The sequence below is a fragment of the Enterobacter sp. LM3 genome (assembly GCF_046622475.1).
GTDB lineage: Bacteria > Pseudomonadota > Gammaproteobacteria > Enterobacterales > Enterobacteriaceae > Enterobacter > Enterobacter cloacae_P.
In genome coordinates this window covers 57,672-173,014 of the sequence record NZ_JBJURN010000008.1, presented here as the reverse complement: position 1 = coordinate 173,014, position 115,343 = coordinate 57,672, and the positions used below count along the sequence as shown (strand labels likewise).

97 protein-coding genes and 2 pseudogenes (1 of these 99 only partly in view) are annotated in these 115,343 nt (G+C 53.6%); 54 read left to right on the top strand and 45 right to left on the bottom strand.

Going from position 1 to position 115,343, the window contains the following annotated elements; all coding sequences use genetic code 11:
* On the bottom strand, positions 1–325 hold the 5' end (the start) of the coding sequence (locus ACJ9N4_RS11675; protein ID WP_182919988.1) for a LysR family transcriptional regulator. Its footprint begins 518 nt before the window's first position; the window shows 325 of its 843 coding nt (coding positions 1–325); it begins with the start codon at positions 323–325; its stop codon lies off the left edge, out of view.
* Positions 326–438: 113 nt separating this feature from the next.
* On the opposite strand from ACJ9N4_RS11675, the gene ACJ9N4_RS11670 reads away from it, so the two are divergent.
* The 3 genes from ACJ9N4_RS11670 (at position 439) to ACJ9N4_RS11660 (ending at position 4,302) form a co-directional block, all read left to right on the top strand.
* On the top strand, positions 439–1,608 hold the full coding sequence (locus ACJ9N4_RS11670) for a pyridoxal phosphate-dependent aminotransferase (protein WP_182274510.1): 1,170 nt from the start codon (positions 439–441) through the stop codon (positions 1,606–1,608).
* Between the two features lie 33 nt (positions 1,609–1,641).
* A complete protein-coding gene (locus tag ACJ9N4_RS11665; protein WP_182271372.1) occupies positions 1,642–2,415 on the top strand; it encodes a transporter substrate-binding domain-containing protein in 774 nt (257 codons plus the stop codon).
* Between the two features lie 231 nt (positions 2,416–2,646).
* Positions 2,647–4,302, top strand: a complete 1,656-nt coding sequence (locus ACJ9N4_RS11660) for a glucan biosynthesis protein D (RefSeq protein WP_411500511.1) — start codon at positions 2,647–2,649, stop codon at positions 4,300–4,302.
* 54 nt (positions 4,303–4,356) lie between these two features.
* Here ACJ9N4_RS11660 and ydcK read toward each other — a convergent pair whose 3' ends face one another.
* Positions 4,357–5,337 carry a YdcK family protein gene (ydcK, locus tag ACJ9N4_RS11655; RefSeq protein WP_411500510.1) on the bottom strand — a complete coding sequence of 327 codons (981 nt, stop codon included), beginning with the start codon at positions 5,335–5,337 and terminating at the stop codon, positions 4,357–4,359.
* A 122-nt stretch (positions 5,338–5,459) separates the two neighbouring features.
* Here ydcK and tehA point away from each other — a divergent pair, with 122 nt between their 5' ends.
* From tehA to ACJ9N4_RS11640, 3 genes are all read left to right on the top strand, one after another.
* Positions 5,460–6,461 carry a dicarboxylate transporter/tellurite-resistance protein TehA gene (gene tehA / locus ACJ9N4_RS11650; RefSeq protein ID WP_411500509.1) on the top strand — a complete coding sequence of 334 codons (1,002 nt, stop codon included), beginning with the start codon at positions 5,460–5,462 and terminating at the stop codon, positions 6,459–6,461.
* Positions 6,461–7,054, top strand: coding sequence for a tellurite resistance methyltransferase TehB (gene tehB / locus ACJ9N4_RS11645; RefSeq protein ID WP_182271376.1), 594 nt, complete (start codon positions 6,461–6,463; stop codon positions 7,052–7,054). The genes tehA and tehB overlap by 1 nt, the downstream gene beginning before the upstream one ends.
* A 124-nt stretch (positions 7,055–7,178) precedes the next feature.
* Positions 7,179–7,853, top strand: coding sequence for a DUF3313 domain-containing protein (locus ACJ9N4_RS11640; protein ID WP_182271377.1), 675 nt, complete (start codon positions 7,179–7,181; stop codon positions 7,851–7,853).
* 33 nt (positions 7,854–7,886) lie between these two features.
* Here ACJ9N4_RS11640 and ACJ9N4_RS11635 read toward each other — a convergent pair whose 3' ends face one another.
* The gene (locus tag ACJ9N4_RS11635) at positions 7,887–8,783 is read right to left on the bottom strand and encodes a DMT family transporter (RefSeq protein ID WP_182271378.1); all 897 of its coding nucleotides are present in this window, start codon (positions 8,781–8,783) and stop codon (positions 7,887–7,889) included.
* Between the two features lie 174 nt (positions 8,784–8,957).
* On the opposite strand from ACJ9N4_RS11635, the gene ACJ9N4_RS11630 reads away from it, so the two are divergent.
* Complete coding sequence (locus tag ACJ9N4_RS11630) at positions 8,958–9,830, top strand: AraC family transcriptional regulator (protein ID WP_182271379.1); 873 nt, start codon at positions 8,958–8,960, stop codon at positions 9,828–9,830.
* On the opposite strand, the gene ACJ9N4_RS11625 is transcribed toward ACJ9N4_RS11630, so the two are convergent.
* Positions 9,810–10,976, bottom strand: coding sequence for a benzoate/H(+) symporter BenE family transporter (locus ACJ9N4_RS11625; RefSeq protein WP_196391280.1), 1,167 nt, complete (start codon positions 10,974–10,976; stop codon positions 9,810–9,812). The genes ACJ9N4_RS11630 and ACJ9N4_RS11625 overlap by 21 nt on opposite strands.
* A gap of 93 nt (positions 10,977–11,069) precedes the next feature.
* Here ACJ9N4_RS11625 and ACJ9N4_RS11620 point away from each other — a divergent pair, with 93 nt between their 5' ends.
* Complete coding sequence (locus ACJ9N4_RS11620; protein ID WP_182271381.1) at positions 11,070–11,597, top strand: helix-turn-helix domain-containing protein; 528 nt, start codon at positions 11,070–11,072, stop codon at positions 11,595–11,597.
* An 80-nt stretch (positions 11,598–11,677) separates the two neighbouring features.
* Entirely contained in the window at positions 11,678–13,642 is a 1,965-nt protein-coding gene (locus tag ACJ9N4_RS11615; protein ID WP_182271382.1) for a peptidase U32 family protein, read from the top strand.
* Here ACJ9N4_RS11615 and ACJ9N4_RS11610 read toward each other — a convergent pair whose 3' ends face one another.
* Complete coding sequence (locus ACJ9N4_RS11610; protein ID WP_182271383.1) at positions 13,643–13,873, bottom strand: DUF2554 family protein; 231 nt, start codon at positions 13,871–13,873, stop codon at positions 13,643–13,645. It abuts the gene before it with no gap.
* 345 nt (positions 13,874–14,218) lie between these two features.
* Between ACJ9N4_RS11610 and ACJ9N4_RS11605 the strand changes: the two genes are divergently transcribed.
* The gene (locus tag ACJ9N4_RS11605; RefSeq protein ID WP_182918328.1) at positions 14,219–14,584 is read left to right on the top strand and encodes a hypothetical protein; all 366 of its coding nucleotides are present in this window, start codon (positions 14,219–14,221) and stop codon (positions 14,582–14,584) included.
* A gap of 156 nt (positions 14,585–14,740) precedes the next feature.
* Here the strand turns inward: ACJ9N4_RS11605 and ftrA are convergent, their stop codons facing one another.
* Entirely contained in the window at positions 14,741–15,742 is a 1,002-nt protein-coding gene (ftrA, locus tag ACJ9N4_RS11600) for a transcriptional regulator FtrA (protein WP_182271385.1), read from the bottom strand.
* 73 nt (positions 15,743–15,815) lie between these two features.
* On the opposite strand from ftrA, the gene ACJ9N4_RS11595 reads away from it, so the two are divergent.
* The 7 genes from ACJ9N4_RS11595 (at position 15,816) to zinT (ending at position 22,572) form a co-directional block, all read left to right on the top strand.
* A complete protein-coding gene (locus ACJ9N4_RS11595) occupies positions 15,816–16,229 on the top strand; it encodes a rhodanese-like domain-containing protein (protein ID WP_411500508.1) in 414 nt (137 codons plus the stop codon).
* A gap of 199 nt (positions 16,230–16,428) precedes the next feature.
* Positions 16,429–17,700, top strand: coding sequence for an urea ABC transporter substrate-binding protein (urtA, locus tag ACJ9N4_RS11590; protein ID WP_411500507.1), 1,272 nt, complete (start codon positions 16,429–16,431; stop codon positions 17,698–17,700).
* A gap of 24 nt (positions 17,701–17,724) precedes the next feature.
* Entirely contained in the window at positions 17,725–19,299 is a 1,575-nt protein-coding gene (urtB, locus tag ACJ9N4_RS11585) for an urea ABC transporter permease subunit UrtB (RefSeq protein WP_411500506.1), read from the top strand.
* Complete coding sequence (gene urtC, locus ACJ9N4_RS11580) at positions 19,299–20,372, top strand: urea ABC transporter permease subunit UrtC (RefSeq protein WP_182271389.1); 1,074 nt, start codon at positions 19,299–19,301, stop codon at positions 20,370–20,372. The genes urtB and urtC overlap by 1 nt, the downstream gene beginning before the upstream one ends.
* Entirely contained in the window at positions 20,372–21,169 is a 798-nt protein-coding gene (urtD, locus tag ACJ9N4_RS11575) for an urea ABC transporter ATP-binding protein UrtD (protein ID WP_182274511.1), read from the top strand. The genes urtC and urtD overlap by 1 nt, the downstream gene beginning before the upstream one ends.
* Positions 21,170–21,178: 9 nt before the next feature.
* Positions 21,179–21,877 carry an urea ABC transporter ATP-binding subunit UrtE gene (gene urtE, locus ACJ9N4_RS11570; protein ID WP_182918332.1) on the top strand — a complete coding sequence of 233 codons (699 nt, stop codon included), beginning with the start codon at positions 21,179–21,181 and terminating at the stop codon, positions 21,875–21,877.
* Positions 21,878–21,930: 53 nt separating this feature from the next.
* Positions 21,931–22,572: a metal-binding protein ZinT gene (gene zinT / locus ACJ9N4_RS11565; protein ID WP_411500505.1), complete on the top strand. Its 642-nt coding sequence runs from the start codon at positions 21,931–21,933 to the stop codon at positions 22,570–22,572.
* Between the two features lie 50 nt (positions 22,573–22,622).
* On the opposite strand, the gene ydeE is transcribed toward zinT, so the two are convergent.
* Complete coding sequence (ydeE, locus tag ACJ9N4_RS11560; protein WP_232105414.1) at positions 22,623–23,816, bottom strand: efflux MFS transporter YdeE; 1,194 nt, start codon at positions 23,814–23,816, stop codon at positions 22,623–22,625.
* 193 nt (positions 23,817–24,009) lie between these two features.
* Here ydeE and eamA point away from each other — a divergent pair, with 193 nt between their 5' ends.
* Positions 24,010–24,909 (top strand): O-acetylserine/cysteine exporter, encoded by a 900-nt coding sequence (eamA, locus tag ACJ9N4_RS11555; RefSeq protein WP_182271393.1) that lies wholly within the window; start codon positions 24,010–24,012, stop codon positions 24,907–24,909.
* 39 nt (positions 24,910–24,948) lie between these two features.
* On the opposite strand, the gene marB is transcribed toward eamA, so the two are convergent.
* From marB to marR, 3 genes are read right to left on the bottom strand one after another with little or no spacing between them, the layout of a single operon-like run.
* Positions 24,949–25,167 (bottom strand): multiple antibiotic resistance protein MarB, encoded by a 219-nt coding sequence (marB, locus tag ACJ9N4_RS11550; RefSeq protein WP_182271394.1) that lies wholly within the window; start codon positions 25,165–25,167, stop codon positions 24,949–24,951.
* Positions 25,168–25,198: 31 nt separating this feature from the next.
* Positions 25,199–25,579: an MDR efflux pump AcrAB transcriptional activator MarA gene (marA, locus tag ACJ9N4_RS11545; RefSeq protein ID WP_001303241.1), complete on the bottom strand. Its 381-nt coding sequence runs from the start codon at positions 25,577–25,579 to the stop codon at positions 25,199–25,201.
* Positions 25,580–25,599: 20 nt separating this feature from the next.
* Entirely contained in the window at positions 25,600–26,034 is a 435-nt protein-coding gene (gene marR, locus ACJ9N4_RS11540; RefSeq protein WP_182271395.1) for a multiple antibiotic resistance transcriptional regulator MarR, read from the bottom strand.
* 255 nt (positions 26,035–26,289) lie between these two features.
* On the opposite strand from marR, the gene ACJ9N4_RS11535 reads away from it, so the two are divergent.
* From ACJ9N4_RS11535 to ACJ9N4_RS11525, 3 genes are all read left to right on the top strand, one after another.
* On the top strand, positions 26,290–26,955 hold the full coding sequence (locus tag ACJ9N4_RS11535; RefSeq protein WP_411500504.1) for a MarC family NAAT transporter: 666 nt from the start codon (positions 26,290–26,292) through the stop codon (positions 26,953–26,955).
* A gap of 61 nt (positions 26,956–27,016) precedes the next feature.
* On the top strand, positions 27,017–27,805 hold the full coding sequence (locus ACJ9N4_RS11530; RefSeq protein WP_395122871.1) for a PhzF family phenazine biosynthesis protein: 789 nt from the start codon (positions 27,017–27,019) through the stop codon (positions 27,803–27,805).
* A 27-nt stretch (positions 27,806–27,832) separates the two neighbouring features.
* On the top strand, positions 27,833–28,624 hold the full coding sequence (locus tag ACJ9N4_RS11525) for a PhzF family phenazine biosynthesis protein (RefSeq protein ID WP_411500503.1): 792 nt from the start codon (positions 27,833–27,835) through the stop codon (positions 28,622–28,624).
* A 67-nt stretch (positions 28,625–28,691) separates the two neighbouring features.
* Here the strand turns inward: ACJ9N4_RS11525 and ACJ9N4_RS11520 are convergent, their stop codons facing one another.
* Positions 28,692–29,636: an L-lactate dehydrogenase gene (locus tag ACJ9N4_RS11520; RefSeq protein ID WP_182918337.1), complete on the bottom strand. Its 945-nt coding sequence runs from the start codon at positions 29,634–29,636 to the stop codon at positions 28,692–28,694.
* A gap of 141 nt (positions 29,637–29,777) precedes the next feature.
* The gene (gene ptrR / locus ACJ9N4_RS11515) at positions 29,778–30,656 is read right to left on the bottom strand and encodes a putrescine utilization regulator PtrR (protein ID WP_182271400.1); all 879 of its coding nucleotides are present in this window, start codon (positions 30,654–30,656) and stop codon (positions 29,778–29,780) included.
* A gap of 99 nt (positions 30,657–30,755) precedes the next feature.
* Between ptrR and sad the strand changes: the two genes are divergently transcribed.
* The 10 genes from sad (at position 30,756) to ACJ9N4_RS11465 (ending at position 42,333) form a co-directional block, all read left to right on the top strand.
* Positions 30,756–32,144, top strand: coding sequence for a succinate-semialdehyde dehydrogenase (gene sad / locus ACJ9N4_RS11510; protein ID WP_411500502.1), 1,389 nt, complete (start codon positions 30,756–30,758; stop codon positions 32,142–32,144).
* A 181-nt stretch (positions 32,145–32,325) separates the two neighbouring features.
* Positions 32,326–33,915, top strand: coding sequence for a methyl-accepting chemotaxis protein (locus ACJ9N4_RS11505; protein ID WP_182271402.1), 1,590 nt, complete (start codon positions 32,326–32,328; stop codon positions 33,913–33,915).
* A 62-nt stretch (positions 33,916–33,977) separates the two neighbouring features.
* Positions 33,978–34,904, top strand: coding sequence for a glutaminase B (gene glsB, locus ACJ9N4_RS11500; RefSeq protein ID WP_182271403.1), 927 nt, complete (start codon positions 33,978–33,980; stop codon positions 34,902–34,904).
* A complete protein-coding gene (locus ACJ9N4_RS11495) occupies positions 34,904–35,266 on the top strand; it encodes a DUF4186 domain-containing protein (RefSeq protein WP_182918339.1) in 363 nt (120 codons plus the stop codon). The genes glsB and ACJ9N4_RS11495 overlap by 1 nt, the downstream gene beginning before the upstream one ends.
* Before the next feature lie 108 nt (positions 35,267–35,374).
* A complete protein-coding gene (locus tag ACJ9N4_RS11490) occupies positions 35,375–36,811 on the top strand; it encodes a GGDEF domain-containing protein (RefSeq protein WP_182271405.1) in 1,437 nt (478 codons plus the stop codon).
* A 188-nt stretch (positions 36,812–36,999) separates the two neighbouring features.
* Positions 37,000–37,992, top strand: coding sequence for a sensor domain-containing diguanylate cyclase (locus ACJ9N4_RS11485; RefSeq protein ID WP_182274512.1), 993 nt, complete (start codon positions 37,000–37,002; stop codon positions 37,990–37,992).
* A gap of 53 nt (positions 37,993–38,045) precedes the next feature.
* Positions 38,046–39,011, top strand: a complete 966-nt coding sequence (locus ACJ9N4_RS11480; RefSeq protein WP_196391291.1) for a sensor domain-containing diguanylate cyclase — start codon at positions 38,046–38,048, stop codon at positions 39,009–39,011.
* A gap of 82 nt (positions 39,012–39,093) precedes the next feature.
* Positions 39,094–39,621 carry a GNAT family N-acetyltransferase gene (locus ACJ9N4_RS11475; RefSeq protein WP_182918341.1) on the top strand — a complete coding sequence of 176 codons (528 nt, stop codon included), beginning with the start codon at positions 39,094–39,096 and terminating at the stop codon, positions 39,619–39,621.
* 116 nt (positions 39,622–39,737) lie between these two features.
* Positions 39,738–41,189, top strand: a complete 1,452-nt coding sequence (locus ACJ9N4_RS11470; protein WP_182918342.1) for a tagaturonate reductase — start codon at positions 39,738–39,740, stop codon at positions 41,187–41,189.
* Positions 41,190–41,418: 229 nt separating this feature from the next.
* The gene (locus ACJ9N4_RS11465; RefSeq protein WP_182271409.1) at positions 41,419–42,333 is read left to right on the top strand and encodes a bestrophin family protein; all 915 of its coding nucleotides are present in this window, start codon (positions 41,419–41,421) and stop codon (positions 42,331–42,333) included.
* Here the strand turns inward: ACJ9N4_RS11465 and ACJ9N4_RS11460 are convergent.
* Positions 42,321–42,869, bottom strand: coding sequence for a GNAT family N-acetyltransferase (locus ACJ9N4_RS11460; RefSeq protein WP_411500501.1), 549 nt, complete (start codon positions 42,867–42,869; stop codon positions 42,321–42,323). The genes ACJ9N4_RS11465 and ACJ9N4_RS11460 overlap by 13 nt on opposite strands.
* 118 nt (positions 42,870–42,987) lie before the next feature.
* On the opposite strand from ACJ9N4_RS11460, the gene ACJ9N4_RS11455 reads away from it, so the two are divergent.
* Positions 42,988–43,431, top strand: a complete 444-nt coding sequence (locus tag ACJ9N4_RS11455; protein WP_182918344.1) for a GNAT family N-acetyltransferase — start codon at positions 42,988–42,990, stop codon at positions 43,429–43,431.
* 77 nt (positions 43,432–43,508) lie between these two features.
* On the opposite strand, the gene tam is transcribed toward ACJ9N4_RS11455, so the two are convergent.
* Both tam and ACJ9N4_RS11445 read right to left on the bottom strand, forming a co-directional pair.
* Complete coding sequence (gene tam / locus ACJ9N4_RS11450) at positions 43,509–44,267, bottom strand: trans-aconitate 2-methyltransferase (RefSeq protein ID WP_182918345.1); 759 nt, start codon at positions 44,265–44,267, stop codon at positions 43,509–43,511.
* Between the two features lie 82 nt (positions 44,268–44,349).
* Positions 44,350–44,934: a GDP-mannose pyrophosphatase gene (locus tag ACJ9N4_RS11445; RefSeq protein WP_182271413.1), complete on the bottom strand. Its 585-nt coding sequence runs from the start codon at positions 44,932–44,934 to the stop codon at positions 44,350–44,352.
* A gap of 86 nt (positions 44,935–45,020) precedes the next feature.
* On the opposite strand from ACJ9N4_RS11445, the gene ACJ9N4_RS11440 reads away from it, so the two are divergent.
* Positions 45,021–45,773, top strand: coding sequence for a DeoR/GlpR family DNA-binding transcription regulator (locus ACJ9N4_RS11440; protein WP_182920030.1), 753 nt, complete (start codon positions 45,021–45,023; stop codon positions 45,771–45,773).
* 138 nt (positions 45,774–45,911) lie between these two features.
* Positions 45,912–46,448 (top strand): annotated as a pseudogene (locus ACJ9N4_RS11435) (dihydrofolate reductase family protein).
* 29 nt (positions 46,449–46,477) lie between these two features.
* Here ACJ9N4_RS11435 and ACJ9N4_RS11430 read toward each other — a convergent pair.
* From ACJ9N4_RS11430 to ACJ9N4_RS11405, 6 genes and pseudogenes are all read right to left on the bottom strand, one after another.
* Positions 46,478–46,756 (bottom strand): annotated as a pseudogene (locus ACJ9N4_RS11430) (winged helix-turn-helix transcriptional regulator); the annotation flags it as partial.
* 209 nt (positions 46,757–46,965) lie between these two features.
* On the bottom strand, positions 46,966–47,658 hold the full coding sequence (locus ACJ9N4_RS11425; RefSeq protein WP_196391298.1) for an outer membrane protein: 693 nt from the start codon (positions 47,656–47,658) through the stop codon (positions 46,966–46,968).
* Positions 47,659–47,704: 46 nt separating this feature from the next.
* Positions 47,705–48,178 (bottom strand): GlcG/HbpS family heme-binding protein, encoded by a 474-nt coding sequence (locus tag ACJ9N4_RS11420; RefSeq protein ID WP_196391299.1) that lies wholly within the window; start codon positions 48,176–48,178, stop codon positions 47,705–47,707.
* A 309-nt stretch (positions 48,179–48,487) separates the two neighbouring features.
* Positions 48,488–49,249 carry a response regulator gene (locus ACJ9N4_RS11415; protein ID WP_411500500.1) on the bottom strand — a complete coding sequence of 254 codons (762 nt, stop codon included), beginning with the start codon at positions 49,247–49,249 and terminating at the stop codon, positions 48,488–48,490.
* Between the two features lie 26 nt (positions 49,250–49,275).
* On the bottom strand, positions 49,276–49,902 hold the full coding sequence (locus tag ACJ9N4_RS11410; RefSeq protein ID WP_182918349.1) for a response regulator: 627 nt from the start codon (positions 49,900–49,902) through the stop codon (positions 49,276–49,278).
* Positions 49,903–50,030: 128 nt separating this feature from the next.
* Positions 50,031–50,654: a response regulator transcription factor gene (locus ACJ9N4_RS11405; RefSeq protein ID WP_182918350.1), complete on the bottom strand. Its 624-nt coding sequence runs from the start codon at positions 50,652–50,654 to the stop codon at positions 50,031–50,033.
* 311 nt (positions 50,655–50,965) lie between these two features.
* On the opposite strand from ACJ9N4_RS11405, the gene ACJ9N4_RS11400 reads away from it, so the two are divergent.
* The 3 genes from ACJ9N4_RS11400 (at position 50,966) to ACJ9N4_RS11390 (ending at position 62,322) form a co-directional block, all read left to right on the top strand.
* Positions 50,966–55,888, top strand: coding sequence for an Ig-like domain-containing protein (locus ACJ9N4_RS11400; protein WP_411500499.1), 4,923 nt, complete (start codon positions 50,966–50,968; stop codon positions 55,886–55,888).
* A 118-nt stretch (positions 55,889–56,006) separates the two neighbouring features.
* A complete protein-coding gene (locus tag ACJ9N4_RS11395) occupies positions 56,007–61,367 on the top strand; it encodes an Ig-like domain-containing protein (RefSeq protein WP_411500498.1) in 5,361 nt (1,786 codons plus the stop codon).
* A 46-nt stretch (positions 61,368–61,413) separates the two neighbouring features.
* Entirely contained in the window at positions 61,414–62,322 is a 909-nt protein-coding gene (locus ACJ9N4_RS11390; protein WP_182918353.1) for an OmpA family protein, read from the top strand.
* 164 nt (positions 62,323–62,486) lie between these two features.
* Here ACJ9N4_RS11390 and ACJ9N4_RS11385 read toward each other — a convergent pair whose 3' ends face one another.
* On the bottom strand, positions 62,487–65,348 hold the full coding sequence (locus tag ACJ9N4_RS11385; protein WP_411500497.1) for an Ig-like domain-containing protein: 2,862 nt from the start codon (positions 65,346–65,348) through the stop codon (positions 62,487–62,489).
* Between the two features lie 290 nt (positions 65,349–65,638).
* Between ACJ9N4_RS11385 and ACJ9N4_RS11380 the strand changes: the two genes are divergently transcribed.
* The 4 genes from ACJ9N4_RS11380 to ACJ9N4_RS11365 are packed head-to-tail and all read left to right on the top strand — an operon-like array spanning position 65,639 to position 71,369.
* Positions 65,639–67,921 carry a type I secretion system permease/ATPase gene (locus ACJ9N4_RS11380; protein WP_182918355.1) on the top strand — a complete coding sequence of 761 codons (2,283 nt, stop codon included), beginning with the start codon at positions 65,639–65,641 and terminating at the stop codon, positions 67,919–67,921.
* Positions 67,918–69,153, top strand: coding sequence for an HlyD family type I secretion periplasmic adaptor subunit (locus ACJ9N4_RS11375; RefSeq protein ID WP_182918356.1), 1,236 nt, complete (start codon positions 67,918–67,920; stop codon positions 69,151–69,153). Before ACJ9N4_RS11380 ends, ACJ9N4_RS11375 begins: the two co-directional genes overlap by 4 nt.
* 6 nt (positions 69,154–69,159) lie before the next feature.
* Positions 69,160–70,620 carry a TolC family protein gene (locus tag ACJ9N4_RS11370; RefSeq protein ID WP_182918357.1) on the top strand — a complete coding sequence of 487 codons (1,461 nt, stop codon included), beginning with the start codon at positions 69,160–69,162 and terminating at the stop codon, positions 70,618–70,620.
* A 50-nt stretch (positions 70,621–70,670) separates the two neighbouring features.
* The gene (locus ACJ9N4_RS11365) at positions 70,671–71,369 is read left to right on the top strand and encodes a response regulator transcription factor (RefSeq protein WP_182918358.1); all 699 of its coding nucleotides are present in this window, start codon (positions 70,671–70,673) and stop codon (positions 71,367–71,369) included.
* A gap of 56 nt (positions 71,370–71,425) precedes the next feature.
* Here ACJ9N4_RS11365 and ACJ9N4_RS11360 read toward each other — a convergent pair whose 3' ends face one another.
* Positions 71,426–74,371 (bottom strand): transporter substrate-binding domain-containing protein, encoded by a 2,946-nt coding sequence (locus ACJ9N4_RS11360; RefSeq protein ID WP_182918359.1) that lies wholly within the window; start codon positions 74,369–74,371, stop codon positions 71,426–71,428.
* 468 nt (positions 74,372–74,839) lie between these two features.
* Between ACJ9N4_RS11360 and ACJ9N4_RS11355 the strand changes: the two genes are divergently transcribed.
* The gene (locus tag ACJ9N4_RS11355) at positions 74,840–76,114 is read left to right on the top strand and encodes a tetratricopeptide repeat protein (protein WP_182918360.1); all 1,275 of its coding nucleotides are present in this window, start codon (positions 74,840–74,842) and stop codon (positions 76,112–76,114) included.
* Positions 76,115–76,376: 262 nt separating this feature from the next.
* Positions 76,377–79,874, top strand: a complete 3,498-nt coding sequence (locus ACJ9N4_RS11350) for a response regulator (RefSeq protein ID WP_411500496.1) — start codon at positions 76,377–76,379, stop codon at positions 79,872–79,874.
* A gap of 64 nt (positions 79,875–79,938) precedes the next feature.
* Here the strand turns inward: ACJ9N4_RS11350 and arsC are convergent, their stop codons facing one another.
* The 6 genes from arsC to ACJ9N4_RS11320 form a co-directional block, all read right to left on the bottom strand.
* A complete protein-coding gene (gene arsC, locus ACJ9N4_RS11345; RefSeq protein ID WP_182271420.1) occupies positions 79,939–80,364 on the bottom strand; it encodes a glutaredoxin-dependent arsenate reductase in 426 nt (141 codons plus the stop codon).
* Between the two features lie 12 nt (positions 80,365–80,376).
* The gene (arsB, locus tag ACJ9N4_RS11340) at positions 80,377–81,666 is read right to left on the bottom strand and encodes an arsenite efflux transporter membrane subunit ArsB (RefSeq protein ID WP_182918362.1); all 1,290 of its coding nucleotides are present in this window, start codon (positions 81,664–81,666) and stop codon (positions 80,377–80,379) included.
* Between the two features lie 47 nt (positions 81,667–81,713).
* The gene (arsA, locus tag ACJ9N4_RS11335) at positions 81,714–83,465 is read right to left on the bottom strand and encodes an arsenite efflux transporter ATPase subunit ArsA (RefSeq protein WP_182918363.1); all 1,752 of its coding nucleotides are present in this window, start codon (positions 83,463–83,465) and stop codon (positions 81,714–81,716) included.
* 17 nt (positions 83,466–83,482) lie between these two features.
* The gene (gene arsD, locus ACJ9N4_RS11330; protein WP_182271423.1) at positions 83,483–83,845 is read right to left on the bottom strand and encodes an arsenite efflux transporter metallochaperone ArsD; all 363 of its coding nucleotides are present in this window, start codon (positions 83,843–83,845) and stop codon (positions 83,483–83,485) included.
* A 48-nt stretch (positions 83,846–83,893) separates the two neighbouring features.
* On the bottom strand, positions 83,894–84,244 hold the full coding sequence (gene arsR, locus ACJ9N4_RS11325; protein ID WP_411500495.1) for an As(III)-sensing metalloregulatory transcriptional repressor ArsR: 351 nt from the start codon (positions 84,242–84,244) through the stop codon (positions 83,894–83,896).
* A gap of 149 nt (positions 84,245–84,393) precedes the next feature.
* Positions 84,394–86,691 (bottom strand): heavy metal translocating P-type ATPase, encoded by a 2,298-nt coding sequence (locus ACJ9N4_RS11320; RefSeq protein ID WP_182271425.1) that lies wholly within the window; start codon positions 86,689–86,691, stop codon positions 84,394–84,396.
* A gap of 181 nt (positions 86,692–86,872) precedes the next feature.
* On the opposite strand from ACJ9N4_RS11320, the gene ACJ9N4_RS11315 reads away from it, so the two are divergent.
* Positions 86,873–87,562 carry a VIT1/CCC1 transporter family protein gene (locus tag ACJ9N4_RS11315; RefSeq protein WP_411500494.1) on the top strand — a complete coding sequence of 230 codons (690 nt, stop codon included), beginning with the start codon at positions 86,873–86,875 and terminating at the stop codon, positions 87,560–87,562.
* A gap of 697 nt (positions 87,563–88,259) precedes the next feature.
* On the opposite strand, the gene ACJ9N4_RS11310 is transcribed toward ACJ9N4_RS11315, so the two are convergent.
* A complete protein-coding gene (locus ACJ9N4_RS11310; RefSeq protein WP_411500493.1) occupies positions 88,260–89,870 on the bottom strand; it encodes a mechanosensitive ion channel family protein in 1,611 nt (536 codons plus the stop codon).
* A gap of 234 nt (positions 89,871–90,104) precedes the next feature.
* Between ACJ9N4_RS11310 and ACJ9N4_RS11305 the strand changes: the two genes are divergently transcribed.
* On the top strand, positions 90,105–90,392 hold the full coding sequence (locus tag ACJ9N4_RS11305) for a VF530 family DNA-binding protein (RefSeq protein WP_182271452.1): 288 nt from the start codon (positions 90,105–90,107) through the stop codon (positions 90,390–90,392).
* A 7-nt stretch (positions 90,393–90,399) separates the two neighbouring features.
* The gene (locus ACJ9N4_RS11300) at positions 90,400–91,692 is read left to right on the top strand and encodes a glycoside hydrolase family 10 protein (RefSeq protein ID WP_182271453.1); all 1,293 of its coding nucleotides are present in this window, start codon (positions 90,400–90,402) and stop codon (positions 91,690–91,692) included.
* Positions 91,693–91,736: 44 nt separating this feature from the next.
* Here ACJ9N4_RS11300 and dsbG read toward each other — a convergent pair whose 3' ends face one another.
* The 13 genes from dsbG to ACJ9N4_RS11235 form a co-directional block, all read right to left on the bottom strand.
* A complete protein-coding gene (gene dsbG / locus ACJ9N4_RS11295) occupies positions 91,737–92,495 on the bottom strand; it encodes a thiol:disulfide interchange protein DsbG (protein WP_182918417.1) in 759 nt (252 codons plus the stop codon).
* A gap of 41 nt (positions 92,496–92,536) precedes the next feature.
* Complete coding sequence (locus tag ACJ9N4_RS11290) at positions 92,537–93,148, bottom strand: DsbA family protein (protein WP_182918418.1); 612 nt, start codon at positions 93,146–93,148, stop codon at positions 92,537–92,539.
* Positions 93,149–93,155: 7 nt separating this feature from the next.
* Positions 93,156–95,177, bottom strand: coding sequence for a protein-disulfide reductase DsbD family protein (locus tag ACJ9N4_RS11285; RefSeq protein ID WP_411500492.1), 2,022 nt, complete (start codon positions 95,175–95,177; stop codon positions 93,156–93,158).
* 47 nt (positions 95,178–95,224) lie between these two features.
* Positions 95,225–95,596 carry a hypothetical protein gene (locus ACJ9N4_RS11280; RefSeq protein ID WP_182271457.1) on the bottom strand — a complete coding sequence of 124 codons (372 nt, stop codon included), beginning with the start codon at positions 95,594–95,596 and terminating at the stop codon, positions 95,225–95,227.
* 99 nt (positions 95,597–95,695) lie between these two features.
* A complete protein-coding gene (locus tag ACJ9N4_RS11275) occupies positions 95,696–96,256 on the bottom strand; it encodes an RNA polymerase sigma factor (protein WP_182274514.1) in 561 nt (186 codons plus the stop codon).
* A 5-nt stretch (positions 96,257–96,261) separates the two neighbouring features.
* Positions 96,262–96,675: a hypothetical protein gene (locus ACJ9N4_RS11270; protein WP_182271458.1), complete on the bottom strand. Its 414-nt coding sequence runs from the start codon at positions 96,673–96,675 to the stop codon at positions 96,262–96,264.
* 131 nt (positions 96,676–96,806) lie between these two features.
* Entirely contained in the window at positions 96,807–98,357 is a 1,551-nt protein-coding gene (locus tag ACJ9N4_RS11265) for a methyl-accepting chemotaxis protein (RefSeq protein ID WP_411500491.1), read from the bottom strand.
* A gap of 97 nt (positions 98,358–98,454) precedes the next feature.
* Entirely contained in the window at positions 98,455–99,471 is a 1,017-nt protein-coding gene (locus ACJ9N4_RS11260) for a LacI family DNA-binding transcriptional regulator (RefSeq protein WP_182271460.1), read from the bottom strand.
* Positions 99,472–99,499: 28 nt separating this feature from the next.
* A complete protein-coding gene (locus tag ACJ9N4_RS11255) occupies positions 99,500–100,906 on the bottom strand; it encodes a sucrose-6-phosphate hydrolase (protein WP_411500490.1) in 1,407 nt (468 codons plus the stop codon).
* Positions 100,906–102,276, bottom strand: coding sequence for a sucrose-specific PTS transporter subunit IIBC (locus tag ACJ9N4_RS11250; protein ID WP_182271462.1), 1,371 nt, complete (start codon positions 102,274–102,276; stop codon positions 100,906–100,908). Before ACJ9N4_RS11250 ends, ACJ9N4_RS11255 begins: the two co-directional genes overlap by 1 nt.
* Before the next feature lie 67 nt (positions 102,277–102,343).
* Positions 102,344–103,861: a carbohydrate porin gene (locus ACJ9N4_RS11245; RefSeq protein WP_411500489.1), complete on the bottom strand. Its 1,518-nt coding sequence runs from the start codon at positions 103,859–103,861 to the stop codon at positions 102,344–102,346.
* A 172-nt stretch (positions 103,862–104,033) separates the two neighbouring features.
* Positions 104,034–104,939, bottom strand: coding sequence for an aminoimidazole riboside kinase (locus ACJ9N4_RS11240; RefSeq protein ID WP_395122682.1), 906 nt, complete (start codon positions 104,937–104,939; stop codon positions 104,034–104,036).
* Positions 104,940–105,008: 69 nt separating this feature from the next.
* The gene (locus ACJ9N4_RS11235; protein WP_411500488.1) at positions 105,009–105,758 is read right to left on the bottom strand and encodes an SDR family NAD(P)-dependent oxidoreductase; all 750 of its coding nucleotides are present in this window, start codon (positions 105,756–105,758) and stop codon (positions 105,009–105,011) included.
* A gap of 105 nt (positions 105,759–105,863) precedes the next feature.
* Here ACJ9N4_RS11235 and ACJ9N4_RS11230 point away from each other — a divergent pair, with 105 nt between their 5' ends.
* Positions 105,864–106,502 (top strand): TetR/AcrR family transcriptional regulator, encoded by a 639-nt coding sequence (locus tag ACJ9N4_RS11230; RefSeq protein WP_395122686.1) that lies wholly within the window; start codon positions 105,864–105,866, stop codon positions 106,500–106,502.
* Positions 106,503–106,537: 35 nt separating this feature from the next.
* Here the strand turns inward: ACJ9N4_RS11230 and ACJ9N4_RS11225 are convergent, their stop codons facing one another.
* Positions 106,538–107,401 (bottom strand): DUF2971 domain-containing protein, encoded by an 864-nt coding sequence (locus ACJ9N4_RS11225; RefSeq protein WP_411500487.1) that lies wholly within the window; start codon positions 107,399–107,401, stop codon positions 106,538–106,540.
* Between the two features lie 271 nt (positions 107,402–107,672).
* Between ACJ9N4_RS11225 and ACJ9N4_RS11220 the strand changes: the two genes are divergently transcribed.
* From ACJ9N4_RS11220 to ACJ9N4_RS11190, 7 genes are read left to right on the top strand one after another with little or no spacing between them, the layout of a single operon-like run.
* A complete protein-coding gene (locus ACJ9N4_RS11220; RefSeq protein WP_182271467.1) occupies positions 107,673–108,527 on the top strand; it encodes a MurR/RpiR family transcriptional regulator in 855 nt (284 codons plus the stop codon).
* Positions 108,528–108,539: 12 nt separating this feature from the next.
* Positions 108,540–109,115, top strand: a complete 576-nt coding sequence (gene ddpX / locus ACJ9N4_RS11215) for a D-alanyl-D-alanine dipeptidase (protein ID WP_182271468.1) — start codon at positions 108,540–108,542, stop codon at positions 109,113–109,115.
* Between the two features lie 15 nt (positions 109,116–109,130).
* Entirely contained in the window at positions 109,131–110,663 is a 1,533-nt protein-coding gene (locus tag ACJ9N4_RS11210; protein WP_411500486.1) for an ABC transporter substrate-binding protein, read from the top strand.
* 23 nt (positions 110,664–110,686) lie between these two features.
* Complete coding sequence (locus ACJ9N4_RS11205; RefSeq protein WP_182271470.1) at positions 110,687–111,709, top strand: ABC transporter permease; 1,023 nt, start codon at positions 110,687–110,689, stop codon at positions 111,707–111,709.
* Entirely contained in the window at positions 111,706–112,602 is an 897-nt protein-coding gene (gene ddpC, locus ACJ9N4_RS11200) for a D,D-dipeptide ABC transporter permease (protein WP_182271471.1), read from the top strand. The genes ACJ9N4_RS11205 and ddpC overlap by 4 nt, the downstream gene beginning before the upstream one ends.
* On the top strand, positions 112,599–113,585 hold the full coding sequence (locus ACJ9N4_RS11195) for an ABC transporter ATP-binding protein (RefSeq protein WP_182271472.1): 987 nt from the start codon (positions 112,599–112,601) through the stop codon (positions 113,583–113,585). Before ddpC ends, ACJ9N4_RS11195 begins: the two co-directional genes overlap by 4 nt.
* On the top strand, positions 113,578–114,504 hold the full coding sequence (locus ACJ9N4_RS11190; RefSeq protein ID WP_196391335.1) for an ABC transporter ATP-binding protein: 927 nt from the start codon (positions 113,578–113,580) through the stop codon (positions 114,502–114,504). The genes ACJ9N4_RS11195 and ACJ9N4_RS11190 overlap by 8 nt, the downstream gene beginning before the upstream one ends.
* A 37-nt stretch (positions 114,505–114,541) precedes the next feature.
* Here ACJ9N4_RS11190 and ACJ9N4_RS11185 read toward each other — a convergent pair whose 3' ends face one another.
* Entirely contained in the window at positions 114,542–115,291 is a 750-nt protein-coding gene (locus tag ACJ9N4_RS11185; RefSeq protein ID WP_182271474.1) for an SDR family NAD(P)-dependent oxidoreductase, read from the bottom strand.
* Positions 115,292–115,343: the final 52 nt, after the last annotated feature.

The following is a 115,343-nucleotide window of genomic DNA, read 5'->3' as shown; positions in this document are numbered from 1 at the left end:
GGGGTACCAGCCAACGCATGGCACAGGTAGGCGCTTTCAGACGGATCACGGTTTGCTGGGCACGGGCCTGCTGGGCCACGGTAAGCAGATGCTCAAAAGCGGATTGCAGCTCCGGAAGCAGGGCACTGCCTTGCGGGGAGAGGCGCAGACCGCGTGAATGACGCTCAAATAAGGGAAAACCAAACCACGCTTCAAGGGCGGCAATTTTGCGGCTCACGGCTCCCTGAGTCAGGCAAAGCTCTCTGGCAGCATGGGTGAGATTAAGGTGACGCGCGGTTTTCAAAAACGCGTCAACCGCATTGAGCGGGAATGAACGGCGCGACATAGAACACCTCAGTTATGCATTTTTCTCATGGCTATTATGACAACAATTCGATTGTCCCGACAACGCACTTATTGTTTGAATAGTTATGCAATATCCACGAGAAGGGACAGATGATGACTTTGAAAACCCCGGTGCAAGCCCGTTCCAAACTGCCTGACGTTGGTACCACCATTTTTACCGTTATCGGTCAGCTCTCTGCCCGACATAACGCCATCAACCTTTCTCAGGGTGCGCCGAATTTTTCCTGCGACCCGAAACTGATAGCCGGCGTGACCCGTGCGATGGAAGCCGGGCATAACCAGTACGCGGCGATGACCGGCCTGCAGCCATTGAAGGAGCGTATCGCGGAAAAAATCGCCACCCTTTACGGCACACAGTATGACCCGGGCAGCGAGGTACTGGTCACGGCCAGCGCCAGTGAAGGGCTTTACTCGGCAATCAGCGGACTGGTGCATCCGGGTGATGAGGTGATTTACTTCGAGCCGTCATTTGACAGCTATGCGCCAATTGTACGCCTGCAGGGGGCCACACCGGTTGCCATCAAGCTGACCGTGCCAGACTTTGCCGTTAACTGGGATGAAGTCCGGGCAGCAATCACCCCGCGAACGCGCATGATCATCATCAACACGCCGCATAACCCGAGTGGCCAGGTGTTTTCAGCGCATGACCTGCAACAGCTGGCGGCGGTGACCCGTAATACCGATATCATTATTTTGTCTGACGAAGTGTATGAACATGTGGTGTTTGACGGTGAACCGCACCACGGGATGGCCACGCACCCGCAACTGGCGGAGCGGAGCGTCATTATCTCATCTTTCGGAAAAACCTATCACGTCACTGGCTGGCGCGTAGGGTATTGTGTTGCGCCAGCGGTACTGATGGACGAAATCTGCAAGGTCCATCAATTTCTGATGTTTTCTGCCGATACCCCCATGCAGCACGCGTTTGCCGAACATATGACCGATCCGCAAACCTGGCTGTCGCTGGCGGCGTTTTATCAGCGTAAGCGCGACCTGCTACAAAATTTGTTGAGTGATTCACCGTTCAGACTGCTGCCGAGTGCCGGTTCATTCTTCCTGCTGGCGGATTACAGCCATTTCAGCGAGGAGAGTGACAGCGACATGGTGAAACGGCTGATTACTGAATACGGTGTTGCCACGATCCCGCTGTCGGCGTTTTATGCTGACGGCACAGATAATAAATTGATCCGTCTCTCTTTTGCGAAAGATGAGGCGACGTTACGGGCAGGTGCCCAGGCCCTGTGTCGGGTTAAACCACGCTAAGTGCCTATCCCATTAGGCTCGAAGGAGTTGTTGATGAAATTACGCGCGTTAGTTGTCGGCATGGGATTGCTGTGTACGTTTTCGTCGTTCGCCGCCACTGAGCTGCGTTACGGGCTGGAAGCGGAATATCCACCGTTTGAGAGCCGTAATGCCTCCGGTGAGCTGGAAGGGTTTGATGTTGAGCTGGGCAAGGCGATTTGCAACGCAGCCGCGCTGAAATGTAGCTGGGTTGAAACATCATTTGATGCGTTGATCCCGGGACTGGCGGCGAAGAAATTTGATGCTATTAACTCGGCGATGAACATCACCGAACAGCGGCGCAAGAGCATTGATTTTACCCAGCCTATCTACCGTATCCCTTCCCAGCTCGTCGGCAAGGCCGGCACGGCGGTTGAGGCGACGCCTGAAGGGCTGAAAGGCAAAACCATCGGCGTGCTGCAGGGCTCGATTCAGGAAACCTATGCTAAAGAGCACTGGGAAAAACACGGTGTCACCGTAGTGTCTTACAAAGATCAGAACATGGCGTGGGGAGATTTGCTGAATGGCCGCATTGATGCCTCGCTGGTGATGTCAGCTGCCGGGCAGGCAGGTTTCCTCAGCAAGCCGCAGGGTAAAGGGTTTGGTTTTATCGGCAAACCGGTGTCTGACGACACGATCCTGGGCAGCGGTATCGGCTTTGGGTTGCGTAAGGGGGATGAGGCTACCCAAAAGCAACTTAATGCCGCAATCGATAAAGTGCGTGCCGACGGCACGATCGCCAGACTCGCTGATAAGTACTTCCCGGGTATCGATGTCAGCGTAAAATAAGCGTCTCGTTTGGTCCCGGCTGTTGATGTCCAGCCGGGACTCTTTTATACCGCGCTTTACATCACTTCCGTGCTGTTCCGGTCGACAGAAAATATTTCTCACTTTGTTCATATAATCACCTGGCAACAATTGGATTCTTAACCGTTTTTGTTTAGGCTGTGCGTTCTTTCTTGCCGTCGTTTCGCCACTCGCGAAATACATTCACACGACCATAAGGACGTTTTTCCAGGCATGAATCGCAGACGTTTTTTAAAAGGCTCGCTGGCAATGGCTGCCCTGAGCGGCACATCTGGCCTTGCTTCTCTGTTTTCCCAGGCGGCATACGCTGCTGACTCTGATATTGCTGACGGTCAGAGCCATCGTTTTGATTTCTCCGTACTGCAATCTATGGCGCATGATCTGGCAAAAACCCCGTGGGGGGGGGCACCGCGTCCGCTACCGGAAACGCTGGCAACCATGACGCCGCAGGCGTACAACGCCATTCGATACGATGAAAAGCAGTCACTGTGGAATAATATTGAAGGCCGTCAGCTTGACGTGCAGTTCTTCCATATGGGGATGGGTTTCCGCCGCCGTGTGCGCATGTTCTCACTGGATCAATCCACGTCCCAGGCGCGTGAGATCCACTTCCGGCCGGAGCTGTTCAGTTACGGTGACACCGGTGTGGATACCAAACAGCTGGAAGGGCAACGCGATCTCGGTTTTGCGGGTTTTCGCGCCTTTAAAGCGCCTGAGCTGGCGCGTCGCGATATCGTCTCATTCCTGGGCGCAAGCTATTTCCGCGCGGTTGACGATACCTACCAGTACGGTCTTTCTGCCCGTGGTCTGGCGGTGGATACCTTTACCGATACGCCGGAAGAGTTTCCTGATTTCACCGCGTTCTGGTTTGAAACCGTCAAACCGGGCGACACCACCTTTACCGTCTATACGCTGCTGGATAGCCCAAGCATCACCGGTGCCTATAAGTTCGTGATCCACTGTGAGAAGAGTCAGGTGATCATGGAGGTGGAAAACCATCTCTATGCGCGTAAGAACATCAAACAGCTGGGCATCGCGCCGATGACCAGTATGTTCAGCTGCGGTAATAACGAACGCCGCATGTGCGACACCATTCACCCACAAATTCATGACTCCGACCGTCTGGCGATGTGGCGTGGTAACGGCGAGTGGATCTGCCGCCCGCTGAACAACCCGCAGAAACTGCAGTTCAATGCCTATGTCGACAAAAATCCGAAAGGGTTTGGTTTGCTGCAGCTTGACCGTGATTTCTCCCACTATCAGGACATCATGGGCTGGTATAACAAACGCCCAAGCCTGTGGGTTGAGCCGCGCAACAACTGGGGCAAAGGCGCAGTTGGCCTGATGGAGATCCCGACCACGGGTGAAACGCTGGATAACGTGGTGTGCTTCTGGCAGCCGGAGAAACCAGTGGAAGCAGGCGATGAGCTGGACTTCAAATATCGTCTTTACTGGAGCGCGCAGCCACCTGTGCGTTCCCCGCTGGCGAATGTCTACGCGACCCGTACCGGTATGGGCGGTTTCCCGGAAGGCTGGGCACCTGGTGAAAACTATCCGAAAGTGTGGGCCCGTCGCTTTGCTATCGACTTCGTCGGTGGCGATCTGAAGGCCGCCGCGCCGAAAGGGATTGAACCGGTGATCACGCTTTCCAGTGGTGAAGCGAAGCAGATTGAGATCCTCTACGTCGAGCCGTTTGACGGGTATCGCATTCTGTTTGACTGGTACCCAACGTCTGATTCAACAGATCCGGTGGATATGCGTCTGTTCCTGCGCTGCCAGGGGGAGGCTATCAGCGAAACCTGGTTGTATCAGTACTTCCCGCCTGCGCCGGATAAACGTCACTACGTTGACGACCGGGTTATGCGTTAATCGGGTGGAAATCTGCCGGGTGGCGCTATGCTAACCCGGCATACAACAACTTCGCTATAAAGCCCCCAGTAACGGCGTGCGGGTGATCCGCTGATTGCCGTTAATCACTTTTTCACCGCGCAGGTGAATATTTTCGCCCGCAAAAGCCTCAATGACCACATCGTCGGTAACATCCACCCGGTGCTCAATTAACACATCACCACTGATCCGTGCGCGTCCCTGAATGACAACCCGGTCGTCAAGCATGATTGGCCCGCCGCGTAACCACGCCTGGCCGCCGATCAGCACATGGTGCTTAATGATGCAGTTGCCTTCGACCACCGCATTCTCCGCCACCTGAGAGCTGTAGCGCACGGTAGGAATGGCATCCTCGCCAAAACCGGCAATCAGACGCGCATTGCCATACACTTTCGCACAGTCGCAAACCCAGACGTTATTGAGATCGTTGCCCTCGAGAATGGCATTGTCGAACACTTCGGCGCGGTGCTCAATAAACGCATAATTCACCAGCGCCTCGCCGTAGATTTGCGCCTGATGCACAACGTGCGATCGGCTCACGGTGGCTTTATCGTAGATTTTAAGGATCTGCTCGTGGTCAGGCGTAAGCCCTTTGGCCGCAATAACCATGCTGTTGTGAAGCACGCGGGCATCGCCGTAAATATGGCATTCGCCACGCACGCTGGAATGCTGAATGGTGACGTTGTCACTTATTTGCGCCCCATGACTGACCTGAGCGCCATCCAGCCAGCTGTTACCGCCAATACGGGCGTGATGGCTAACGACGCAAGGCAGGGTAAGACGGGCATTATCAGACACAGTGGCTTCGGCAAACACCACGCTGTTTTCGTCGTAGATCCAGCAGTGCCCCTCTTGTGCGAGGGCGCTCTCATCGTCAATCCAGCCGCCTTTTGTCCCGCTGACAATGTCGTTAAAATCAGCGGTGGCGATAATTTGTCGCAGGGTGGTCGAGCGCTTTGTCTCACCGTTTTGCCATTGCCAGAGTCGGGTTTCGTCGCTAAGCCGGTACTTTTTCATGATGTTATCTCTGATAAGCGTCTTAACTAAACGTAGCAAACTTTCGGCTTTGCGAAGTGCTGGCATCCGCTGCGGAAACCCCTTAAAATGGCATTTAAAATACATTTTAAAATTTAAAATAAATGCATAAAAGTAACAAAGCTCAACAAGTCCTTAACTTACCCGCGGGCTACTTTGGTATGGTGCTGGGAACCATTGGTATGGGCTTCGCCTGGCGTTACGCCAGTACTATCTGGCCGGTGACGTGCTGGCCGGGAGAGTGTCTGGTTGCCCTGGCAGTGGGGATCTGGTTTTTGCTGACAGTGGCATTTATCACCCGCGCGATCCGTTTTCCGCACAGCGTACTGGCGGAAATGCGTCATCCGGTAATGAGCAGTTTTGTCAGCCTTTTTCCCGCCACGACCATGCTGGTGGCTATCGGTTTTGTTCCCTGGTTGCGCCCGGTCTCGCTGGGATTGTTCAGCGTAGGGGTGGTGGTTCAGCTCTCATATTCTGCCTGGCAAAGCGCCGGGTTATGGCGCGGTAAACACCCGGAAGAGGCCACAACGCCCGGGTTATATCTGCCTACGGTCGCGAACAACTTTATTAGCGCGATGGCCTGTGGCGCGCTGGGGTTCAATGATGCGGGATTAGTCTTCCTGGGGGCGGGGATTTTTTCCTGGCTCAGCCTCGAACCAGTGATTTTACAACGCCTGCGCAGCGCCGGGGAGCTACCTTCGGCGCTACGTACCTCATTGGGTATTCAACTGGCTCCCGCGCTGGTGGCCTGTAGTGCCTGGTTTAGCGTCAACGGCGGTGAGGCGGATACCCTGGCCAAAATGCTGTTCGGCTACGGCCTGTTGCAACTGCTGTTTATGCTGCGCCTGATGCCGTGGTATCTGTCCCAGCCCTTTAACGCCTCTTTCTGGAGCTTCTCGTTCGGCGTTTCAGCGCTGGCGACCACCGGGTTACATCTGGGACAGAGCAGCCCGTCGGGTTTCTTCCACGTTATTGCGCTCCCCCTGTTTATTTTCACCAACGTCATCATTGTGATGCTGTTGGTTCGTACATTTATCTTGCTGATGCAGGGCAAACTTCTGGTGCGCACTGATAAGGCTCTGCTTATGCCATCTGAGGAAAAATAATGACTGTTGCTGAGAATATCTTCACCGAAAAATATGGTCTGACCCGTACGCACTCTGAGGTGCTGTACAGCGCGAAAATCGTTAAGCCGGGTAATACGCTCGATCTCGGGTGTGGTAATGGGCGTAACAGTCTCTGGCTTGCCGCCAACGGTTACGATGTGACGGCGTGGGATAAAAACCCAATGAGCATTGATACCATCGAGCGTATTAAAGCGGCGGAAGGGATCGAAAACCTGCAGACGGCGATCAAAGATCTCAACAGCCTGAGCTTTGACGGAGAGTACGATTTTATTCTTTCCACCGTGGTACTGATGTTCCTGGAAGCGAAAACCATTCCTGGCCTCATCACCAATATGCAGCGTTGCACCAGACCGGGCGGTTACAACCTGATTGTGGCTGCAATGGATACGGTGGATTATCCGTGCACCGTCGGTTTTCCGTTTGCTTTTAAAACCGGAGAATTGAGCAATTACTATGCTGGCTGGGAGTTGCTTAAATATAACGAGGAAGTCGGGGAGCTGCACCGCACTGACGCAAACGGAAACCGCATCAAGCTGCGTTTTGCCACCATGCTGGCGCGCAAAAACGCGTAACGGGTTTATGTTCGGGCAGTCTTTTTGCTATTTGTGCTATCAGTATCATTTTTTGCCACAACAAACCCACACATCTTTTGCTATAACTTCAAGTGCATACTTGCAGATAACATGGAATACCATCATGCGTACTCAAACTTTTTATAAAGTTGCAGTGCTTACTGGTCTGTTGGCGTTGGCGGGTTGTTCTTCAAAAGTAGCAGCCCCCGAACAATACTCAGGCTTTTTAAAAGACTATTCTGGCTTGAAGGAAACCACTTCCGCGACGGGTAAACCAACATTGCGTTGGGTTGATCCGTCCTATAAGGAAGCGAATTATGACAGTATTGTCTGGAACCCGATTACCTATTATCCGGTACCAAAACCGACAACACAGATTGGTCAAAAAACGCTGGATGAGCTGCTGACATATACCAATACCAAAATGAAAACGGCGATTGGTCAACGTAAGCCGATTGTGGCAACGCCGGGCAAACATAGCCTGATCTTCCGTGGGGCAATCACCGGGGTGAGTTCACAGAAAGAAGGCCTGCAGTTCTATGAAGTCGTACCTGTTGCGCTGGTTGTTGCGGGTACGCAGATGGCAACCGGCCACCGCACGATGGATACCCACCTCTACTTTGAAGGTGAGTTAATTGATGCAGCGACCAACAAGCCTGTGATGAAGGTCGTTCGTAAAGGTGAGGGTAAAGAACTGGCTAACGAAAATACGCCAATGGGCTTTGCGACGCTGAAACAGGTTGTTGATGACATGGCAACGGATGCGACCATGTTTGATGTGCATAAAACGGCAAAATAATAAAAATGGCCTGCAATGTAGCAGGCCATTTTTTTACGCCGTACGCAGACGGCGGAACCAGGTTTCCGGCTTCGTGAACATCACCATATTCCCGCCAAGAATCAACAGCAGGCCGATAATTCCATTGATGTGCCACTCGTATCCCTCGTAAACCGTTGAGATAGACAGCGCGACCAGCGGGAACAGCAGGGTGCTGTAAGCCGCTTTGCCCGGGCCGATACGCCCCACCAGCGTAAAGTATGCCCCGAACGCAATCACCGAGCCAAAGATCGCCAGATAGAGCAGCGCACCGATGTAACTCACGTTCCACTCAGGCATAAAGTTGTCGCCGCGCAAGAGTGCAATCAGCCCCATCACCAGTGTGCCGTAGAGCATTGCCCAGGCGTTGGTGGTCATGGTTTCAAGCCCGTTTCGCTGGTGGCGAAGGCTTATCATGTTGCCCAGCGAGAACCCATAGGTGCCGAGGGCAGAAAGACCAATACCGGTAAGCAGTGAGGCGCTCCAGCCGCTTGCCAGCAGGTCGTTCCAGAAGAGCGTGATGATCCCCACCAGACCCAGCGTTGCTGCCGTCCAGAAGCGGGCAGGAGGACGTTGTCCAAAGAAGATAAAGCTGTTGATGGCGTTATAGAGTACCGCCATAGAGAAAATCACCGACTCCAGCCCGGTATTGATGTGCGCAGCCGCGGTGTAAAAGCACCAGAAATTGAAGCAGAAAACGCAGCATCCCTGAACAACACAAAAGAGGTGATCCCGCAGTGACAGCTTGCGTAAACGGCGAAGGGCGGTTAATACGATCATCATCGTGGCGCAGGCCACGGCGAAGCGCCAGAATATCGACACAGGAGCAGCAACCGTGCCCTGTTGCAGAAAAATGGCAATCCAGGTTGTTCCCCAGATAACCACCACCAGCCCATACAGTATTGCGTTCATTGTTTCTCTCTTCTCAAACCGCGGAAACCCTCAGTGTGGCGACATTGACTCTGCGTGGCTTTCACCGGCTTGCGGTGGACTTGCAAATTCTTGCGCTTTTTTATCGCGTCAGATCTGGCAACGGGGAGCAACAATTCTTAGACTTGAGTTCTGATTAATGACTTGTTAACGGCTATGTCTCGCGCTTACGACACCTTTGAAACGCTACGCCAACAGAATGCAGTGCTGCGGGAAACCGTTGCGCTTAACTCTGGCATTCAGCTGGCGGCCTGGTACAACAAGCACGATACGATAACGGTCAAAAGCGATCATCACACGCTCAGCCTGTACGTGGCAGACGGCTACGAAAGCTATCAAAAAACGCCGGGTGGCTGGAAGAATGGGGGTGGCCCGGATCGTTTTTGTCTGATGCCGAAAGAAAGCGAATCCACGTGGGATATCCGCGACGATTTGTCGTTCGTCCATCTCTACTGTACTGATGAGCACCTGCGCGATGTCGGCGAGAAAATCTGGGATCGGCGGCCAGTGTCGTTGACGCTGGATGAAAAGATCTTCGGCAGCGACCCGAAAATCACCGCGCTCTACCGCCAGTTTTTGCTTGGCTGTGACTGGCAGCAAAAGGCCAATCAGCTGACGCTGAGCACGGCATCTACGCTGTTACTGACCCACCTGTTGCAGAATTACGCCAGCGTGCAGTGGAAGTTGCCGGTAGTCACCGGCGGGCTGTCGCCGTTTGTGCTGCGAAATGTGCTCGCGTTTATTGAAGAGAACCTTTCTGAGCCGCTGACGCTTGCGGAACTGGCCGATCAGGCTGCGCTGAGCGAATATCACTTCGCCAGAATGTTCCGCCAGTCGATGGGGCAAGCACCGCATCAGTACGTGATGCTGCGGCGAATGGAGAAGGCCAAAGTGCTGGTGCAGCACACGGCGAAGCCACTCACAGAGATTGCGCTGGCCTGCGGATTTAACTCTGCAAGCCACTTCAGTAACCGTTTTCGCAGCGTGATGGGGATGACCCCGTCGCAATTACGCACGGCGAACGTGTGAAAACACGGCATAGCACAACCCACCGAGTACCAGCCCCCAGAATGCCGAGCCAATACCCAGGATAGTCACACCGCTGGCGGTCATCAGAAACGTGACAATCGCCGCGTCACGCTCAGTAACGTTATGCAATGCCTGATATAAGCTCCCGCTGATGGTGCCCAGCAGCGCCAGCCCAGCCAGCGTCTGGATCCAGCTCAGCGGCAGGGCGGCCATCAACCCGGTAATGGACCCCCCGAAAATACCCGCCAGCAGGTAAAAAACGCCCGCCGCAATGGCCGCCAGCCAGCGTTTTCCGGCATCCGGGTGGGCATCCGGACTCTGGCAAATCGCGGCGGTAATGGCCGCAATACAGATGGAATAGACGCCAAAGGGTGACAGCAGCAACGCCAGCCCGCCGGTGAAGATCATCAGCGGTGATACCGCCAGCGGATAGCCAGATGCCTTCATCGTGGCGAATCCGGGGGCATTTTGCGAGGCCATCGTCACCAGAAAGAAGGGTAAGCCAATGCTCACCAGACTGGTGAGGGTAAATGTCGGGGCGATAAACTGCGGCATCACAACAGATAATGTCACATTATTTGTGACAACGTCACCTCCAGACCATGCCACGATCCCGCCTGTCAGCAGAGTCGCAACAATGGCATACCGTGGTGCACGCGCTTTGGCAATTATCCATGCCGCCAGCATGCTGCCGCACAGCAGAAAATGTCCTTCAAGATGGCTAAACGCCTGCAACCCAAAGCGCAACAACACACCTGCCAGCATGGCGGCGGCCAGTGAATGTGGGATGAGTTTCATCAGGCGCGCAAATAATCCGGTGACGCCACACAGCAGAATGAGCGCATTGGCAAAGATAAACACGCCGATGGTTTCGGCAAGCGTTACTCCGTGCAGGCTGGTGGCTAACAGCGCTGCGCCGGGCGTTGACCAGGCGGTGAGGACTGGCGCTTTATACCACCATGACAGTGCCAGCGTACTGACTCCCATACCGATCCCAAGCGCGGTCATCCACCCGGCGACCTGGTGGGCATTTGCCCCAGCCGCGGCGGCGGCTTGCCAGATGATGGCGGCTGAACTGGCATATCCCACCAGAACCGCAACAAAGCCGGCAAGAACGGCCGGAAAGAGAGAAGTCGAACTGCGCATAAAAACTCCGTTGTGCGTTATAACGTCCACCGGAAGATAACACTGTGCGCTATAACGCACAAGTGCTATACTGACCCGCACCGGGAGGGAAATATGGAAATTACACAACATCTTGCTACTACACTGAAAATACAGCGCCAGGCGAGGGGCTGGAGCCTGTCGAAGCTGTCGGAAGAGACGGGCGTTTCAAAAGCGATGCTGGGGCAAATTGAGCGCAATGAATCCAGCCCGACGGTATCCACGCTATGGAAAATTGCCACCGGGTTGAATGTCCCGTTTTCCGCATTTATTACGCCGGAGGCGGACAGGCAGGCCATCTTTGACCCGCAGCAGCAGGCGATGGTGGTGAAACCCTTATTCCCGTGGGATGAAACGCTGAAATTCGATCATTTCTCGATCACACTGGCACCGGGTGCCCTGAGCGAGTCCACGCCGCACGAGGCTGGCGTGATTGAACATGTGGTGGTGATAAGTGGCGAGCTGGAGATGAATATCGAGGGTGTATGGCGCACAATTTATGCCGATTCAGGTGTACGTTTCGCCGGCGATAAACCACATGCGTACCGCAACAGCAGCGCCCGGACGGTGCATTTTCACTCCCTCATTCATTATCCCCGCTGAAGCAACGCAAAACTGTTTCGCTGTTGCATACTTCTGACTACAATAGCCGCCATTTTGACCATAACGGATAACGACGAAGTATGCGCCTGCAATCCCATCATCTTGAACTTTTAAGCCCGGCCCGCGACGCCGCCATTGCCCGTGAAGCGATCCTTCACGGCGCGGATGCGGTCTACATCGGTGGCCCTGGCTTCGGTGCCCGCCATAACGCCAGCAACAGTCTGAGCGACATTGCTGAGCTGGTACCGTTCGCCCATCGCTTTGGGGCGAAGGTGTTCGTGACCCTGAACACCATTCTTCATGATGATGAACTGGAACCTGCACAACGTCTGATAACCGATCTCTATCAGGCCGGGGTCGATGCCCTGATCGTCCAGGACATGGGCGTGCTGGAGCTGGATATCCCGCCGATTGAGCTGCACGCCAGTACCCAGTGTGATATCCGCACGGTAGAGAAGGCGAAGTTTCTCTCCGACGCCGGTTTTTCTCAGATTGTGCTGGCGCGTGAGCTGAACCTGAACCAGATCCGCGACATTCACCAGACGACGGACGCGACCATTGAGTTCTTTATCCACGGTGCGCTCTGCGTGGCCTATTCCGGGCAGTGTAATATTTCCCATGCCCAGACTGGCCGCAGTGCTAACCGGGGCGACTGCTCGCAGGCTTGCCGCCTGCCGTATACCCTGAAAGACGATCAGGGGCGCGTTGTGGCGTTCGAAAAGCACCTGCTTTCCATGAAGGATAACGATCAGACCGCCAACCTGGGCGCGCTGATAGACGCAGGCGTACGCTCCTTCAAGATTGAAGGGCGTTACAAAGACATGAGCTATGTGAAGAACATTACCGCGCATTATCGCCAGATGCTGGATGCCATCATTGACGATCGCGGTGATCTGGCGCGTGCCTCTGCTGGTCGCACCGAGCATTTCTTTATTCCGTCGACGGACAAGACTTTCCATCGCGGCAGCACCGACTACTTTGTGAATGCCCGTAAAGGTGACATCGGTGCATTTGATTCACCGAAGTTTATCGGTTTGCCGGTAGGTGAAGTGCTGAAAGTGGCGAAAGATCACCTGGACGTTGAGGTCACTGAACCCCTGGCGAACGGTGACGGGCTGAACGTGATGATTAAGCGTGAAGTGGTGGGTTTCCGCGCCAATACGGTAGAAAAAACCGGGGAAAATCGCTATCGCGTGTGGCCGAATGAAATGCCGGCCGATCTCTACAAAGCACGTCCGAACGCAGCGCTGAACCGCAACCTTGACCACAACTGGCAGCAGGCGCTGCTGAAAACGTCCAGCGAACGCCGCATTGCGGTGGATATCGAGCTGGGTGGCTGGGAAGAACAGCTGATCCTGACCATGACCTGCGAAGACGGCATCAGCGTGACGCATACCCTCGACGGCATGTTTGAGGTGGCGAACAATGCGGAAAAAGCGCTCAACAGCCTCAGAGACGGCGTGGCAAAACTGGGACAGACGCTCTATTACGCGCGCAATATCGACGTCACTCTGCCGGATGCTCTGTTTGTCCCTAACAGCCTGTTAAACCAGTTCCGCCGTGAAACGGCAGAGATGCTGGATGATGCGCGTCTGGCAAACTATCCGCGTGGCAGTCGCAAGGCCGAAGCTGTGCCCGCGCCGGTTTACCCTGACACGCACTTATCTTTCCTGGCGAACGTCTATAACCATAAAGCGCGTGAATTTTATCATCGGCACGGTGTTCAGCTGATTGATGCGGCTTATGAAGCGCATGAAGAGAAGGGCGATGTGCCGGTGATGATCACCAAGCACTGCCTGCGTTTTGCATTTAACCTGTGTCCAAAACAGGCAAAAGGCAATATTAAGAGCTGGAAAGCCACGCCAATGCAGCTGGTCAATGGCGACGAAGTGCTGACGCTTAAATTTGATTGCCGTCCGTGTGAAATGCATGTGATTGGCAAGATGAAAAACCATATTTTCAAAATGCCACAACCCGGCAGCGTTGTGGCGTCCGTTAGCCCGGAAGAGCTGATGAAAACCCTGCCAAAGCGTAAAGGCAGCTAATTAGCGAAAGTGAGTGTCTGGTTTGCGCGATTTTTGCCACTGGTGGTGTTCGCGCAAACCTTCCGCTGACTCTTCTGCCACGCTGCGTAATTCATCGCTGTCGGCTTCATGACGAAGCTGATGTTCAACATTCTTCACCCACAGATATTCATGCCCTTTGTGCCCCGCCATGAGCTGACCTGAAAATAGTGCGCAGACCAGCACGATCAGTGTTAACCCTTTTCTAAACATTATTTCACCATTTGATGACAACGCACGGCTATCATGATGATATTTTCATAGAGTTATGATTCGGATATTCAAATTAGCGCAAAGTGAATGTCAGTTTCTGTTGCAGGAATAATAACCATAATAAAAGTGAAACATATTCATTCTGAGTCTTTTCTGCTCAGTTAATAACTGTCAGATATAAATGGCAAAAAATGGGAAAAGTAGGAATTCGGACATTATCTGAATGTGACAAGGATAATGACTCAAAGCCGTATAGCTGCCATTTATGGTGTAGAAATAACGCTTAATAATCGAGAAAATTCCTATATAATGGATTTTTCAGGCTAAGGAATAGGTCATAATTGAATGAAAAAAATATACACAGCCGCGCTTCTGATGGCCGCTGTAGGGGTAACAGCGTGTGTGAGCTATGCCTGGAATGATAAACCGGATTACATTCAATCCGCTGAAGTCCGTGTAACGTCATATTTAACCAGCGATTACGGGAAAACTGCCTGTAATAGCACCAAAATTAACGAACAGCACTGGGAGTTGGGTTGTGTTAACAAGGTGAAGGGAAAAACCTTCCAGTATGCCGTTTATTCTGCCAGTCAGGCACCGTATGCGGTATCCCGCCCGTTCTATCTTGAAGCTATCAATGATAATGCCAAACAGAGTGCGGAACAGGGGCTGATGCGCTACCTGCAAATTAATACCAAAGCGGCGGGTTAAGATGTTGTTTACTCTTCGTTGAAACTGTGGATGGTAGGGTGTTCTCGATCCGCTGCCCGGCCTTGAATGTCGGGACGTAGAGACCAAAATACAAATCTATCCATGCAAGCATTTACCGCCCGATGTGGCGGTTTTTTTTTGCCTGTATTCAGAACGTTATTGGTCAGAACGTACAAACTGCTTGCGATACTGAGCCGGAGATAACGCAAAATGCTGGCGGAAATGGTGGCGTAAGGTTGCAGCCTGGCCAAAGCCGGTTTGTTCCGCAATGCTGTCGATACTTAAACGGCTACTTTCCAGGTAATCTTTTGCCCGCAGCAGACGTTCAGTGAGCAGCCAGCGGGCAGGGGTTGTTCCTGTCGCATCCTGGAAACGGCGAAGAAAGGTGCGCTGGCTCATGCCGACCCGGCACGCCAGTGAATCGATGCTGTGGGATTCGGCCAGATGATTATGCAGAAAATCAAACAACTTCCCTAATCGCTGGCTCTCTCGTAGTTGTGCCACCGGGCGGCTGAGTTGCTGCGGCTGTGAGCCATCACGGTGTGGAGGGATGACCAGACGGCGCGCAACGCTGTTGGCGGTTTCCATCCCAAAATCCCGCCGCACAACATGCAAACATAAATCTATGCCTGCCGCGCTGCCTGCGGAAGTCAGGATGTCACCTTCGTCCTGATAAAGTACATCTTCAACCACGCTGATGGCCGGGAACCGGGTCTTAAGTGCTTCAATATAGCGCCAGTGTGTCGTGGCTTTGCGCCCGTTAAGCAGGCCGGAAGCGGCCAGCACAAAGACACCTGAGCAGATGGACAGCAACTGACACCCTCGCGCGCTGGCCTGGCGTAATGCGTCGCAGAGCGCATCGGGAACCGGGGAGTCCAGACCCCGCCAGCCCGGAATGATGATCCGATCCGCAGACGCTAACAGACTGATATCGCCATCGGTCATGATGCGGATCCCGCCCGTCGCCCGAAGTTCACCGGCATCGATGCCTGCCACGGCAAAACGATACCACGCGTCACCCAGTTCAGGGCGCGACAGGCCAAAGATTTCAACGGCCACGCCAAACTCAAAGGTACACAAACCGTCATACGCCAGCACAACCACCAGCGGGCGGGAAACCTGTCTTAAGTTTGTCATCTTTTTGCTGTTTTCTGGCATACACGGGCGCATTCATGGGCTGAATTTGTGGGTAGAGTAGTGTTAACACAAATGCCAAAGATGAGGAAGGATCATGAGCTATGTTACTGAATTTCCGGCTGCAGAGCCGCAGGAAGCCGTCGCGCATTTTCTGTGTCGGCTGAGTGTTGAGACAGATTGTGCCGATGTTCACCATGCTCTGGTGAACCATGAGCAGGACTTTGTTCTGTTGCACGTGGTAGGTAACCCGGAACAATTTGTCCGCCGCCATGTACCCGGTGCTCTGCACTTGCCCTGGAGACAGATAACAGCAGAGCGCATGGCACACTGGCCTGCCGACACGCTGTTTGTGGTTTACTGCGCAGGGCCACACTGTAACGGTGCAGACAGAGCCGCGCTAAAGCTGGCGCGTCTGGGATTACCGGTCAAAATCATGACGGGCGGTATTACTGGCTGGGAAGATGAACAGTTTGAATTTGCCAGCCATACGCTGGTTTCCGCATCGTGACGCTGCGGCACAGCGCTGCATTATAAAAGTGCAACGCTGTACCATCCTGAGTCGTTCCCGTCAGGTTATCTCTTTCTCCCCCTGAAAACAGGCCTCCTCCATTCTGGCATCCTTTTTGCTCTCCTGAAGCTGACGTTTTATTTTCTGCGTCCACGCGGCAACGGACGTTTAGCACAGCTTTCTTTTCAGGAGTGAAAATATGCACCGTCGTACCTTGTTAAAAGCTTTTGCACTGTCGGCCTCCGTGGTCGCGATGGGAATGAGTTTTGGCGTGCAGGCTGCCGATACCATTAAAGTGGGGATCATGCATTCGTTGTCCGGCACGATGGCAATCTCCGAAACGCCCCTGAAAGATGTCGCCCTGATGACCATTGACGAGATCAATGCCAAAGGGGGTGTGCTGGGTAAAAAACTGGAACCGGTGGTGGTTGACCCGGCCTCAAACTGGCCGCTGTTTGCCGAGAAAGCCCGCCAGCTGTTGAGCAAGGACAACGTGGCGGTGGTATTCGGTTGCTGGACGTCAGTATCGCGTAAATCGGTATTGCCGGTATTTGAAGAGCTGAACGGTCTGTTGTTCTACCCGGTGCAATATGAAGGTGAAGAGATGTCACCTAACGTCTTTTATACCGGTGCAGCGCCAAACCAGCAGGCTATTCCGGCGGTGGAGTACCTGATGAGTGAAGATGGTGGCAGCGCAAAACGTTTCTTCCTGTTGGGTACCGATTACGTTTACCCACGAACCACCAACAAGATCCTGCGCGCCTTCCTGCATTCGAAAGGGGTTAAAGACCAGGATATCGAAGAGGTCTACACCCCGTTTGGTCACAGCGACTACCAGACCATCGTTGCCAGTATCAAGAAATTCTCCGCAGGCGGGAAAACGGCGGTGGTGTCGACCATCAACGGGGATTCCAACGTCCCGTTCTATAAAGAGCTGGCTAACCAGGGTCTGAAAGCGACCGATGCGCCGGTGGTGGCCTTCTCCGTGGGAGAAGAAGAATTGCGCGGGATAGACACCAAACCGCTGGTCGGCAATCTGGCAGCATGGAACTACTTTGAATCCGTTGATAACCCAACCAACCAGGCCTTTGTGGCGGATTATAAAGCGTACGCGAAGGCACATAAGCTGCCGAATGCCGATACCGTGGTGACTAATGACCCGATGGAGGCCACTTACGTTGGCATTCACATGTGGGCGCAGGCAGTCGAAAAAGCGGGCTCGACTGATGTAGATAAAGTTCGCGCGGCAATGGCTGGCCAGTCTTTTAAAGCACCGTCAGGCTTCACGCTCACGATGGATGAGACCAACCACCACCTGCATAAGCCGGTCATGATTGGCGAAATCGAAGGTAACGGCCAGTTTAACGTCGTCTGGCAGACTGAACAGCCAGTACGTGCTCAGCCCTGGAGCCCATTCATCGCAGGGAATGACAAAAAACCTGACCAGCCGATGAAAACCGCCAGTAACTAAGTCATTACCGCAGGGAGAAAAGTCATGAACGCCATGCGCATGATCATCGCTATTGTGTGGCTTACCGGACTGCTGCCAGGGATGGCGCAGGCATCGGATGCCGATAATTTTGTTGCTGCGAATCACAGCCAGCAGGCGGCAATGCTGACGCAGTGGGCGACTTCGCCGGAGGTGGCCCGGCTGCCGTTGCTCCAGGCATTACAGAACGAAAACCTCTTTATCGACAGTCAAAAACACGCCTTCGTGCGAAGTAATGGCGAGATGGTCGCGCTGGGTGCGTCAACAGTGGCGACAGGGCCAACCAAAGCCGTGCGTCTGACTAACCGTCTGCGCGTTCTGGCAGGCTCGGCGCTGGCTATGCATCAACTGATAAGTGACAACGTCACAGAAAGGCGTGCCGCTGCCCGTCAGCTACAGCGTGATGTCCAGCCTGATATGCTCGATTTTCTGCAAAAACGGGTGAGCGGCGAAACGGATGATGTGGTCCGTCAGTCGCTGTTGATGGCGCTGGCTAATCTTCAGCTGGCAAGCCCACAGGCCGATGTTCGGCGTAAGGCCATCGAGTTGTTGGGGCAGTCTGATGACCCGGACGTTCAGGCAAAACTGACGCCGTTCACCCGGCCGCCGATGGAGCCAGATGCAAGTGTTCGCGCTGCCGCTCAGGAGAGCCTGAGCCATATTCAGCACCGTCTGATGTGGGGTGACTTGCTGGGGCAAGCGTTTATGGGGCTTTCATTGGGGTCGGTGCTGCTGCTGGCTGCTCTGGGGCTGGCAATCACGTATGGCTTACTGGGCGTCATCAATATGGCTCACGGCGAGATGCTGATGCTGGGAGCCTATGCGACCTGGATGGTGCAACAGGCGATGGCGCAACTGACTCCCCAGTGGCTGGCGCTGTATCCCATTGTCGCGCTGCCGGTCGCGTTTATGCTGACGGCCAGTGTCGGGATGGTTCTGGAGCGTACGATTATTCGTCATCTGTATGGTCGACCGCTGGAAACGTTGCTGGCGACATGGGGGATCAGCCTGATGATTATTCAGCTGGTGCGCATGACCTTTGGTGCTCAAAACCTGGAGGTGGCCAACCCGGCCTGGCTTTCCGGTGGCGTGCAGGTTTTTGCCAACCTGACGCTACCGTGGAACCGCATTGTGGTGCTGGGTTTTGTGCTGCTGGTGCTGTTCTTCACCTGGCTCATTCTGAATAAAACCCGCCTTGGTCTGAACGTGCGCGCGGTGACGCAAAACCGCAGCATGGCGGCCTGCTGCGGGGTTCCGACCGGGCGTGTCGATATGCTGGCCTTTGGGCTGGGTTCCGGGATTGCCGGTTTAGGCGGCGTGGCGTTATCTCAGCTAGGAAACGTGGGGCCGGAACTGGGCCAGGGCTACATCATCGACTCTTTCCTGGTGGTGGTGTTGGGCGGCGTTGGTCAACTGGCGGGCAGCGTGGTTGCCGCGTTTGGTCTGGGGATTTTCAATAAAATTCTTGAGCCGCAGCTGGGGGCCGTGCTTGGCAAAATCCTGATCCTGGTGGCGATCATTCTGTTTATTCAGAAGCGTCCACAGGGGTTGTTTGCACTGAAAGGGAGGGTTATTGACTGATGAGCCAGCCACTGACCTTAACGCTGGCGCGTAAAGCGCCACGTACCACTCAAATTGCAGGCAGCCTGCTGGTGGCGTGTCTGTTGATATTGCCGTTTTTTGCTCTGTTGCCCGCTACCCATCCGCTGGCACTGTCGACCTGGATGCTGACGCTGACAGGCAAAATCCTCTGCTACGCCATCGTTGCCGTGGCGCTCGACCTGGTGTGGGGGTACGCCGGGATGCTCTCGCTGGGACACGGCATTTTCTTCGCGCTGGGCGGTTATGCGATGGGTATGTACCTGATGCGCCAGGCGGCGGGCGATGGTCTGCCTGCGTTTATGTCGTTTCTCTCCTGGAGTGACCTGCCGTGGTTCTGGTGGGGGACGCAGCACTTCGCCTGGGCGATGGTGTTAATTGTCGCAATTCCAGGGCTGCTGGCGCTGGTATTTGGCTGGTTTGCCTTTCGCTCAAAAATTAAAGGGGTCTATTTCTCCATTATGACCCAGGCGCTGACCTATGCGGGCATGCTGCTGTTCTTTCGTAACGAAACCGGTTTTGGCGGCAACAACGGTTTTACCGGCTTCACAACGCTGCTCGGGTTTTCCGTCACGGCCACCACCACGCGTATCGCGCTGTTTCTGGCGACCGTTATGCTGCTGATCCTGGCGCTGGGGACAGGTTATGCGCTGGCAAAGAGTAAGGTTGGCCGCATTCTGACCGCCGTACGCGACGCCGAAAACCGCCTGACGTTTTGCGGTTACGATCCCCGCGGATTCAAACTGCTGGTGTGGACGCTCTCCGCCGTGCTGTGTGGCCTGGCGGGGGCGCTGTATGTTCCACAGGTGGGCATTATCAACCCAGGAGAAATGTCACCCACCAACTCGATAGAAGCCGCCATCTGGGTGGCGCTGGGAGGACGTGGAACGCTGGTCGGCCCGGTGATTGGTGCAGCGCTGGTGAATGGCGCGAAAAGCATCTTTACCGTTGCAATGCCGGAATACTGGCAGCTGTTTCTGGGGCTGATTTTTATCGCTGTTACGCTGTTTTTGCCGAATGGCGTCTACGGTCTGTTTCGTAAGGGAGAGAAATGATGCAGCCAGCCGAAGGACTTTTTACCCGCCAACTTCCCGGCGATCGTTACCGTGAACAGACTGATCCGGTGCTGCAGCTTGAGGCCATCAACGTGAATTTTGACGGTTTTCAGGCACTGACGGATCTCTCGTTAAACATCGGTGTAGGCGAGTTGCGCTGCGTTATTGGGCCAAACGGTGCAGGTAAAACCACACTGATGGATGTCATTACCGGTAAAACGCGGCCAAAAAGCGGAAGCGCGATTTACGACCAGTCCATCGACCTGACCACGCTGGAGCCTGCAGCCATTGCCCGAAACGGGATCGGGCGAAAATTCCAGAAACCCACGGTTTTTGAAGCCTTGACGGTGTGGGAAAACCTTGAAATTGCGATGAAAACGGACAAGTCCGTCTGGGCGAGCCTGCGGGCAAAACTCAGTGGCGAGCAACGCGATCGTATTGATGAAATGCTGGTGTTGCTGCGGCTCAGCAGCGAACGCGACCGCCGTGCAGGACTGCTCTCGCACGGGCAAAAGCAGTTTCTGGAGATCGGTATGCTGCTGGTACAGGATCCGCATTTGCTTCTGCTGGATGAACCTGCCGCCGGGATGACCGATGCGGAAACCGAATATACGGCGGAACTCTTCAGAACGCTGGCAGGCAAGCATTCACTGATGGTGGTGGAGCACGATATGGGGTTTGTCGAAACCATTGCCGATCACGTTACCGTGCTGCACCAGGGGCGTGTGCTGGCCGAGGGTTCATTGCGCGAGGTGCAGGCCAACGAGCAGGTGATTGAAGTCTATCTCGGACGCTAAGGAGCGGTGATGTTACAGGTTAACGAACTGAATCAGTATTACGGCGGAAGCCATATTCTGCGCGGCGTGAGCTTTGAGGCGATCGCCGGAGAAGTCACCTGCCTGTTGGGGCGCAACGGTGTGGGGAAAACCACCTTGCTGAAGTGCCTGATGGGGTTAATTCCGGCGAAAACGGGCGAGATAATATGGCAGGGGAAAAAAATTACCCACAGTAAACCGCACCAGCGGGTGCAGTCGGGGGTAGCGTATGTCCCGCAGGGGCGTGAAATTTTCCCGCGTTTAACCGTCGAAGAAAATGTGTTGCTGGGGCTGTCACGGTTTTCCGCCCGCGAGGCAAAGAGTGTCCCGGAGGAGATCTGGCAGCTTTTCCCGGTATTACAGGAGATGAAACATCGTCGCGGAGGCGATCTCTCCGGCGGGCAACAGCAACAGCTGGCGATTGGGCGCGCGCTGGCGAGTCGCCCTCAGCTTCTGATCCTCGATGAGCCGACGGAAGGTATTCAGCCTTCGGTCATTAAAGAAATTGGACAGGTGATCCGCAAGCTGGCAGACCGGGGTGATATGGCCATACTGCTGGTTGAGCAGTTTTACGATTTTGCGGCGGAGCTGGCTGACAGTTATCTGCTGATGTCGCGTGGCACCATTATTCAGCGAGGCCGTGGTGAAAATATGGCGCAGGAGGGGGTACGCGGGCTGGTTGCGATTTGAAATGTTATACTATAACATCATTCACTCTTATAAAACGGAGTGAGGGTTTTGTTTTGGTTGCACATATTGGAAAATTTGCCATGACTCTGGGGGCGCTGCTGGCCAGCGGTCAGCTGTTCGCCCATTCGCACGGACATCAGATGACGGCTGCGGAGCAGCAGGCAGCAAACGGTGTGTTTGAGGATAAAGACGTGGAGGACCGGGCGTTGTCTGACTGGGATGGTGTCTGGCAATCCGTTTATCCGTTTTTGCTTGATGGTTCCCTGGATCCGGTCTTTAAAAAGAAAGCGGAGAAGGATGAACATCAATCTTTTGATCAGGTGAAAGCCTATTACCGCACGGGCTATGCGACGGATGTCGATTCTGTCGGCATTGAAAATAACGTCATGGAGTTCCATAAAGGCAACATGACCAGCCGCTGCCACTACAGCTATAGCGGCTACAAAATCCTGACCTATGCCTCAGGCAAAAAAGGTGTTCGCTACCTGTTCGAGTGTAAGGATGCTGGCAGTAAAGCGCCGAAGTTTGTCCAGTTCAGCGACCATATCATCGGGCCGAAAGCCTCCTCGCACTTCCATATCTTTATGGGCAATACCTCCCAGGAGGTGTTGCTGAAAGAGATGAATAACTGGCCGACGTATTATCCGAACGAGATGTACAAAGAGCAGGTGGTGGAAGAGATGTTGCACCATTGACAGGCTTGCTTTTGCCGGGTCAGGCGTAACCGCCACCCGGCACGCAACGCTTACGCCACTTTCGGTTCCTCACACCACGCTTTCACGCTCATTCCACGCAAAATCATCAGCCAGGCAATCACAATGGCGACCATCATGATCACAAACAGCGACCAGTGCGGTAAGTTGGTCAGAATGATACCGGTGATCATCGGGTTGGCCGCAGCCCCCAGCCAGCCCAGCGCCTGTGCTGAGAAATAGCTTGCTTTCATTCCCGGTGGGGCGATGTTGTCAATCAGCATATATTCGCCGGGCGCATAAATAATCTCCCCCAGCGTAAACACGGCTGCCGCGATCCCCCAGTAAATCAGGTTTTCCCCGGAGAACATAAAACCACCCAACCCCAGTATGAAGAAGAGGGTCGCAACGGTCATTAACGGACGGATGTTGGCAGCGGAGATCCTGCGTCCGATTGCGTATTGCAGCGTCACCACCACAGCGGCGTTGACGGGCAGCACCACGGCCACGACTTTTTCGGCAAAATCGCTACCCGCATTCGCCGCCAGGACATATTGCGAAATACAGCTGGCGAACGACCCCCCCACGTATGACGCAAGCAGGCCAGACAGGGTGTACCAGAACAATGCGCGGTCTTTGAGCAAGACCGAAGGTTGCCACGTCGATTTTCCCTCTGCGGTGTCCAGCGCCACGCTTTTCTGGACGAAGAAATGGATAAACCCCAGCGGCAGCGCGGCACAGAAGGCCGCCAGCCAGAACGGCAGTTGCAGGCTGTACATCACCAGCAGCGTGCCGATGGGAGGCCCGACCGTCCAGCCAATGTTCAAAAAACTGTAGTTCAGCGAAAAGACGCGCGCTTTTTCAGTGGGGGTTAAGACGTCAGCAAACCAGGCCTTCAGTACCGTCGAAAAAACGGAATAGGCACAGTTGATCAGGGCAAAGAACAGCACCACCAGCGTCACGTTGTTCACCAGCGGGATGGCGACAAAACCAGCGATAAAAGCCAGAATCGCGATCAGCATGTAGCGCTTCTTATCGAACTTATCGGCCAGGATCCCGAACCCCAGACTGAACACCACGCCAATGGTCAGTGCCACGGTCAGGGCGTAACCAATATTCTCTACGCTCATGTCGTAAACGCGCGTGAGATAGATGGTCATAAACGGCAGCGTTGCCCCGCGACCAATGGTTAACAACAATGACGATGCCAGCAGCGCCGCAGTGGAGCGCCTGATAGATGGTTTCATATTCCTGCCCGACGATGGCTTATGCATTTTTAATGGTGTTCTTTCAGAAGTATCACGACATAAGGGGCTTGTATAGCGCCTGATTTATCCGTAAGTGCTTCGCCTGACTGCCATAATTAATGATCTTCTCGTGGCGCTATTTTTTCTGTTACCTTGAAGTGTTTACAAAATGTTAATAATTCAGGGGCTGGATATGACGCGTAAAGACGGGCTGCTGGCGCTGCTGGTGGTCGTGGTATGGGGACTGAATTTTGTGGTCATCAAGGTGGGGTTGCACAATATGCCTCCGCTGATGTTGGCCGGTTTACGGTTCTTGCTGGTGGCGTTCCCGGCACTCTTTTTTGTCTCCCGCCCGAATATCCCGTTTAAATGGTTGCTTGGCTACGGCCTGACCATCAGTTTCGGTCAGTTTGCGTTTCTGTTTTGCGCCATCAAGTTCGGTATGCCTGCCGGTCTGGCCTCGCTGGTGTTACAGGCGCAGGCGTTCTTTACCATTATTCTCGGGGCATTTGTCTTTGGTGAGCGGTTGCAGGGCAAACAGCTGGCCGGGATTACGCTTGCGGTGTTTGGCGTGCTGGTGCTGGTTGAAGCCAGCCTGAATGGGCAGCATGTGGCGTTGCTGGGCTTTATGCTGACGCTGGCGGCAGGGCTGAGCTGGGCATGTGGGAACATCTTCAACAAACTGATTATGCAGCATGAGGCGCGTCCGGCGGTGATGTCGCTGGTGGTCTGGAGTGCGTTAATCCCCATCGTGCCGTTTATGGCTGCATCGCTTATCCTGGATGGGCCAGATGTCATGCTGAATAGCCTGGTTAACATCGACCTTACCACCATTTTGTCGCTTATCTATCTGGCGTTTGTGGCTACCATTATTGGTTATGGAATTTGGGGTTCGCTGCTGGGGCGCTATGAAACCTGGCGCGTTGCGCCGCTCTCCCTGCTGGTACCGGTCGTCGGGCTGGCGAGTGCGGCCGTTCTGCTGGATGAAAAACTGAGTGTACTGCAGTTGCTGGGGGCGGTACTGATCATGGCCGGGCTGTATATCAACGTTTTTGGTTTGCGCGTGCGTCGGGCGATGCGGGTGAAAGGATAAGGCAGAAAAAAGCCCCACATCGGCGGGGCAAAAAGTGAATCAGAGGCTGTGTTGATTATAATACGGCACGCCCAATTCGTCGGATTTGTCGCTGCCTGAACCCATGTGGTTGAAATCAAACGGCGACTGGTCATGTGCAGACGGCAGGATCATCGCGTCACGATTGTTTTGCTGCGTTGCACTGGGTGTTTGCTCCGCGAAGGCCTGGCTGGAAAATAGCACCAGCAAGGCGAGGGCGGCGGAGGCGGTAACGTTCATGAGTTCCTCGGTACGTCTTTAAAGGCGTTGTTTAGCTACAGTGTTTTAACGGATACAGATAACGGGATTCGCCCGGCATGCTGGTGATACGGTACTTATGAGGCGGCACATCGAAATAGTTCTTGAACGTACGCGTCAGGGTTTGTTGCGACTCAAACCCGTACCGCTCCGCCAGATAAAGGATCGGTTCATTGCTTTCTTTCAGTTTCTGGGCAATTTCCGTCAGCTTACGGCTGCGAATATATTGACCTAATGAATGGCCGGTCTCTTTTTTGAACATCCGTTGCAGGTGCCATTTTGAGTAACCTGAACGCTCTGATACTTTTTCAAGGGAGAGCGGCGATTCCAGGTTATCTTCGATCCAGTCCAAAATGCTATGAATGGTGATAGCGTCAGTATTGCGTCTGGACATCGTCATACCTCTTTTTCTGTTTACGGCAGTATTTTCTTAAGCAAAAGCTCAAGCGTTGCCACTTCATCTGCCGTTAAGTTTTTTGTGAGTTCCTGGTGCAGTGTTTGTCCTACTAATTGATGACATTGCTCACACATGGCTGCGCCGTCGCGGGTCAGTTTCACCAGAACACCGCGTTTGTCATTCGGGTTAGGGCTTCGTTCAATCCATCCTTTACAGACGAGACGATCCAGCATGCGGGTTAACGCACCGAGATCGACAGAGAGCACCTTTTTCAGCTCAACCGGTGTGATACACGCTTCGCAGCGGATGGAACACAGCACTTTGAACTGTGTTGCGGTGATATCCAGCGGTGACAGGTAGTCATTGAGCAGGCGATCTTTTTTTTGATTGACCATGTGAATAAGACGACCCAGTGGAATTATGTCGTTAAAGAGATCACTGGTGCTTTTCACGATGATTGCCCTGGCAAGTAGTTTAGTTACGGCAGATATTATTGCTCAGGCAAGTATAAGTCAACTGAATGAATTGGCCGATGCCACGAATTGCTAAAACGTTTCATGCACTTCATTTTGTTGCTTTCAAATCATAAAGATAACGAAGCGTTATCGTTTAGGCGTGAAATAATCATTGTTTTGTACCGATGGCTGAAATGTACGGTTTACCCCTATAATTGCGGTGTTGAATACGGATAAGGACGACGACGCATTATGTTGGAATTGATTAAAGCAATAGGTCTTGGGCTGGTGGTGCTGTTGCCGTTGGCTAACCCATTAACGACGGTTGCGCTCTTTCTGGGGCTGGCAGGGAATATGAACAGCGCGGAGCGTAATCATCAGTCGATGATGGCCTCCGTGTATGTTTTTGCCATCATGATGGTGGCGTATTACGCCGGGCAGCTGGTGATGAATACCTTCGGAATTTCGATTCCTGGCCTGCGTATCGCCGGGGGGCTGATTGTCGCCTTTATCGGTTTTCGCATGCTGTTCCCTGCGCAAAAGGCCCATGAATCGCCGGAAGCGAAAAGTAAATCCGAAGAGCTGGAATGTGAACCGACTGCGAATATTGCCTTTGTACCGCTAGCCATGCCGAGCACGGCGGGGCCAGGGACGATAGCGATGATTATCAGTTCCGCGTCAACGGTACGCGATGGCTCGACGTTCCCGGACTGGGTTGTGACCGTGGCACCGCCGATCATCTTCGCCCTGATCGGTATTATCGTGTGGGCATCATTGCGCAGTTCAGGGGCCATTATGCGCTGGGTAGGCAAAGGTGGGATTGAAGCCATCTCTCGTCTGATGGGCTTCCTGCTGGTCTGTATGGGCGTGCAGTTTATTATTAACGGTGTGCTGGAAATTATTAAAACCTACCACTAAAACAGTGCCCGGCGGCGCGATGCGTGTACGGGCTATTAACGGAATAACAGGTGGTCAGACAATGCAGGAGATTGATTTTTATCTGGTTGATGCGTTTAGCTCAACCTCGTTTGGCGGAAACCCGGCGGCAGTTTGCCCGCTGAAGGCGTGGCTGCCGGATGAGACATTACTCAGGATGGCGCAACAGCATAATCAGTCGGAAACCGCGTTTTTTGTCTGCAGCCACGGCGGCATTGAATTACGCTGGTTTACCACGCTCACCGAAGTCAATCTCTGCGGCCACGCCACGCTTGCTGCCGCATATGTCCTGTTCAATGAACTGAATTACCCGGATCCCCGGATCCACTTTGATACCGCTTCCGGCAGGCTTACCGTCAGTCGTGAGGGGGACTGGATGACGCTGGATTTCCCGGCCTGTCCGACGCAGGAACAAATCCCGCCACCGGAGATGCTTTCTGCACTGGGTATCCGTCACTATGTTGAAGCCCGTAAAGGGCGTGCCTGGGTAGTGGTACTGGAAAACCGCCAGCAGGTTGAGGCCATCACGCCGAACATTTCGGCGATGACGCCCGGTGAACATAAGGTTGCCGTTACGGCGCGTGGAGACGGGGACTATGATTTTGTCAGTCGCTTTTTCTCACCGGGTGTTGCCGTCTGGGAAGATCCGGTCACCGGTTCCGCGCACACGATGTTGATCCCTTACTGGAGCGAAAAACTGGGGAAAACGGCGATGTTCGCCCGTCAGGTGTCAGCCCGTGGGGGAGACGTGCGTTGCGAGCTGAAGGGGAGCCGCGTTCTGATGAGTGGGCAGGCATCACTTTATTTGAAAGGCACAGTATTTCTGCGCTAAATACTTATAACAACAGAGGAAGAGACTATGCAGGAAATTGACTTTTATCTGGTAGATGCCTTCAGCGACAGAGCGTTTGGCGGTAACGCTGCGGCGGTGTGTCCGCTGGAAGAGTGGCTGCCGGATGAAACATTGCTCAAAATGGCGCAACAGCATAACCAGTCGGAAACGGCGTTTTTTGTTCGTACGGACAGCGGGTTTGAGCTGCGCTGGTTCACCACTCTGGGTGAAATTAATCTGTGCGGCCATGCAACGCTGGCAACGTCCCATGTCATCTTCGAATATCTTGATTACCCGCATACCGAAATCACTTTTTCAACACGCTTCGTGGGCGATTTGACGGTAAAACGCAGTGGCGACTGGCTGACGCTGAATTTCCCGGCGTGGTCGACGGAGGCGGTCGACAATCCACCGGCGTTGCTGTTTAGCGCGCTGGGGATCCGTGAAGCCAAAGAGGTTCGCGTCGGGCGGGATTACATGGTGGTGCTGGAAAGTCAGCCGCAGGTGGAAGCGTTAACCCCGGATATCGCGGCGATGCTGCCGCTGGATAAAATGGTCTGCATCACGGCACCGGGTGAGCAGTACGATTTTGTCAGCCGTTTCTTCTGCCCGGGTGAAGGGGTACCGGAAGATCCGGTGACGGGATCGGCACACAGCATGTTGATTCCCTACTGGGGTGAAAAACTGGGCAAAACGCAGATGAATGCCCGCCAGGTGTCAGCCCGTGGCGGGGATTTACGCTGTGAGCTGAAGGGCGACCGCGTGCTGATTGGCGGACAGGCTACGTTGTATCTGAAAGGGCGTATCTTTCTGCGCTAACGGATATCGGCGTGTGGGAGGCTCCAGGTGCTCCCACACATTCGCCGTGATGCCATGCTCAGGCCCGTCACGGCAGGCGGGCAATGTTATTTTTAATCACGTCAACCGAGTGGCGGAATTTGACCCGTTCCTCTTCCGCCAGTTGCAATTCGATAATTTGCTGAACCCCGCCTTGTGCCAGCACGGCGGGCACGCCGATGGCCACGCCATCAACGCCGTATTCACCGTCCAGGATGCAGGAAATGGCCAGCGCACGGTGGCTGCCGGTAAAGATATTACGGCAAATCTCCGCGATGGTTCCGGCGATGCCGTATTCGGTGCAGCCTTTACGGTTGTAGATTTCAAACCCCAGCTTGCGCACTTTCTCAGCCAGCGCTTCCCGATCCAGCGCCTGCCCGGTATGCCGCAGGTACACTTCACCAATGGGTGAACCGTACACCGACGAATGCGACCACACCGGGAACTGGGTATCACCATGTTCACCGAGGATAAAGGCATCGATGCTCTGCGCACCGATGTCCAGCACCTGTGCCAGCGTGCGGCGCAGACGGGTGGTGTCCAGCCAGACGCCGGTACCAATGACCTGGTGACGTGGCAGACCAGAGAGTTTCCACACCTGCCAGGTGATGATGTCGCACGGGTTGGTAGCTATCAGAAAAATGCCCTTAAATCCGTTCTCCATCATTTGTGGCACAATGCTTTTGACAATACGCGCCGTGTTGGTCAGTTCATCCAGTCGGGTTTGCCCGGGTTTTAGCGCACCGCCTGATACGGTAATGACCGCGATATCCACATCGGCACACTCACTGACCTCGCGGGTTGAAATGGTCATCATGCCCGGCATATACGCGGCTGCGTCGCTGAGATCCTGCGCATGGCCTTCTGCGCGTTCGCGGTTGAGATCGACAAGGAGGATCTCTTCACAAATATTTTGATTCAGCAGGGCGTAAGCCGCAGATGCGCCAACGTTGCCTGCGCCAATGATCATCACTTTACGGGCTTTGGTATTCATCGTTATTCCATGAGGTTTACGGCCAACGCCAACAAAATTACTGCCGGGCGCGGTTGCGCGCAACTGATGACGGAAAGCATAAGTTAATACTATGAAGCGCTGTGACATGGCTGCACGATGTTGACGACCCGTTAAGCCCGTTTATGGAGAAGGCACCGGGTGAAGACGTTCGTTTAGCAGCGCGATAAAAGCTTCAAGTTGACGGGTCATTGCCCCGCGACGCCATACCAGCCAGGTGGTCAGCCAGCGCCAGTTTTCTGCCAGTGGCCAGGCTTCAACCTGGTGATGACCGGGCATACTTTCCAGCATGGAACGTGGCATCAGCGCAATGCCTGCGCCAGCAATGACGCAGGCCAGCATCCCGTGATACGACTCCATTTCGTGAATGCGCCCGGGCGTTGCCCGGTCTGCATGAAACCAGCTCTCCAGATGTCGGCGATAAGAACAGTTGGCGCGAAAGGCATACACATCGCTGCCGCTCACCTGCATGGCCCGCGTCACGTTCGCGTGCCCGGCGGGTGTGACCAGCATCATCTCTTCCCGGTAGACCGGCATTCCTTCCAGTTCCGGGTGCGACAGCGGTCCGTCGACAAATGCAGCGCTTAAGGTTCCCTCTAGTACGCCGTCGATCATCGTCCCGGATGGGCCGGTTGAGAGGGCGAACTGAATACGCGGATAGCGCTGGTTAAACTGCGCCAGACTTTCAGGAATGCGCACGGCGGCGGTACTCTCCAGTGCGCCGAGGGCGAATAACCCCTGAGGTTCATCTCCGGCAACGACCATCCGCGCCTCGTCAACCAGCGCCAGGATCTGCTTGCTGTAGCGCAGGAAGTTGTGCCCGGCTGGCGATAAACGCAGGCGCTGGTTCTCGCGAATAAACAGCTCCACGCCGAGATCGGCTTCAAGCTGGCGGATGCGGGTCGTCAGGTTTGACGGAACACGATGCACTTTTTGCGCGGCCTGGGTGATGCTGCCGGTGAGCGCAACGGCGTTAAACATTTCAAGCTGAGTTAAGTCCATAGTATTCTCGATTCGTGAATAAGGTGGTTAGTATTATTCATTTTTAAGAAATAGCAGAGTGCGCCACAATGAATCAACTGTTATTGCGTGGAGATAACCATGACATATTCCTCTGTTACACATGCTCTGTCTGTTAACCCGGCGACGGGCGTTACGCTGGCCGCTTATCCGTGGGCGACTGCCGAAGAAGTTGAACGCGCGGTTGCGCAGGCCGATGCCGGTTTTCGTCAGTGGCGAAATGAAAGCGTTTCGTACCGGGCGCAGAAACTGCGCGATCTCGGTGCAGCGCTACGTAACCGCGCAGAAGAGATGGCGCAGGAGATGTCCCGTGAGATGGGCAAACCTGTTCTGCAGGCGCGTGCGGAAGTGACGAAATCTGCCAGCCTGTGCGACTGGTATGCCGAACACGGCCCGGCGATGCTGCACGCAGAAGCAACCCTGGTGGAAAACCACAATGCGGTCATCGAGTACCGACCGCTGGGGCCAATTCTGGCGGTCATGCCGTGGAACTTCCCGCTCTGGCAGGTGCTGCGTGGTGCAGTACCCATTCTACTGGCCGGGAACAGCTATCTGCTCAAGCATGCACCAAACGTTCTCGGCTCGGCGGAACTTATCGCGCAGGTTTTTGCGGATGCGGGTTTCCCGCAAGGCGTCTTTGGCTGGGTTAATGCGACAAACGAGGGTGTCAGTCAGGCGATTAACGATCGCCGTATTGCTGCGGTTACCGTGACCGGCAGCGTGCGTGCCGGGGCGGCAATTGGTGCGCAGGCGGGCGCAGCGCTGAAAAAATGCGTGCTGGAACTGGGCGGTTCCGATCCCTTTATCGTTCTGAACGATGCCTCTCTGGAGCTGGCCGTGAAAGCGGCAGTGGCCGGGCGTTACCAGAACACCGGGCAAGTGTGCGCGGCAGCAAAACGTTTCATCGTAGAAGAGGGGATTGCTGATGCCTTCACCCAGCGTTTTGTCACGGCGGTTGCGGCGCTGAAAATGGGCGAACCCGATCGGGAAGAGAACTATATTGGCCCTATGGCACGTTTTGACCTGCGTGATGAGCTGCATCAGCAGGTGCAGGCCACGCTGGCGGAAGGGGCGACGTTGCTGTTGGGTGGAGAGAAAATTGCCGGTGACGGTAACTATTACGCACCAACCGTGCTGGGTAATGTCACCCCTGATATGACGGCATTTCGTCAGGAGCTGTTTGGCCCGGTGGCGGCCATTACGGTTGCCAGAGATGCAGAGCATGCGTTGCAGCTGGCTAATGATAGTGACTTTGGCCTTTCTGCCACGGTCTTTACTGCGGATACAACGCTTGCGGAGAAATTCTCCCGCGAACTGGAGTGCGGCGGGGTGTTTATCAATGGCTATAGCGCCAGCGATGCGCGGGTGGCTTTTGGTGGCGTGAAGAAGAGCGGCTTTGGTCGTGAACTTTCTCACTTCGGTTTGCACGAATTCTGTAATGTGCAGACGGTGTGGAAAGACCGGGTGTAATTCCCCGCCTGGCGGTGCTGCACTTACACGGGCCGACGGTTTTGTCGGCCGGGTAAAATGAAGTCACCACCCGGTAAAGAAGGCCTTCAACACGAAGGCCTTTGTCATTTTTATGCAATGGTTCTGTCATTTTCGTTTCGTAGACTCGCTCGCGTCTAACGTATTGTTACAGAAGAAAATTATGAACCTAACGCAAATTTTTTGCCGTATTGCGCAGCGTATCATCCCACGTCAGTTTGGTCTGCTGGTCGGTATTTTTTGTATTATTGGACTTTTCTCCGCACTGCAACTTTCCTCCTCATTTTTGCTGACCGGCTCCCTGAAAGAAGCTCAACGCAATGAACAACATAATCAACTGGCCTATCAGCAGCAGGGCAAGCTGGATTTGGCGCGTGTTTCCCTGCTGGCGGCCAGCGATTTGCTAAACCGCTCCGGTGTTTATTTTATGCAGGATAAAGAGACCGGCTCTGAGGGGAGCTGGCATAGCCTGATGGACGAGGCGCAAAAAGCCCTGGATGCCTCTCAGCAAGCGTGGAATGCCTGGCTGGCTCTCCATCCACCGAAAGACGATGCGCTGGTAAATAGTTATCAGCTTTTCTACGATGCCATTAAAGAGCAGGCGGAAGGGCTTACCAAAAACAACTCCATTGACGCCTTTTTTGCCGTACCTGCTCAGGCCTTTCAGACTGACTTTAACGACAACTATGCGCGGTATCAGCAGCTCAGCGAGAAGCAGGCAATAAAAGGGCGACAGTCGTTACTGGAACAGCTTTCAGGTCTGCAAACGTTATTCCTGTTTGCACCGGTTGTGCTGCTGGCAATTGCCATTATGGTCTGGTTCGGGATGGCAAAATGGGTGATTACACCGCTGCGTCGGTTGATTGCACATATTAACCTGCTGGCTGCAGGCGATCTCTCCGCTACTCCGCCAGGGGTGATGCGCTTTAACCGGGAAATTGGGCAGCTCAGCGCCAGTATTACCACCATGCAGCACGGGTTACAGCAGCTGGTGACGCAGGTCAGCGATGCCACGACCTCGATGGTCGAGAATATTGGTTCTCTCGCGCAGGGTAATCAAAAACTGTATCAGCAGTCGGCACGGCAGGCGAAAGAGCTGGAAGAGGTCACGGCACATATTGCGTCGCTGGAAACCCACGTTGAGGGCAATACCGGTTATGCGAAGCTTGCCAGTTCGCGCGCAGATGAAGCCCGCCAGGCTGCGGCGGGCGGTGACCAGATGATGTCTACCGTGAATGCCTCCATGCAGGCGATCGTTGACCGATCCTCAGAGATGCGTGGGATCGTGGCGATGATCGACAGCGTGGCATTTCAGACCAACATTCTGGCGCTGAATGCGGCAATTGAAGCGGCACACGCGGGGAGCCAGGGGCGCGGGTTTGCCGTCGTCGCCCGGGAAGTCGGTCTGCTTGCCAGAAAGAGCAGTCATTCGACACAGACCATTCAGGAGCTGATTAACCATTCCCTGCAGGGTATTGAAGACGGTTCAAAAGCGGTTAATCGCCTGGAGGATAACCTGCAACAGGTGACCGGGCTGGTGGGTAATTTAAGCAGTTTGCTGAATGATATCTCAACGGCCACCCTGAGCCAGGGCGAGAGCATTCATCAGATGACACGCCAGCTCCAGGCGTTAAATCAGGTGTCCCGTCAGACCGATGCGCTGGTTTCTGACGCGTCGGATGCGTCTGAACGTCTGCATAAAGAGTCCGATCTTTTGTTGCAGGCCGTTTCGCGTTTTCGCCTTACCGCCTGACGCAACATATAAGCGTCTGTTATACTCGCAGCCCGTTTTAGCCTGAGGGCAAGGAGCAAAGTGTGGCTGCGGTCATCCATAATGAGATGCTGGACGAGATTCTGGCGCAGGTTCGCCCATTACTCGGAAAAGGGAAGGTTGCCGACTATATTCCGGCCCTGGCCTCTGTCAGCGGTAATAAGCTGGGCATTGCCATCTGTACGGTAGACGGGCAGCGTTACCAGGCCGGTGACGCGACCGAACGTTTTTCTATTCAGTCCATTTCGAAAGTGCTGAGTCTGGTTGCGGCGATGCGCCAGTATCAGGAAGACGAGATCTGGCTGCGCGTGGGCAAAGATCCCTCCGGTCAGCCATTTAACTCGCTGCTTCAGCTCGAAATGGAGCAGGGTAAACCGCGTAATCCCTTTATCAATGCCGGGGCGCTGGTGGTGTGCGATATGCTGCAAAGCCGTCTCAGCGCTCCTCGTCAGAGAATGCTCGAAATTGTGCGCCAGCTTTCGGGCGTTGCGGATATTGCTTACGATACCGTTGTGGCTCGCTCGGAATTTGAACATTCTGCCCGCAATGCGGCCATCGCGTGGCTGATGAAATCTTTTGGCAATTTCCATAACGATGTCGCGACCGTGTTGCAAAACTACTTCCATTACTGCGCGCTGAAAATGAGCTGTGTTGAACTGGCGCAGACCTTTTTGTTCCTGGCGCATCAGGGGTATGCTCCGCATCTCGGTCAGGAAGTCGTCTCTCCCCTGCAGGCTCGCCAGGTGAATGCCCTGATGGCAACCAGCGGGATGTATCAGAACGCCGGGGAGTTTGCCTGGCGCGTTGGCCTGCCCGCCAAATCGGGCGTCGGTGGTGGAGTGGTGGCGATTGTGCCGCATGAAATGGCGATTGCCGTCTGGAGCCCGGAGCTGGATGAAACGGGAAATTCGCTGGCCGGTGTGACGGTGCTGGAGCAACTGACCCAGCGTCTGGGACGCTCCGTCTACTGATGTCGGCTCTGGAAGCGCTATTTTCCCGCCTGGCACGCTCGACCTTTCGCTCGCGGTTTCGCTTAGGGCACAAGGAACGGCAATACTGCTGGGATAAAGGGGCGGAAACCATTGACCAGCACGCCGCCGATTTTATTGCTCAGCGTCTTGCTCCTGCGCATCCGGCGAATGACGGGAAACAGACACCGATGCGCGGTCACCCGGTATTTATCGCCCAGCATGCCACCGCCACCTGCTGTCGTGGCTGTCTGGCTAAATGGCACAATATCCCGCAGGGCGTCCCGCTCAGTGCACAGCAACAGCATTACATCGTTGGGGTGATCCATCACTGGCTGGTGCTGCAAATGAACACCCAAAATTGATGAGTTATGATCCTGTTGTCAATGTGTTATATATGCATGCTAAATTACGTACATTCACGCTGATGACCGCAAATAATTACCATAAGTAATTATATGGATTGATATTTAATGCGTTCTGCTATCTCTGCCATCAAGCTTTTCCAGCCAGAAAGTCCGCTACGGAATGCGGCGGGTATCTTTCTCCTCACCACCTTGTTTTATTTTGTCGGTGCTGAATTACGGCTGGTGGAAGCGCTGTCTCTCTTCTGGCCGCTGAATGGCGTGATGGCCGGGGTATTTGCCCGTTATGCTTATCTGAATCGTCTGCATTACTATGCCACGTCGTATGTTGCCATGCTGATGTACGACGCGGTCACCACCAGTTGGGGAATAGCCTCGCTGGTCATTAATCTGTCAAATATGGTTTTCATCGTCACTGTCGCGCTACTGGTTTTGCGGGACAAGCGGCGAATGGAAAAGCCCGATCCCCTTAACGCGCTGCGTCTGTTTAATTACTGCCTGATGGCGGCATTGCTGTGTGCGTTGCTGGGGGCGCTGGGCTCGGTGGGTATTGATAACCACACCTTCTGGCCCCTGTTTGCCGACTGGTTTGGCGAGCAGTTCTCGACCGGGGTACTGATTGTGCCGTGTATGCTGACGGTGAGGATGCCCGTGCGGCAAATTACGCTACACCTGGAGCGCCTCTTGCCGATTGTGGCGCTGATTATTTCGGTGGCGGCATCAGTCGTGATTGGCGGGGCGGGGAGCCTGGCATTCCCTCTGCCCGCGCTCATCTGGTGTGCGGTGCGTTATTCCTTGCCTGCGACCTGCCTGTTGACGTTTGTCACCGGGGCCGCGGAGATCATCCTGGTTGCTAATTCCATTATTAATATTGCCGTGGCCACGCCTTTGTCGACACCGATGATGTTCTCTGCGCGTCTTGGGATCGCCACAATGGCCATTTGCCCGGTGATGGTGTCCGTGAGTGTGGCGGCAATAAATTCGCTGATCCGCCAGGTTTCATTGCGGGCGGATTATGACTTTCTGACCCATGTCTATTCGCGCTCAGGGCTTTATGAAGCGCTGAAACAGGAAGAATCACACAGGTTTTCCCGTTTTTTGACCGTAATGTTGCTGGATATCGACTATTTTAAAAGTATCAACGATAACTACGGGCATGAGTGTGGCGATCGCGTGCTGGCGGTTTTTGCCCAACAGGTTCAGCAGGTTGTCGGTGAGGACGGGCTGGTGGCACGAATGGGGGGCGAAGAGTTTGCCGTAGTCGTGAACACCGGAGATGCGCAGCACGGCTTTGAACTGGCTGAACGCATCAGAGTCACAATAGCAAATCATCCGTTTATCTGGCGGCAGCAAACGCTGTTTCTGACGGTCAGTATTGGTCTGGGGAGCGGGAAGTCGGAATTCTGGCAACTGACGGAAGTCTTTAACAGGCTGATGGCGGAAGCGGATGATTATCTCTACCGTTCGAAAAAAGCAGGGCGGAATTGTACCCGTGCCCGTTTGCCTGACGAACAAATTGTTGTGACTACCGAAACTGAAACGTAGCGGTGTAAACGTAACCACTTCAGGCTGGGCGCGGTATGGCTGTTAAAAATCAGCAAATAAATTCCTTGCTACGTATTTTTAAGCTCAATAAGATACCGGAAGAAATATATCGGAAAAATCGCAGCATGAATGGAACTGACAAACTCTGTAAAACCCCTCGCGTACCAGGAAGCCGGTTTGTCAAACGTATGTATCTGATGCGTATTCTTGGTACGTTTCTTTGTTTTATCCCCATCCTTTCCGTGTTAATTGAACATCAGCGTTCAGTCTGGTTAATGATTCTGCTGGGTATGAATGCGTTTATCTGGCCGACACTGGCCTGGTATCGTTCGCGAAATTCAGCGCTTCCGCTGGTGACAGAACATCAAAACCTGGTGCTGGACGCCGGGGCCGGTGGTTTCTGGATCGCCATGATGGCGGTGGATCCTCTGCCGTCGGTGGTGATTGCCACAATACTGCTTGCCGACCGCCTTTCCGCAGGGGGTTTTACGTTGATGAAAAAGGCGGCTGTCACGATGCTTGTCACCTTTCTTGCCAGCTGGCTGACGCAGGGAATGGCGGTGGATATGATTGTCTCTCAACGTACGATGTTCGCCACGCTACCCCTGATCACCATTTATCTTATTGCTCTGAGCGTGTTAACGGACAGCATTGCGCTGCGTCTGCGGGTCAAGAGCCGCGAGCTTGAACGGATCGCGATGATGGATCCGCTGCTGGATATCGCTAACCGTCGTCTGCTGGAAAAGCGTATTGACCATGAACTCAAGAAACTTCGCCAGACGTGCCGTGAATCGGCCTTAATGTTTATCGATATCGACAACTTCAAATACGTTAACGATCGTTTTGGTCATAAAGTGGGGGATACAATGCTGGCGGCCGTGTCGCAAATTTTGCATCTGGCAACGCGCCCGACGGATACACCTGCGCGTCTGGGAGGCGATGAGTTTGTGATCCTGTTGCCCAATACCACGATTGAAGAGGCTCATGTCGTCGCAACGCGCATTATGGACGCGGCTGCGGTGATGGAAGATGTGGCGCAGGAGACTGTGCATTGTACGCTCAGTATTGGTATTGCCTGTGCCACGCGTGAAATGGGAAGCGTAACTGACTGGCTGCAGGCGGCTGACAACGCCCTGTACCGCGCCAAGCGGGATGGCAAGAACAGAATATTCGCACACTGACAATGTCTCTGTTTAAGCTACGCTTTTAAGAAAGCTATGCGTCTGGAGGCGTTATGAAATCACCTGTAATTCCTGTGAACGAAGCGAAACGCCTGCTCGCGCTACGCGAATCTGGGCTGTTGGATATTGACGTTTCCCCGACGTTAGACAGGCTGACGCGTCTGGCAAAACGCTTCTTTCAGGTTCCGCTGGTCATGATCAATGTTATTGATGAACATGCGCTGATCGTAAAGTCAGCTGACGGTGAAACCCCCGATGTCATTCCCCGCAACATCTCATTTTGTGGGCATACGATCCTGAGCGATGCGCCGCTGGTAGTGGGCGATATGCAACAGGATGCCCGTTTTTCTGATAACCCGCTGGTGGCTGGAAAACCGGGCGTCAAATTTTATGCCGGTATTCCGCTGCGTTTGCGCGATGGCATGCGTGTGGGGTCAATGTGTCTCATTGATTATGCCCCTCGTGAATTTTCTGCGGCCGATTTGTCGGTGCTGGCTGACCTTAGTGCGCTGGCTGAAGATGCATTTGCTGCAATCAGTGCGGTTACAACGGATGAACTGACCGGGTTGTCTAATCGTCGCGGCTTTAACCAGTTTGCCCGGTTTACCCTCTCCGTGGCCAAACGCCGGGCCGAGCCTCTAACCCTGTGCTGGCTGGATCTGGACCGCTTCAAAGAAATTAACGACCGCTACGGGCAGGAAGAAGGCGACAACGCCCTGAAAGCGATGGCCCAGCTGATGCGTTCCTCCTTCCGTGAGGCTGACCTGCTGGTGCGCTTCGGTGGCGATACATTTGCCGTGCTGTTTGCCGATACGGATGAGCAGGGAGCCTGGATTGCCATGCAGTATCTGATTGAACAGGTAGAAGCATACAACGCGCAAAAGCTGCATCCGTGGTCGTTACGGTTTTCATGGGGATTGAGTGAATTCAATCATAACGACAATGACCTGTCACAGTGGCTAAAAGATGCCGAAGAAAAAATGCATGATATGAAACGCCAGCACCACCCTGCAGGGTGACATAGTAAAAGCCTATGGCAGATATGATTGCGTTACAAAAATGTTAAATGCAAAGTGAGGGAATTCAACGTAAGGAACATCAATGAATACCTCACTGCAAATCAAAAACCTCACCCGGGAAGATATTCTCACTCACATTGATGCACTCGCCGCCATTCTCGAAAACTGTGTAAACGGCGGTGCATCTGTCAGTTTTATGTTGCCCTTTAGCCCGGAGAAAGCCCGTACATTCTGGCGCGGCATTGCCGAGCGTGTAGGGAGTCATGAGCGCTCCGTGCTGGCTTGCATCGATCCGCAGGACGGCGTTATTGGCACAGTGCAGTTGATCACCGAACAGCCGGAAAACCAGCCGCACCGTGCGGATGTGGCAAAACTGCTGGTGCATGAAAAAGCACGACGCAAAGGCGTGGCAATGGCGCTTATGAAAGCGCTAGAAGCCCTGGCCAGAGCCCAGGGTATCTCTGTGCTGGTGCTGGATACCTCTACCGGAAGCGGTGCGGAGGGGTTCTACCAGCGTGCCGACTGGCAAAAAGTGGGGGAGATCCCCTGTTACGCACTGATGCCAGATGGCGAGATGACAGCAACGTCCGTGTTCTACAAGCTGTTATGATTATTTTTCACAATGATGTCATGAGTTGATCAAAACAGGGGTTCTGGTCGTACAGTTTTGATAAGTTATTACACCAATACTATCAAGATGTATGACCAATAATAAAGGATCTCATTGTGAACACTCTTAACCGTCGTGATTTCCCCGGCGCTCTCTACCCTGAACGTATCATTCAGTTTGGTGAGGGCAATTTCCTGCGAGCGTTTATAGACTGGCAAATCGACCTGTTAAACCAACATACCGATCTTAACGCCGGTGTGGTGGTTGTGCGCCCCATTCAGAGCGACTTTCCGCCGTCGCTGAACACGCAGGACGGGCTCTACACCACCATCATCCGTGGCCTGAACGAGAAGGGTGAAGCGGTCAGCGATGCGCGTCTTATCCGCTCCGTTAACCGTGAAATCAGCGTCTACAGCCAATACGACGAGTTCCTGAAACTGGCTCACAACCCAGATATGCGCTTTGTTTTCTCGAACACCACGGAAGCGGGTATTAGCTATCATGCAGATGACGCTTTTGATGATGCACCCGCGGTGAGCTACCCGGCGAAACTGACGCGACTGCTGTTTGAGCGCTTCAGTCATTTCAACGGTGCAACGGATAAAGGCTGGGTAATCATTCCGTGTGAACTGATTGACTACAACGGTGATGCACTGCGCGAGCTGGTGCTACGTTATGCGCAGGAGTGGGCGTTACCCGCGGCATTTACCCGGTGGCTGAACGACGCCAACAGCTTCTGTTCGACGCTGGTTGACCGTATTGTGACCGGTTATCCGCGTGATGAAGTGGCTGAACTGGAAACCGCATTGGGTTATCACGATGGGTTCCTTGATACCGCCGAGCACTTCTACCTGTTTGTTATTCAGGGCCCAAAATCCCTTGCCAGTGAACTGCGTCTGGATAAATACCCGCTGAACGTGCTGATTGTCGATGACATCAAACCCTATAAAGAACGCAAAGTGGCCATTCTGAACGGGGCGCACACGGCGCTGGTACCCGTGGCATTCCAGGCGGGTCTGGATACGGTGGGGGAAGCAATGAACGATGCAGACGTTTGCGCATTTGTGGAAAAAGCCATTTACCAGGAAATTATTCCGGTGCTGGATCTGCCGCGTGACGAGCTGGAGTCTTTTGCCCGCGCGGTAACCGGTCGTTTCTGTAATCCGTACATCAAGCACCAGTTGCTGTCGATTGCCCTGAACGGGATGACCAAATACCGCACACGTATTCTGCCGCAGTTGCTGGCTGGGCAGAAGGCGACCGGTAAATTGCCGGCACGCCTGACGTTTGCTCTGGCTGCGCTAATCGCGTTTTATCGCGGTGAGCGCAACGGTGAAAGCTATCCGGTGCTGGATGACGCGCACTGGCTGGAGCGTTATCAACAGCTGTGGACGCAACATCATGATAAGCAGATCAGCACCAGTGAACTGGTGAGGTCGGTACTGAGCGTGAGCGAGCACTGGGAACACGATCTAACCCAGGTTAACGGATTGGTAGAACACGTTACGCTGGATCTTGATGCCATTCTGCATCAGGGCATGCGTGAAGCGGTTAAACCGCTCTGCTAACGTTCATTTGAGAGTGAGGGGGAAACCTGTGCCGGATTTTCCCTCTGCATTAATCTGTTTGCGCAGTGATTAGTTACAACATACTAACTACTGCGTTTTTAAAAAAAACCTGCAACACCGTGCGCGTTACGCCAGCCAGGTCAGGAAATGCAATATCTTATTAACATGCTTGCAACCGTGAAGGGGATCACGTTTAATAGCCGCGCTCTTTACTTTCCTGAAGCTGACTATGATCGTTCGTCCTCAACAGCACTGGCTACAACTCATTTTTGTCTGGCACGGTTCCGTATTACCCAAAATCTATACCCGGCTACTGCTTAACTTCCTGCTTTCCATCGCCGTGATCGTGATGTTGCCGTGGTATACCTCGTTAGGTATCAAATTTACCGTCGCACCGTTTAGTATTCTTGGCGTGGCTATCGCGATTTTTCTTGGCTTCAAAAACAACGCCTGCTATTCGCGCTATGTCGAGGCTCGCCAGCTTTGGGGGCAACTGATGATAGCGGCGCGTTCGCTGTTTCGCGAGGTAAAAAATACGTTACCAGACGATCCGCATCTGGGGGAGTTTGTCCGTCTGCAAATTGCCTTTGCGCACTGTCTGCGCATGACGCTTCGCCGTCAGCCCCAGGCCGACCGGCTTTCCGGTTATCTTTCAGCCGCGCAGTTACGCAAGGTAATGGAGGCCAACTCTCCGGCAAACCGCATTTTGCTGATCATGGGGGAGTGGCTGGCGGTAAGACGTCGCGAAGGCCAGCTGTCCGATATTTTGTTCCACAGCCTGAATAATCGTCTGAATGACATGTCAGCTGTGCTTTCCGGCTGCGAGCGTATCGCCACAACACCGGTACCATTTGCCTACACGCTGATCCTGCACCGCACGGTGTATTTGTTCTGCATCATGCTGCCGTTTGCGCTGGTTGTTGACCTGCACTACATGACGCCGTTCGTCTCTGCGTTGATTTCGTATACTTTTATTTCGCTCGATACGCTGGCAGAAGAGCTGGAAGATCCGTTTGGTACAGAAGATAACGACCTGCCGCTGGACGCCATCTGTAACGCAATGGAACGCGATCTGTTACAGATGAACGATGAAGATGCGATACCTGAGCGACTTATGCCGGATAAGCATTATCAGCTGACATAACGGGCGTTCCACTCTTCACGGGTGATCTCCCAGAGCCCGGAATCCAGCAGTCCGCTCACGTACGCTTTCTTTTCCGTCCTGATGAGCCGCATGCCGCTACTGGCTGAAATACGCTGTGAGCGGCTGTTGGCTACCGCTTTCGGGGCGCGCAACACCGGTTTATTCAGCGTATTAAACCAGTAGTCCGTTGCCGCAATGCTGGCCTCACGCATATATCCCTGCCCCTGAAACTCGGGGGCCAGCCAGAATCCACGGTTGTTATCTTCCACATCGTACAGGCAGATAATCCCCATCAGCGCTTCCGGGGCTTCACGCCGCCGGATGCTCCAGAACCAGGCAATACCTTTTGCCATATCCGGCAGTGCAACATTGTTAACGTAATTCTCTGCGCCATTTTCCGGGTAGGGCCAGGGCACGGAGGAGACCATATAGCGGACGATTTTCCAGCGTGGATAGAGTTTCTGGATCTGGACTGCATCTTCAGCAACCAGCGGTTGCAGCAATAAACGTTCTGTCGTTAGTGCAGGTATCGTCATCCGTGGTTCTCCTTTTTTAAGCGTTATGCTTTGGTTTGCCTTCTGCTATTTTCATCATTACCACAAATGTCTCCGGTGTGCTGTCATTCCTTCACGACTAAAATTTGCAGAGGTAACAATGGCGATAACGGTAAGAGCTTTACGCGCAGAAGATTATTCACAGTGGCGTCCGCTTTGGGACGGTTACACCCATTTTTATGACTGTGAACTCGATGAATCCATCACTGCATCGACATGGGAAAGGGCGCAGGCGACGACTCATTCGTCTCTGTTTTGCCGGGTTGCGGAAATGGACGGCAAGGTTGTGGGTTTCGCCATGTGCATTCTGCACGAAGGTACCTGGTCGACAGCGCCAGTTTGCTATCTGGAAGATCTGTTTGTCGATGCCGCAGTACGCGGCGCTGGAGCCGGGCAGGCATTAATCGATGCCCTGATGGCAGAAGGCAAGCGAGAAGGGTGGGCAATACTCTACTGGATGACCCGGCAGAACAATCCCGCACGTAAACTCTATGACAAATTTGCTGAAGCCGACGATTACGTTCGTTACCGCATTTCGCTGTAATGCTTTCCAGCGTATGTAGCCTGACGAAGGTAATGATGACCAGCAGTCGCAGGTCATCCAACAGGATTAAAAACGCCTCATGGCTGACGTTTAGCAATGATAAACAGCCGTGGAAAAGCCAGCAGTATCTGCCCGTTTTCCTGGAGCGGATACTGCTCTTCCAGCAGTTCATGGTAACGCTTCAGAAAATGTTTCTGTTCGCTCTCGTTGAGTTCCTGTAACCACGGACGCAGACCGGTGGCACTGACCCAGTCAATAATGGCCTGATGCGAACTCATTTTGTGAAAATAGGTGGTCCGCCAGATATCCACATCGCAGCCCGCATCCGTAAGAATATCGTAATACGCATGCACCCCAGGCAGAGGTTCGCGGCCGCGATCGGGATAACCTTGTTCATAGGCGACTTCACGCATGGCGATGTGCGTGGGTTCGAGCCAGTTATCGGGCATCTGTATCGCCAGCACGCCGTTTAAGTGGAGCAAAGAAACGAGGTGTGGCAGGAGATCGTAATGGTCAGGAACCCATTGTAGCGACGCGTTGGCGTAAATCAGGCTGAGCGGTTGAGCAGGTTTGTACCGCCGAATGTCTGCCTCGACAAAGTGACAGTCTGGAAAGGTGCGACGTGCTTCTTCGAGCATCGCCGGCGAGTTATCCACGCCAGTAATGTGTGCCGAAGGCCAGCGATGCTTTAACAGTGCGGTACTGTTTCCTGGCCCGCAACCTAAATCAACCAGAGATGACACCTCATCCAGTGAAATCCGGGCGAGCAGTTCAGCGGCAGGGCGCGTACGTTCGGCAGCATATTGAAGGTAAAGAGAAGGATCCCAGTCAGCCATTTTGCCTCTCCATTTTGCATTATTCAGCAAGAATAGCACAGCCAGACACCTGCGCAGTGGCAGGCATCTGAAGTTGTGAAGGTTACAGAATTCCTTTCAGAGCAATATGGTAAAGCAGCATGATGGTCTTACCGTCGACTATCTTACCAGTTTCAATTCCCCGTAATGCTTCTGCCAGCGGTAACTCCAGCACCTGAATATCTTCACCTTCGGCTTTGATGCCTCCTCCGTTACCCGACCGATCCTGCGGATGGTACTCAGCGATATAAAAATAGAGTTTTTCCGTGACGGAGCCAGGGCTCATATAGGCTTCAAAAACCTTTTGAACGCAGGTGACCTTAAAACCAGTTTCTTCTTCTGCTTCCGCTTTAATACGGCTTTCCGGATCCATGTTATCGAGCAGTCCGGCTGCGGCTTCGATCAGATCGTCTTCATGGCCATTGATAAAAACAGGGAAGCGGAACTGGCGAGTGAGGATCACCGTTTTTTGGTCGCGGTTATAGAGCAGAATGGTTGCCCCGTTACCCCGATCATAAACTTCACGGCTCTGTCGCTGCCATTCACCATCACTGCGTTGCTGGTCGAAGGTATATTTTTTGAGGATGTACCAGTTATCAGACAGTGTTTCATTCGCGATAATGCGTATATCTGCACGTTTTGATTGCACGTTTGTTCCTCCTTTCGTAGAGTAACTATCATAAGCAGCAATATCGTGCATATTCAAGATAAAACATGCAATATCAGGAATACATCATGCTCACCAGCCAGCGAAAGCAGTTAATCCTCGAAAAATTACAGGCAGAAGGTCAGGTTCAGTCGAAAGCGCTCAGCATGCTTTTCACGGTTTCTGAGGATACGATCCGTCGTGACTTACGTGAGCTGGCGGCAGAAGGGCGTTTACAACGTGTACACGGTGGCGCGCTGCCGTCATCTTCGGCGATTGCACCGTTTGCAGAACGGCAGTCTCTGAAAATGGATGCGAAAAAAAGGGTCGCTCGTAAAGGCGCACAGCTTATTTCTCCGGGCCAGGTGGTGATCATTGATGGAGGGACAACCACATCGGAACTGATTACGTTCTTACCCTCTGACCTGAATATTACCGTGGTGACGCACAGCCCGGGTATCGCGCTGGGGTTGGTTAATCATCCTGCCATTGAGGTTATCCTCATTGGTGGGCGTTTATACAAACATTCGATTGTGACGGTTGGTGCGGCGGCCATTGAAGGCATTGGTAATATTCATGCGGATCTCTTTTTCATGGGGGTCACAGGGATCCACCCGGATACCGGACTTACCACCGGTGATTTTGAAGAAGCGTGCATCAAACGCGCATTTTCCGGCAGAGCCGCAGAGACCGTAGTTCTTGCTTCACCGGAAAAAATTAATTCGGCATCATCGTTTGTGATTGGTGATTTGTCGCTGGTTAATACCATTGTTGTGGAAGACGATACCGATAAAGCCTGGATAAACGCGATAACGGGAAAGGGGGTGTCGGTGGTGATGTAAGCCTACCCGTTTTAGTTCCACGCACTGTTGAGATGTGACGTATGATGCCAGGATGTCGGTATGTACGGCGAGGGTGGGGCGGTTCACCAACATCACCTGACTCAACTTGATAGATGCAACCTGAATACGGAGCACCAGATGGTCACTACACACGTTTTTATCGCGGCCAGTCTTGATGGCTACATCGCCCGGCAGGATGGAGATATCGACTGGCTGTTGCAGCGCGATGACCCGGCAGAAGATCACGGTTAAGCAGAGTTCATCGCGGACAAAGATTGGATCGTTATGGGCCGGGGAAGCTATGAGAAGGTGCTGACCTTTGCTGAGTGGCCTTATGACCTGCCCGTGCTGGTGCTCTCCCGGCAGCTAACCGATCCCCCCGTGCCCGAGGCGCTTAAGGGAAAAGTGCAGTTCTCCCGCCGCGCACCAAAGGAGGTGATTGAGGATCTGGCGGCACAAAACGTACATCGCGTCTATATCGATGGCGGCCAGTTGATACAGTCGTTCCTGCGTGAGGGGCTGGTCGCTGATATCGTTATCACTACCGTTCCTGTCCTGCTCGGTTCAGGAAAACCGCTGTTCGGAAACCTGCTCCAGGATGTCGATTTGACGTTATTATCAAGCCGCAGCTTCCCTTCGGGCCTGGTGCAGTCGCACTATCGGGTGATGTCATAAACAGACATCCAGAGGATGCTAATTTCCGGTCAAAGCTTCTTTCCGAATTGACTGTCACACACTGATATCTGGACGTTTTTTGGATCAACAACCTTACCGCATGCGGTAACAAAGGCGCTACGCAGCACTTCTCCACTTTCTTTATCAGATAAAACAATATGAGGTGTGTCGTGCAGTATATTTTTATGTCCCCACTCCATCATAGAGATAAGAATTGGGGCAAGACTACGACCTTTTGCTGTAAGAACATACTCATACCGTTCACGTGTACCTTCTTCCTGATAGGGGATTTTACAAAGCAGACCAAGTTAAAATTACCCAGAGTAAGAGAGAAGGGGAATATCAGGTGTGGCGACGCAGCCGTTCGTGCAACATCAATGCGGCGGATGGCTGGAGTGTAAAAAAACCTTACCGCCCGGCAGGAAGGCGATAAGGTCAGGCAAAAAGTGGCATAAACATGAAGAGAGCGAGAAAAGATACCTGAAAAGAGGGCGATGAAACTCTCAGTCAAATGGCTTTACAGGACGTAACGAACACCAAATACAAATTCATTGTTGACCAGACGGCCGCGCAGATTTTCATCCTGCAGACCACGGGCGTTAACAAAGGTGTTACGACCACTTTCAATATTGCCCATATCGACATAGCGATAAGTGGCGTACAGCGTCAGGTCGTCAATCACTTCATAAGAGGTGCCTGCACCCACAGAGTACGTAAAGTTGGTTTGCGTATTACCGGCGAACTCACGGCTGTCATTACCCTGCCAGCCACCCACTTTCACTTTCGCCACACCGGCACCCGCGGTTGCGTACAGGGCGAATTTATCGGTAATCATAAAGTCACGATAAACGTTGAGCATTGCTCGTTCAGAATCAACCTTCATGTGGTTGAAACTGGTCGCAAAAGTGGAAGAGCCGCTGGTGAATTCCGTCTTTTCTTTAAAAACGTATTCAGCTTCGGTACGCCAGTTATTGCCGAACTGATAGCCGACAGCCACGGAACCGTTCTGCTTGTGCTCTTTTTCATCCCCGGGCACAAAAGAACCGATCCCCGGGCGTTCGCTCAGATTCATGCTCTTTGCCTTCTGATGGGTATCAATCAGGTTCAGGGCACCGTAATAGCCTTCTTTAGCGTTTTCAGCCGCCAGTAATGGACTGGAAGCGCACAGTGAAATCACAGAGGCGAATAAAACACGTGGTGTTACTTTCATAATAAGGTCCTTTTTTATTTTCCCAATAAATTGTGAATCGCTTTACTTATTGCAGTTTTTTAATGGCATCGAGTGCACAGGCTTCATCAATATCACCGCTCGGAGCGCCACCAATGCCAATGGCACCGATAGTGGTGTTATTTTCTTTAACCGGTACGCCGCCGGCTAATAATAAGAAGCCAGGAATATCGCCGAGATTTTTCGCTGCCGGATACTTGTTCGAGTTTTCCAGAAGCTGGCTCGTGGCCACACCGCTGGAGGCAGAGGTGAATGCTTTCTGGTAGCTGGCGGTCAGGGTATGTGGGCCGGCGTTATCCATACGCTGTACCGCGCGGGTGACACCTGCAGCATCAACAACCGTTACGCTGACATTGTACCCTTTAGCACTGCACGATTTAACGGCTTCACTGGCCAGTACAGAAGCCTGTTCCAGAGACAAGGTGGACTGCGTCAGCGATTTGGCGTGAGCGGTCATCGTTAATGCCGTGAGCACAGGCAAAATAAGAAATCTTTTTTTCACAAGGAATACCTTTTAATTAACAGGGGTAAATAATAAAAATAAAATGCCCATGAGGTTGACCAGCAAGAGCATCAGGATAAGAAAACGTATTTCTGTTGTGGTGGTTTCAAATGAATTATTTAACATGGCAACCTTCTTTATTTTAAAAGCGCTGCCATGGTGACAACGGGGTTACTATATAAATTTCATGGTAGTGAAATACATGAGGGCAGGATGATAGGCTTGTAAGGGAAGGACTATAGGCTTGTAGTCCTTGTCGGTGAAAAATGCCGTGCTGGCTCAGGAGCCGGTTGGTACCCGCGTGAGGGGCTACCGTGTTGTGGTGTACACCGAAATCGCCTGATTCAGCGCCGCCAGGGTGGTCAGCAGAGTCTGGAGGCGAGGCAGAATTTCAGCCTCAACGGGAAGCGTCACCGTTTTGCATGCGTTTTCAAGGACGCGACACTGTTGTGCTAGCGTATGTGCGCCAATGATATCGGCGGCACCGGCCAGGCGATGTAAGCGATGCGCCAGCGCTGCCCACTTGCCCTGGCACGCCAGCGGGAGGCAAGACTGCATGTCGCGTTGGTTTTCATCTCGAGTGGTGTTAAGCAGGGTGAATAATAAGGGGGGATTGTGGCTGGTTAATGACTGCAGGGTATCCAGATTGATGAACCGGGCAAGACCCTCCGGGTGAGCGAGAACCGGGGATTTGTCCTTTTGGGATAGCCGTTGTAGACCTGCCTCCAGCTGCTTCAGGTGGAGTGGTTTGAAAAGGCAGTCGTCCATCCCGGCGGCAATACAACGGCGATGTTCTTCGGGCTGAGCATTCGCGGTGAGACCAAGAATAATTAACGGTTGTTGCTGCCGTTCTCGTAACAACCGGGTGAGGGTCAGTCCGTCCATCACTGGCATCTGACAATCGGTTATGAGCAGGTCAAAATGCTGTTCGCTACAGCGTTCAAGGGCTTGTTCACCGTTTTCCGCCTCGACAACCTCATGTCCCAGTCGGGTCAACTGCTGTCGTAGCAGGAGTCGGTTTGCCGGGTGATCGTCTACAGTCAGTATGCGCAGTGGGTGAATCGGCGTCATGTTACCCTTTTAGGTCGGATGTTGGCTCAGTCTATTTTGTTGCGTTGGGCGAAATTATAGATGTCTATCGACGTCCGGAGATCGAGCTTTTTCATCATACGGCGTTTATAGGTACTGACGGTTTTATCGCTGACCATCATTTTTACGGCAATCTCGATAACTTTATGCCCTTTTGTCAGAAAGTGCAGAACCTGCAGTTCCTTTTCAGACAGGCTGGCGATTTTATCTTTGTCGTCCAGAGGAATATCGCCAGCGGCGTTCTGGCGGGCGCGGTTAATGGGGAAAAAACCGTAGCCACTTTTGATAGCGCGGATAGCGTCATGAAGTTCCGACAGATTATTGCGCTTGCTGATGAAGCCATCGGCACCTGCTCCGGCACAGCGCTTAATATAATGGTCGTCATCCTTTCCCGTCAGAAACAGGATCCCACCTTTAAAGTCATTCGCACGTAGTCGCTGGACAACATTAATCCCATTGATTGAGGGAATATCGATATCGACGATAACCAGATCCGGAAGTAACTGGCGTACCTGCTGTACGGCCTTCAGGCCATCATCCGTTTCGCCGATCACCGTCATCCCGTCTTTTTCCAACAACATTCTCACCGCCAGACGGGCAACCGGGTGGTCGTCCACGATTAATACGCTATTCATTTTATCATCCTGTTTTAATGGGCTATGCCTCTTTGCGGCGTCACTTTCAAAAACCGCTCACTGTCTCTCCTTTCTGCTATCGTCGTGAGGTGCGTGGTCGATAGTCAGATTGTCGGGACGTTTTTTGCTCAATACAGATAATTACGTTTTGCCAGATCCACCAGTTCAGTTAATTTGGAAATTTTAAATTTCGCCATGATTCGCTTTTTATAGGCGCTGACTCTTTTATTATTTATGTTCATCATCGCAGCAATGACCTGATTGCTGTAGCCAGCAGATATGTAGTGCAAGATACAGATGTCAGTATGGGATAACGATAATAAAAATGAGGCGTCTCGCGGGTATTTCTTTCGATGCACTTTCAGTTCATTGCCGTAACAGAACTGGCCAGACACGACCTTATCGATAGTGCTGACAATGTTGTCCAGCGCACTGCTTTTATTGAGATAGCCCGCCGCACCGGCCTTTTTACTCAGTTGAATGTGAAAATCACTGGATGATGAGGATAAAATCAATACCTGTGTAACAGGGATGTTTTGTATTAACTGAGCCAGAGATGAAAAGACGTCTGGCTGTTGTTGCAGATGCTCCATAATGACCAGGTCGACATTGAACAATGAAATATTGTCCATCAATTCTTCCATTGTGCCAAACTGCGCGACAACCTGATGGCCTTGTTCTGATAATAAGCCCTGGAGTCCAGCGCGAAGCAGTGGGCTGGAGTCCATGACAATGACTTTTTTGCCTGACATTCCTGATTGTCCTGATTCGGGTAAGGAAAAATTTATTTTCCATCTCGTCAACGCAAATTGGGCTAAGACTTGTCTTTAACTGAAATTTTATTTCCCCCCCATCATTGCAACCCTGTCTGGCCCGCCAGATAGCGGGCCATTCCTTTTATTACTTCTCCTGACAAGCTTATCCAGACCGTTTGCGACAGGTCTTATTAAGCCACAGACGGTCAGACCGGAAGATAGCGTCAGCCAGGGAAAGTATCCCGTATGGAAGTGCGTCTGGCGCGTTGCGCAGACACAGATCGATTATTTACACGAGAATTTAGCGAATGAATCTCAAACCAGTAAATATTGCAGTCGTTGATAAAGACACGATTGTCAAAGCTGACGTTCTGCGCAGTGAAAAAATTGGCAGTGCAGTCAAAATTAAAGCCATCCCTAACGCGAAGTACATTCTTGCGGAAGGCGAGAACGGCGTTGCGCCAGAAAACATTACCCTGAAACGTGTCGGTAAAGACCTGTTCATCATGCTGGAAGGCACCGATGAAGATCAGCCTCAGCTGATTATTGAAGATTATTTCGATAATCCCGGTGAACTGGTGGGTAAAGGTGAAGACGGCCAGTGGCACGAATACATCGCCACTGATGGTGATGACGATCATGAAGCTGCTTTCCTGCTGGACGGTGAATCCTCAGCCCATGCGCTGGGCGCTGGCGCTATTGCCAGTCTTGACGGTCTGGCGGTTGCGGGCACCGCGTTTTCTCCTGCCTTGCTGGCTCTGGGGGCGTTAGCCGCTATTGGCGCGGCGATTGGTATTGGGGCCATTGTTCGTCATAACCGTGGTGGAAAAGAGGGTGGCAATGACGACGATGGCGTGGTCACGCCAGCGCCTGTTCAGACGCCTGAACTGAAAAATGTACACGACGACTTTGGTAGCAAAACCGGCACGATCCCGCAAAACGGCGTGACCGATGACACCACGCCAACCTTCAGCGGTATTGGCCACCCTGGCGATACCGTTGAATTTTGGGAAAACGGCATCAAGTTGGGCGAAACCCGCGTAGATAGCGAGGGTAACTGGACGTGGACGCCAGAAAACCCGCTGTCTCAGGGCGATCACAGTATCGTGCTGATCGGCAAAGGTGCCGATGGCCGCACCAGTACGCCGGGCGATCCGTTTGATTTCACCATTGCACCCGATGCACCGGGCAAACCTGTTATTGGTGACGTGGAAGATGACGTTGGTCCTGTTACGGGTCCTATTCATAACGGTGACACCACCGATGACGCCCAGCCTGTGTTTCGTGGCGAAGGCGCTAACCCGGGCGATACCGTTGAACTGATTGTCGACGATGAAGTTGTGGGCACCGCTATCGTCGGCGAAGACGGCAACTGGGAAGTGACCCCGGAAAACCCGCTGCCGGAAGGTTCCCATGAAGGGAAGGTCGTTATTCGCGATCCTGAGGGCAACGCCAGCGAACCGTCCGATCCAATCGAGTTTATCGTCGACCTGACGCCGCCAGAAAAGCCGGTGATTGGCGAGGTAGAAGATGACGTCGGCCCGATTGTTGGCCCAATTCACAATGGTGACACCACCGATGACACCCTGCCTGTTTTCCGCGGCGAAGGTGCTGAGCCGGGCGACACCGTTGAACTGATTATCGACGATAAGGTCGTGGGTACGGCGATCGTGGGTGACGACGGAAAATGGGAAGTAACCCCGGAAAACCCACTGGCAGAAGGCAAGCATGAAGCCGTCGTGGTGATCACCGACCCTGCGGGCAACGCCAGCGAGCCGTCCGATCCTGTCGAGTTTATTGTCGACCTGACGCCGCCAGAAAAGCCGGTGATTGGTGAGGTAGAAGATGACGTCGACCCGATCGTTGGCCCAATTCACAACGGTGACACCACCGATGACACCCAGCCTGTTTTCCGTGGCGAAGGCGCTGTGCCGGGTGAAACCGTTGAGCTGATTATTGACGACGAAGTCGTGGGTACCGCAATCGTAGGTGACGACGGGAAATGGGAAGTAACCCCGGAAAACCCTCTGGCGGAAGGCGAACATGAAGCGGTCGTGGTGATCACCGATCCGGCGGGCAACGCCAGTGAACCGTCCGATCCGATTGGCTTTATTGTCGACACCACGCCTCCGGCCAAACCGACCATCGATACCGTGTTCGATGATGTGGGCGGCAAAACCGGCAACCTGACGCCAGGTGAGATCACGGATGACAGCACCCCGACCTTTAGCGGGACCGCTGAAGAGAACAGTCTGGTGTACATCGTGGTGAACGGCAACGTGGTGGATTCCGTACGCGCAACGGAAAGCGGTACCTGGACCTGGGAACCGTCTCCGGCGCTGGCTAACGGCTCGTATAACGTCAGCGTTATTGCTGAGGATAAGGCAGGCCTGCGTTCTGAACCGTCCGACAGTTTCGACTTTAGCGTGCAGTCCGGTGGTGTGCCAACGGCTCCGGCGATCACTGATGTTATCGACGACGTCGAGTCGCATACCGGCACTGTACAGCATAACGGCGTCACTAACGACGATAAGCCGACCATCACCGGGACCGGTCAGGATGGCACCACCGTTTATCTGTACGACGGCGCGAACCCGAATCCGATCGGCAGCGCGGTGGTGACTGGCGGACGCTGGACCATCGACTTTGATACCCCACTGCCGCAGGGCGAGCACCGCTTCCGTGCTGTCGCGGAAAATGCCACCGGCAACCGCAGCCCGGAGACGGGTGAGTGGGTTATTAACATTGATTCCGTTGCACCAGGTCAGGCGACTGACATTGAGCTGTGGGATGACTTCGGTACGCCGGGGATCATCGCCGATAACGATACCACCGATGACAACACCCCAACCTATCGCGGGAAGGGTGAAGCAGGCGGTACGGCGATTATCGATCTGGGTGATGGCACCACCGTACGCGTACCGATTGATGGCAGCGGTAACTGGAGCTACACCCCGGCCCCTGCGCTGGCAGATGGCGACTACACCTGGAAAGTGTCGATTGAAGACAAAGCGGGTAACGTCGGCCCGGCGTCTGACCCGATCCACTTCACCGTGGACACCAGCGGTAACGGCATCTCCATCAGCCACGTTGTGGATGATGAAGGTAGCGTTCAGGGCAATCTGGCCAGCGGCAGCCACACCGATGACACGACCCCAACGGTTGTGGGCCGCGCGACGCCTGGCTCCATCGTGAAAGTGTACGTTGACGGCAAGCTGGTTGACAGCGTGATTGCCGACCCGACCACGGGTCAATGGCAGTACACCCTCAACCCGGCGCTGTCCGCTGATGGCACGTATCAGATCACCGCGACCGAAAATACCGGTACGGGTGATAGCGCACCAACGCCCCCGTTTGAACTGACGCTGGATACCCGCGTACCGACCGGCTCGCTGGATGGCGTGACGGATGACGTGGGCCTGGTTCAGGGCGACCTGGCGAACCCGGATGTCACGGACGATACCACCCCGACCCTGCACGGTACCGGTGTGGCGGGTGATGCCGTGTTTATTTACGACGGCACGACCCTGATTGACTCCGTCACCGTAGGCCCTGGCGGCACCTGGAACTACACGCTGCCGCCACAAAATAACGGTACCGAGCTGGAGATGAACGTGGTGTTCCAGAGCCCGACAGGCGTAAGAAGCGCGCCGGGTGATTCATGGAAAATCACCATTGATACCGAAGCGCCAACGGCCAGTGCAGTTGCTGACAACCTGAGTAAAGACTCCGGCGTAAGCGATGCGGATTTCATCACCAATAACAGTGGTCCTGGCAGCGTGATCACCGGTCATCTCTCGCCTGCGCTGGAAGCGGGTGAAAAGGTCTATGTCTCCGTTGATGGAGGTAAAACCTGGCAGGAAGCGATCGTCGATGGCGATAAGTGGGCCTATGTGGACTCGCAAGGCCACAGCGCCGACTGGACCATTCTGACCCGCGTGGTGGATGCGGCAGGTAACTACACCGAATCATCACAAAAGGTGGTGGTGGATCAGGTTGCGCCAGATGAACCAACCGATGTGGTTCGTAGCGGTAACGATGTCACCGTGACGTTGCCTGGCAGCAATGTCGCGGCAGGGGACACGGTAGTGGTGAAGGTGGGTGATGTCTCTGTGACGCACACGCTGACCGCAGCTGATATCACAAACGGCAACGTGACGGTTAGCCTGCCGCCTGGCGGTTATACCGATATCCCTGTCGGGGCAGCCATTGTTGATGCGGCGGGTAACAGCTCGAATTACCGCACCAGCGATTTCACCAGCACCAACAACTTTGAGTCGGCTGACGAGTTCACAGCGATCGATGCGGGTCAGTGGGTACACGGGATGCGTTTCTCCCACTCACCGGCGAGCGGAACCAATGATTACCAGTTTGCCAATCAGATATTTGGCGGCAGCAACAGTCTGTATTTGCATGGTACCGAGCAAGATCTGGGAATGAGCGGCAGCATGTTTGTTGATTTCCAGTACGGTGCCAGCGACATCAAATTCGACTTTAACCCGAACTTTGCGGGTAACTCGACGGTGGTGAATTTCTACGACATTAACGGCGAGCTGATTGGTTCTGTGCCTGTTGATGATTTTGCCAACAACCGTAATTTCCCGGTCGCGTTCTCCAGCCCGGATAACCCGGTTTACCGCATGGAAATCCATCACGAGGAGTTCCCGACGGCACGCGGCTTTGGTTTCAGCATCGATAACCTGGTCGTGGGCGGCACGGGCAAAACGGTGACCCCGGGTGACTACCTGGCGGATAACCAGGGCGATGTCTGGTACGGCGATGCGGCAGATAACGTCTACCAGGTGACGGATGTCACCAGCCTGAGCTCGGCCATTATTCAGGGCGGTGAAGGTCTGGATACCCTGAAATTACTGGGCTCGGATCAGCACCTCGATCTGAGCACGCTGGGGAACAAGATCCAGTCAATGGAAGTGATCGACATCACGGGGACGGGTGATAACACCCTGACATTAAATGCCGGTGATGTCCTGGAAAACGCGTCTCAGAACCTGTTCCACGATAACGGGCTCAACCAGATGATGGTGAAAGGGGATGCGGGTGACCAGGTCAACCTGAGTGACCTGTTACCAAACGACATAGACCCGGGCAACTGGACGAATGGTGGCACGGTGAACGTTGGCGGAGTGGAGTATCAGTCCTTCCAGATGGATAGCCTGAATACCGAAATACTCGTTCAGATGGGAGTCACGGTCACGCTACAGAATCACTAATTATCCCCATGAAGTACGAGGCTCCCTGAGGGGGAGCCTCCTTAAAAAACGGTTTTATACCAGAAAACATGACCAGGGCTTTACCTGAACAGTTAAGTAGACCCATTTGGAAACGATTATGAAAAAGACAACTGTTACAAATATGCACACTGAACCTAACGCAATGGCAATGATGGATGTGACGGCGACGCTGCCGCCGCTGCCTTCCGACGTCCTGCTGTGGGCTGACTTCCAGTTTGAACGTGAAATTGCCAATGGCCGCACCACGATTGATAACACCCCAACCTTTAGCGGTAAGGGCGAACCGGGCATGGTGGCGGTAATTGATCTTGGCGGCGGTCAAAGCGTGCGTGTACCGGTGAACGCGAGTGGTTCGTGGACCTGGACGCCTGCGCCTGCACTGGCAGATGGTCGCTACACCTGGTCTGTTGCGCTGGAAAATGCGGCGGGTGAGCGTGGCCCATCGACTGCACCTGTCACGTTTAACGTGGATACCGTGGGTAACGGCGTGTCGTTTAGCCACGCGGAAGATAACACCGGGCCGCTGACCAACCCGCTGGCCAGCGGCAGCAGCACCGATGATGTAAACCCGGTGATGGTCGGGACGGCAACGCCTGGCTCTCTGGTGACTTTGTACGTTGACGGCGTCGCCGTTGGCTCTCAAACCGCCGATCCTGTGACGGGGCAGTGGTCTATTGAGATCAATCCTGCGCTGGAATCCGGTAAAACCTACAGTATTACGGCGAGTGAATATAACGGCCCAGGCGATAACCCGCCGGATGCGGGTCCGTTCCTGCTGACCATCGATACCGTTGTCCCAACGGGGACGTTCGATCGCGTATCGGATGACGTTGGCCGCTATCAGGGCGATCTGCCAAACCCGGCAGTGACCGATGACACCACACCAACCCTGCACGGTACTGGCCGTCCCGGGGATATCGTCTTCGTGCGTAACGGTAGCGACATTATCGGCTCTGTATCCGTGGGAGCTGACGGCAGCTGGGAATATACCCTGCCTGAGCAGACGAACGGTACCGCGCTGGATGTGAGCGTGGTCTTCCGTGGCCCGACTGGCGTTGAAAGCGCGCCAACCGACCCGTGGAAACTGGTGATTGATACCGAAGCACCAAACAAACCGATTATCGGCGACGTTGACGATGACGTCGGCCCGATTACTGGCCCAATTCATAACGGTGATATCACCGATGATACCCAGCCGGTATTCCGTGGCGAAGGCGCTGTGCCGGGTGAAACCGTTGAACTGATCATCGACGACGAAGTTGTGGGTACCGCAATCGTAGGTGAAGACGGCAAATGGGAAGTGACACCAGAAAACCCACTGGCGGAAGGTGAGCACGAAGCGGTCGTCGTCATCACCGATCCGGCGGGCAACGCCAGCGAACCGTCCGACCCGATCGATTTTATCGTCGACACTACGCCTCCGGCAAAACCGACTATCGACACCGTATTTGACGACGCGGGTCAGCAGACCGGTTACCTCAAAAACGGCGACATTACTGACGACAGCACCCCGACGTTTGCAGGTTCTGCCGAAAAGAACAGCCTGGTCTACATCATTGTTAATGGTGTGCAGGTCGATTCTGTGCGCGCCACCGATGCAGGCACCTGGACCTGGACGCCACCGCTGGGGCTGGCGAACGGTCACTATGACGTGAAAGTGATCGCGGAAGACAAGGCTGGCCTGCGTTCCGAGCCATCTGATGAATTCGCCTTTGACCTGCTGGCGGGCGGTATTCCGACGGCTCCGGCGATCACCGATGTGATTGACGACGTTGAATCGCACGTGGGCACCGTACAGAACGGCGGTATCACCAACGACGATCGTCCAACCATCACCGGTACTGCGCAGAATGGCACTGTTGTTTATCTGTACGACGGCGCGAACCCGAATCCGATCGGCAGCGCGGTGGTAACTGGTGGACGCTGGACCATTGATTTTGACACCCCGCTGGCTCAGGGCGAACACCGCTTCCGTGCAGTTGCGGAAGACGTAACCGGCAACCGCAGCCCGGAAACCGGCGAGTGGGTCATTAACATTGATTCCGTCGCACCTGGTCAGGCAACCGACATTGAGCTGTGGGACGATTTCGGTACCCCTGGGTTTATTCGTAACGACGACACCACCGATGACAACACCCCAACCTACCGTGGTAAGGGGGAAGCAGGCGGTACGGCGATTATCGATCTGGGTGATGGTACCACCGTGCGCGTACCTGTCGATGGCAGCGGTAACTGGAGCTATACCCCAGCCCCTGCGCTGGCAGACGGCGACTACACCTGGAAAGTCTCTATTGAAGACAAAGCGGGCAACGTCGGCCCGGCGTCTGACCCGATCCACTTCATCGTGGATACCAGCGCTAACGGCGTATCCATCAGCCACGTTGTGGATGATGAAGGCGCGATCACCGGCAATCTGGGCAGCGGCAGCCACACTGATGACACGACCCCAACGGTTGTGGGCCACGCGACGCCTGGCGCGCTGGTGAAAGTGTATGTCGATGGTAAATATGTTGATAGCGTACGTGCTGATGCCGTCACCGGTAACTGGCAACTGACGATCACCCCGGCACTGAGTGCAGACGGTACCTACAAGATCACCGCGACGGAAGATCCGGGTACGGGCGAAAGCGCGCCGACGCCTCCGTTTGAGCTGACGCTGGATACCAGCATCCCAACAGGTTCTCTGGATCGTGTTGTTGATGATGTGGGCCTGGTTCAGGGTGACCTGGCGAATCCGGCGGTGACCGATGACACCACGCCGACGCTGCATGGTACAGGACGTGCGGGTGATACCGTGTTGATTTACGACGGCACCACGCTCGTGAATTCTGTCACCGTAGGCAATGACGGTACCTGGAACTACACGCTGCCACCGCAAAACAACGGCGCAGAGCTGTCTCTGAGTGCGGTATTCCAGAGCCCGACCGGGGTGAAAAGCGCACCAACCGCGCCGTGGGATCTGACGATTGATACCCAGGCACCAACCGCGCCAACGATTGTCGGCATGTATGACGATGCGGGTACGCTGATTGCTGACGGGGGGCGTTCACGCGACACAACACCGGAATTACGCGGCACGGCTGAGAAAAACAGCCTGGTGACAATTTATGAGCCGGGCAACAAGGTGCCAGTCGGTTCCGTGTATGCCGATCCAAGCGGTAACTGGACGTGGACATCGCCTGCGCTGACGGATGCGAAGCACGACTTCTACGTAACGTCACAGGATGCGGCGGGTAACGTTTCCGGCCAGTCCAACCACTATGGTCTGGAAGTTGATACCCAGGCTGCTGCCCCGGTCATTCTGGGCGCATACGATGACGTGGAAGGCGGCATCTATAAAGGCCTGGTTCCGGACGGTGGGTTGAGCAACGATGGCAATATGCAACTGCGCGGAACCGCAGAGCCGAACAGCATCGTTTACATCTACAACGCGTACAACAACGCGGTGCTGGATACGGTGAAAACCGATGCCAACGGTAACTGGACCTGGGATCGTGCGGTTGCTGACACCGCAGCGGGTCGTCCGCATATGTTCTACACCATTGCGAAAGACGACCTGGGTAACGTTTCAGGTAAGTCTGCGACTTATTCGATCAACGTGGATACCGTCAACGCGGCCCCGGTGATCCTCGGTTCTTACGATGATGTTCAGGGCGGTGTTTATAACGGTCTGGTGGGTAACGGCGGTGTAACGAACGATCGCACGCTGGATTTACGTGGCACAGCCGAAGCAGGTAGCGTGGTGTATATCACCAACCCGGCGAATGGCGGCGTGTACGGTTCGGTGACGGCGGGCGCGGATGGCAAGTGGTCTTATCCGCTCACGACCAACTACAACCAGACGTACAACTTCCAGGCGTACTCCATTGATAAGGCCGGAAACCGTTCGGTGAACTCCACGAACTTCGCGATTACGATTGATACGGTGAATAACGCCCCTGTGATTTCGGGTGCTTATGACAACGTAGCGGGTGGTATATACAACGGTCTGGTAGGTAATGGTGGTTTGACCAACGACCGTACACCTGAGTTACGCGGTACAGCGGAAGCGGGCAGTGTGGTGTATATCATCAACCCGGCGAACGGTGGGGTTTATGGTTCGGTGACAGCAGGGACGAATGGCGCATGGTCCTTTTCCGTGACGACCAACTATAACCAGCTGTACAACTTCCAGGCTTACTCCATTGATAAAGCCGGAAATCGTTCTGTGAACTCCTCGAACTTTGGGATCACGATTGATGGCACCAATGCGGCACCAGTGATTACCAGCGTGATGGATGGCGTCGGTACGGTAACGGGCAACGTGGCTAATGCCGGTTCAACGGATGACAACACGCCAACGCTGAACGGTACAGCCGAAGCGGGCAGCACGGTGTATATCGCGGTGAACGGTTCATCGTACAGTGTGACTGCTGCCGCAAATGGTAACTGGAGCTTCACGCCACCAGCGCTGCCGTTGGGGAACCACACATTTAGCGTGTTCTCTATCGATAAGGCGGGTAATAAGAGCACGGGCGTTTCACGTAGCCTGACCGTGGTGTCACCGAAAGTGACCGAAGACTTTGAATGGGCGGTTGGTCAGCAGGTTGGGTTGAAGATGGGTACACCGTTGGCATCCGGGCTGGTGATTAGCTGTTCCTACGGCGGTTATGCCTATCAGCCGATTGTGGGTGGCGGTCACCATGCGTTGATGCGTGCAGACAGAACCGCACCTGTTCGTCTGACCTGGGGCTCCGGGAAGTATGTTGGCTCGGTTGAAATGGACCTGGTGACGCCTGCGGTGAATATTGCTTTTGCCCCAATCACTGTCGTGTATTACGACAAGAGCGGTGCAGTATTATCGACCCAGACATACACCAGTGCGCGCCATATCTCCTATACCGCACCTGCGGGGAAAGAGATTGCCGCTGTTGATATGTATACCGGAACGCGTGGCGGCACCCTTGCCTTTGACAACGTGAGCTGGACGCCAAAATCGAGCGGCGTCATGGGCATGATGAGCATGGGTGAGGATGTACACGACGACAGCAATACCATTGCGTCGCTGGACAGCCACCAGGAAACGCACAGCGTACTGGACAAAAATACGCTGACGCTGACGGACAATGAGAAGCCGCTGGACTTCAGCAAACTGGTCACCAAAACCGATGTGGTTAACCAGATCGATATGGTGAATGGCAAAGCTGATACCCTGAATATCGGGCTTAACGATGTTCTGACTCACGCGAAAACCAACCTGTTTGTGGACGATGGTTCAAAACAGCTGCTGGTGAAAGGTGAGAAGGGCGATGTACTGAACCTGAACGATCTGCTGCCTGACAACAGCGATCCGGGCAACTGGACCAACGCCGGTAACGTGAAGGTATCGGGCGTCGAATATCAGGTGTTCCACATGGAAAGCCAGGACGTAGAACTGCTGGTGCAGGCTGGCGTGACCGTCAACGTGAATAATCACTAACTTAAACTTTTCCAGGCCTCCTTTCGGGGAGGCCTCTGGAGGATTTATGACTTTTTTCAAGACCTCTCTGTTTGCGGCGCTGTTTACCTCCTCCGCATTTTTCATGCACTCTGCCACCGCTGCGGAGAATTTTGGCAAAGCGTATCAGCCTGTTGCGCCCGTCGGTCAGACGCAGGCACAAATTGTTTATTACCGTGACGCCAGCAACACTGTGGGCGGTGCGGCACATGTTTATGTCGATAATGAGTTCCATGACGCACTGTTGCCAGGAGGGTATACCGTTTTCTGCCTGGCACCTGGCAAGCATAATCTGGGCGCGTACCAGAATGATGCGCCGGAATATCGCGGTAAAGAGCAGGGCTACAATGTTGAGATGAGCGGCGGGCAGACCTATTTCGTGCGCGTCAACCACACCATGAATGCGGTGCCAGAAGCCCGCACGCGTGAACAGGCGGAAAAAGATCTCGCTGGTCTGCGCGAACAGATCCACGTGCTGTCCCGCGCCTCCAGCGTAGAAGCTTGTAAAAACCTGCCTGCACCTCAGTTCAAAGATTACACCTTATCTGGTGACGTCATGTTCCGCTTTGGCCAGTCCAGTGAGAAGGGTGTTTCCGCACAGGGTCGCCAGGCGGTAAAAGATCTGGTGGCAACGATTAAGCGTGAAAACGTCGAGCTGAAACAGATTCAGGTTATCGGCCACACCGATGCTATCGGTAGCGATCGCGGCAACTACGTGCTGGGCCTGAAGCGTGCACAAACCATTCGTACCATGTTGGCTGAAAACGGCCTCCCAGCACGCCTGATGACGGCAACCAGCGTGGGTAGCAACGAGCCGGTGGTCAACGATTGCGCCGCCTCCAGCAAGAGAGAACGGGTCTCCTGCTATGCCCCGAACCGTCGTGTTGTTGTGCGTGTGAGCGGTGATCAAAACATTCCTGCTACGGCACAAAAGTAATCCTCAACGCATGCTCTGATTATGACGGAGCATGCGTTATCTCTTCCTCTTCATCTTTCCCACATTTCCTGCGTGTTTATCGTAACCACAAAAAAACCGTAACAACATGATGCTGTTACGGTTTTGAGTGGCAGATTGCCCCCCTGTAAAACAGGGGGGCTTTTTTACTGTAATTGGATCTGTATCCCTTGTTGAATCAGGACTTCCGCATCGTGGCTGTCGTTCTGGTAGACGTGATACACCACGCCTCCCACCGTGACATCCTCCTGCGCATTCCATTTTTCAACCCCGTGTTCACCCGCGATGGACTCCAGCGTCACTTTGTCGCCTTTGTCACCCTGAACCATCAACTGTTTAGTACCATCGTCCAGGAACTGGTTTTCCTGTCCCAGCGTCAGAACATCATCAATACGAATGTTTAGCTGGTTCTGACCATGACCTTTGAGCGAAACGGCGTGAAGATCCTGCGCCGCAGTGTGGGACAGTTCAGCCGCTCTGGAAAGGTCGATGCTATCGACGGTGTCTGTCAGCGCCAGGACATGTTCGACCAGGCTGAATGGCGAGTGCGTCGCTTCATCCTCGCTGAAGAGCGCGCTCACCGGTGCGCCCTGACCCCTGACCGTAAAGTTATCCAGAACAATCCATGAACCGACGCCGTTGGTGTCGGTACTGTCAGAAATCGTGATCACCACATTTCCCGAGGTGCTGGCCGTCCAGCTCCCGCCGTAAATGCCGTTAACAACCTGCACGTTATCGACGACCTTTACGCCGTCTACCGTGATGGTCAGGTAGTGTGATGGGTTATCAATAGGGATACCCGTCGTCGCCCACACTATGCTTCTGACGCTAAAGTTATAGGTATGTCCCGCCTCGACATGGAAGGTGCGCGACATAATATCGCCAGCGGTAGAGTGCCCAGCACTTCTGCCCCCGGAAAGCTGTACCTGCTGACCGTCGAACACACCGACGCCGCTCCAGGCGCTGGCAAACGTCCAGCCCTGTCCGGTGGTATCGTTAAAATCGTTCACGGTTGTCGCAACGTTGAAGACCTGCGGCGGGCTTGCTGCGCTGGTATTTCCTGCGGCATCCGTCTGTTTCGCCGTGAATTGATAATTACCCTCGCTCAGCGCCGGGCTGGGGTGCCATGTCCAGCTACCATCAGCATTTGCGGAAAACGAGGCCACTGGGGCCGTGCCGTTGTAGATCGTCACCAGCGCATGAGGTTCCACACTGCCCACGCTTCCTGTCAGGGTAGGGGTGTTATCGGTTAGGGAAAATAACGGTGCTTCTGCAACAGTGTCCAGATCGACGGTAACAGGCGCAGACCTTTCACTTTCGTTACCCGCCGGATCGGTGAAGGTGGCGTTCAGATTATGATTGCCGTCCCCGCCAATAAGATCACCGGATACGCTCCAGCTACCCTCCGCGTTAACAATGGAGGAGCCAATCAGGGTGTTGCCGTCATACAGCTTTACGATGTCTCCTGCTGCGCCATTTTTCCCGGCCATGTTCACATGATCATCGTTGCTTAACCCTTGCAGGATGAGGTCTTTCCCGACGCTGTTTTTCAGTACGTCTGGCACAGGCGCATCTGGGCTGGTGATGTCATAGTCCACAACGACAGGATCGCTTTTCGCACCCACATTACCCGCCGGATCGCGGAAGCCGACCTGCAGGTTGTGGTCACCTTCCGATGGCAGGGTTATCTCCGCACGCCAGTTGCCGCTGGCATCCACCACCGTGGAGCCAGTCAGTTTATCGCCGTCATAGAGAAGTACCGTATCACCCGGCTCACCTTTACCGCTCAGGTGCAACGGGTTGGTGTTGGTCACGCCACCAGCGGAGAGATCCCTGGCGTTGTCGTCGGTAATCTCAATAGCGCCAGGGGCATCGGGGGGAGTGATGTCGTAATCCACAGTGACAGGGTCACTTTTCGCACCCACATTACCCGCCGGATCGCGGAAGCCGACCTGCAGGTTATGATCGCCTTCCGACGGCAGGGTTATCTCTGCACGCCAGTTGCCGCTGGCATCCACCACCGTGGAGCCAGTCAGTTTATCGCCGTCATAGAGAAGTACCGTATCGCCCGGTTCACCTTTACCGCTCAGCTGTAGCGGATTGGTGTTGGTCACGCCACCAGCGGAGAGATCCTTATCGTTGCCGTCGGTAATGCTGATATTGACGGGTTTATCCGGCGGTGTCAGATCGACAGTAAAATTCAGTGAGGGGCTTTTGGCGCTCTGCTTACCTCTCGCCAGCGCTGCAAACTGAAAATCGTGTTTACCCTCTGGCAGTGCGACCTCAGGTTGCCAGTACCACTTTCCTTCGAAGTTAACCGTCGCGCTCCCGACCAGCCTGCCATTATCGTACACCTGGATCAGGCTTCCGGGGGTTCCACTGCCGTTGAGAACGGGGAGGGCATCATCTGTGCTCACACCAGGTACTAGCGCACCAGTAATGATCCCCACGTTGTCTGTCGCCTGTATATCTGAGGGAACTGCCGGTACAGGCGTGTTCTGACTACTGCTTCCTCCATTCAGTGCGGCAACAATACCCGTCAACAACCCCACCGCCGCAACGGCACCCGCGGCCATCATCCCGTGTGAAAGCTCGCTGGACGTGACGTCCGTCAGGGCCAGAGTTCCACTCTGACTGAGATGCAGTGCATCATTACCGCCTTCTTTCAGCAACAGGAAGGCTTCTTTGTCGGAGTCACTGCTCTCATAACGGTGATAACTGCCATCTTGCGCCATGCCGTACAGCATGCCCTGCTGTGTATAAAAGTCTTCAATGATAATTTCCGCAGTATCATCCTCCTCCTGCGTAAATATCATCAAATCGTCGCCATCGCGTTTTACAACAATATTTTCTGGTGCAGGTTCATTTGTGCCGCGAACCAGCAAAAATTTTCCGCCTTTAAGTGATTTTACCCGTACCGGTGCGCCCTCGGCCTGTACCGGGAGTTCCGCGATACGTACGATATTGTCGCCATCAATGACGAGTAAGTTGATTTTTGAAGTATCCATAATATGTCTCAGGTTCTGATTTGTTGCAGATATAGGCTTTTTCATCAGTAGCCATTATCAGTTGTGGGCTTCATTAATCTCCGAGACCTGTCTCGAATTACCCCCTGAGTTTCCCTTTGATTTCTTCCGTGAGATCAACCTGTTTCGTGACGAAAAATAACCCATCCCATTGAGACAGGTCTCATTAATTTAAGACCGTTCCGTGTGACAGAATATTCTTAATTTAAACCAATAAATCAATTTAATTCATTGATTTAAATGCAATTAACCAATCAAGGAAAACGCGAAGTATGGAATCCTCAACTGCACATTTACAGGAGGAACAGCTGCTCGCCGCCGCTCGCGATAACCGACAAAGTGATGACTCTCTGCTCAGAAGTATTGCCTGGGTGTGTGAGCATTACCGTCTCGGTAAAAGCGATGACGTTTTGCTGGCGGGTCTGCCTGTCGAACAACTCCTCACTCCCTCTTTAGCGCTTGATGCGCTTAAAAATGCCGGTATGACCGGAGGGCTCATCAGGCGTAATAGCGCAGAACTGCCGGAACAGATCTTCCCGGTGATTCTGTTGCGTAAGGGGGCTGGCGGGATGGTACTGCTGGCACGTGAGCGTCGTAAAAATGCCGAAGACAAATGGGATCTGTTCTATTCCCTGATCCTGCCAGATGTCTCCGATGAGCCGGTTGAACTTAACCATGAAGCGCTGAACGAGCTGTATGTTGGCTACGCGATTGCGGCTAAACCGACTGCGCGTATTGACAGCCGGGTTAGCGATATCACGCCGCCACAGCCGAAAGGGCACTGGTTGTTCAGCACGCTGTGGCGCTATCGCCGCTACTATCGCAGCGCGGCGCTGGCGTCGGTGCTGGTGAACGTGCTCGCATTGGCAACCGTATTCTTTACCATGAACGTTTATGACCGCGTTATCCCTAACCAGGCGTTTACCACGCTCTGGTCACTGGCGATTGGCGTACTGGTGGCAATGATTTTTGAAGCCATCACCCGTAGCGTACGTGCTCACCTGCTGGATACCGCAGGAAAAAAAGCGGATCTGATTGTGGGTAGCGTGCTGTTTCGTCAGGCGCTGGCCGTCAAAATGGAGCATAAGCCAGCCTCTTCAGGATCTTTTGCCAACCAGCTACGCGAATTCGAATCCGTGCGTGACTTCGTCTCGTCCGCTACGCTTGCGACCATTGCTGACCTGCCGTTCGTGCTGCTGTTTATCGGCATTATCTTTGCCATCGGCGGTCCGCTGGCCATTGTCCCGCTGCTGATGCTGCCGATGATCCTGCTGGTCAGTATGGCCATTCAATGGCCACTGGCGAAAGTGATGAAAGCCAGTTTGCAGGAAGCATCGCTGAAGCAGGGCGTGCTGATTGAATCCATCGAAGGGATGGAAACGCTGAAATCTGTGGGTGGCGAGGCCTGGATGCAGAGCCGGTGGCAGAAGTTCAGCGCCATGCAATCGTCCAGCTCAGCTGCGTCTAAGCACTACTCTACGCTGGCAATGAATTCGGTGAGTTTTCTGCAACAGCTGCAGACGGTAATGCTGATTGTCACCGGCGTGTATCTGATTGACGCCGGTAGTCTGACGCAAGGTGCGTTAATCGGTACGGTTATGCTGGCTGGACGCGTCACCGCGCCATTAAGCCAGGTCGTCGGTTTAGCCGTGCGTTATCAGCAGGCTAAAGCCGCGCTGACCTCGCTTAACAAGCTGATGGAGAACCCAACCGATCGCAGCAGTGAAATCGACTATATCAAACAGCCAGAACTGAACGGCGATATCCAGCTTAAAGGCGTTACCTTCTCCTATCCGGCACCGCCTATGCAACCGAACCCGGACATTCTGAAAGACGTGAACCTCACGATAAAACCGGGCGAGCGCGTGGCGATTGTCGGGAAAATTGGCAGCGGAAAATCCACTCTGCTACGTATCATCGCGCGTCTTTACACGCCGGTTAAAGGGCAGCTTTTTAGCAGCGGTTTGGATGTGAATCAAATTGAGCCGTCCGACTGGCGGAACAACGTGGGATTTGTGGGGCAGGATGCGCGTCTGTTTTACGGCACATTGCGCGAAAACATCATGATTGGTCGTCAGAATGCCACTTCCGATGAGTTTCTCAAGGTACTGCGTTTAACCGGTCTGGATCACATTGCAGCGCGTCACCCGCGGGGAATTCACATGCCTGTGGGCGAGCAGGGTAACAGTTTATCCGGCGGCCAGCGCCAGCTGGTATCACTGGCGCGGACGCTGTTGGCACGTCCTAACTTGCTGCTACTGGACGAGCCTACCAGCGCGATGGATGCGCAGACCGAAGCCCTGTTCCTGCAACACCTGAAAATTGCGGCCGCCGGACACACGCTGGTTGTTGTCACTCATCGCCCGTCGTTGCTGGCACTGGTGGACAGGATGGTGATTATTGAGGACGGCAAAATTGTCGCGGATGGTCCGAAACAGCAGATTCTGGCTGCGCTCAACGGCTCGCCGACGGCGCAGCCAGAGCAAACGCCTGCTAATGACAGTACGTCAGCGCAAGCTGTGCCAGTAAAAGAGCAGGCGGAGGCCAGTGCATGAAATGTTTAAAAAAGAACGAAAACAAACCGCTTTCAGCGCGTGATGCTGTCTGGATGAGCGATATCCAGGAGGCGCTATTTTCCCAGACCACACCTAAATCGCGCCTGGTGTTATGGCTGATTCTGGCGGTGTTCGTGGGTTTCTTAACCTGGGCGCATTTTGCCAAAGTGGAAGAGATCACCAAAGGTGATGCGAAGATCGTCTCGAAGAGTCGCGAGCAGATTATCCAGAGCCTTGAGGGCGGGATACTCGAAGAGTTGAATGTCCGTGAGGGCGACATTGTGGAACCGGGGCAAATACTGCTGAAAATCGATCCGACGCGTGCGCAATCAAGTTACCTGGAGACGCTGCGTAAGGTTGTGGCACTGGAAGCGACCGTTAACCGTCTGCGTGCGGAAGCGTACGGTCTGCCGCTGACGTTTAGCGACCGCGTGAAACAGTATCCTTCTGAGGTGGAACTGGAAACCCGCGCCTACAACAGCCGTAAGCAAGCGCTGGAAGAGGGGGTCGCTTCGCTTGAGAAGAGCTATCGTCTGGCGCAGAACGAAATTGTCATGTCTGAGCCGCTGGCGGCGCGCGGATTGCTTTCTGAAGTTGAGTTGCTGCGTATGCGTCGTCAGGCAAACGATCTGCAATCGCAGATTGTGGAGCGCCGCAACCGCTACCAGGCGGATGCCAATACCGACCTGATCCGCCAGGAGCTGGATCTGGTACAGGCTGAAGAGAGTCTGACCGGTCGCGAAGATATTGTGAACCGTACGACCATTACGGCACTGGTAAAAGGCACGGTGAAAAACGTGCGGGTCACCACCATTGGCGGGGTTATTCAGCCCGGTGAACACATCATGGAGATCGTGCCGCTGGAAGATCAACTGCTGGTGGAAGGGAAGATCAAACCGTCTGACGTGGCCTTCCTGCATGCGGGGTTACCTGCGATGGTGAAAATTACCGCCTACGATTTTGCAATCTACGGTGGTCTGAAGGGGCAGGTTTCTCTCGTTAGCCCGGATACTTTAAAAGATGACGCTAAAGCCGCGGCGGGTCGCCCTGACGACACGTATTACCGGGTAATGGTATTGACCGACAGCAGCACGCTTAAAGCCGGTGACAAGGCTCTGCCGATTATTCCAGGCATGATTGCTACGGTGGAAATTCGCACGGGCGAAAAAACCATTCTTGATTATCTGCTGAAACCCATTTTTAAAGCGAAAGAAGCTTTCCGAGAGCGTTAATTTACTATGAAGAATTATTCTCCTGTACAGCGTCGCCTGGCGGCGACGCTGACGGTACTCTCTTGCCTGATGTCAGGGAAAAGTGCCGCCAGTAATGAGGGGCTGTTAGCCTTTCAGCCTGCGACCCCGGTGGTTAAATCCGGCATGGTGATGGCCTCCACCCCTCCTGCGCCAGTCGCTCCACGGATGGCGCAGGAAAACGCAGCGGTCAACAAGACCAAAGACGTTGACCGTCAGGCCGCCCGAGCGCCTGGCGAGAATGACATCCGCATGCTGTTCAATGATGCCGTCAATACCGCGCTGAGTATGAGCCCTGAGGTTCGCGGTGCACAGTTCAATACCGCGGCGGCGCAGGCTAACGTCGATGAAGCGAAAGGCCAGCGCTGGCCGCAGGTGGATGTTGGGACGCGTTCAAAAAACGTCCAGTTTGGTGGCGGAGAACGTGGCTATAGCGACAGTCGCCCGGCAGTGACCGTGAATGTAGCAACCACATTGCTCGATTTTGGTCGTACCAGCAACACCATTAAAAGCCGTGAAGCGCTGCATCAGGCCGCGAAAGAGAATACGGGCGCACAGGCGGAAAATATTGCCTGGCAGGTCAGTAGTGCGCTAATTGAGCTGAGTAAACAGCACCAGATCATCGCGCTCAGCCAAAAGTACGTGGCGCGTATGAACGAACTGGTTGAAATGCTGGACGGTATTGTGAAGGTTGACCAGGGGCGTCGCAGTGAGTTAACGCAGGCCAGAGGACGTTTATTACAGGCACAATCTTCTCTGGATACTGCCGTATCACGTGCGCGTGATACGGAAATTATCCTGAACCGCCTGCTGGGAGATACCCGCGTTCCCCTGCCGAAAGCGCCGGTGTGGAACCTGAAACCGGGAGAGCTGAATAAGCAGTTATCCGCGATTGAAAGTCATCCCACCATTCGACAGGCACAGGCAGAAACCGCATCAGCGCTGGCGGATGCGGAAGCAGCACGTTCTGCCGCTTACCCGACCGTGACATGGAACGTTGGGAAAAGCACCGGGCGCGATGAGCTGGGGCGTGAACAGGCATGGGAAACCAATGTCAACTTAAGCTGGCCGATTTTCCGGGGCGGTTCACAACGGGCCGCTGAGCTTTCTGCCGCACGCCGTGCAGATGCCAGCAGAGAAGCTATCGAACAGCAATCCCGCGATCTGGATAACCGGGTGCGCGCGGCCGATCAGGATGCCCATAGCATGCTGGAGCGTGCTGAGCTGTACCATGACTTATCGATTGAATCCGATCGCATTCGCCATGATTTCTTCGATCAATGGTATCACCTTGGACGACGTACTCTGCTGGATGTGCTGAGCGCAGAAAGTGACTTTTACGGCAACCAGGTAGCGGAAGTGACCAACCGTTTTGATGGCTATTCAGCTATTTTTCGTAGCTATGCCGGTTCCGGTACACTATTGTTATGGTTACGAAATAATAAATAGTTAAGTCTTTTTTAAGATGGCTCACACTGCAGGCATAAAAGAGAATATGTATGAATCCGTTTTCAGGTAAAAAAATATACGTCGCCTTACTCGACGATCACCCGATTGTCCGTAAGGGGATGGAGATTATATTTAGCCAGGAACCTGATTTCGAACTAAAAGGCAGCTTTGCCAGTCGTATCGAACTCATGAATTTCTTACGCAACAATCGTGTTGATGTGTTGGTTCTTGACTATCTGCTTGGTGATGAAGAGATCGACGGTTTACCGATGATCAAACAGCTCATGAGCAACTTCCCGTGGCTGAAAATTCTGCTTTCATCCACGCTGGAAAATACGGCGATTGTGCGCATGGCATTAAAAATCGGCGTGCGGGGGCATGTTGGTAAAAGCCGCGATTTATCCGAGGTGGTTAATGCGGCGCGTCAGGTCGCGGCGGGGCGCATCTCTCTGTCAGAAAGTATGGAGAAAGAGTTCTACCTGATTTCAGAGCCTTGTGCAGGCCCGAAAACGGGGCCAGACGGTGACAATGAACCGCAGGTGATTGATGGCATCGGTCGTCTGGATCAGCTGTCACCCAAGGAGCTTGAAGTGCTGCGCCTGTTTACCGGGGGAATGTCTGTCTTACAGATTTCAGAGAAGTTCCAGCGTAGCCGTAAGACGGTAAGCGGGCAGAAGAAGTCGGCCATGAAAAAACTGGGCGTGAAAACGGACTCCGAACTGTTTCTTTGGCACGACCAACTGCTTTAATGCCTTCACTCATTCCTTTATCAGGAGCCTTTTACAGGCTCCTTTTTTTATCTCAGTTATACCGTTTCGCCCGATGCTTCGTGTCTGACTGGGTGAATATTTCGCAGTGCAGCCGCAAGATGATTGATTGAGCAGGGCTTAAACAGGCAGTCATTCATACCCGCCTGTAAACAACGCTCCGTAATCTCATGCATGGCATTCGCGGTAAAACCGATAATCCAGGCAGACGCGCTGTTTTGTTCACGCTCACGCTTGCGAATCAACTGTGTAAGCTGATAGCCATTCATGCCGGGCATGTTACAGTCGGTAATGATCACATCGATATCTGCTTTTTCCCAGATAGCCAGCGCCTCATGTCCCGCCGACGCAAGGTAAGCCTGCTGTCCTAACCAGGCTAACTGTTTAGCCAGCAGGATCCGGTTAGCAGGGTTATCGTCCACCACCAGGATCTTCAGGGCGGGAATTTTGTCCTCGTCTTCATGCTGCCGGACATCGGCAACGGCCGCCGTTTTCACTTTCGGCAACGTAAAGGTCGCTCTCACAGTGGTACCCACGTTTTTCTCACTGCTCAGCGTGAGCGTACCGCCCATGCTTTCGCAAATGGTCCGACTGATATAGAGCCCCAGCCCAGTTCCTGCACGGCGGTTTTCTGCCTGGCTAAACGGCCTGAACAAGGCCGCCTGCTGGCTGGCGTCAATCCCGACGCCGCTGTCCTGGACATCGATAATATAGTGGACGCTGTCATTGTCCGGGCCTTCAGACTGTTGAAGCGTCAGTGATACGTTCCCGATGTCGGTAAACTTAATGGCGTTACTTAACAGGTTCGACAGAACCTGTTTAATGCGTAATGGGTCGGCATAGACATCTGTCAGCGGTTCCGTCGGGAATGTTCGGGTTAGCTCTATATTTTTCTCGATGGCAACGCCCTGGAAAACCCGCATCATATTGTTAATCAGGGTGCCGGGGTTGGTGGCTTCGGGATTGAAATCGAGATGCCCACCCTCAATACGGGAAATGTCCAGAATATCGCCAATTAAACCCACCAGTCCTTCCGCTGATTCATAAGCCACTTCCAGCGCCTGAATATCTTGCTCACCGCGACGTCCTTTTTTCAGCACAATATCCAGCATGCCAATAATTGCATTCATTGGCGTGCGGATTTCATGACTCATGGTTGACAGGAAAACAGATTTCGCCCGGTTAGAATCTTCCGCCCTGTCTTTGGCTTCCCTGAGTTCGACCAGGAGTGTTTCACGCTCGGTGATGACCTCACGCAATTGCACAAGCTGCGTGTTCATCTGACGGCGAAGTGCCGCTTTACGCGCGATTTGTCGGTTCAGGTAGAGAGCCCATCCCAGCGCCAGAATAATCAATACGGCGCTGAAGATTGCGGTGGCGATCAATACTTCCCGGTAGCGATACCAGAAACTGTCGACAACCACCAGTTCGTTTGGCCTCCAGCGGTTGGCCAGATTTTCCAGTTCAATAGGGGGAATGCTCAGTAAAATTTTATCCAGAATGCCCTGAAGCTCCGGGTTGGCCAGCCCTACACCGAAGGAGACCCAGACGGGGGCATCGCCCACAATGGACACCACTTTGAGCTTGTCCTGAAAGTTGGAGACGATCTGATAGTCCGTCATGATCAGAATACCCACGGCGGCGTCCGCTTTCCCCTCAAGAACGGTGGAAAGCAGCTGTGATTCATTACCCACATGAACAATTTCAATTTCCGGGTAACGCTGACGCACCATACTCTCCACGCCAATGTTTTTTACCATTGCCAGCCGCTTGCCACGCAGGTCTGCCAGCATATGAATGTCGTGACGATTTGCCGCTGTTGCCAGGGAAAAGGCACTGCGCAGATAGGGGCGGGTGAAGAGTATTTTGTTTTTACGCGCCTCACTTGGTGTTATCGATGCGAGCATATCCGCGCTTGACTCGTTGACCTTCTGAATCAATTCCTCTGTGGTACTGCCCGTTTCAAAACGGAACTGCAAACCTGTTCTGAGTGACACAACGGAAAACAGATCGGCGGCAATACCGCGCAGAACACCTTTATTATCAATAAATGAGACCGGGGCTGCATTGTCCTGACTGTAGATCAGGACGTTAACGACTGGGTGTTTTTTGATCCACTCTTTCTCTTGCCCGGTAAAGGAAAGGGATTTTGACCCCTGTGCGAGATCGATACGGTCAGGCTGCCAGAGACGATAAAGCTCCTGTTTTTCATCTTCTGGCACAGCCCTGATTGCGGCATTAATCAGTTTGAGGAGTTGCGGATTTTTTTGGCTAACAGCAAACCCCACTTCGCGACTGGCCAGTCGTGATAATCGCTCGACATGAATGTTGTTCAGGTAGTTTCGGCTGAGCGAGTAGCTGTTGCCCAGGTAAACCCGTGACTGACCAAATGCCACCGCGCTGAGTGCTTCCTGATAACTATCAAACAGGCGAAAACGGGCGTTAGGGTAGGTAGCTTTAGCCTGTGACAGGGGGAGATAGTCCCTCGGCATCGCGACGTCGGTGTCATGCAGATCTTCTGCCAGTGCTGCAGTATCGCTATCATTGAGGCCCAGCACCGGTTTATCACTGGCATAAGGTAAGGAAAAGGCAAAGGTTTCGTTATCCTGGAATGCTGCGACAGAAGGGATCAGATCAATATCGCCGCGTGCCAGCGCCTGCCATGCCTCTTCGGAGGAGCTGAACACCTTCACGTTAACCGGCAGGTTGAGCTGCCAGGCGACCAACCCCGTATAATCGGCACTCAAGCCTTCATACTCATTGCGAATGTTACGCATGCCAAAAGGTGGCACATCATAATGGGTCACACCCACATTCAACTGCCGTTGTTGTTTGATAAACGCGGCTTGATCGGGGGTGAGAGATAAGCGCTGCAGGCTCTGGACAGACGTTCTCATCAGGATCTTATATTCATCGCCTATCGCTGAAGGCATTGAAAGCGAGAGTAAAACCAGCAGCAAAAAATGGCGAAAATAGTGACGCATATCTCTTTAACTGACTCCTACAGACGAAGTGACCAGGGGGATTCATTACCCGTGCATCTGGTGTGCTGTGAGTGAAACATAACAAAACAACCGTTATGAGTTACCCCATAACTTACTGTATAGCTGATGAAAAGACATCCTTCATAGAGGATTTCAACCATTCCGTGGCCGGAGCCTGCCGAGGTAATACATCATTGATGTGCGCGCATGATGACGAAACCAGCGGGAAATTGTTATAAGACCTGACTTGGTTGTTTTTGTAATGAAATAACAATGTCGTTGAAAAATTTAATGATTATTATTTGTTTACTGCGAAAACACCCCTTAAGTGAAATTCAAAAGGGCTGAATACGCACTTTTCCTTCCTGCCATCGTGCGGGAATATCGAGACGGGTCTTATCGTGAGCAATCAGAAACAGTGAAAAAATTGACTTAATTTTTTCTGATTAATTAATTGAACGGATTATTATGCGCCCAGCGTCTCAACGTCGACCCGTAAACCACGCCGCGATAAACCAGCAATTTAATTCACTGGCGGAAATATATCGCCAGTCTATGGCAACGGGGGATTATGCCCGGGCCTCGCTCTGCTGTGAAAAAGCCTTGTCCGTATTGCCAAAAAATATGTCTGTGCAGAGTGACTATGCCCTGAGCCTGATGCGCCAGGGAAAGCACGATCGGGCGTATAAGGTGTACCGAAAAATATACCAGTCGCCGCAGCGGCATGAAGCCTCTGAAACCTGGCTGGATGGTTTTGCCGAACTGTGTGGGCACATGGGAAAAACCCAGGAGATGCATCTCTATGGGCTTGAATCGCTGACGTTGTCCGATCAACGCTTTGGTCATGGAAAATGTTGGCCGCTACCTTCAACGCCACCGCGCCCGTTTGATACCATGCAGCGGGAAAAGAACATTATCGCCTTCAGCCTGTACGGTGACCAGCCGCGCTACTGCGAAACGCTGATTAAAAATATTGAAACCGCAAAATCACTGTTTCCTGGCTGGTGCTGCCGTGTGTATCTGGATAATTCCGTGCCTCAGCATGTCTGGCAACGTCTGCAAGGGGCAGGGGCTCAACTGGTCGACATGAGTCATGAAAAAGGTATCTATCCCACATTATGGCGATTTCTGGTGATGGACGACCCGACGGTTGAGCGCTTTTTAGTTCGCGATGCCGACTCGCTGCTCTCTGAGCGCGAGCAGGTCTGTGTAGAGGCGTGGCTCTGTTCGCCCTGGTACTTTCACCATATGCGTGACTATTTTACCCATACCGAGCTTTTACTGGCCGGGATGTGGGCAGGTTGCGGTGGTATATTCCCGAATGTTGCAGGAATGATGCGTGATTTTGTTGCGCAATATCAGGGCAATGCCCGCTTCACAGACCAGTATTTCCTGAAGGCGGTGTTGTGGTCTACTGTGCGGCAAAGTCTTCTTAGCCATGATGATATTTTTGGTTTTCATCATGCCGAGCCGTGGCCTGCGCATCCACCCGTTTGCTGGAAGGCAGAACATTTCCATGTGGGGAGCAACGCCGGGTTTACGGTAATGGCGGGGCCCAGCCAGAAACAGGACGGGGAAAAACAGGTTGTGTTACTGAAAATGGACGGTAATGCCTGGCGCTATACGGCTCCCGTGCGGCAGGGGCAGTGGAAGCTGCCGGTCCCTTTTTTCCTTGCTGATAGATTTCGTCTTGGTGACGTAAAGGTTGAGATGGTCAACGACGATGACCGTCGCGGAATGTAATGTTGGCGGCCTGCATTCCTGCCTGAACCACATGAAGGGGAATTTTTACCGGGACGAAACAGGCGCGACAATCAGTCCGGTCTTATACTGTCTGGGTCTTGTCTGCCCCGGAGGCTTCTCAGCAGAACAAGACAAAGCTTACTCAGGGTAAGCCGGGTCATCGGTATAATTTTATTTTCCAGCATGTTTTATTCAGGGAACGACTCTTACGATGCGTTTTTTATCAGCCCGGTTAATTAGCTTTCTTTTTACCTTGTGTTGTATGTGGCAACTGCACGCCCAGCCACTGGAACTGCAACGTCGTGCTCAGGTTAACGCACCACATGTCCAGTTTAGTGAGGCCGCGCAACGATGGCTGGATAACCATTCGACGCTGAATGTGGGTGTTTGGGGACAAGAACAGCCGCCGCTAAGCGAAGGGATGGGGCACGGCGTCTTTGGCGGTATTGCCGCTGATTACCTGGCACTGCTGGAAGACAGTCTGAAGGTAAAAATTAAGCTGCATTACTACGAACACAGTAGTGAGGCATTACTGGCATTGCAGCGTCAGGAAATTCAGATGGTGGCTATCTGGAATCCGGCGCTGTGGCCAAGCCCGGATCTGCAAGCTTCACCACCGTGGTTACTGGATAAAGCGGTTCTGATGACCCAGAAAACGCCGGGGGAAACGCCTGTTGATCTGCGCAATAAAGTGATTGGGGTGGTCTCGGGAAGCCAGGCCAGCACGGCGCTGCAACGTCAGTACCCGGAGAGTACGCTGCGTTTTCAGTCATGGTATACCACCGCCATCAGTGCGCTAGCCTTTAAACAAATCGATGCGCTGTGGATTAACCGGGCCAGTGCGGAATATCTTACGCAATACCATCAGGTCAGAGACCTGAGCTGGACGTTCAGCCCGACGATACCTAATCTGAACATGAGTTTTGGCATTGACCGACAGCTCCCGTTGCTGGCGGAATCCATCGATACCGTATTTAAACATGTGTCCTTAGCCAGCCGTTTGCGCATTGCGACCAGTTGGGGTCTGAACCGTAGCTTTGTCATCACCACGAATCCACTGGGGTTAGATCCCAGGGAGGAAAGCTGGCTTCGCGAGCACGGACAAATTCAGGTCATTATTGACCGTCGTCAAAGGCCAGTCTCGTTTGTCAGTGAGGGGGAACCCCAGGGGCTGGTGGTCGACTTGCTTAATCAGTTTAACGATCAATACGGCATTCGCTTTTCGATCCTGAGCGTTGAAAACGATACCGAATTTCTGGCAATGAAGCGCGCTCATCCTGACGCGCTTTTTGTTGAACAGGTTGTCGATACGCCGCAGCAGACCAAAAGCGGTGCGGCCAAAACGCCCCCTTTACTGACCACGCCAGCCGTGGTGGTGATGGATCAGGGCATCAAGCGCCCGAGTGATTTTTCACAGCTGAAAGGTGAGAAAATTGCCATTCAGGCGAACGACCCGCTGTTGCCCTGGCTGGAAACCTGGTATCCCACCATTAAACTGGTGAAAGTCCCTCATATGGACGATGCCCTTGAACGGTTAAAGCGCGGTGAAGTACGTGGGGTGATTGCACCGCAGTTCATTGCCAGCTACCTCGTGACTCTCCACCACCCAACCCGTTTTCATCTGGCGGTAACCCTTCCTGTGACACCTGTCGACCTGGTGTTGTCAGCGCAGACGGAAAGCAGCCAGCCGATTAATATCATGAACAAAGCGCTGGCCGATATGCAGCCACGCGCACTGATGCAGATGGCGGGTGACTGGCGTCAGGCGGCGCTAGAAAACAGTGAAATCTGGAATAAAAGCACGTTAGTGAACTCGCTGCTATGGAGCATATTGCTATTGCTGGTTGTGGTGGGCGGGTGGCTGTGGATCCAGTATTTACGCCGTGCATTACGCCGCGGCACTGTCTGGCAGCAGAAGCTGGCAGAGCAGCTGAAATTTACGCAATCGTTAATTGACGCTTCACCTGTTGCGCTTTATGTCCGCGATCGACAGGGGAATTTACTGCGTTATAACCAGGCCTGGAGCGATACCATCGGTCTGTCAGGACAGGATCTGATAGGTTTGCCGATCACCGCCATTGATACGATTGAACCTTCGGAGTTAGCGGTGATCGAAAGCCGGTACCGCCAGGCGCTCCAGGATGGCCAGCCGCAGAACTGGTCCGCCAGATTTCAGATTGATGAGCAACCGCGATACTTACAGGGTTGGGTTGTGCCGTGGCATGACGGTCAGGGAGAGATTGGTGGGTTAATTGGCGGCTGGCTGGATATCACAGAAAAAGAGCTGTTGATTGCCCAACTTTCTGAAACAAAAAGTAATCTGGAACAGGCTATTGCCAGCAAAAACGCCTTCATGCTGAGCATGGGGCATGAAGTTCGCACACCGCTCAACGTGATTACGGGGTTGCTGGAACTGGAACTTCAGGCGCTGGACGAACGCCAGGAGCGCAATGAGAATCTGAATCTTATTTGGGAGTCATCCCTTAGTTTGCTCTCGCTAATCGGCGACATGTTTGATGTTTTCCGTGCTGATAACCCGCAACTACTTGGTTTAACGCGCAGCACGAATCTGCCGCAGCTGATCCACAGCACGGTAGCACTCTATCGCCAGCAGGCTGAAGCTAAAGGCATTAGCCTGAACGTGTTGATTGAGCTTTCAGCGCAGCGCTACGATACCGACCCGCTGTTAATTATCCGCATCCTCTCCAGCCTCCTGCGTAATGCCATCAAACACGCTGACGGCGACGCAATTGATGTCGAGGTGTACGAGGGAAGCAGTGACCCACGCGTTGAAAGTGTCCGGCTGGTGATTGAGGTGTGCGATCGGGGGAGGGGCATTTCTGAACAAACGCAGGCACAGATCATCGGACGCACGAACAATGTGACGCTCAAATCAGAGTGGACCGACACCGGTTTTAGCTTACCCGCTTGTCTGCATATGGCGCGTGCCGCAGGAGCCGAAGTGCGTATTGAAAGCGAGCCACACGAAGGGTGCGTGGTGAGTTTCCTCTTTGACGCCACGCCATCCGCGAAAATTACCCTGCATCACCCGACGCCGGACAGCCTTGCCAGCCTGCACATTCTGGTGGTGGATGATTATCCTCCCGCGCGTCAGACTTTACAGCAGCGGCTTGAGGCGTGGGGACATCGCGTCTCTTTAGCCACGCAGGGTGAAGAGGCACTGGCAATGTGGAAAGAGCAGCCTGAGGGCTATTCCGCCATTATTACGGACTGTACTATGCCGGTGATGGATGGTTACGAACTGACCCGGCAGATCCGCCAGCATGAACAACGGGAAGGGTACCGGGCGATCCCCATTTTTGGTTTAACTGCCATGAGTGGTACAGAAGCGGCGGCATGCTGTATTGATGCCGGGATGAATGAATATCTGGAAAAACCGCTTATGCCGCAAAAATTGCAGGAAATCCTGGAGCGGTATTTCGCCAGTCCCCGAAAAGCTGAAGTTGTCGCTGACGATAAAACACGTCAGCTTCAGCTCGAAATGATAAAGGTGAATAACCAGGACGCCGACCAGCTTAAGCTGCGACTTGAACAGCGAGATTGCGATAAGGTTGGCCGCATGGCACACCGGATTAACGGCGGTGCGCGGATGATGCATTTTATGTCGCTGAAAGAGACATGTGAGGCGCTGGAAGTTGCCTGCAACAATGCGCAGGGCTGGGACACGATTGAGCCGCTGGTCGAACGTGTGCTGGAAGAGATGGAACAGTTTAATGAGTGGCTGGCACATCAGGAGTGAGGCGTCAGCATATTTTTTGCAGAATGGCCGACGATCAATAAGGGGGCAATCGCCCCCTTCATTTTTATTTCAGTCTCTTGCCGGTATCATCAACAACTTTCTCGCCATCTTCCTTTGCGAAAGCCCCTTTCTGTGCATCTGGGAGGATATCCAGCACCACTTCGGAAGGGCGGCACAGACGCGAGCCCAACGGTGTCACCACAATCGGACGGTTAATCAGGATCGGATGCTGCAGCATAAAGTCGATTAGCTGATCGTCAGTAAATTTATCTTCCGCGAGTCCCAGCTCTTCATAGGGTTCAACATTTTTACGTAGCAGTGCCCGTACGGTGATCCCCATATCGGCAATGAGTTTAACCAGTTCATCGCGTGACGGTGGGTTCTCAAGGTAATGAATTACCGTTGGTTCAGTACCACTGTTGCGGATCATCTCCAGTGTGTTACGCGACGTACCGCAGGCCGGGTTGTGATAAATAGTGATGTTGCTCATATCTGTATCTCATTACAAAGTGAAAGAGAGACGTAGCGCCAGTGCGACCAGCGTTACAAACAGCACAGGCAGAGTCATGATAATTCCGGTGCGGAAATAATAGCCCCAGGTGATCGTCATATTCTTCTGTGAAAGTACATGCAGCCAGAGCAGTGTTGCCAGGCTACCAATAGGGGTGATTTTCGGGCCCAGGTCGCAGCCAATCACGTTGGCATAAACCATCGCTTCTTTGATAACGCCGGTTGCCGTGCTGCCATCAATCGAGAGCGCGCCAACCAGCACGGTAGGCATGTTGTTCATGATGGAAGACAGGAACGCCGTCAGGAAGCCAGTACCCAACGTCGCGGTCCAAAGCCCTTTATCCGCCAACATGTTCAGCACACCTGAGAGGTATTCGGTTAGCCCGGCGTTCCGCAGCCCATAAACCACCAGATACATCCCCAGTGAGAAGATAACGATCTGCCAGGGGGCACCATGCAGCACTTTGCCGGTGTTAATGGCATGACCTCGTTTCGCCACGGCAAACAGAATTACCGCCCCAACTGCCGCAATTGCGCTAACGGGAATACCGAGCGGCTCGAGGACGAAGAAACCAACCAGCAGAAGAATCAAAACAATCCAGCCAGTGCGGAATGTAGCCGGATCTTTAATTGCTTTTGCCGGTGTCTTAAGGAGCGCCAGATCGTAAGCCTGTGGGATATCCTTGCGGAAGAACAGATGCAGCATAGCAAGCGTGGCAACAATGGCGGCAATATCAACCGGAACCATTACCGACGCATATTTGGTGAATCCCAGACCAAAGAAATCCGCTGAAACGATATTCACCAGGTTCGACACGATAAGCGGCAGGCTGGCAGTATCGGCAATAAACCCGGCAGCCATAACGAATGCCAGTGTCGTGCTTTTACTGAAGCCTAATGCCAGCAGCATGGCAATAACGATGGGTGTCAGAATTAACGCCGCGCCATCGTTGGCAAATAATGCAGCCACCGCAGCACCGAGCAAAACAATATAGGTAAACAGCAGGCGGCCACGACCATTTCCCCAACGGGAAACGTGCAATGCAGCCCATTCGAAAAAGCCGGATTCATCGAGCAGCAGGCTGATAATAATCACGGCAATAAACGTTGCCGTCGCGTTCCAGACGATATTCCACACCACCGGGATATCACTTAAATGTACAACGCCAGAAATCAACGCCAGTCCCGCACCCAGCATTGCACTCCAGCCGATCCCTAATCCCTTCGGTTGCCAGATAACCAACACAATGGTCAGGACAAAAATAGCACCTGCCAGTAACATACATCCTCCTGACAGGGCGGCAGAGCCGCCCTGTATATACAAAAAAATTAACTCGTCAGCTCTCTGAGTTTTTTGATACCGGCAGGCTCAGACGCCAGTACCGGAACGAGCGCTATACGGTCAGCGTGCTGTTGCTTAACGGCCTCAATCTGAGGCTGTTCCTGCCGGGCGCGCAGGCAAAGCAACGGAGAACGCGTATCCGCAATGGAAAGGCAGTTATTGATAATCCAGCCCCACGGATGGATCCCCGCTCTTTCGAGATCGGCCTGCAGGTTCGCCGCTTCCAGCACCGGTGTGGTTTCTGGCAGCGTAACCAGTAGCACTTTGGTTCTGTCCGGGTCCTGAAGCTGCATCATTGGGGTAGTAAAATGACCTTTATTCCCCATTTTTTTAGCAATCTCGCGGTGATAGGCCCCGGTTGCGTCCAGCAACAACAACGTGTGCCCCGTGGGAGCCGTATCCATCACCACAAACCGCTTACCGGCTTCGCGGATCACGCGGGAGAAGGCCTGGAACACGGCAATTTCTTCGGTGCAGGGGGAACGTAAATCTTCTTCCAGCAGGCGTTTCCCCGCGTCGTCCAGGTCTTTCCCCTTCGTCTCAAGAACATGCTGGCGATAGCGTTCGGTTTCATCGTGGGGGTTGATCCTGCTGACCTGCAGGTTATTCAGGCAGCCGTTTAGCGTGGTACTGAGATGCGCGGCAGGATCTGAGGTTGTGAGATGCACATCGAACCCCATATCCGCCAGCCTGACGGCGATAGCAGCAGCCATCGTGGTTTTACCGACGCCACCTTTGCCCATCAGCATAATCAGGCCGTGTCCATCGCGGGCGATTTCATCAACCAGGTCAGAGAGTGACGGATTTTCAGGTCGGTAAGCTATGTTTTGTTCAGGGCGTGAATAAGCCTCAGAACGGACATCAAGCAGTCCTTTTAATGCGGACACGCCAACCATGTTCACCGGCTGCAGGAACAGAGTATCTGTCGGCAATTCTGATACACCAGCGGGAAGATTTGCCAGCGTCTCCTGTTCCCGTTGCCATATCGCAGCCGCTAATACGTCATGTTCTGCTTCGGCTGCAGGTAAAACACCATTAATAATCAGATACTGGTTTTTCAGGCCAATCGTAGCCAGCTCTTCATGGGTGCGGGCGACTTCCTGCAGCGTTGATTTTTGCAGCCGTGCAACCAAAACAAGCCGGGTACGTTCAGGATCTGATAACGCCTCAACCGCATGAGCGTACTGCTCACGTTGCTTTTCCAGCCCAGCCATCGGGCCGAGGCAGGAAGCACCGTCCGGGTTACTTTCAATAAAGTTACTCCAGGCTCCGGGAAGCTGGAGGAGGCGGATAGTGTGGCCCGTTGGTGCAGTATCAAAAATGATGTGATCAAAACGCGTCAGCAGAGAAGCGTCCGTCAATAAGCCAGTGAATTCATCGAACGCCGCAATCTCAGTGGTGCATGCTCCCGAAAGCTGCTCGCTGATACTGTTAACAACATCCTCGGGCAGAAGACCCTTGACAGGATCAACGATTCTGGCCCGATATTGCTGGGCGGCTTCCTGCGGGTCGATCTCCAGTGCGGAAAGTCCGGGAACTGCAGTCACAGGGTGAATAGTATTACCGATAGTCTGATCGAATACCTGGCCGACATTGGAGGCAGGATCGGTACTGACCAACAACACACGCTGACCTTGTTCTGCCAGGCGGATAGCCGTCGCACACGAAATGGAGGTTTTGCCCACTCCTCCCTTACCGGTAAAAAACAGGTAAGGTGGGATATTCTGTAAGAATTTCATATGTCCTCCTGACATACTCAACAACAGGAAGTATTACCACCACAGCAACGGGTGGGAGCCAGACCTACTTTCTCCAGCGGAATGCCAAACCAGCGAGCCAGCTCAGCACGTTTTGGGTATCGCCCAGCCATCACCGTTTCACCGTCCAGCAACAGCAGCGGAAGACCTTCTGCACCAGATGCTTCGAGGAATGCTTTCGCTTTCTCGTTCTGAACGAAGCTCATAGGTTGCTGTGCCAGGTTGTATCGTTCAACCTGCACGCCGCGTTCTTTCAGCCACTGGACATCAGCAGAGAAATCCACCAGAACCTGATCGACATCGGAACCACATACACCGGTACTGCAGCACATTGCCGGGTCAAACACCGTTAACATTTTCATTCTGAATACCTCACATTCGAAAAATCACATATGTTCAGGCAAATTTTTTTAGATACAAATAGCTTTACCGCTACCAGAGCAGTTTGCCGATGCCAGCTTACGGGCGATGGCCTGTACGTCGTCCTGTTGGCTTAACCAGGCTTGCTCAATCACCTGAGCAGCCCAGGAAGGAATATGCGGGGATAGGCGGTAGTGAACCCATTTGCCCTGTTTACGATCCAGTAATAAACCGCTTTCACGCAGCATTGCCAGGTGGCGGGAGATCTTGGGTTGTGACTGATCCAGCGCCGTGCAGAGATCGCACACGCACAGCTCTCCCATTTTTCTGAGTAGTAGGACGATACTCAAACGAGTTTCATCGGACAAGTTTTTGAAAAGCTGCAGGGCTGTCAGAGACATTATTCCTCCTTCTTATTTAGGTCCATGGTACACGTCAGCATCATAAAATCAATAACACATACGATAATTCGAATATATAAATATAGTGGGCATTACCGACAATTCCATGCCTTTCGGTCAGCGTTGTACCGCATCGGAAGTGGGGGAGGCTAATTCTGAAGACCGCTAAATAATTCTTCTTCCTGAGCAAAATGCAATCTCAGAATTGCTTCAAGGCCATAAAGACACTGCTGAATATCCTGAACAGTACCAGGAGAGCCGTCTGTGCTTTGTAGAAGGATGCTCAACTGGCCCAGTTTTCTGACAAGCAGATAAATCTCCTGGTGACTTCTGCTCATCGCAGCCAGCGGGTCATCACCGGCCAGCATCAACGTCATGGTGGGGTACAGTCCCTGTTCATCCTGCTGCTCATGAGCAAGTATATCCTGGGTCAGTTGATCATGGAGTGTCTTCATGAGCGTTCGTCGTTCTTCCGGACTTGCCTGGGGTAACAGTGTTGCAACCTCGGTCAAACGCTGGAGTAATGGCTGCAACCTGTGGTGTTCATTGCGCAATGCAGCAACCTGCTCTGCACTCATTGTCCTGTCCGCCGGGCGAGTTATCCCACTCGCAAGAACCCGTAATGCCGACATAATGGCAAGCAGATCAATGAACTCCTGCAAGAGGGCACCTTCAAAGGGGAGAAGCAGACCCAGCGCGGCAAAGACCATAGCAACACAGCACAGCCCCATACCGAGCCAGACACTTTGTCTGGCAATACGAATTGACAGCCTGGCGATGACTTTGGCCTCAGCCAGCCGGTCTAAACGGTCTGTCAGTAGCACGACATCTGCACTTTCTGCTGCGGCAGCCGTACCTCTTGCCCCCATTGCAACACCGACATCCGCAGCCGCCAGAGCAGGGGCATCATTCACCCCATCACCAACCATCATCGTGCAGTGAGCGGATGACGCTTTTGAGACGTACTTCAGTTTCATTTCAGGAGTCAATTCTGCCAGTACCTGATCTACACCGAGGCCGGTGCCAATACTTTCCGCCACCTCCTGCTTGTCACCTGTCAGCATGACGATCTCGTGAACGCCTGATTTGCGCAACATGCGCAAAGCCCGGGGGGTTTCAAGTCGCAACTGATCAGAAAATAACAACCAGCCGACCAGTTCCGAATTAACTGCAATCGCAACTACCGTCGAGTTCTCAATTAACAGGCGCTGGCGGGCAGACTCCAGCCAGTTGCCCGCGTGTGACTGGCTCAGGACAAAATCCAGTGTCCCAATACATACCTGTTGTCCGTTCACCTTTCCCGTTAACCCGGCCCCAGCCACTTCCTGTACTGACTCTGGCATCGGTAATGATCCAAGTCCTTGCTCTTGTGCAGCCTGCAAAATAGCACTGGCAATAACATGGCAGGAAAGCTGGTCCATGCTGGCTGCCAGTTTGAGCAAATCAGGTTGTGTGAACTGGGGGGAGAAACTGTGAATCGACATCAGTTTTGCCATACCGCCAGTCAGAGTGCCGGTCTTGTCAAAAAACAAATAATCAGCCCGGGCAAGTTGTTCCAGCGCAGAGCTGCCTTTGATCAAAATTCCCCGCTTTGCGCAACGAGAAATACCGGATACCAGTGCCACCGGCACCGCCAGGAGGAGGGGACAAGGCGTTGCAACAACCAGAACGGCCAGTGCGCGTAATGGATCATGGCTCACCATCCCGGCCAGCCAGGCAACGCCAAGGGTGAAAGGGATGAACCAGGCAGCATAACGATCAGCGAGTCTGACCGCGGGCGCACGTGCCTGGCCTGCTTGTTCAACCACGCTGATGATACCCTGAAGTGTGCTGTCTTTAGCGGCACGGGCAGCGTGCATTTTCAGTGCGTCACCGGCATTAATTGTACCACTTAACAGTAATTCACCGGTTTGTCTGGTGACCGGCAACGATTCCCCGGTAATAGAGGATTCGTTCAGCACTGCGCTCACACTCACCAACGGGCCATCTACTGGAATGGTTTCCCCCAGCTTAACCAGAAGCAAGTAACCAGGTTGAATGGATTCAACGGGAATAACCTGGATGCCATTCTCAGTCAGTCGGTTGGCAAAACGGGGTACCCTGGAAAGTAGCGCGACCATTTCACGTTCTGCGCGACCCCGGGCGTAGTTTTCTAAAAATCGGCCTGAAGCCGTCATGGCGGCAATCACGGCCGCAGTGGCCGGTTCATCCATCCACAGAGCCCCGGACATTGAAAGAATGGCGAGTAAATCTACCCCAAACTTATGACTTAATAATGACTTAACCACTTCATAAGTTAACAAAAGTAAAGAAGGGATAGTCGAAATGATTAATATAACGGAGGTATTCTGTCCCCACGTAGTATCCTGATTGACGATGTATAGCGTCAACGCCAGTAGGGGGAAAATTAGCAGCATAATATCGAGTAAGAACCGGCTGTTTTTCATGGTTTTTTCCTCCAGTATTATGCGCCTGGGGCGGTTAAAAGTGGATCATATGAACCATTAACCGTTATCTGGTTTGGTATTGTCTCCTGAATAAACAGACATGTATCTTTTAATTTAAACGATGAACGTTATCTTATTCACATATCTACCAACAAAGCGAACGTAACAGGAAAACAGGAACATGCATCTTGAACGACACAGTATTGAAAGCGTTGGATGGTTAAGGGCTGCCGTGCTGGGGGCAAATGACGGTATTGTGTCGACAGCGAGCCTTGTCCTTGGCGTCGCGTCGGCAAATACCGGTCCCTCAGGTGTTTTACTGGCGGGGGTTGCCGGCCTGGTTGCGGGGGCGATGTCGATGGCGACAGGGGAATATGTTTCAGTTTCATCACAGGCGGATACAGAAAACGCAGCTCTGGCACAGGAACAAAAGGAACTGGAAGCAGATTATCAGGGAGAGGTGCGGGAGCTTACGTCATTGTATATACAACGTGGAGTGGAGCCGGTACTTGCTCACCAGGTTGCAGAGCAGTTAATGGTGAAGGATGCACTGGATGCTCATGCCCGGGAAGAGCTCGGGTTGACAGGTACGAATTCTGCGCGGCCTCTACAGGCAGCTCTCTTTTCAGCACTGAGTTTTTCTGCCGGCGCGGTGTTGCCTTTATTCGTTGCCTGGTTATCACCACCAACGCTGGTTTCTTGGTTTATTATTCTGTCCACTCTTTGTTCGCTGGCTGCACTTGGTTATATATCTTCGGTTGTAAGCAAAGCCTCTCCTGTAAGGGCGATCGTCAGAATTACGTTCTGGAGTACTATGGCAATGGCTTTGTCGATGGGGGTTGGCCATCTTGCCGGACAAGCGCTGCTTTAAAATGCCGTTTTAATTCTCAGAAATAATAGTAGGGAAGAGCCGTTCCGTTAAGCCGGAGCTTTTCCTGTTATATATCGTTGATGAATGGAGTAATGAGCGAGCATCTTTACCCAACGAAATGATAATAAAGCAGGATAAGGAATTTCGGGATATGCCTGTCAGGATGACAGAGATCCGTCGGAAACCGAGTGCGCACAAAAATAAGAGGAATTCCTGGCACGGTGCGGACTAAAGCAACGTTATCAGATCCACTATGAACCAGGAGTGGACATGCCTCAGCAAAGTGCAGGTGAATTTCCTGTGTAACTGGAGCATGCACGCCGTGAACGCGATGCCTGGAAAACTGGAAAAACAGTTGTCAGGTGGTCAGCCTGATTATCTGATGGCAAGTGTGATGGTATCAGCGCTGGAAAAGGACTTTCAGAGGTCATCAACTACGACCACAAAACACCAGATTTCACCTGAATCTATGTTAGTGCGCATAATGTATATTATGTTAAATTGAATCAGACATCAAACGGTGTGAAAATACCATGCTTCAAACCTTGCTACATCGCTACCGCTTCTCTGCCCTTTGTGCGCTGTGTGAAATCGGGTGCAAGTTTAACCTGCCAGCGACTAAAAGAATTCACGTAGCGCACGCACACAAAAAACGGCTCTGGGGTCAGTTGTCCTGATTTTTTGGACGCAACGGATATCACTTCTGTTCTGGTTGTCCAGCCGGTGCTGCGTACCAGTTTTCTTCAGCCACGATTACCGTCCCTTCAGGCTGCATCACAAAGTTTGGCGACATAATTTGCACATTAAACTCGTTAAAGACGTCCTGAATAAGGCCGTGCAATTCATTACGAGCCTCGGCGAGCGCTTGCCCGGGTATCAGCTTAACCTGAAGTTCATAAGCGATGTACCAGTCCATCAACTCCAGCTGCCGCACCAGAGGTGGTTGGGAATGGTCGATGCATTTTGCCCGTCTGGCGGCCATTTCCAGCATCGCGTGAACTTGCCGCCAGGGCGTGTCATAGCCAATGGTCACACCAACTGTCAGATTGATCCCCGCATCAGGTTCCTGTGCGCTAAGGTTGGTTATTTTGCCGCTGACGACGACAGCATTGGGTACCGTAACAATATAGTTTTCCCGTGTGAGGATTTTGGTCGCAAGCATGCCAATCTCCGTGACCAGACCTTCATTATCCGCGACCCGTATTACGTCCCCTTTTCGTAACGCGCGGGAGTAGATTAACACCAGCCCGCTCATGGCATGGTTCATCACCCCTGCTGACCCCAACGTCAGCATCAGGCCAAAGAATACGCTGATACCTTTAAAAGCCAGTGAATTTGCACCCGGCAAAAACGGATATGCCGCAGATAAGGCAAACAACCACACGCCGACAGAAATCAGCTTGCGAGTGGCACCTACGGTTTCGGGATGGATACCTGGAAGCTGCAATCCCCCTACTTCTACTTGATTTAACAAGATTTTAAGGAGTTTAAGTATAAACGCGGTAATAAGGAAAATAATCAAGACAATCATGAGCCCCGGCAGCGCAGAGGCAATAGAAAACGCAATATCTCGTAAAACGCGCACTGCCCAGTCGCCCAATGATGTCCCCCAGACGCGCGTCCAGGGGAACAAACTGAATGCCCAGCGCAACCAGAGATATAACCCCAGGGCACCGGACAAAAACATTAACAGGGCATACAACCGGGTCTCAATCGCGCCAACAAACTTACGCCAACGTTGAGGAATTATGCTGCGGCTTTCCAGAATGCGGTGACGGTAAAAACGTCGCACCCAGCGCCAGGAACGCCAGGCACCGTACCAGAAAAGAGCCAGTGCCAGAAAACCCGCGATAGTTTTCACGGCGGATAACGCAATCCAGCCGCTATTATATTGCTCGTGAAGTGCCGTTCGTTGAGCCTCCAGACGCGTCAACACACGCTGGGCGGCCTGATCAAGCGTAAGATCGTCACCTTCATCAAGGTCTGCTTGTGTAAGCAACATAACAGGCTTGCCGTTCATGACAATCAAGCGACCCGGCTGGTTGTAACGAGTGACCGGTATAATTTTCAGCGGTTCGCGTACATCCTGCTCAGTGAAATGTCGCAGCGTATTGCGAATGCGTAATACGCGTTCTTCTGGCGTTGTGAGGCCAAATTTCGCCTGAAGCATAACAACAGGTTGGTGGAAGATATAAACCGTTCGGGCCCGCTCCTGTTCAGTCGGCTCCAGGCGTGGTTCTGCGGCAACCGTGATAAATGATAATACTGACAGCAAACACGACAATAAAGCGAGCTGGATTTTGTTCATTTCCACCGCCTGAAACGCAAAATTATTGTGACTTTTCAACGATCACGAGATAAGCGAAGTTCTGTTATTTAGAATAGACCAGCCTTTTACTTCTGCAATATCACTCACAAACGGAGCTGAGTCACTGTGCGGCAATTACCCGCCAGTCAGGACAATGATTGCCCCTTTTCCACCTTTCTTGTACCCTTTCATCGTTCAACCTAACTCCACGAAAAATGAGACAACCGGACGCCTATGACTGCACATATTTCTAAAGATCCTTTGCATGGCGTAACGCTGGAAATGCAGGTAAATGCCCTGGTTGCACGATATGGCTGGAGCGAGTTGGGCAACCGTATCAAAATTAACTGTTTCAGAAACGATCCCAGCGTTAAATCGAGTTTAAAATTTCTGCGCCGAACGCCCTGGGCGCGTGCGGAAGTTGAAGCGCTGTATCTTGATTCTCTCAGTGATAACACCACCGAAGAACCGGATGTTCCCGACTTTAATCCCTGGACTCATAGTCGAATCACAAAGAGCTAATACGTAAATGTCGCTACACGTAAAACGGATAGGTGCGTTTGTTGGCTGCGCACTTTTACTTGCTAGTTGCACCTCAAAACCACCAAAGTCTCTCGTCACTCCGCCCCCGTCGGTGAATCAACCTTCCCGGCAGACAAATGAACCGATGCGTGGGATCTGGCTGGCAACCGTCTCCCGTCTTGACTGGCCGCCGGTCACATCAGTGAATGCCAGCAGTGCTGAACTCCGTATCAGCCAGCAAAAACAGGCGCTGAAAGACAAACTCGATAAACTGAAAAGCCTCGGTATCAACACCGTGTTTTTCCAGGTGAAACCTGACAGTACAGCGCTCTGGTCATCAAAAATTTTGCCCTGGTCAGATATGCTGACGGGTAACATCGGCGAATATCCGGGTTACGATCCGCTGCAGTTTATGCTGGATGAAGCGCACAAGCGCGGCATGAAAGTGCACGCCTGGTTTAATCCCTACCGGGTATCGACCAACACCCGGCCGTCAACCATTGCGGAGCTGAACCGGACATCGTCATTGCACCCTTCCAGTGTCTATGTGCAGCACCCGGAGTGGGTGCGTATTTCTGGCGATCGTTTTGTCCTCGACCCGGGCATTCCGGAAGTGCGTGACTGGATAACCCAGATTGTCAGCGAGGTTGTTAAGCAATACCCGATAGACGGCGTGCAGTTTGACGACTATTTCTATTCCGAAACGCCAGGTTCAACCCTGAACGATACTCAAACGTTTAAACACTATGGCCAGGGATTCGCCTCTAAAGCGGACTGGCGTCGGCACAATACACAACAGCTGATTGTGCAGGTTTCCAGTGCTATCAAACAGCTGAAGCCTGATGTTGAGTTTGGTGTCAGCCCGGCTGGCGTATGGCGTAACCGCTCTTTTGACCCGGCAGGCTCAGATACGCGAGGAGCCGCTGCGTATGATGAATCCTATGCCGATACACGTCAGTGGGTACAACAGGGACTGCTGGATTACATTGCGCCACAAATTTACTGGCCTTTCTCCCGCAGCGCCGCGCGTTATGACGTGCTGACCAGATGGTGGGCTGATGTGGTAAAACCAACCCATACCCGTCTTTATATCGGCATTGCGTTCTATAAAGTGGGTGAACCGTCCAAAAATGAGCCGGACTGGATGGTGAATGGCGGTGTGCCGGAGTTGAAAAAACAGCTCGACCTGAATGACTCCCTGCCCGGCGTAAACGGTACTATCCTGTTCCGGGAAGATTATCTTAACCAGCCCCAGACTCAGGACGCGGTTAGCTATCTCAGAGATCGCTGGGGAAGTTAACGCATTAAAAATCAGGCAGAAGCCCCTGCTTCTGCCTGCCTTTATTATGGTTTAGGCCCAAACATTTCCTCGAGTTGCTTCTCATCTGGCATGCCCACCACCTGCTGAAGCTCGTTTTGTGCATTCAGATAATAAATTGCCGGGGTGGCATTTGCGCCCAGACTGTCCATTAACTGTTGGTGCTGCTGTAACACAGCCACGTTCTCACGTGAGGCTCCGCCCGCAGGTTTAGGCAATGTTTTCCCGCCAGAAAGCTCGTACTCTCTCCAGGCAGAAACCGGATCTTTTGCATTCAGGATCGCGGAGGCGTTACGGCCACTGTTGGGATTAAGAAACGCCACCAGCAGCGTATTTAACTGAACCTTACCCGCCTTCACCCACGGCTGCGCCTCGGCCCAAAAGGCCTTGCAATACGGACAGAATGGATCGGCAAAGACGAACACTTTACGCGGTGCTGTATCCGCCCCCTCTTTCAGCGGATGCGCTGCATTGAGCTGTTTCCACATTTCCCGCCCCAGCGGCGCGTAGATCTCTTTCTGGAAATACGCATCGCTAAGGTTTTTACCTTTTTCATCATACAGATAGCCTGAAATTACATGCTTTCCATCCGGTGTTAAAAAGAGCGTAACGCCCATGTCCTGATATTGCCCAAGCCAGGCGGGCGCTCCACCTGGCGCATCGATTTTCTTAATGATCTTAATGTTTTGCTGTTCACTGAACGTCTTCACAACATCAGGAATGGCCTCAGCGGCTTGAGCCAGCCCTGACGTCACCAGCAGCGAAATTAACAGTAATTTTTTCATTGTCCTCTCCGGGATAATCGGGGGCTAGCCGCCCCCTCAATTCAACTTTTTTTCAGCGCGTCACTGACCATTTCATCGAACTGTTCAAAAGGAACCCAGCCGGGAAGCAGCCCCTCGCCAATCAGCGTTGCCGGCGTTCCCTGAATACCCAGTTTTTCGGCAATGAGCAGGCTGCGTTTGATCGTCATCAGGCTCTCGGCATCAGGCGTTGTCACACTGACCCCCGCCCGCTTTTTGGCCTCCTGAATACTGGCATCATCGTGGTATCCCTTTTTTGCCATCAGGATATCGTTAAATTTCATAAATTGTTCAGGATGTGAACGCCAGACGGTCAGGGCGTCACGTGCAGAGGTCACCGAACTTTCTGACCGGTAAGGCAGAAACTTAAAGACCACCGCCACATCCGGATATTTCTCGACGATCCTCTCAAGATAAGGATCGAATTTTTTACAGTACGGGCAGTTGTAGTCCGTGAACACCACCAGCGTTAACTTTGGATTTTTAGCCCCAATACGCGGTGAATTGGGATCGTTAAACAGGAAATCGTAAACGATCTTCTGGGCGCGTTGTTCCTGTTCCGGTGTCTGTACCTCTGCGGCCACCATCTGAGTAGACACAAAGAGGAACATCAGCGTAATCATGATTTTCTTCATAGCACATTTAACCTTTAGCGTTGTCCAGGGTCGTCAGAACGGTGTTTTTATCAAGCAATGGAGAGAAAATTTCTCCATCAGCCAGGCCGGGGCCATAGACCTCATTAAACGGAATGGCGTAGCGATTGCGTTTTCCGAGGAAATCCGCGATCGCCGTCGATGGCTTACTCCAGTCTCCACGTAGCGCAACCACATCCGGCTGGCTGAGTGCCGCGATGACTTCAGGCTGATTCAATACCCGATGCTCATTGACCTTACAGGTGACACACCAGTCGGCAGAGATATCCACGAAGACGCGTTTCCCCTGCGCAACAGCATTCTGGATAGCCTCCTCGCTTAACGGTTGCCACGGGATCGCCTGAACCTCAGTTTGCGTGCCGGGTACCGGTGTGGTCAGCAACCCGCGCAACTGATAACCCCCTAAAACAGACAACGCGATCACCACGAACCAGAACAGTGGCGAGGTTCTTTGCCCTGCTATGGCGTATGCTACGATCGCGATGACAATCAGTATCAACATAATGATGTGGCTGAGCGCTTCTCCCAGATGCAGATTGAGTAGCGTCACCAGCCAGAGACTGGATACCAGCATCATAAGACCGAGAACGATCTTCAGCGTATTCATCCAGCGTCCCGGTTTGGGAAGCAGCATGGCCGTTTCAGGGATCAACGCAACAAACAGCCACGGTAAACTCATTCCCAGGCCGAGCGTCAGAAAAATAAGCCACAGTTCCTGTAACGGTGCGCCCAGCGCAAACGCCACTGCCGTACCGAGAAACGGTGCAGAACACGGTGTCGCGAGCAGAGTGGCAAACATACCTTCACAGAAACTGCCGGTAAGCCCCGCGCCCCCCGTTGTGGCCAGCCGCCCCATCGCCGCAGAAGGCAGCAACATTTCAAAGACCCCGAACAGATTGAGCGCAAAAAGGAATGTCACCGCCACCATCAGGCCGATAAACCACGGGCTCTGGAACTGAATGCCCCATCCCAGCGAGGCTCCGGTTAATTTAAGGGCGGAAACCATCACGGCCAGCAGCACAAAGGAGGTCAGAATACCGGCACTGGTTGCCAGGAAGCGTAATCTGATTTTCCGCTTATCCGAACCGGCATTCAGTACACTGCTGAGCTTCATGCCCATCACCGGTAGTACGCAGGGCATCAGGTTTAGTATCAGCCCGCCGAGCAGCGCGAAGGCCAGCATTTTACTCAGCCCAACCGCTGTCGTCTGGCCCGGAGGCTCGTCCCCGACGGTAATCACGGTTTGTTGCGCGTTATCGCCATTGGTCAGTACAAAAGAGAGCGCTTTCCCCTTAAGCGTGGCGGGCTTATCACCCCATTCATCGGTCACCGGCACCGTCACGTGCAGTTGATTACCGTCGTGCCTGATAGCCGGATCGCCAGGAAGAACATCGCCCTCCAGCGGGTCGAAGTAGATCGCTGGTTTTTTCCACTCCCCGTCCGTGGTTCCCGTTATCACCAGATTACCGTCAGACAGCCAGGCAGACAGGTTTGAGGATATTCCCGAATCCCCCGGGATGGCGCGCATTGCACTGTCGAAAGCGCGTTGAAAAGCCTCATCTACCGGGGTGTTGAAATCCAGACGCAGCGTGTAGTCCGTCAACAGGCAGACATTACTACACGTTGAGAGCGTGAGAGTGCCATTCAGCGTATCGGCATCTGTCCCGGTGATGACCATCGGGATAATCACCTTGTCGTGATAACCCTGGGTAGTGAGACCAGAGATATCAAAGCGTGAAGGGACAGGCCAGTACCACGTATCCCGCACCTCTTTTGGCCAGTGGATTTGTGGGGCGACGCCACCCTCGCCCGGCGAGCGCCAGTAGGTTTTCCAGCCGGACTGCAGCTCTACGGTGAGCAAGCCTAAGATACGATCCTGGCCCTTTTCTGCCTGGAAGCGGATCCGGGCGTGATCGTTTTGTGGGGAGGTCAGCCAGCCTGTGTCTGCTGCGTTGGCCATGCCAGTGCAGGACAGCAACAGGAGGATAAATCCCCTGAAGATGTTAAACATGTTTTACTCCGTGAATAGTGAAAATTATCGTGTGATGACGATGTTTTTCATTCACGGAAAACGCAGTTTTTGAGGTGTATTCGTGGTGGAGGAGCCTGAACAGGCTGGGCTCTGTCAACAAATGCCCGCACCTGGGAAAACAGTTGCAGCAATGCGAAGAAGAGAATGATGGCCGGTAGTGCGCCATCGAAGAACAGTGGCTGGGCACAAAGAAGGGAATGCGCACCTAACTGGCAGGGGGATGGACCTGACTGCTCAGCATCAGCGCTTTGAGCCGGAGCATCGACAACCAGAACCGTCTGCGGGTTCAGCCCCTGTAAAAAGTGGTTAAGATAAACCGCACGCTGAACCAGGCAGATTGCCATCGCCAGGCACGTGATTATCAAAAGCCATTTACCCAGAAGCTGACGGTTGCGCATAACATTCCAAAATAATGAGATGCCCCGATCATAAACGATAGAAATGAATCTACAAGGCTCGACATTGTAAGGTTTTGTCTGCCCGCTTATTGTCTGGCATCAATCACCGGTCAATGCTTCATAGACATCCCGTAATCGGGCACGGAGATAAAGCACGGCCTTGTGCTTACGTGACAACAGTGCCTGTTCGCTGGCCCCCGTCTCGTCTGCCAGCATTTTTATGCTGTAGCCCTGAAGTTCCGTTTTCTCAAAGACCTCACGCTGAAGCGCTGGAAGCTCAGACAGTGCTTGCCCCAGCTCTTCCCATAGCAGCGTTTTCAGGTATTCCTCTTCCGGGGTTTGCGGAACACCGAACAGGGTTTCCGCTAACTCATCTTCCGGGGCTCCCGCTTCGCCATCCGCGGTGAAGTAGCCGGAGAGCGAGACCTCATGCTTTTTCCGCGCCCGGTCAGTCATTTCATTACGGGCCGCGCGAAACAGCCAGGCAGCAACGTTCTCTACCGGCTGTTCCACCTTCATGAGCTGATATGTCACTTCCTGCAGAATATCGTCGGCATCATCGCGCACGGAAGTTCGTCCGCGAATAAAGGCTTTCAGCCGGGAGCGGCAGGCATTAAGCGCCGACATCAGCAAAGATTCACCCGCCACCCCGGCTTTCATCTCGCTCACTCTGCTTCCGGTGTTTTCGGGGCGTGCTCATCCCGTTTATCATCACAGTGGCCACGCCAGCCGCAATGCCCGTGGCGACCAAACCCTTCCCGGCGTTGCTGGATAAACGCTTCACGCTGTTCGGGTGTCATGTTCATCCAGCGTTCGTGCATCCGGCGATGCGCACCGAACATCCCCGGGCGGAAACCCAGACCGCCGAACAGAATTCGGCTCAGCACCAGAATCCCCAGCGCCTGCCAGAAACCAATGGCCTTCACACCCAGAATGGCCGGGAGTAATGCGTTCCACAGGGTCATGACCAGCAAACCCAGCGCCACAAATATCACCGCGCCAATCACTAAGCCCTTGCCCATATGATGACGGCCAAATCCCCGTCCGTGACCTCTTCCACGCATGTCGAAATCTCTCATTGTCTTTCCTCATTTACAGTAACTGATTATGGCTTGTGATGAGGTAGACGAATGAGCAGGGAAAATATTGCTGAGGAAATGAAAATATAATGAAGAGTGGGAAAAATGGGGGGATCGCTCCCCCCCTCCGATCACGCGTGCGCAGGCAAGCTAAAGCTCGAAATACTCTGCGTCAGATGCTGAGCCTGTTCCTCAAGCGAAGCCGCCGCCGCAGCAGACTCCTGCACCAGTGCGGCGTTCTGTTGCGTTACCCCGTCCATCTCCGTGACGGCCTGTCCGACCTGGTCAATCCCGCGGCTTTGTTCTTCAGATGCCACTGAAATTTGCTCCATCAGCGTATTCACTTTATTCACTGAAGCAATAATCGCGTCAATCACCTCTCCGGAGCGATTGACCAGCTCAGTGCCGCTTTTCACGCTGACAACCGACTGGGCAATAAGATTTTCGATATCCTTCGCTGCAACGGCACTTTTCTGTGCCAGCGTACGGACTTCACTGGCGACGACCGCAAATCCGCGCCCTTGCGTACCTGCGCGAGCCGCTTCAACCGCGGCGTTCAGTGCCAGAATGTTAGTCTGGAAAGCAATGCTGTTAATGACGCTGGTGATATCCTCAATGCGCTTCGAGTTCCCCGCGATGGTATTCATCGTTTCAATGACTTCGCGGGTCACGGCTTCTCCGGTGTGCGCATTTTTCACCGCGTCCTGAACCAGTTTTCCAGCCTGGTGTACGTTGTCGGTGTTATTGGCAACGGTCGCGCTCAGCTCTTCCATACTGGCCGCCGTCTGGGTTAACGCAGAAGCCTGCTGTTCCGTACGTGAAGCCAGGTCGATATTCCCGGAGGCAATCTCTTGTGCGGCATGCGTCACCGTGTGGCTCGCGTCACGCACCTGCGCAATGGTAGAAAGCAGTGCCAGGCGCATCTGCTCCATTGACCCCATCAGGTGATCAATTTCATTACCGGAATTCCCCTTAACGGGTACAGCAATGTTCAGTTTACCCGCCGCTATCTGGCTACAGTGCTCGCGTGCCAGGTTCACCGGGGCAAAAACAAAGCGCTTCATCAGCAGGCTGACCGCGATGATCACCACCACAAACAGGAAGGCAAAGCCCGCGATAATAGCCAGACCCGAAACGAAGTTGCTGCTCGCATCTTCATTCAGGCTCTTGGCATATTTCTGATGAACGGTCAGCACCTGGTCGAGCACAATTTCATACTTCCGATCCAGCTGAGAAACCTGTGAAATGAGCGTATTGAATTGCGCCACATCATGGGCTTGCGCCGCGTTGATTAACGGCTCCAGACCCTGATTGCGATACGTTTTCCAGGCCTCTTCATAGGCACTTACCAGCGGTGCTTCATCCGCCAGGCGCGGTGCGGCCATAAAGGCGGCAAAGGCGTGATCCGCTTTTGTCAGTGCCTCTTTAACCGCCGCCAGTTTCGCGGGCTGATCCGTTGAATCCCCCGCCTCCACCATCTTCACATACTCCATCACCCGGACGCGCAGCGTACGGCTATGGTTGATGGGGTCAATAATAGACAGGACAACCTGAATTTCTTTATTCACATTATCCAGTGAATTATTACTTTTAATGATGAGCCCAACGCTGGTGATGGTGCTCGCAACAAAGAAGAACAGTAAGGAGAACAAAATAATCAGGGAAGATTTTTTCAACGACATAGACAGTACCTCAGGGAATATATTCCCTATGGTTATCGGCTGATCCAGAGCTTTAATTAATTAAAGTTATTGAAGTATCCAGCCAGCCGGTCATCTTTTACGCTGTCGTTTTATAACGTCGCTGTAGCGTCGCGCTCAACTTCCGCTGCAGTGGTTCCGGCGTTTCTCCTTCGATCAGTTTGCCAATCAAATCAAAGCAGTGCCAGGCCAGTTGACGGTTGTCCTGACGGACAGTATCGATAGGAATGGTGAGGGAATCATAGAGATAGTGATCGTCAAAGCTGGCCAGCCGCATATCACTTTGCAGCAGGTTGTGCTGGCCCATGTAGCGAAGCACACCTTCAAGCAAACCACAGGCGGCAGTGAACAGCGCTTTTGGCGGACGCCCCAAGCGCGCGCACAGTTCGGCGAACATTTCGTAGCCGGAACTGGGGTGGTAATTACCGTGAATGATCCACTCCGGGCGAAGCTCGACGTTGGCATCACGCAGCCCTTGCTTAAACCCTTCAAGACGGTCGCGCGTGGGGGAAAGCCGTGGCTGCCCACCGAGGAAATAGATCTCATCAGGATGCTGCCGCGCAAGGTCGGCCACCAGTTCGGCCGTTGGGGGAATGGAATCGGTGATCACCAGCGGTAGCGAACTGTCGTTCATATGGCGGTCAAAGAGAACGACGGGTAACTGCTCGCTCAGTTTCTGGTAGTCCGCATCACTGAGCATGCTGGAGGCGACAATCAACCCGTCGACCTGGCGTGCCACCATGTTATTGACCACCACCGTCTCCTGCCCTGGGTTTTCATCACTACAGGAGATCAGCAACTGGACGCCAGCCTCGCGGCACAGCGTCTCCAGTTCGTGAGAAAACACGGCAAAACCGTAGTTGGTGATCTCCGGAACCACCAGACCAATGGTATGACTGCGGTTATCACGCAGCGAACGGGCGTGAATGCTGGGCTGATAGTGATGCTCTTTTGCAATCGCCAGCACGCGTTCACGCGTCTCTTCAGCCACGCGAAGCTCTTTGCTGCGACCATTCAGTACCAGACTGGCGGTGGCTTTTGATACCCCCGCCAGCTCCGCGATGTCTTTTATGGTGACGCGTTTTGTTTTTCTCACAACGACTTAGATCCGGCTGCCAAAACCACTATTCTATCATGCAGCTGCGCAGCGACCAGTACCGTAATGTGATGTCGGACGCACCTTCGAAGCGCACCTGCGCCGGATGGTCAGGAAAATAGCGGCTGCTCATCACGCCTTCACCGTGATTGATGAAAATTTCGACGCTGGAGCGATCGCACAGAACGCGCAAATGGCGAACCTCACCCCGCCAGTAGCGGGTCAATATTTCACCGTTTTGCAGGCTGGCACGTTCCAGGCGTAACCCGTTGTCATCAACCCTAAGCCGCAACGCCCCGGCAAAATCCACATCAACGCATGACGCGGTTAGCCAGAATTCAAGACGTGTTGCATCCAGTACCGGCGCATTGCTGGCAACACCCTGCCAGTGATGCTCATCCTCACGCAGTTGTTCCAGTTCGCGAACCGGGGTTTGCCACAGTTTGCCATCCTGGTAGCGCAGCTCACGTGGGCAGGTCATCTGGTGGATCCAGCCGTGGGCGCGCGTTGGTTGCAACATCTCTTCGCCGTCCGGTACGCCCATCCAGCCAATCAGCACCCGCCGTCCGTCTGCGGCAAGCGCCGTTTGTGGGGCATAAAATTCAAAACCGGCATCCAGCTCGTGTAAATCACCGTGCTCAAACGCGGCGCGTTCATAGTCAAACGCCCCGCTCATCCAGGTTGCCGGATAGGTGTTGAGATAGCGATGCGATTCACGAGTCAGCCCTTGCGGGCAGCAGATCAGAACGTGAGTCCCGTCGAGGGCAAACAGATCCGGGCATTCCCACATGTATCCGGCATCAGCGAGACCGTTGATGCCATGACCGGCGATCTCTCCGCAGGGCTGCCAGTTGTGCAAATCGGCAGAGGTAAACAGCAACACTTTGCCGCGTTTTTCCAGATCCTGTGCGCCGAGCACCATGTACCACTGCCCGTCATGTTGCCAGACTTTCGGGTCGCGTACGTGTCCGGTATAGCCTTCCGGCAACGGCAGCACCGGGCCTCGTTTGGTAAAACTTCCGTCTTCATTTGGTTCAGCCAGACACTGCCAGGCGGTGCGGCTTCCGTCATCAAATTTGACGTTGCCGGTATAGCACAGCGTCAGCACACCGTTGTTATCCACGGCGCTGCCGGAGTAACACCCGTTGCGGTCATATTCTTCATCGGGCATTAGCGCCATCGGCTCATGCTGCCAGCGCACCAGATCCTCAGAACTCCAGTGTCCCCAGCATTTATAGCGGTGATCGCAATTCAGCGGGTTCCACTGGTAAAACAGGTGATAACGCCCGGCAAACCAGATAAAACCGTTCGGATCGTTCATCAACCCTGTCACGGGTGCCGGGTGCCACTGGGGATAATGGCGGTCAGCCAGTGCGCGCGGCAGGCCTTTCATGACGGCCTGCAGCACGGCAGGCCAGCGAGAAGGTAACGTCATTATTCAGAGTCCGTTTTATATTTCAGCAGCAGGGAGACGGTAAACGCTACGCCAAAGGCAATAACCATGCCGATGATATAGTTAAGCAGCGAGCTTGCCTGCACTATCGCCATTCCCGGGATCGCGGTCAACCCAACGGCCGTCATATAAACATGCACCGATACCACCCAGGCACCGCCCACTGCACCGCCAATCAACGCCGCAATAAACGGCTTCACAAAGCGCAGGTTGATACCGAATATGGCCGCCTCAGTAATCCCCAGCATGGCAGAGAACGCCGACGGTAAGGTAATGGCTTTGATTTTTGCATCTTTGGTTTTGAACCACACCGCCAGGCACGCGCCGCCCTGCGCCACGTTCGCCATTGCCCAGATTGGCAGCAGGAAGTTGACACCAATTGACGGATTACCCAGCAAACCGGCTTCGATGGCGTGGAAGCTGTGGTGAATACCGGTGATCACAATCACTGAGTAGAGCCCACCAAATAACAACCCTGCCAGCCAGCCCGCATGGGAAATTAAGGTACTCAGGATAAAGGAGATCCCGTCACCCAACGCACGCCCTGCCGGGCCGATAATCAGCAAGGCAATAAAGCCGGAGATAATGACGGTGAGGAACGGCGTCAGGATCAGGTCTAATGCATCCGGGATCACGCGGCGCAGCTGTTTCTCAACAATACTCATAAACCAGACGGCCAGCAGCACCGGGAATACCGTGCCCTGGTAGCCAATCATGGCGATCTCAAGGCCGAAGAAGTTCATGGTATGGAAGCCAGACGCCACACCCCAGGCATTCGTCAGCGCCGGGTGGGTCAAAATACCGCCCAGCGTGGCTCCTAAATAGGGGTTACCCCCAAATTCACGCGCGGCGGTAAAACCAATCAGGATTGGCAGAATGATAAACGCCGCAGAGCTACACATATCCAGCATGATGTAGATCGCGTTATCCGCATTGACCCAGCCGTAGGTTTTCACCATCCCGAGCAGGCCCATCAGCAAACCGGACGCCACAATCGCAGGAATGATCGGCACAAAGATGTTAGAGAGCAAACGCGCAACGCGCTGGAACGGATTCAGCTTACGCGCGGCCAAATCTGCCGCTTCGGACTTGCTGGACTCGCCGATCCCTGCCGCCTGAATAAAGGCCGCGTAAACCTTGTTGACCACCCCGGTGCCAAATATGACCTGCATCTGACCGGCGTTACGAAAACAACCCTTAACCCCTTCAACCTTACCGATAGCCTGCTGATCGGCAAGTGCATCGTCGACCAGCACCAGACGCAGACGCGTAGCGCAGTGCGCCGCACTGGCGATGTTCTCTTTGCCGCCGAGCAGCGGAATAAGCTCACGGGCGATATTGTCAAAATCCATAGATACCTCTGCCTGACTTCATTTTTATGATGTATGAAACGCTCCCGCCGTGCGGGAGCGTGAAGGGTTAAAACCAGGTTTCCATCTGAACCCCAAAGTTCCATTCCCCGCCAGCGTTGAAACCGCTGCTGCCAAAGGCATCACTGCTGGCGTAGTTATCCAGTTTGCTGCTCCAGTCCATCCAGGTGGCGAACAGGCGCAACTCCGGACGGCTGAAGAAATCGCCAATCTTGCCCGCTTTTAACGTCGGAGCGAAAGTCAGCTTGTAGAAGCTTCCGTTGACCGCATTGCGATCTTTGTAACCTTCCGGGTTTAAATCCATGTACTGATAGCTCCCCTCAAACGCCAGGGCGAAATTCTGCGTGACCTCTTTAATCAGGCGGGTGTTAAGGGTGACCCATTCATAGCTGTCACCTTTGACATAGCGATCTTTACTGCTTTGAGCCAGTACCGCAGGCGCAATGTGCCATCCTCCCCCCAGAGGCGTGACACCGTAACTTGCAAAGCGCCAGGTATTGGCGTCAGACAGTAACGCACCATCAGAGCCAATGCTTTTCACTTCCGCACCCAGCCCATGACCATACAGCAGCGCGGTTTTGGCTACGCCTTCACGCAGACCGTAGAAACTGTCATTGTGCAGACCCACCAGGGCATGAACACCATTATTCGCCGCGTCGGTTTTAATGAAATCGCCATTGCTGTCTTTACGATCGTTGTTATCTTTTGCCCGCAAGCCGCTAACCATCAGCTGGAACGGCCCGGCGAAATGATTCATGCTGAGGATATAGTTCCGAACGTTATTGTCGATCTGCTCTTCGCTGCCGAAGTTGCGCCCGTAGATGGAGAAGTTACTGCGCAGCGTATCGTTCCACTTCACGTCATACACACCACCACCGGTACCGGCAAGGAATACCACGTCGGAATCCAGCCAGTGGATATCAAAGTTATCGCGGTCAAAACGTTTACCCGCCCAGAAGGTACTGCCCTTCAGCGCACCGGTAAAATCAGGCAGATTGCCCAGCTCGGCAAAGGCCTGGCGAATATTGAGGTCGCTGGTATCGGCAGTCCAGTCGTTATAGTTTTTCTGGCCATCCGCCAGCATCGCCTTAAAGCGCGTTGTTGCACCGTTGTCCAGCGTTTGTTTGTGCTCCACATTCAGCTCAACGTAAGTATCCGCTTCGTTCCCCAGGCGGCCAACCGCGCCACCGGTTTCCCCGGCGGGAGTCAGGTAAGGTCCGCTTTTGCTGCTCGATGCCGCATCGTTCATCAGCAGACCGGAACGGGCATAACCATGAAACTCAAACCCGCTGCTCTGGTCGGCTTTCTTTTCCAGCACGGTGGTACGTTGAGCCACCTCCTGCGTGGTGGTTTGCGCTTGCTGCTGAGCAGCCACCAGCTGTTGCGTTTTTTGTTCCGCGGCCGTGGCGCGTTTCTCAGCGACCTGGGCGCGGTTTTCCGCATCCTGAAGACGTTGTTCGAGCGCGGCAAGACGAGATTCGATTGAGGTCATATCCGTTTGGGCAAAAACAGAGGTACTACCGGCCAGCATGCCAATTATCACGGCAAGTTTGCGTTTTTTATACATTTTGGCGCATCCCTAAAGGAAGATTTTTATATTTGCTAAATTGCTAAACCGGTTTAGGTTGCTGATACTAAACCGCTGAATTTTGGATCGGCAATGTTTTTTGCTAAACCGATTTAGTAAGTGTGATCAAGGCAACAATTCAGGCCACCGGATGGCGGCCTGTGGGGGGAAATTACAGTTCGTGGTGGTATGGCAGAGCGGTCATCGCCCCTTTGGCCGTTGTGGCAAGTGCGCCGCAGCGCTGAGCTAAACCTATGATCAGGGCAAGAGCACCACTGGCGGCGGCTCCGGACGAGGCCAGACCGTAGAGAAGCCCTGCCACGAAAGCATCACCTGCGCCGGTGGTATCAACGCACTCCACCGGTGTAACCGGATAGTGAGTCACCGTGCCCTGGTGCCAGGCAAGCACCCCCTCTTTCCCCTGTGTCACCAGCACCAGGCTGGCCGGACAGTGACGCATCAGCGCGAGTAGCCCGTCTTCCACCCGCGTATCTCCGGTTAAAAACTGAAGTTCTTCGACGGAGAGTTTCACCACATCGGCGCTGAGCAGTGCCTGTTCAAGGCAGTGGCGCAATTCATCATCGTCCTGCCAGAGATCGGGGCGAATATTGGGGTCGAAACTGACAAAACCGCCCGCCTGTCTGATGGCTGCCATCGCCTTGAGTGTCGCGGAACGGCTGGGTTCAGCGCTGAGGGCAATCGAGCAGACATGCAGCCACTCTCCGGCCTGAAATGGTGGGATATCATCGGGTGCCAGGAACAGATCTGCGCTCGGTCGCACCATAAACGTAAACGAGCGTTCCCCCTGTTCGTCCAGGTCAACCACCACTGTCGAGGTGCGGTGTGCAGGATCGCGGCGCATCCACTGCACATCAACCTGTTCATCCGCTAACGTTTTCTGCATAAAGCGGCCAAAAGGATCGTCACCCACTCTGCCGATAAAGGCGCTTTTTCCGCCTAACCGGGCGACGCCAACCGCCACGTTTGCCGGTGCGCCACCGGGGCATTGCAGCAGTTTGCCCTCACCATCCGGCAGGAGATCCACAACCGCATCCCCAAGCACCCAGATTTTTTCCATGTCATCCTCTCAGCTAAACTATATTAAACCGTTTTAGCTATTTAAGCACAGGTGTCACAAAGGGGAAACCTAAACCTGGGCCCATCCCCCGTCAACGCACAGTTCTGACCCGGTAATGTATGAGGAATCTCCGGATGCCAGGAAAAGAGCGCCCCTGGCAATTTCATCCGCAGTGCCACTGCGATGCATTGGTATCAGGGTATGCAAATGTGCATTCGATTGTTCGATCATTTCTTCACTCATACCCACTTTTCTGGCCTGGTCAGTATCAATAAGACCCGGTGAGAGTGCGTTAATACGAATGCCAGAATCAGAAAGTTCTGCCGCAAGCGATCTGGCTAATGAGCGAATGGCGGCTTTTGTTGCCGAATAGACGCTGACATACGGCTGGCCTTGCTGATTCAGCGTCGACGTGGTCAGAATGACAGAACTCCCCCGGTTCATAAGGGGGATAAGTTTTTGCACTGTAAAAAAGGTGCCTTTAAAGTTCGTGGTGACCGTAAAATCAAAGTCTTCTTCGGTAATTTGCGTAAACAGCCCCGGTCGGCCACCGCCAGCATTGGCGAAAAGGATGTCAACGTGACCATAGTGCGTTTTGACATGGGTACAGAGGTGCTCTATGTCCGCCATAACAGAAATATCACTGCGTACCCTGTCAATCTTACCGCCAGAATGCAGACCTGCTGAATCCAGTCTGGACTGATCCCGGCCAGTGATCACCACTGTCGCCCCTTCCTGACTAAACAGCTGAGCCGTTGCAAGCCCGATACCGTCACTGCCGCCAGTTATTACTGCAACTTTCCCGTCCAGCTTACCCATATATGCCTCCTGATATTCATATTCCCCTTCAGCTCATGATGGGGATTGAGCGAAAGGCGTCGGGAAATTATTATATGAATCATTCTTCATGTTTTGGATTCGCTTATGGCTAAGGTTTCATCCCAACAGCTCAAGCGCCGCAGAATGCCGCGTCAGGAGCGATCCCTCGTGACAGTCGACGCAATATTTGAGGCAACCATTCAGGTTTTGTTAGCTGAAGGCCCAATACGTCTTAACACTACACGTGTTGCTGAGCGGACAGGTGTTTCAGTCGGTACGTTGTATCAGTATTTTCCTAACAAACAATCCTTGCTGCTGGCCCTGCTGGAACGACATCTGATATCCCTTACCCATATTGTTGAAAATGCCTGCCATGAAAATTTGCATGCTGAGTCAGATAAAATTGCTTCTGTCGTCGTCAGGGCCTACCTTGAGGCCATAATGACGCATGCTGAGGTTTCCCCCGCGCTCTATTACATTGCGGTAGATTTGGATGCCGGCAAATTGCTTGATGGCGCAGTCCAAAAAAGTGTTCAGGCAATTGAGAAATTACTGGCATCGGCCAGTGATAGTCATTTCAGCGAATGTCATGTGATTGCCCAGACGATGGCGGCCGTCCTTTTCGGAACAGTCCCGGTATTCTGTATGAGAGTGATGTCCGCCAGCGCGGGAGTGGAAGCTGAGCGACAACTGGTGCTGATGTTCCGTGCTTACCTTACTGCGCATAAGCAAGGTACCGTTTAATGATGCCCTCTTACAGGCATCATTCAGCACCGCCATCACCCCCGATACGGGATGGTTGATGGCGTGATCTTGACGTCAGAGTAGCCATTAACGTTGAGTAACAGTTCGATGCCCTTTCGCACTAACGTAAAATCTTCACATGGCCCTACTTTTATCTCTCGTAATGGCAGTTTATTTTCTCCGGTGAGCAAAATCGGGATATATGGAATAATCATTTTATCGTTAGTTCTGAATTTTATTTTATTATCCCCACATAGAGTTCTGATAACAATTCGGTACTCTTCTTCCTCGCTAAACCCACTGTGCTTAAAGAACGGAGCCACCTGGGAAATCATATGCTGAAGGTAGGCAAACTGGTCAGGCGCATCAGTACCCACCTCTTCAACAAACTGCGCGTAACCGTCGATGTGGCTCTGGAGCTTGTTTTTTAGCTCAAACGTTTCTTCTGGTCGGTTATAGGTAACACTATCATTTATCATGTAATAGTGATCCAGCCTCATTCCCTTATCCGGCTTTGTATTCTCGCGTTTAATAAACGCTTCAAATCGATTAACCAACAGGGTCTGATCAAGCACCAGCGATACGCCCTGTGCTTTTCCATAACCCCGCCATTGACTCAATAAATCAGGATTGCGGCAAAAACTCACCGTAAAAATATCATTGATATCTCGTTCTTTGATGCGATCGATCGCATCGGTAAAATCCTGACTCCAGTCGCTAAATAAGGGCGATGGCTGCATAAACCTGATGGCCTTTTTGGCGCAGTCCAGGCCATGAACTAATTCAGACTTATCATTCATGAAAGCCAGGTTAGTGGCCCAAAACGAACCTGATCCAATGATACCAATCAGCCCAGCTAAATCAGTGTAATGACATAATGTGTTGTTTTGATCGTTCATAAAATTCAGTCGTCCCCTTCTGATTTACCGTGCCCCTATCCTAACAAAAATGTGAAGGCACTGACGTATTCACCAAATTCCGCCCCTCCTGGTCAGACAATGCACCAAAAGTGAACTACGCTGCACAAATGTTGATCATTGGTTAAATAAATATTGCATTAACTTTGCAGCGCAGGCGGTGTGACACGCTCTGTGAACATGGCACGCGTCATGCATTGTTAATCAGGTAACACAAATCCGGCGTTTGACAGCCTGTTAACAGCGAGGCGGTATGACGACAAAACCCGAAGTGCTAAGCCGTATCGAAGCAACCTTTAGCCAGCTCACCCCCAGCGAAAAGCGGGTCGCAAGCTGGATGCTGGCTCACGCCGCGCAGATCCCGTTTGAAACGGCGGAAAGCGTGGCGCTGACCACGGGCACCAGCGGGATCACTGTAGGTCGCTTCCTGCGCAAGCTGGGTTACCGCAATCTGGAAGATGCCAAAAAAAGCCTGCGCGATCCGTATCAGCCCTGGGGAATGAACGAGCGCCTGGACTCCTGGCAGCAGCAACAACCGCTGTCAGACCGCGTTCAGCACTCGCTGTCGCTGGAGGTGGATGCGATTACCCATGCCTATCAGCTGGCGCAAAGCGATACCTTTAAGCAGGTCGTTCACCAGCTTACGCATGCGGATGCCGTATTTGTGTTGGGCATTCAGTCTACGCGTGGGATCGCCAACGCATTCTTCAGCCATCTGGAATATCTGCGCCCTCGCGTGAGCTATTCCGAAGGGTTATCCGGCAGTTGGGTCGAATCGCTGAACTCGGGGTTTTCGCATCCTTACGTCGTGCTGACGGATACCCGCGCCTACTCTGCCATTGCCCGGCAGTATTGCCGGGTCGCCAGTGAAAAAGGGATCCCGATGGTGCTAATCACCGATATCTGGTGCCCGTGGGCGCGGGATTACCCCATTGATTTACTGCAGGTGAAAACCGATACCGGCCATTTCTGGGATTCGCTGGCACCTGTGAGTTGTCTGTTCAACCTGCTGCTGTCAGGCGTGGTGGAAGCATTGGGTGATGCCCTTCCCGACCGTCTGGCGGTAAACCGACAATTACAACAAGAGTTTGGTCAATTCGAACGCTAAAGGAGCGGAGCTATGCCCGAAGAGTGTCAACTGGTTGATGTGGCGAAAACCTTTCCTTCGCTGCATATCGATCTGAAATACGCCACCGCCGACAACATTACCGGCCGGCCAATTTATCAGGAAGCCCGGTGCCTGCTGCACACCGATGCCGTTACTGCTCTGGCAAAAGCCATCAGTATCGCGACGCTGGCCGGGTTAAAACTGGTGGTCTACGACGCCTACCGCCCACAACAGGCCCAGGCACAACTCTGGGATGCCTGCCCGGATCCCGAATACGTGGTTGATGTGGCGACAGGCTCTAACCACAGCCGGGGGACTGCCATCGATGTCACCCTGATGGATGAACACAACACTGTGCTGGATATGGGGGCCGGGTTTGACGAAATGCACGACCGTTCACACCCGTATCATCCGTCAGTCCCTCCCCATGCCCAGCGCAACCGCCTGCTACTCAACGCCATCATGTTTGGCGGCGGCTTTGTGGGGATCAGCAGTGAATGGTGGCATTTTGAGCTGCCGAACGCGGCCCGTTATCCCCTGCTTAAAGATCGTTTTGACTGTTTCCCGTTGACGCACACATCCCTTTAACACTGGAGCACGGCTATGAAAACAACAATGCTTACCATGCTTATCGCCGCCACGCTGGCAATGAGCGCACCTGCCGCGCTGGCGGCTGTCCCGAAAGATATGCTGGTGATCGGTAAAGCGGCCGATCCGCAAACGCTCGACCCGGCGGTCACTATCGACAACAACGACTGGACGGTGACCTATCCCGCCTATCAACGTCTGGTGAAATACAAACCGGGCACGACTGAAGTGGAAGGCGATCTGTCAACAGGCTGGAAGGCATCCGATGACCAGAAAGAGTGGACCTTCACTCTGACGGACAAGGCAAAATTCTCCGACGGTTCGCCGGTCACCGCGGAGGCGGTCAAACTTTCGTTCGAGCGTCTGCTGAAAATCAGCCAGGGGCCGTCGGAAGCGTTTCCGAAAGATCTCAAAATAGATGCGGTTGATGACCACACGGTGAAATTCACCCTCAGCCAGCCGTTTGCCCCGTTCCTCTATACGCTGGCAAACGACGGAGCCTCGATAATCAACCCCGCGGTATTGAAAGCCAATGCCGCCGATGATGCGCGTGGTTATCTGGCGCAAAACACCGCGGGTTCCGGCCCGTTTATGTTGAAAAGCTGGCAGAAAGGTCAGCAACTGGTACTGGTACCTAACCCGCACTGGCCGGGCGATAAACCACACTTTAAGCGCGTCTCGGTGAAGATCATTGGTGAAAGTGCTTCGCGTCGCCTGCAGCTTTCCCGGGGCGATCTGGACATTGCCGACTCCCTGCCAGTGGATCAGCTTTCAGCCCTGAAACAGGAAGGTAAAGTGGCCGTGGCGGAATACCCATCCCTGCGCGTGACCTACCTGTATCTCAACAACAGCAAAGCGCCAATGAACCAGGTGGATTTGCGCCGGGCGGTTTCCTGGGCGACGGATTATCAGGGGATGGTGAACGGTATTCTCAGCGGCAACGGCAAACAGATGCGTGGCCCAATTCCTGACGGTATGTGGGGCTTTGATGCCACCGCCATGCAGTACAGCTTCGACGAAACCAAAGCCAAAGCGGCGCTGGAGAACGTAAAAGACAAACCCGCCAGCCTGACGTTCCTCTACTCCGATAACGATCCGAACTGGGAGCCGATCGCCCTTTCTACCCAGGCGAGCCTCGGTAAACTGGGGATCAGCGTCAAACTGGAGAAACTGGCTAACGCCACCATGCGTGACCGCGTAGGCAAAGGCGATTACGACATTGCCATCGGCAACTGGAGCCCGGATTTCGCCGACCCGTACATGTTCATGAACTACTGGTTCGAGTCAGACAAAAAAGGTCTGCCGGGCAACCGTTCGTTCTATGACAACAAAGAGGTCGACGCCCTGCTGCAGGCCGCCCTGAGAACCACCGACCAGGCAGAACGCACCAAAGACTACCAACAGGCCCAGAAGATTGTGATCGACGAGGCGGCCTACGTTTATCTGTTCCAGAAGAACTACCAGCTGGCGATGAACAAAGAGGTCAAAGGCTTCACCTTTAATCCGATGCTCGAGCAGGTGTTCAATATCGCCACCATGAGCAAGTAACGGTTCTCGCCGGGAGAAAGTGTATGACGTTCTGGAGCATTGTGCGCCAGCGCTGCTGGGGGTTACTCCTGGTGGTGGCCGGTGTCTGTATCATTACTTTTATTATTTCACACATGATCCCCGGCGATCCGGCCCGTCTGCTGGCCGGTGACCGTGCCAGCGACGAAATTGTACAAAGCATTCGCCAGCAACTGGGGCTGGATCAGCCGCTGTATATCCAGTTTGGTCGCTATGTGGATGCCCTCGCACACGGTGATTTGGGCACCTCCATCCGTACCGGACGACCGGTGGCGGAAGATTTGAAAGCCTTTTTCCCCGCCACACTGGAGCTGGCATTTTGCTCTCTGCTGCTGGCGCTGGTGATTGGTGTACCGTTGGGGATCTTATCGGCGGTGTACCGTAACCGCTGGCTGGATCACCTGGTGCGGCTGATGGCGATGACCGGGATCTCCACCCCCGCATTCTGGCTGGGGCTGGGGGTGATTGTGCTGTTCTACGGCCATCTGCAAATTCTGCCAGGCGGCGGTCGGCTGGACGACTGGCTCGACCCGCCTGCACACATCACCGGTTTTTATCTGATAGATGCCCTGCTGGAAGGTAACGGCGAGGTCTTTTTTAACGCCCTGCAACACCTGATTTTACCCTCGCTGACGCTGGCGTTTGTCCACCTGGGGATTGTGGCACGCCAGGTGCGCTCTGCCATGCTGGAACAGCTCAGCGAGGATTACATCCGTACCGCCCGCGCCAGTGGTTTGCCTGGCTGGTACATCGTTCTGTGCTACGCGTTACCGAATGCAATGATCCCATCAATTACCGTACTGGGACTGGCACTGGGGGATCTGCTCTACGGTGCCGTGCTCACCGAAACCGTCTTTGCCTGGCCGGGTATGGGCGCGTGGGTAGTGACCTCCATTCAGGCGCTCGATTTCCCTGCGGTAATGGGCTTCGCCGTGGTGGTCTCGCTGGCTTATGTGTTAGTCAATCTGGTGGTTGATCTGCTCTATCTGTGGATTGACCCGAGAATCGGGCGCGGAGGTGCCGAATGATGTTGACTCAGGAAACGCCCGTCCCCGTTAAAACCACCAAACCGCGCATCGACTGGGCAAAGCTGTTCTGGATGCTGCGTAAAAGCCCGCTCACGCTGATTGGTGGCGTGATTATGATCCTGATGCTGTTACTGATGGTCACGTCGCCGTGGATTGTGCCGCATGACCCAAATGCCCTGGATCTGACCGCCCGGCTGCAGGCTCCGTCGGCACTACACTGGTTTGGTACCGACGAAGTAGGACGCGATTTGTTCAGCCGCGTGCTGGTGGGGAGCCAACAGTCCATCACTGCCGGGCTGGCGGTAGTTGCTATCGCGGGGGGCATTGGCTCGCTGCTGGGGTGCTTGTCCGGCGTGCTGGGTGGACGCGGTGACGCCATCATTATGCGTGTAATGGATATCATGCTCTCTATCCCCTCGCTGGTGCTGACAATGGCGCTGGCGGCGGCACTTGGCCCGAGCCTGTTTAACGCCATGCTGGCGATTGCGATTGTGCGTATTCCGTTTTACGTGCGCCTGGCCCGCGGGCAAACGCTGATCGTCCGTCAGTTTACCTATGTACAGGCCGCCCGTACCTTTGGTGCATCGCGCTGGCATTTGATCAGCTGGCATATCCTGCGCAACGCGCTGCCGCCGTTGATTGTGCAGGCCTCGCTGGACATCGGTAGTGCCATTCTGATGGCCGCCACGCTGGGGTTTATCGGCCTGGGGGCGCAACAGCCCACCGCCGAATGGGGGGCAATGGTGGCCGTGGGCCGTAACTATGTGCTCGATCAGTGGTGGTATTGCGCCTTTCCGGGGGCGGCGATCCTGATCACTGCCGTCGGTTTTAATCTGTTTGGTGATGGCATCCGCGACCTGCTTGATCCGAAATCGGGAGGGAAACCGTCATGAGTGGAACCGTATTATCCATTGAAGATTTGCACCTGAGCTTCCCGGTTTTTCGTGGTGAAGTCCATGCGCTCAACAACGTCTCACTGGAGATCGCCCGGGGCGAAATTGTCGGTGTGGTTGGCGAATCCGGCTCGGGAAAATCGGTCACAGCGATGCTGGCAATGCGTCTGTTACCGGAAGGCAGCTACCGGGTTCATCACGGGCAGGTGAAATTGCTCGGCGAAGATGTGCTGAATGCGTCAGAAAAACAGCTTCGCCAGTGGCGCGGCGCAAAAGTGGCGATGATTTTTCAGGAACCGATGACGGCACTGAACCCAACGCGACGAATTGGCAAACAGATGGTTGAAGTGATCCGCCAGCATCAGCCACTCACCCGCAGCGAGGCGCAGCAAAAAGCGATTACCCTGCTGGAAGAGATGCAAATTCCGGATGCAACGGAGGTGATGGATCGCTATCCGTTCGAACTTTCCGGCGGCATGCGCCAGCGGGTCATGATCGCCCTGGCCTTCTCCTGCGAGCCGGAGCTTATCATCGCCGACGAACCGACAACCGCCCTGGATGTGACAGTGCAACTTCAGGTACTGCGATTATTGAAACATAAAGCACGTGCCAGCGGCACGTCTGTGCTGTTTATCAGCCATGATATGGCCGTGGTCTCACAGCTCTGCGACCGGATGTACGTCATGTACGCGGGCAGTGTGATCGAAAGCGGCACCACGCAGACGCTGATCCAGCATCCCGTTCATCCTTATTCCATCGGTCTGCTGCAGTGCGCACCGGAAAACGGCGAACCACGCGAAATGCTACCGGCGATCCCCGGTACGGTACCCAATCTCAGCCAGTTGCCACGTGGGTGTGCTTTTCGCGAGCGCTGTTTCGCCGCTGGGGCGAAATGTGGTGAAACACCGCGCTTAATGCCCAATGGTGCAGAAGGCCAGCGGGCTGCCTGCTGGTACCCGCAACAGGAGAAACACCATGTCTGATGTCTTGCTGGAACTGGATAGTGTACACGTGAACTTCCCTGCGCGTAAAAACTGGCTGGGCCGCGTAACGGAGCAGGTACATGCGCTCAACGGAATGGATTTGCAGATCCGCCGGGGCGAAACGCTGGGCATTGTGGGGGAATCTGGCTGCGGAAAAAGCACCCTGGCACAGCTGCTGATGGGAATGCTCAAACCGAGCACCGGGGCATGCCAGCGGACAAACTCCGCAGGCGGTATGCAGATGGTGTTTCAGGATCCGCTCTCCTCGCTCGACCCGCGTCTGCCCGTCTGGCGCATCATCACCGAGCCGGTGTGGGTGCAAAAACGCAGCAGTGAACGTGAACGTCGTCAGCTGGCGGAAGACCTGGCGCAGCAGGTGGGCATTCGACCGGAGTACCTTGACCGCCTGCCACATGCCTTTTCCGGCGGACAGCGTCAGCGTATCGCCATTGCCCGGGCGCTCTCGTCCGACCCGGACATCATCGTGCTGGATGAGCCGACCAGCGCGCTGGATATCTCCGTGCAGGCGCAGATCCTGAATTTACTGGTGAAACTGCAACAACAGCGCAACCTGACCTATGTCCTGATCTCTCATAACGTTTCGGTCGTCCGGCACATGAGCGATCGCGTGGCGGTAATGTATCTGGGGCAGATTGTGGAGCTGGGAACCGCCGCGCAGGTACTGGTCAGGCCCCGCCATCCTTATACCCGGTTACTGCTTGATTCCGTCCCCAGAACCGGCGAACCGCTGGATGAGGGGCTGGCATTGCGCAAAACAGAACTTCCCGGCAACCGTCACCTGCCCGTCGGGTGTTATTTCCGTGACCGTTGTCCGCTGGCAACCCAGGGGTGCGAACGCCCACAGACACTACAACCGTCAACCGAAGGCCGAACGGTACGCTGCTGGCGTAATGTCTAATGTAAGCAGATCGCCGCCAGGGCGGCGATCTCACACCTCAAATTTGCGCCATCCCGCCATCAACAAACAGCTCGGTAGCATTGATAAAACTCGCGGCATCCGAAGCCAGAAACGCGACCGCTTTACCCACTTCCCCCGGCGCACCTAAACGACCCAGTGGTACCTGTGCAGCCAGAGCATCATACAACCCCTGACGATGTTCTTCCGCCACCAGGTCGCCAAGCCCCGGCGTTTTGACCGGACCCGGGCTAACGACGTTGACGCGAATGCCACGGCCCTGCAAATCCAGCGCCCAGGAACGGGCAAAGTTGCGCACGGCGGCTTTACTGGCACTGTACACGCTAAAGTTCGCCGTCCCCTTAATGGAAACCGTCGATCCGGTCAGGATAATGGACGACCCGGTTGATAACAGAGGCAGCGCTTTTTGTACCGTGAACAGCACGCCGCGGACATTGGTACCAAAAATACGGTCAAACTGCTCTTCGGTGATTGCGCCCAGCGGCAGCATGTCACCACCACCCGCATTGGCGAACAGAATATCAAGACGCCCTTCTTCTTGTGCTATCTGGGCATAGATCCGATCCAGATCGGAGAGTTTAGCAACATCCGCACGAATACCTACCGCCGCCGAGCCAATTTCCGCCACCGCCGCGTCCAGCTCCGCCTGACGACGCCCGGTGATGTATACCTTCGCACCCTGTGCCGCCAGCTCCTGCGCCGTGGCAAGACCAATACCTGTGCTACCCCCCGTGACCAGTGCGATTTTGCCTGAGAAAGTCGTGTTCATGTCATTCACCTTCTGTTACGTGATTTAAGATGCAAGCGAACTGTCGCTTGCG

Excerpts from the sequence above, each read along its gene's own strand:
- ACJ9N4_RS11185 (WP_182271474.1), bottom strand. The coding sequence starts at position 115,291 with ATGAACACGACTTTCTCAGGCAAAATCGCACTGGTCACGGGGGGTAGC.
- eamA (WP_182271393.1), top strand. The coding sequence starts at position 24,010 with ATGACGCGTAAAGACGGGCTGCTGGCGCTGCTGGTGGTCGTGGTATGG.
- ACJ9N4_RS11385 (WP_411500497.1), bottom strand. The coding sequence starts at position 65,348 with ATGGATACTTCAAAAATCAACTTACTCGTCATTGATGGCGACAATATC.
- ACJ9N4_RS11630 (WP_182271379.1), top strand. The coding sequence starts at position 8,958 with ATGTCTCGCGCTTACGACACCTTTGAAACGCTACGCCAACAGAATGCA.
- ACJ9N4_RS11190 (WP_196391335.1), top strand. The coding sequence starts at position 113,578 with ATGTCTGATGTCTTGCTGGAACTGGATAGTGTACACGTGAACTTCCCT.
- ACJ9N4_RS11415 (WP_411500500.1), bottom strand. The coding sequence starts at position 49,249 with ATGACGCCGATTCACCCACTGCGCATACTGACTGTAGACGATCACCCG.
- ACJ9N4_RS11410 (WP_182918349.1), bottom strand. The coding sequence starts at position 49,902 with ATGAATAGCGTATTAATCGTGGACGACCACCCGGTTGCCCGTCTGGCG.
- ACJ9N4_RS11615 (WP_182271382.1), top strand. The coding sequence starts at position 11,678 with ATGCGCCTGCAATCCCATCATCTTGAACTTTTAAGCCCGGCCCGCGAC.
- urtB (WP_411500506.1), top strand. The coding sequence starts at position 17,725 with ATGAACGCCATGCGCATGATCATCGCTATTGTGTGGCTTACCGGACTG.
- ACJ9N4_RS11225 (WP_411500487.1), bottom strand. The coding sequence starts at position 107,401 with ATGAACGATCAAAACAACACATTATGTCATTACACTGATTTAGCTGGG.
- ACJ9N4_RS11595 (WP_411500508.1), top strand. The coding sequence starts at position 15,816 with ATGAGCTATGTTACTGAATTTCCGGCTGCAGAGCCGCAGGAAGCCGTC.
- dsbG (WP_182918417.1), bottom strand. The coding sequence starts at position 92,495 with ATGAAAAAATTACTGTTAATTTCGCTGCTGGTGACGTCAGGGCTGGCT.
- ACJ9N4_RS11255 (WP_411500490.1), bottom strand. The coding sequence starts at position 100,906 with ATGACGTTACCTTCTCGCTGGCCTGCCGTGCTGCAGGCCGTCATGAAA.
- ACJ9N4_RS11495 (WP_182918339.1), top strand. The coding sequence starts at position 34,904 with ATGTCGGCTCTGGAAGCGCTATTTTCCCGCCTGGCACGCTCGACCTTT.
- ACJ9N4_RS11355 (WP_182918360.1), top strand. The coding sequence starts at position 74,840 with ATGCGCCCAGCGTCTCAACGTCGACCCGTAAACCACGCCGCGATAAAC.
- ACJ9N4_RS11665 (WP_182271372.1), top strand. The coding sequence starts at position 1,642 with ATGAAATTACGCGCGTTAGTTGTCGGCATGGGATTGCTGTGTACGTTT.
- ACJ9N4_RS11210 (WP_411500486.1), top strand. The coding sequence starts at position 109,131 with ATGAAAACAACAATGCTTACCATGCTTATCGCCGCCACGCTGGCAATG.
- ptrR (WP_182271400.1), bottom strand. The coding sequence starts at position 30,656 with ATGGACTTAACTCAGCTTGAAATGTTTAACGCCGTTGCGCTCACCGGC.
- urtC (WP_182271389.1), top strand. The coding sequence starts at position 19,299 with ATGAGCCAGCCACTGACCTTAACGCTGGCGCGTAAAGCGCCACGTACC.
- ACJ9N4_RS11370 (WP_182918357.1), top strand. The coding sequence starts at position 69,160 with ATGAAGAATTATTCTCCTGTACAGCGTCGCCTGGCGGCGACGCTGACG.
- ACJ9N4_RS11425 (WP_196391298.1), bottom strand. The coding sequence starts at position 47,658 with ATGAAAGTAACACCACGTGTTTTATTCGCCTCTGTGATTTCACTGTGC.
- ACJ9N4_RS11400 (WP_411500499.1), top strand. The coding sequence starts at position 50,966 with ATGAATCTCAAACCAGTAAATATTGCAGTCGTTGATAAAGACACGATT.
- ACJ9N4_RS11300 (WP_182271453.1), top strand. The coding sequence starts at position 90,400 with ATGTCGCTACACGTAAAACGGATAGGTGCGTTTGTTGGCTGCGCACTT.
- ACJ9N4_RS11360 (WP_182918359.1), bottom strand. The coding sequence starts at position 74,371 with ATGCGTCACTATTTTCGCCATTTTTTGCTGCTGGTTTTACTCTCGCTT.
- ACJ9N4_RS11195 (WP_182271472.1), top strand. The coding sequence starts at position 112,599 with ATGAGTGGAACCGTATTATCCATTGAAGATTTGCACCTGAGCTTCCCG.
- ACJ9N4_RS11520 (WP_182918337.1), bottom strand. The coding sequence starts at position 29,636 with ATGAATACCAAAGCCCGTAAAGTGATGATCATTGGCGCAGGCAACGTT.
- ACJ9N4_RS11220 (WP_182271467.1), top strand. The coding sequence starts at position 107,673 with ATGACGACAAAACCCGAAGTGCTAAGCCGTATCGAAGCAACCTTTAGC.
- ftrA (WP_182271385.1), bottom strand. The coding sequence starts at position 15,742 with ATGCCAGAAAACAGCAAAAAGATGACAAACTTAAGACAGGTTTCCCGC.
- ACJ9N4_RS11490 (WP_182271405.1), top strand. The coding sequence starts at position 35,375 with ATGCGTTCTGCTATCTCTGCCATCAAGCTTTTCCAGCCAGAAAGTCCG.
- ddpX (WP_182271468.1), top strand. The coding sequence starts at position 108,540 with ATGCCCGAAGAGTGTCAACTGGTTGATGTGGCGAAAACCTTTCCTTCG.
- tehA (WP_411500509.1), top strand. The coding sequence starts at position 5,460 with ATGCATAAAAGTAACAAAGCTCAACAAGTCCTTAACTTACCCGCGGGC.
- ACJ9N4_RS11265 (WP_411500491.1), bottom strand. The coding sequence starts at position 98,357 with ATGTCGTTGAAAAAATCTTCCCTGATTATTTTGTTCTCCTTACTGTTC.
- ACJ9N4_RS11290 (WP_182918418.1), bottom strand. The coding sequence starts at position 93,148 with ATGAAGAAAATCATGATTACGCTGATGTTCCTCTTTGTGTCTACTCAG.
- ACJ9N4_RS11530 (WP_395122871.1), top strand. The coding sequence starts at position 27,017 with ATGCAGGAGATTGATTTTTATCTGGTTGATGCGTTTAGCTCAACCTCG.
- urtE (WP_182918332.1), top strand. The coding sequence starts at position 21,179 with ATGTTACAGGTTAACGAACTGAATCAGTATTACGGCGGAAGCCATATT.
- tam (WP_182918345.1), bottom strand. The coding sequence starts at position 44,267 with ATGGCTGACTGGGATCCTTCTCTTTACCTTCAATATGCTGCCGAACGT.
- ACJ9N4_RS11440 (WP_182920030.1), top strand. The coding sequence starts at position 45,021 with ATGCTCACCAGCCAGCGAAAGCAGTTAATCCTCGAAAAATTACAGGCA.
- ACJ9N4_RS11320 (WP_182271425.1), bottom strand. The coding sequence starts at position 86,691 with ATGAAAAACAGCCGGTTCTTACTCGATATTATGCTGCTAATTTTCCCC.
- ACJ9N4_RS11605 (WP_182918328.1), top strand. The coding sequence starts at position 14,219 with ATGAAAAAAATATACACAGCCGCGCTTCTGATGGCCGCTGTAGGGGTA.
- marB (WP_182271394.1), bottom strand. The coding sequence starts at position 25,167 with ATGAACGTTACCGCCTCCGCCGCCCTCGCCTTGCTGGTGCTATTTTCC.
- ACJ9N4_RS11270 (WP_182271458.1), bottom strand. The coding sequence starts at position 96,675 with ATGAGAGATTTCGACATGCGTGGAAGAGGTCACGGACGGGGATTTGGC.
- arsB (WP_182918362.1), bottom strand. The coding sequence starts at position 81,666 with ATGTTACTGGCAGGTGCTATTTTTGTCCTGACCATTGTGTTGGTTATC.
- ACJ9N4_RS11285 (WP_411500492.1), bottom strand. The coding sequence starts at position 95,177 with ATGTTTAACATCTTCAGGGGATTTATCCTCCTGTTGCTGTCCTGCACT.
- ACJ9N4_RS11365 (WP_182918358.1), top strand. The coding sequence starts at position 70,671 with ATGAATCCGTTTTCAGGTAAAAAAATATACGTCGCCTTACTCGACGAT.
- ACJ9N4_RS11390 (WP_182918353.1), top strand. The coding sequence starts at position 61,414 with ATGACTTTTTTCAAGACCTCTCTGTTTGCGGCGCTGTTTACCTCCTCC.
- ACJ9N4_RS11660 (WP_411500511.1), top strand. The coding sequence starts at position 2,647 with ATGAATCGCAGACGTTTTTTAAAAGGCTCGCTGGCAATGGCTGCCCTG.
- marA (WP_001303241.1), bottom strand. The coding sequence starts at position 25,579 with ATGTCCAGACGCAATACTGACGCTATCACCATTCATAGCATTTTGGAC.
- ACJ9N4_RS11395 (WP_411500498.1), top strand. The coding sequence starts at position 56,007 with ATGAAAAAGACAACTGTTACAAATATGCACACTGAACCTAACGCAATG.
- ACJ9N4_RS11375 (WP_182918356.1), top strand. The coding sequence starts at position 67,918 with ATGAAATGTTTAAAAAAGAACGAAAACAAACCGCTTTCAGCGCGTGAT.
- ACJ9N4_RS11240 (WP_395122682.1), bottom strand. The coding sequence starts at position 104,939 with ATGGAAAAAATCTGGGTGCTTGGGGATGCGGTTGTGGATCTCCTGCCG.
- ACJ9N4_RS11245 (WP_411500489.1), bottom strand. The coding sequence starts at position 103,861 with ATGTATAAAAAACGCAAACTTGCCGTGATAATTGGCATGCTGGCCGGT.
- ACJ9N4_RS11640 (WP_182271377.1), top strand. The coding sequence starts at position 7,179 with ATGCGTACTCAAACTTTTTATAAAGTTGCAGTGCTTACTGGTCTGTTG.
- ACJ9N4_RS11465 (WP_182271409.1), top strand. The coding sequence starts at position 41,419 with ATGATCGTTCGTCCTCAACAGCACTGGCTACAACTCATTTTTGTCTGG.
- ACJ9N4_RS11625 (WP_196391280.1), bottom strand. The coding sequence starts at position 10,976 with ATGCGCAGTTCGACTTCTCTCTTTCCGGCCGTTCTTGCCGGCTTTGTT.
- arsA (WP_182918363.1), bottom strand. The coding sequence starts at position 83,465 with ATGAAATTCTTACAGAATATCCCACCTTACCTGTTTTTTACCGGTAAG.
- ACJ9N4_RS11475 (WP_182918341.1), top strand. The coding sequence starts at position 39,094 with ATGAATACCTCACTGCAAATCAAAAACCTCACCCGGGAAGATATTCTC.
- ydcK (WP_411500510.1), bottom strand. The coding sequence starts at position 5,337 with ATGAAAAAGTACCGGCTTAGCGACGAAACCCGACTCTGGCAATGGCAA.
- ydeE (WP_232105414.1), bottom strand. The coding sequence starts at position 23,816 with ATGAAACCATCTATCAGGCGCTCCACTGCGGCGCTGCTGGCATCGTCA.
- ACJ9N4_RS11315 (WP_411500494.1), top strand. The coding sequence starts at position 86,873 with ATGCATCTTGAACGACACAGTATTGAAAGCGTTGGATGGTTAAGGGCT.
- ACJ9N4_RS11635 (WP_182271378.1), bottom strand. The coding sequence starts at position 8,783 with ATGAACGCAATACTGTATGGGCTGGTGGTGGTTATCTGGGGAACAACC.
- ACJ9N4_RS11310 (WP_411500493.1), bottom strand. The coding sequence starts at position 89,870 with ATGAACAAAATCCAGCTCGCTTTATTGTCGTGTTTGCTGTCAGTATTA.
- ACJ9N4_RS11535 (WP_411500504.1), top strand. The coding sequence starts at position 26,290 with ATGTTGGAATTGATTAAAGCAATAGGTCTTGGGCTGGTGGTGCTGTTG.
- ACJ9N4_RS11275 (WP_182274514.1), bottom strand. The coding sequence starts at position 96,256 with ATGAAAGCCGGGGTGGCGGGTGAATCTTTGCTGATGTCGGCGCTTAAT.
- ACJ9N4_RS11455 (WP_182918344.1), top strand. The coding sequence starts at position 42,988 with ATGGCGATAACGGTAAGAGCTTTACGCGCAGAAGATTATTCACAGTGG.
- ACJ9N4_RS11380 (WP_182918355.1), top strand. The coding sequence starts at position 65,639 with ATGGAATCCTCAACTGCACATTTACAGGAGGAACAGCTGCTCGCCGCC.
- sad (WP_411500502.1), top strand. The coding sequence starts at position 30,756 with ATGACATATTCCTCTGTTACACATGCTCTGTCTGTTAACCCGGCGACG.
- ACJ9N4_RS11485 (WP_182274512.1), top strand. The coding sequence starts at position 37,000 with ATGTATCTGATGCGTATTCTTGGTACGTTTCTTTGTTTTATCCCCATC.
- ACJ9N4_RS11350 (WP_411500496.1), top strand. The coding sequence starts at position 76,377 with ATGTGGCAACTGCACGCCCAGCCACTGGAACTGCAACGTCGTGCTCAG.
- ACJ9N4_RS11620 (WP_182271381.1), top strand. The coding sequence starts at position 11,070 with ATGGAAATTACACAACATCTTGCTACTACACTGAAAATACAGCGCCAG.
- ACJ9N4_RS11505 (WP_182271402.1), top strand. The coding sequence starts at position 32,326 with ATGAACCTAACGCAAATTTTTTGCCGTATTGCGCAGCGTATCATCCCA.
- arsD (WP_182271423.1), bottom strand. The coding sequence starts at position 83,845 with ATGAAAATGTTAACGGTGTTTGACCCGGCAATGTGCTGCAGTACCGGT.
- ACJ9N4_RS11460 (WP_411500501.1), bottom strand. The coding sequence starts at position 42,869 with ATGACGATACCTGCACTAACGACAGAACGTTTATTGCTGCAACCGCTG.
- tehB (WP_182271376.1), top strand. The coding sequence starts at position 6,461 with ATGACTGTTGCTGAGAATATCTTCACCGAAAAATATGGTCTGACCCGT.
- ACJ9N4_RS11525 (WP_411500503.1), top strand. The coding sequence starts at position 27,833 with ATGCAGGAAATTGACTTTTATCTGGTAGATGCCTTCAGCGACAGAGCG.
- ACJ9N4_RS11480 (WP_196391291.1), top strand. The coding sequence starts at position 38,046 with ATGAAATCACCTGTAATTCCTGTGAACGAAGCGAAACGCCTGCTCGCG.
- ACJ9N4_RS11670 (WP_182274510.1), top strand. The coding sequence starts at position 439 with ATGACTTTGAAAACCCCGGTGCAAGCCCGTTCCAAACTGCCTGACGTT.
- ACJ9N4_RS11305 (WP_182271452.1), top strand. The coding sequence starts at position 90,105 with ATGACTGCACATATTTCTAAAGATCCTTTGCATGGCGTAACGCTGGAA.
- arsC (WP_182271420.1), bottom strand. The coding sequence starts at position 80,364 with ATGAGCAACATCACTATTTATCACAACCCGGCCTGCGGTACGTCGCGT.
- arsR (WP_411500495.1), bottom strand. The coding sequence starts at position 84,244 with ATGTCTCTGACAGCCCTGCAGCTTTTCAAAAACTTGTCCGATGAAACT.
- ACJ9N4_RS11405 (WP_182918350.1), bottom strand. The coding sequence starts at position 50,654 with ATGTCAGGCAAAAAAGTCATTGTCATGGACTCCAGCCCACTGCTTCGC.
- ACJ9N4_RS11280 (WP_182271457.1), bottom strand. The coding sequence starts at position 95,596 with ATGCGCAACCGTCAGCTTCTGGGTAAATGGCTTTTGATAATCACGTGC.
- urtD (WP_182274511.1), top strand. The coding sequence starts at position 20,372 with ATGCAGCCAGCCGAAGGACTTTTTACCCGCCAACTTCCCGGCGATCGT.
- ACJ9N4_RS11205 (WP_182271470.1), top strand. The coding sequence starts at position 110,687 with ATGACGTTCTGGAGCATTGTGCGCCAGCGCTGCTGGGGGTTACTCCTG.
- ACJ9N4_RS11250 (WP_182271462.1), bottom strand. The coding sequence starts at position 102,276 with ATGGATTTTGACAATATCGCCCGTGAGCTTATTCCGCTGCTCGGCGGC.
- ACJ9N4_RS11230 (WP_395122686.1), top strand. The coding sequence starts at position 105,864 with ATGGCTAAGGTTTCATCCCAACAGCTCAAGCGCCGCAGAATGCCGCGT.
- ACJ9N4_RS11610 (WP_182271383.1), bottom strand. The coding sequence starts at position 13,873 with ATGTTTAGAAAAGGGTTAACACTGATCGTGCTGGTCTGCGCACTATTT.
- urtA (WP_411500507.1), top strand. The coding sequence starts at position 16,429 with ATGCACCGTCGTACCTTGTTAAAAGCTTTTGCACTGTCGGCCTCCGTG.
- ACJ9N4_RS11235 (WP_411500488.1), bottom strand. The coding sequence starts at position 105,758 with ATGGGTAAGCTGGACGGGAAAGTTGCAGTAATAACTGGCGGCAGTGAC.
- ddpC (WP_182271471.1), top strand. The coding sequence starts at position 111,706 with ATGATGTTGACTCAGGAAACGCCCGTCCCCGTTAAAACCACCAAACCG.